At 69.5% G+C, this 87,526-nt stretch carries 77 protein-coding genes, 2 pseudogenes and 1 riboswitch (1 of these 80 cut by a window edge); of the genes and pseudogenes, 42 read left to right on the top strand and 37 right to left on the bottom strand.

The genetic code is table 11. From position 1 onward, the window contains the following. Nucleotides 1-51: 51 nt before the first annotated feature. Nucleotides 52-1,506, bottom strand: coding sequence for a cytosine permease (locus ACFWBF_RS00945; RefSeq protein WP_385593078.1), 1,455 nt, complete (start codon nucleotides 1,504-1,506; stop codon nucleotides 52-54). Between the two features lie 143 nt (nucleotides 1,507-1,649). Here ACFWBF_RS00945 and ftsY point away from each other — a divergent pair, with 143 nt between their 5' ends. Continuing rightward, nucleotides 1,650-2,873, top strand: coding sequence for a signal recognition particle-docking protein FtsY (gene ftsY / locus ACFWBF_RS00940; protein WP_385593075.1), 1,224 nt, complete (start codon nucleotides 1,650-1,652; stop codon nucleotides 2,871-2,873). A gap of 70 nt (nucleotides 2,874-2,943) precedes the next feature. On the opposite strand, the gene ACFWBF_RS00935 is transcribed toward ftsY, so the two are convergent. Continuing rightward, a complete protein-coding gene (locus tag ACFWBF_RS00935; RefSeq protein WP_385593072.1) occupies nucleotides 2,944-3,615 on the bottom strand; it encodes a bifunctional DNA primase/polymerase in 672 nt (223 codons plus the stop codon). Nucleotides 3,616-4,019: 404 nt separating this feature from the next. On the opposite strand from ACFWBF_RS00935, the gene ACFWBF_RS00930 reads away from it, so the two are divergent. The 6 genes from ACFWBF_RS00930 (at nucleotide 4,020) to ftsH (ending at nucleotide 13,715) form a co-directional block, all read left to right on the top strand. Beyond that, the gene (locus ACFWBF_RS00930) at nucleotides 4,020-5,537 is read left to right on the top strand and encodes a hypothetical protein (protein WP_385593069.1); all 1,518 of its coding nucleotides are present in this window, start codon (nucleotides 4,020-4,022) and stop codon (nucleotides 5,535-5,537) included. A gap of 307 nt (nucleotides 5,538-5,844) precedes the next feature. After that, nucleotides 5,845-7,191: an ammonium transporter gene (locus tag ACFWBF_RS00925; RefSeq protein ID WP_385593066.1), complete on the top strand. Its 1,347-nt coding sequence runs from the start codon at nucleotides 5,845-5,847 to the stop codon at nucleotides 7,189-7,191. Next, nucleotides 7,188-7,526, top strand: coding sequence for a P-II family nitrogen regulator (locus tag ACFWBF_RS00920; RefSeq protein ID WP_365917489.1), 339 nt, complete (start codon nucleotides 7,188-7,190; stop codon nucleotides 7,524-7,526). The genes ACFWBF_RS00925 and ACFWBF_RS00920 overlap by 4 nt, the downstream gene beginning before the upstream one ends. Before the next feature lie 17 nt (nucleotides 7,527-7,543). Then, nucleotides 7,544-9,970 carry a [protein-PII] uridylyltransferase gene (locus tag ACFWBF_RS00915; RefSeq protein ID WP_385593063.1) on the top strand — a complete coding sequence of 809 codons (2,427 nt, stop codon included), beginning with the start codon at nucleotides 7,544-7,546 and terminating at the stop codon, nucleotides 9,968-9,970. A gap of 112 nt (nucleotides 9,971-10,082) precedes the next feature. Beyond that, a complete protein-coding gene (gene ffh / locus ACFWBF_RS00910) occupies nucleotides 10,083-11,657 on the top strand; it encodes a signal recognition particle protein (RefSeq protein ID WP_385593060.1) in 1,575 nt (524 codons plus the stop codon). Between the two features lie 135 nt (nucleotides 11,658-11,792). Next, complete coding sequence (ftsH, locus tag ACFWBF_RS00905) at nucleotides 11,793-13,715, top strand: ATP-dependent zinc metalloprotease FtsH (RefSeq protein WP_385593057.1); 1,923 nt, start codon at nucleotides 11,793-11,795, stop codon at nucleotides 13,713-13,715. Nucleotides 13,716-13,730: 15 nt separating this feature from the next. Here the strand turns inward: ftsH and ACFWBF_RS00900 are convergent, their stop codons facing one another. Beyond that, on the bottom strand, nucleotides 13,731-14,417 hold the full coding sequence (locus tag ACFWBF_RS00900; protein WP_385593053.1) for a class I SAM-dependent methyltransferase: 687 nt from the start codon (nucleotides 14,415-14,417) through the stop codon (nucleotides 13,731-13,733). Nucleotides 14,418-14,548: 131 nt separating this feature from the next. Here ACFWBF_RS00900 and proS point away from each other — a divergent pair, with 131 nt between their 5' ends. The 16 genes and pseudogenes from proS (at nucleotide 14,549) to ACFWBF_RS00820 (ending at nucleotide 25,875) form a co-directional block, all read left to right on the top strand. Continuing rightward, nucleotides 14,549-15,961, top strand: a complete 1,413-nt coding sequence (gene proS, locus ACFWBF_RS00895) for a proline--tRNA ligase (protein ID WP_385593050.1) — start codon at nucleotides 14,549-14,551, stop codon at nucleotides 15,959-15,961. 191 nt (nucleotides 15,962-16,152) lie between these two features. Beyond that, entirely contained in the window at nucleotides 16,153-16,749 is a 597-nt protein-coding gene (locus ACFWBF_RS00890; RefSeq protein WP_385593047.1) for a hypothetical protein, read from the top strand. A 281-nt stretch (nucleotides 16,750-17,030) separates the two neighbouring features. Next, entirely contained in the window at nucleotides 17,031-17,468 is a 438-nt protein-coding gene (rpsP, locus tag ACFWBF_RS00885; protein ID WP_385223400.1) for a 30S ribosomal protein S16, read from the top strand. Nucleotides 17,469-17,470: 2 nt separating this feature from the next. Next, entirely contained in the window at nucleotides 17,471-17,710 is a 240-nt protein-coding gene (locus ACFWBF_RS00880; RefSeq protein ID WP_030011889.1) for an RNA-binding protein, read from the top strand. Nucleotides 17,711-17,791: 81 nt separating this feature from the next. Then, nucleotides 17,792-18,397 carry a ribosome maturation factor RimM gene (rimM, locus tag ACFWBF_RS00875; RefSeq protein WP_385593044.1) on the top strand — a complete coding sequence of 202 codons (606 nt, stop codon included), beginning with the start codon at nucleotides 17,792-17,794 and terminating at the stop codon, nucleotides 18,395-18,397. After that, complete coding sequence (gene trmD / locus ACFWBF_RS00870) at nucleotides 18,397-19,218, top strand: tRNA (guanosine(37)-N1)-methyltransferase TrmD (protein ID WP_385593041.1); 822 nt, start codon at nucleotides 18,397-18,399, stop codon at nucleotides 19,216-19,218. Before rimM ends, trmD begins: the two co-directional genes overlap by 1 nt. Before the next feature lie 133 nt (nucleotides 19,219-19,351). Beyond that, the gene (rplS, locus tag ACFWBF_RS00865; protein WP_385593037.1) at nucleotides 19,352-19,702 is read left to right on the top strand and encodes a 50S ribosomal protein L19; all 351 of its coding nucleotides are present in this window, start codon (nucleotides 19,352-19,354) and stop codon (nucleotides 19,700-19,702) included. Nucleotides 19,703-19,746: 44 nt separating this feature from the next. After that, the gene (gene lepB, locus ACFWBF_RS00860) at nucleotides 19,747-20,469 is read left to right on the top strand and encodes a signal peptidase I (RefSeq protein WP_385593034.1); all 723 of its coding nucleotides are present in this window, start codon (nucleotides 19,747-19,749) and stop codon (nucleotides 20,467-20,469) included. After that, nucleotides 20,462-21,319 (top strand): signal peptidase I, encoded by an 858-nt coding sequence (gene lepB, locus ACFWBF_RS00855; protein WP_385593031.1) that lies wholly within the window; start codon nucleotides 20,462-20,464, stop codon nucleotides 21,317-21,319. The genes lepB (ACFWBF_RS00860) and lepB (ACFWBF_RS00855) overlap by 8 nt, the downstream gene beginning before the upstream one ends. A gap of 113 nt (nucleotides 21,320-21,432) precedes the next feature. Then, complete coding sequence (gene lepB / locus ACFWBF_RS00850) at nucleotides 21,433-22,347, top strand: signal peptidase I (RefSeq protein ID WP_385593028.1); 915 nt, start codon at nucleotides 21,433-21,435, stop codon at nucleotides 22,345-22,347. 62 nt (nucleotides 22,348-22,409) lie between these two features. Next, nucleotides 22,410-23,189 carry a signal peptidase I gene (lepB, locus tag ACFWBF_RS00845; RefSeq protein ID WP_385593024.1) on the top strand — a complete coding sequence of 260 codons (780 nt, stop codon included), beginning with the start codon at nucleotides 22,410-22,412 and terminating at the stop codon, nucleotides 23,187-23,189. Further along, complete coding sequence (locus tag ACFWBF_RS00840; RefSeq protein ID WP_385593019.1) at nucleotides 23,179-23,724, top strand: NUDIX hydrolase; 546 nt, start codon at nucleotides 23,179-23,181, stop codon at nucleotides 23,722-23,724. Before lepB (ACFWBF_RS00845) ends, ACFWBF_RS00840 begins: the two co-directional genes overlap by 11 nt. Nucleotides 23,725-23,779: 55 nt before the next feature. Next, nucleotides 23,780-24,088: a DUF2469 domain-containing protein gene (locus ACFWBF_RS00835; RefSeq protein WP_005311352.1), complete on the top strand. Its 309-nt coding sequence runs from the start codon at nucleotides 23,780-23,782 to the stop codon at nucleotides 24,086-24,088. Nucleotides 24,089-24,247: 159 nt separating this feature from the next. After that, complete coding sequence (locus ACFWBF_RS00830) at nucleotides 24,248-24,619, top strand: YraN family protein (protein ID WP_385593016.1); 372 nt, start codon at nucleotides 24,248-24,250, stop codon at nucleotides 24,617-24,619. Then, nucleotides 24,619-24,780: pseudogene (locus ACFWBF_RS00825) on the top strand (magnesium chelatase); the annotation flags it as partial. The gene ACFWBF_RS00830 and the pseudogene ACFWBF_RS00825, both read left to right, overlap by 1 nt. 567 nt (nucleotides 24,781-25,347) lie before the next feature. Then, nucleotides 25,348-25,875, top strand: coding sequence for a hypothetical protein (locus tag ACFWBF_RS00820; protein ID WP_385593013.1), 528 nt, complete (start codon nucleotides 25,348-25,350; stop codon nucleotides 25,873-25,875). Between the two features lie 863 nt (nucleotides 25,876-26,738). Here ACFWBF_RS00820 and ACFWBF_RS00815 read toward each other — a convergent pair. Next, complete coding sequence (locus tag ACFWBF_RS00815; RefSeq protein ID WP_385593010.1) at nucleotides 26,739-27,482, bottom strand: ubiquitin-like protein Pup; 744 nt, start codon at nucleotides 27,480-27,482, stop codon at nucleotides 26,739-26,741. Nucleotides 27,483-27,640: 158 nt separating this feature from the next. Next, nucleotides 27,641-27,988, bottom strand: a complete 348-nt coding sequence (locus ACFWBF_RS00810; protein ID WP_385593007.1) for a hypothetical protein — start codon at nucleotides 27,986-27,988, stop codon at nucleotides 27,641-27,643. A 303-nt stretch (nucleotides 27,989-28,291) separates the two neighbouring features. Between ACFWBF_RS00810 and ACFWBF_RS00805 the strand changes: the two genes are divergently transcribed. Next, nucleotides 28,292-29,509, top strand: coding sequence for an IS256 family transposase (locus ACFWBF_RS00805; protein ID WP_385593004.1), 1,218 nt, complete (start codon nucleotides 28,292-28,294; stop codon nucleotides 29,507-29,509). Nucleotides 29,510-29,958: 449 nt separating this feature from the next. Here the strand turns inward: ACFWBF_RS00805 and ACFWBF_RS00800 are convergent, their stop codons facing one another. The 9 genes from ACFWBF_RS00800 to ACFWBF_RS00760 all read right to left on the bottom strand — a co-directional run bounded on the left by ACFWBF_RS00800 (nucleotide 29,959) and on the right by ACFWBF_RS00760 (nucleotide 40,940). Next, complete coding sequence (locus ACFWBF_RS00800) at nucleotides 29,959-31,020, bottom strand: aminotransferase class I/II-fold pyridoxal phosphate-dependent enzyme (RefSeq protein WP_385593001.1); 1,062 nt, start codon at nucleotides 31,018-31,020, stop codon at nucleotides 29,959-29,961. Beyond that, nucleotides 31,017-32,786 carry a DUF4910 domain-containing protein gene (locus ACFWBF_RS00795; protein ID WP_385592998.1) on the bottom strand — a complete coding sequence of 590 codons (1,770 nt, stop codon included), beginning with the start codon at nucleotides 32,784-32,786 and terminating at the stop codon, nucleotides 31,017-31,019. The genes ACFWBF_RS00800 and ACFWBF_RS00795 overlap by 4 nt, the downstream gene beginning before the upstream one ends. After that, nucleotides 32,783-33,781 carry an alkaline phosphatase family protein gene (locus ACFWBF_RS00790; protein ID WP_385592995.1) on the bottom strand — a complete coding sequence of 333 codons (999 nt, stop codon included), beginning with the start codon at nucleotides 33,779-33,781 and terminating at the stop codon, nucleotides 32,783-32,785. Before ACFWBF_RS00790 ends, ACFWBF_RS00795 begins: the two co-directional genes overlap by 4 nt. Nucleotides 33,782-33,821: 40 nt before the next feature. Beyond that, nucleotides 33,822-35,033, bottom strand: a complete 1,212-nt coding sequence (locus tag ACFWBF_RS00785) for a hypothetical protein (protein ID WP_385592990.1) — start codon at nucleotides 35,031-35,033, stop codon at nucleotides 33,822-33,824. Nucleotides 35,034-35,125: 92 nt separating this feature from the next. Beyond that, complete coding sequence (locus ACFWBF_RS00780; protein WP_385592987.1) at nucleotides 35,126-35,335, bottom strand: hypothetical protein; 210 nt, start codon at nucleotides 35,333-35,335, stop codon at nucleotides 35,126-35,128. A 46-nt stretch (nucleotides 35,336-35,381) separates the two neighbouring features. Continuing rightward, entirely contained in the window at nucleotides 35,382-37,256 is a 1,875-nt protein-coding gene (locus ACFWBF_RS00775) for a hypothetical protein (protein ID WP_385592984.1), read from the bottom strand. Nucleotides 37,257-37,260: 4 nt separating this feature from the next. Beyond that, a complete protein-coding gene (locus tag ACFWBF_RS00770) occupies nucleotides 37,261-38,391 on the bottom strand; it encodes a GNAT family N-acetyltransferase (protein ID WP_385592981.1) in 1,131 nt (376 codons plus the stop codon). A 228-nt stretch (nucleotides 38,392-38,619) separates the two neighbouring features. Further along, nucleotides 38,620-40,680, bottom strand: a complete 2,061-nt coding sequence (locus ACFWBF_RS00765) for a RiPP maturation radical SAM C-methyltransferase (RefSeq protein WP_385592978.1) — start codon at nucleotides 40,678-40,680, stop codon at nucleotides 38,620-38,622. Between the two features lie 68 nt (nucleotides 40,681-40,748). Then, on the bottom strand, nucleotides 40,749-40,940 hold the full coding sequence (locus ACFWBF_RS00760; protein ID WP_385592975.1) for a hypothetical protein: 192 nt from the start codon (nucleotides 40,938-40,940) through the stop codon (nucleotides 40,749-40,751). Between the two features lie 283 nt (nucleotides 40,941-41,223). On the opposite strand from ACFWBF_RS00760, the pseudogene ACFWBF_RS00755 reads away from it, so the two are divergent. Continuing rightward, a pseudogene (locus tag ACFWBF_RS00755) lies at nucleotides 41,224-41,895 on the top strand (IS256 family transposase); the annotation flags it as partial. Nucleotides 41,896-42,042: 147 nt separating this feature from the next. Here ACFWBF_RS00755 and ACFWBF_RS00750 read toward each other — a convergent pair. The 3 genes from ACFWBF_RS00750 to ACFWBF_RS00740 form a co-directional block, all read right to left on the bottom strand. Further along, a protein-coding gene (locus ACFWBF_RS00750) for an IS5 family transposase (protein WP_385592972.1) occupies nucleotides 42,043-42,932 on the bottom strand; the annotation gives its coding sequence in 2 pieces (ribosomal slippage) (nucleotides 42,043-42,593 and nucleotides 42,593-42,932; 891 coding nt in all). Nucleotides 42,933-43,007: 75 nt separating this feature from the next. After that, nucleotides 43,008-44,159, bottom strand: coding sequence for a hypothetical protein (locus ACFWBF_RS00745; protein WP_385592969.1), 1,152 nt, complete (start codon nucleotides 44,157-44,159; stop codon nucleotides 43,008-43,010). A 9-nt stretch (nucleotides 44,160-44,168) separates the two neighbouring features. Continuing rightward, nucleotides 44,169-45,278, bottom strand: a complete 1,110-nt coding sequence (locus tag ACFWBF_RS00740) for an ImmA/IrrE family metallo-endopeptidase (protein WP_385592966.1) — start codon at nucleotides 45,276-45,278, stop codon at nucleotides 44,169-44,171. A 120-nt stretch (nucleotides 45,279-45,398) separates the two neighbouring features. On the opposite strand from ACFWBF_RS00740, the gene ACFWBF_RS00735 reads away from it, so the two are divergent. Further along, nucleotides 45,399-48,245: a DEAD/DEAH box helicase gene (locus tag ACFWBF_RS00735; RefSeq protein ID WP_385592963.1), complete on the top strand. Its 2,847-nt coding sequence runs from the start codon at nucleotides 45,399-45,401 to the stop codon at nucleotides 48,243-48,245. A 282-nt stretch (nucleotides 48,246-48,527) separates the two neighbouring features. On the opposite strand, the gene ACFWBF_RS00730 is transcribed toward ACFWBF_RS00735, so the two are convergent. The 4 genes from ACFWBF_RS00730 to ACFWBF_RS00715 form a co-directional block, all read right to left on the bottom strand. Further along, on the bottom strand, nucleotides 48,528-49,046 hold the full coding sequence (locus tag ACFWBF_RS00730) for a DUF6221 family protein (protein WP_385592960.1): 519 nt from the start codon (nucleotides 49,044-49,046) through the stop codon (nucleotides 48,528-48,530). 335 nt (nucleotides 49,047-49,381) lie between these two features. After that, on the bottom strand, nucleotides 49,382-50,701 hold the full coding sequence (locus ACFWBF_RS00725; protein ID WP_385592957.1) for a UDP-glucose dehydrogenase family protein: 1,320 nt from the start codon (nucleotides 50,699-50,701) through the stop codon (nucleotides 49,382-49,384). Between the two features lie 73 nt (nucleotides 50,702-50,774). Beyond that, entirely contained in the window at nucleotides 50,775-51,212 is a 438-nt protein-coding gene (locus ACFWBF_RS00720) for an NUDIX domain-containing protein (RefSeq protein ID WP_385592954.1), read from the bottom strand. A gap of 28 nt (nucleotides 51,213-51,240) precedes the next feature. Beyond that, the gene (locus ACFWBF_RS00715; protein WP_385592951.1) at nucleotides 51,241-53,007 is read right to left on the bottom strand and encodes an asparagine synthetase B family protein; all 1,767 of its coding nucleotides are present in this window, start codon (nucleotides 53,005-53,007) and stop codon (nucleotides 51,241-51,243) included. A 330-nt stretch (nucleotides 53,008-53,337) separates the two neighbouring features. Here ACFWBF_RS00715 and ACFWBF_RS00710 point away from each other — a divergent pair, with 330 nt between their 5' ends. After that, complete coding sequence (locus ACFWBF_RS00710) at nucleotides 53,338-54,732, top strand: sporulation protein (RefSeq protein WP_385592947.1); 1,395 nt, start codon at nucleotides 53,338-53,340, stop codon at nucleotides 54,730-54,732. A gap of 180 nt (nucleotides 54,733-54,912) precedes the next feature. On the opposite strand, the gene ACFWBF_RS00705 is transcribed toward ACFWBF_RS00710, so the two are convergent. The 4 genes from ACFWBF_RS00705 to ACFWBF_RS00690 form a co-directional block, all read right to left on the bottom strand. Beyond that, nucleotides 54,913-55,332 carry a hypothetical protein gene (locus ACFWBF_RS00705; RefSeq protein WP_385592944.1) on the bottom strand — a complete coding sequence of 140 codons (420 nt, stop codon included), beginning with the start codon at nucleotides 55,330-55,332 and terminating at the stop codon, nucleotides 54,913-54,915. Next, nucleotides 55,329-57,476 (bottom strand): integrase, encoded by a 2,148-nt coding sequence (locus ACFWBF_RS00700; RefSeq protein ID WP_385593226.1) that lies wholly within the window; start codon nucleotides 57,474-57,476, stop codon nucleotides 55,329-55,331. The genes ACFWBF_RS00705 and ACFWBF_RS00700 overlap by 4 nt, the downstream gene beginning before the upstream one ends. Beyond that, complete coding sequence (locus ACFWBF_RS00695; RefSeq protein WP_385592941.1) at nucleotides 57,476-59,131, bottom strand: hypothetical protein; 1,656 nt, start codon at nucleotides 59,129-59,131, stop codon at nucleotides 57,476-57,478. Before ACFWBF_RS00695 ends, ACFWBF_RS00700 begins: the two co-directional genes overlap by 1 nt. Before the next feature lie 74 nt (nucleotides 59,132-59,205). Further along, nucleotides 59,206-60,735 carry an integrase gene (locus ACFWBF_RS00690; protein ID WP_385592938.1) on the bottom strand — a complete coding sequence of 510 codons (1,530 nt, stop codon included), beginning with the start codon at nucleotides 60,733-60,735 and terminating at the stop codon, nucleotides 59,206-59,208. Nucleotides 60,736-60,767: 32 nt separating this feature from the next. Here ACFWBF_RS00690 and ACFWBF_RS00685 point away from each other — a divergent pair, with 32 nt between their 5' ends. The 4 genes from ACFWBF_RS00685 (at nucleotide 60,768) to ACFWBF_RS00670 (ending at nucleotide 65,072) form a co-directional block, all read left to right on the top strand. Further along, entirely contained in the window at nucleotides 60,768-62,240 is a 1,473-nt protein-coding gene (locus ACFWBF_RS00685) for a YifB family Mg chelatase-like AAA ATPase (protein WP_385593223.1), read from the top strand. Next, nucleotides 62,237-63,406, top strand: a complete 1,170-nt coding sequence (dprA, locus tag ACFWBF_RS00680) for a DNA-processing protein DprA (RefSeq protein ID WP_385592934.1) — start codon at nucleotides 62,237-62,239, stop codon at nucleotides 63,404-63,406. Before ACFWBF_RS00685 ends, dprA begins: the two co-directional genes overlap by 4 nt. 209 nt (nucleotides 63,407-63,615) lie before the next feature. Continuing rightward, nucleotides 63,616-64,452 (top strand): RNA polymerase sigma factor WhiG, encoded by an 837-nt coding sequence (whiG, locus tag ACFWBF_RS00675; RefSeq protein WP_385592932.1) that lies wholly within the window; start codon nucleotides 63,616-63,618, stop codon nucleotides 64,450-64,452. Between the two features lie 62 nt (nucleotides 64,453-64,514). Then, the gene (locus ACFWBF_RS00670) at nucleotides 64,515-65,072 is read left to right on the top strand and encodes a TetR/AcrR family transcriptional regulator (protein WP_385593220.1); all 558 of its coding nucleotides are present in this window, start codon (nucleotides 64,515-64,517) and stop codon (nucleotides 65,070-65,072) included. Between the two features lie 110 nt (nucleotides 65,073-65,182). Here the strand turns inward: ACFWBF_RS00670 and ACFWBF_RS00665 are convergent, their stop codons facing one another. Next, nucleotides 65,183-65,644, bottom strand: coding sequence for a M23 family metallopeptidase (locus ACFWBF_RS00665; protein ID WP_385592930.1), 462 nt, complete (start codon nucleotides 65,642-65,644; stop codon nucleotides 65,183-65,185). Between the two features lie 249 nt (nucleotides 65,645-65,893). Here ACFWBF_RS00665 and rpsB point away from each other — a divergent pair, with 249 nt between their 5' ends. From rpsB to ACFWBF_RS00615, 10 genes are all read left to right on the top strand, one after another. Continuing rightward, the gene (gene rpsB / locus ACFWBF_RS00660; protein WP_385592927.1) at nucleotides 65,894-66,823 is read left to right on the top strand and encodes a 30S ribosomal protein S2; all 930 of its coding nucleotides are present in this window, start codon (nucleotides 65,894-65,896) and stop codon (nucleotides 66,821-66,823) included. Nucleotides 66,824-66,958: 135 nt separating this feature from the next. Beyond that, nucleotides 66,959-67,795 carry a translation elongation factor Ts gene (gene tsf / locus ACFWBF_RS00655; RefSeq protein ID WP_385592925.1) on the top strand — a complete coding sequence of 279 codons (837 nt, stop codon included), beginning with the start codon at nucleotides 66,959-66,961 and terminating at the stop codon, nucleotides 67,793-67,795. Nucleotides 67,796-67,957: 162 nt separating this feature from the next. Beyond that, nucleotides 67,958-68,737 (top strand): UMP kinase, encoded by a 780-nt coding sequence (pyrH, locus tag ACFWBF_RS00650; RefSeq protein WP_385592923.1) that lies wholly within the window; start codon nucleotides 67,958-67,960, stop codon nucleotides 68,735-68,737. Between the two features lie 85 nt (nucleotides 68,738-68,822). Continuing rightward, entirely contained in the window at nucleotides 68,823-69,380 is a 558-nt protein-coding gene (gene frr, locus ACFWBF_RS00645) for a ribosome recycling factor (protein WP_385592920.1), read from the top strand. Then, nucleotides 69,380-70,456 (top strand): phosphatidate cytidylyltransferase, encoded by a 1,077-nt coding sequence (locus tag ACFWBF_RS00640; protein WP_385592917.1) that lies wholly within the window; start codon nucleotides 69,380-69,382, stop codon nucleotides 70,454-70,456. Before frr ends, ACFWBF_RS00640 begins: the two co-directional genes overlap by 1 nt. 93 nt (nucleotides 70,457-70,549) lie before the next feature. Continuing rightward, the gene (gene rlmN, locus ACFWBF_RS00635; RefSeq protein ID WP_385592914.1) at nucleotides 70,550-71,662 is read left to right on the top strand and encodes a 23S rRNA (adenine(2503)-C(2))-methyltransferase RlmN; all 1,113 of its coding nucleotides are present in this window, start codon (nucleotides 70,550-70,552) and stop codon (nucleotides 71,660-71,662) included. 66 nt (nucleotides 71,663-71,728) lie between these two features. After that, nucleotides 71,729-71,838: riboswitch (TPP riboswitch) on the top strand. An 81-nt stretch (nucleotides 71,839-71,919) separates the two neighbouring features. Next, nucleotides 71,920-73,017 (top strand): thiamine ABC transporter substrate binding subunit, encoded by a 1,098-nt coding sequence (locus tag ACFWBF_RS00630; RefSeq protein WP_385592910.1) that lies wholly within the window; start codon nucleotides 71,920-71,922, stop codon nucleotides 73,015-73,017. Between the two features lie 59 nt (nucleotides 73,018-73,076). Beyond that, on the top strand, nucleotides 73,077-74,693 hold the full coding sequence (locus ACFWBF_RS00625) for an ABC transporter permease (protein WP_385593217.1): 1,617 nt from the start codon (nucleotides 73,077-73,079) through the stop codon (nucleotides 74,691-74,693). Further along, complete coding sequence (locus ACFWBF_RS00620; RefSeq protein WP_385592907.1) at nucleotides 74,693-75,718, top strand: ABC transporter ATP-binding protein; 1,026 nt, start codon at nucleotides 74,693-74,695, stop codon at nucleotides 75,716-75,718. Before ACFWBF_RS00625 ends, ACFWBF_RS00620 begins: the two co-directional genes overlap by 1 nt. Before the next feature lie 179 nt (nucleotides 75,719-75,897). Continuing rightward, nucleotides 75,898-77,145 carry an APC family permease gene (locus ACFWBF_RS00615; RefSeq protein WP_385592904.1) on the top strand — a complete coding sequence of 416 codons (1,248 nt, stop codon included), beginning with the start codon at nucleotides 75,898-75,900 and terminating at the stop codon, nucleotides 77,143-77,145. On the opposite strand, the gene ACFWBF_RS00610 is transcribed toward ACFWBF_RS00615, so the two are convergent. Continuing rightward, entirely contained in the window at nucleotides 77,129-77,251 is a 123-nt protein-coding gene (locus ACFWBF_RS00610) for a hypothetical protein (RefSeq protein ID WP_385592901.1), read from the bottom strand. The two genes, ACFWBF_RS00615 and ACFWBF_RS00610, sit on opposite strands and share 17 nt — an antisense overlap. Nucleotides 77,252-77,326: 75 nt before the next feature. On the opposite strand from ACFWBF_RS00610, the gene ACFWBF_RS00605 reads away from it, so the two are divergent. Continuing rightward, the gene (locus tag ACFWBF_RS00605) at nucleotides 77,327-77,881 is read left to right on the top strand and encodes a hypothetical protein (RefSeq protein ID WP_385592899.1); all 555 of its coding nucleotides are present in this window, start codon (nucleotides 77,327-77,329) and stop codon (nucleotides 77,879-77,881) included. A 120-nt stretch (nucleotides 77,882-78,001) separates the two neighbouring features. Here the strand turns inward: ACFWBF_RS00605 and ACFWBF_RS00600 are convergent, their stop codons facing one another. The 10 genes from ACFWBF_RS00600 to ACFWBF_RS00555 form a co-directional block, all read right to left on the bottom strand. Further along, nucleotides 78,002-78,394: a YccF domain-containing protein gene (locus tag ACFWBF_RS00600; protein WP_385592896.1), complete on the bottom strand. Its 393-nt coding sequence runs from the start codon at nucleotides 78,392-78,394 to the stop codon at nucleotides 78,002-78,004. Further along, complete coding sequence (gene htpX / locus ACFWBF_RS00595) at nucleotides 78,391-79,254, bottom strand: zinc metalloprotease HtpX (protein WP_385592893.1); 864 nt, start codon at nucleotides 79,252-79,254, stop codon at nucleotides 78,391-78,393. Before htpX ends, ACFWBF_RS00600 begins: the two co-directional genes overlap by 4 nt. Before the next feature lie 193 nt (nucleotides 79,255-79,447). After that, the gene (locus ACFWBF_RS00590; protein WP_385592890.1) at nucleotides 79,448-81,037 is read right to left on the bottom strand and encodes an NADH-quinone oxidoreductase subunit N; all 1,590 of its coding nucleotides are present in this window, start codon (nucleotides 81,035-81,037) and stop codon (nucleotides 79,448-79,450) included. Next, nucleotides 81,034-82,593, bottom strand: a complete 1,560-nt coding sequence (locus ACFWBF_RS00585) for a NuoM family protein (protein ID WP_385593214.1) — start codon at nucleotides 82,591-82,593, stop codon at nucleotides 81,034-81,036. Before ACFWBF_RS00585 ends, ACFWBF_RS00590 begins: the two co-directional genes overlap by 4 nt. A 38-nt stretch (nucleotides 82,594-82,631) precedes the next feature. Then, a complete protein-coding gene (locus tag ACFWBF_RS00580; RefSeq protein ID WP_385592888.1) occupies nucleotides 82,632-84,623 on the bottom strand; it encodes an NADH-quinone oxidoreductase subunit L in 1,992 nt (663 codons plus the stop codon). Beyond that, nucleotides 84,620-84,961, bottom strand: a complete 342-nt coding sequence (gene nuoK, locus ACFWBF_RS00575) for an NADH-quinone oxidoreductase subunit NuoK (RefSeq protein ID WP_385232951.1) — start codon at nucleotides 84,959-84,961, stop codon at nucleotides 84,620-84,622. Before nuoK ends, ACFWBF_RS00580 begins: the two co-directional genes overlap by 4 nt. Beyond that, the gene (locus tag ACFWBF_RS00570; protein ID WP_385592885.1) at nucleotides 84,961-85,614 is read right to left on the bottom strand and encodes an NADH-quinone oxidoreductase subunit J; all 654 of its coding nucleotides are present in this window, start codon (nucleotides 85,612-85,614) and stop codon (nucleotides 84,961-84,963) included. The genes nuoK and ACFWBF_RS00570 overlap by 1 nt, the downstream gene beginning before the upstream one ends. Continuing rightward, complete coding sequence (locus tag ACFWBF_RS00565; RefSeq protein ID WP_385593211.1) at nucleotides 85,614-86,246, bottom strand: NuoI/complex I 23 kDa subunit family protein; 633 nt, start codon at nucleotides 86,244-86,246, stop codon at nucleotides 85,614-85,616. Before ACFWBF_RS00565 ends, ACFWBF_RS00570 begins: the two co-directional genes overlap by 1 nt. Further along, nucleotides 86,243-87,211, bottom strand: a complete 969-nt coding sequence (locus ACFWBF_RS00560) for an NADH-quinone oxidoreductase subunit H (protein ID WP_385592882.1) — start codon at nucleotides 87,209-87,211, stop codon at nucleotides 86,243-86,245. Before ACFWBF_RS00560 ends, ACFWBF_RS00565 begins: the two co-directional genes overlap by 4 nt. Next, nucleotides 87,208-87,526, bottom strand: the 3' end of a protein-coding gene (locus ACFWBF_RS00555) for an NADH-quinone oxidoreductase subunit C (protein WP_385592880.1). The gene runs 695 nt beyond the window's last position; 319 of the gene's 1,014 nt are visible here — the last part of the coding sequence; its start codon lies beyond the right edge, outside the window; its stop codon occupies nucleotides 87,208-87,210. Before ACFWBF_RS00555 ends, ACFWBF_RS00560 begins: the two co-directional genes overlap by 4 nt.

Here is an 87,526-nt window from a genome sequence, read left to right as displayed (position 1 = left end):
CTTCGCCGGATGTGGGTGGGCGGGCGAAGGGGGACGTTAGCTGACGTGGCGTCAGTTGGACAGGGATCCGGCGAGCTCGCGCTCCTCGGCGGGCGCGGGCGCGGGCGCGGCCGTGCGCGGCAGGACGGCGTACAGCGCTGCCGAGGTGAGGATGCCGGCCGCCCAGCCCAGGCCGTTCTGCCCGATCCAGGTGGTGGCGAGGGGCCCGCTGAACCAGTCCACCTTCGTGAACATCGTGCCCACCACCAGGGCCAGGCCCCAGGCGGTCATGGCCTGCCAGGCGAAGCCGCCCTTGTACCAGTAGGCGCTGGTCCGCGTGGTGTCCAGCAGCGCGGGGCCGTCGTAGGAGGTGCGGCGCAGCATGTCCACGCCGAAGACGCCGATCCAGGCGGAGAAGGCCACGGCCAGCAGGGTCAGGAAGGAGATGAACGAGCCGAAGAAGCTGGTCGCGACCACCATCAGCAGGAAGCCGAAGACCAGGCTGATGACGGCGTTGACGCTGACCGCCGCGGCACGCGGGACCTTGATGCCCAGGGTCTGCGCGGTGAAGCCGGCCGAGTACATGGACATCGAGTTGATGAGCAGCATGCCGACGAGCGCGATGAGCAGGTACGGGACCGCGATCCAGGTCGGCAGCAGCTCGCCGATGAAGGAGACCGGGTCCTGTGCGCTGGCCAGGTCGGGCGTTCCGACGGCCATGACCGCGCCCATCAGCACCATCGGCAGGACCACGATGCCCGCCCCGCCGATGGTGGCGCCGACCATGCCCTTGGAGGAGGCGGTCCGCGGCAGGTAGCGGGTGAAGTCCGGGCCGGACGGCACCCAGCTGATGCCGCCGGCGGCGATCGTGCCGATGCCCGCGATCATCATCGCGGTGGAGCCGGCGGGCTTGCCGAAGACGGCGGACCAGTCGGTCTCGGCGATCAGGTAGCCCAGCACGAGCACGCTGAAGGCGCCGAAGAGGTACGTCGACCACTTGGAGCAGACGCGCAGCGCGTTGATGCCGAGCCCCGAGACCAGGAAGGTGCAGCCTACGAAGAAGAGGAGGGTGACGACGATCAGGGCCGTGTTCTTGCCGATGCCGAAGACCAGGTCGAGGACGGTCAGGACGGCGTAGGCGCCGCTGACCGCGTTGATGGTCTCCCAGCCCCACCGGGCGACCCAGATCAGGGTGCCGGGGAAGAGGTTGCCGCGCTGGCCGAAGACGGCCCGGGAGAGCGCCATGCCGGGGGCGCCGCCGCGCTTGCCCGCGATGGAGATCAGGCCGACGATCCCGTACGAGACGACGGGCGCGGCGATCGCGACGACGAGCACCTGCCAGAAGTTCAGCTTGTTGGAGATGACCAGGCCGGCGCCCATGGTCAGCAGCAGCACGCTGATGTTGGCGGCGACCCAGGTCGGCACGAGCTCGCGCACCCGGCCGTGGCGCTCGCTGTCCGGGACGGGTTCCAGGCCGCGGGTCTCGACGGCGGTCTCTATGGCGCCGTCGGCGGGCTCGGCAGGCATGCGGTACTCCGTGGGGGCGTGGAGACGGGGAAGTCGGCCATCATCCTAGATTTGCCGCTAAAACCACAAATGGCGGCTTAACGCCTGGTGCGATCGTCCAAGGTCCGGGCTCCGGGCTTGCCGTGGCCGATACTGGGGGAGTTATGGAAATCCTCATCCTTGCTGTAGTCATCGCCTTGGTCGCGGTCGGCGCGATCAGCGGGCTCGTGGTCAGCAGCCGCAAGAAGAAGCAGCTGCCGCCCTCGGCACCGTCGAGCACGCCGACCATCACTGCCCCGCCCGCCGAACCGCAGGTGGGGGAGGACGCCGCACCGACGGCGCAAGAGCCGCGCCGCACGATCGAGGAGGTCGCCCTCCCCGACGCGGAGACCGCCCTCGAATCCCCGGTCGCCGTCGAGGATCCCGTCGTCGAGGCCCCGCCCGCGCCCGAGATCGAGGTGCCCGAGCCCACGGCCGGCCGCCTGGTCCGGCTGCGCGCCCGCCTCGCCCGGTCTCAGAACTCGCTGGGCAAGGGGCTGCTCACGCTGCTCTCCCGCGAGCACCTCGACGAGGACACCTGGGAGGAGATCGAGGAGACCCTCCTCATCGCCGACGTCGGTGTCGCGCCGACCCACGAGCTGGTCGAGCGGCTCCGCGAGCGGGTCAAGGTGCTCGGCACCCGCACGCCCACCGAGCTGCGCACGCTGCTGAAGGAGGAGCTGCTGACCCTGCTCGGCACCGACTTCGACCGCGCCGTGAAGACCGAGAGCGGCGTCGACACCCCCGCCGTCGTGATGGTCGTCGGCGTCAACGGCACCGGCAAGACCACCACCACCGGCAAGCTCGCCCGCGTGCTCGTCGCCGACGGCCGCAGCGTGGTGCTCGGCGCGGCCGACACCTTCCGCGCCGCCGCCGCCGACCAGCTCCAGACCTGGGGCGACCGGGTCGGCGCGCGCACCGTGCGCGGCCCGGAGGGCGGCGACCCCGCCTCGATCGCCTACGACGCGGTCAAGGAGGGCATCGCCGAGGGCGCCGACGTGGTGCTCATCGACACCGCCGGCCGCCTGCACACCAAGACCGGCCTCATGGACGAGCTCGGCAAGGTCAAGCGCGTCGTGGAGAAGCACGGCCCGCTGGACGAGATCCTGCTGGTCCTGGACGCCACCACCGGGCAGAACGGCCTGACCCAGGCCCGCGTCTTCGCCGAGGTCGTGGACATCACCGGCATCGTGCTGACCAAGCTCGACGGCACCGCCAAGGGCGGCATCGTCATCGCCGTCCAGCGTGCGCTGGGCGTCCCGGTCAAGCTCGTCGGCCTGGGCGAGGGCGCCGACGACCTGGCCCCCTTCGAGCCGGAGGCGTTCGTCGACGCCCTGATCGGCGACTGACCCGCGACATCCGTACGTCGACCAGTGCCCCCGCGGTCCCAAGGACCCGGGGGCACCGGCGTGTGCGGAGCTACGCGCCGCGCAGGCGGTGGCAGAGGTAGGCGAGGGTGCCCAGCAGCAGCCGGGCCTGCGGCGGATCCCCGGCGCAGTCCAGCGCGGGCGGCCGCAGCCAGCTCACCGGCCCGAGCCCCGCGAAGTCGGACGGCGGCGCCGTCAGGTAAGACCCCTGGCCCAGCGCCCGCAGGTCGAGGTCCGCGTCGTCCCAGCCCATCCGGTACAGCAGCTGCGGCAGCCCGGCGGCCGCGCCCGGGGCCACGAAGAACTGGGCCCGGCCGTCCGGGGTGGCGGTGACGGGCCCGAGCGGCAGGCCCATCCGCTCCAGCCGGACCAGGGCCCGGCGCCCGGCCTCCGCGGAGACCTCGATGACGTCGAAGGTGCGGCCGACGGGGAGCAGCACCGCCGCGCCGGGGTACTCGCCCCAGGTCTCGGCGACCTCGTCGAGGGTGGCTCCGGCCGGGACCGTCGGCGCGAGGGCCAGCGGATGCGCTCCCGGCGCACTGCAGCTCGTATGACCGCAGGAGCAGTCGCGGGCGGGGGCCGCGGCGCGCGCTCCCGGGACCACGTCCCAGCCCCACAGTCCGGTGTACTCCGCCACCGCCGTACAGTCCGACGTCCGCCCGCGACGCCGAGCGCCGGTGCGGAACTCCTTGGTGCCGCGGCTGCCGCCGATCGTGAAGCCCATGCCCATGCCCCCTCCAACGGGTCGGACGCGCCGGTGGTTACGACCTCGGCGGGACGGGATCGGGACGTCATGCGGGGCCGGCCGCGGGCCTGCCGCCCGGCGCACTCCTCGCCGCGCGCGCCCCGGGCGCACTCCAGTCCAACCATTCCGTTTCGCCTTCGTGTCAAGTGAATCGCGCCTGGCCGGTGGCGAGTTCATACGAAGGGGTGGCGAATGGTGGCGTTTCTGGAATCAACCTCCCCGAGGGGGTGATCGTAGGATTACTTTCGGTGCACGAAGCCCGAAGGCAGACCCGTTCATGGGTATGCCGGAGGCAAGTTGTGGAGGACCTGTGAAGGTCCGGGACGGCGCTCGCCGCCCCCGCCAGGGTTTCGTTGAAGAAGCTGACGGATGGGGGCGTTCCAGTGAGCGGCAGCGGCGCAAGCGGAACGAGTGCTGAGTCCGGGATGTCGTCCCCGCCGCCCGAAGCCGGCCGCAACGAACAGCTCACGTCGTGGTTCGTCCGCAGCGGCTGGTCCAAGGGCGAGCTCGCCCGCCAGGTCAACCGCCGGGCCCGCCAGATGGGCGCCCACCACATCAGCACCGACACCTCCCGGGTGCGCCGCTGGCTGGACGGCGAACAGCCCCGCGAGCCCGTTCCGCGGATCCTGTCCGAGCTCTTCTCCGAGCGCTTCGGCTCCGTCGTCGCCATCGAGCAGCTCGGCCTGCGCACCGCGCACCAGACCCCCTCCGTCTCCGGCGTGGACCTGCCCTGGGCCGGCCCGCAGACCGTCGAGCTGCTCAGCGAGTTCTCCCGCAGCGACCTGATGCTGGCCCGCCGCGGCTTCCTCGGGACCTCGCTCGCCCTCTCCGCCGGCCCCGCCCTCATCGAGCCCATGCAGCGCTGGCTCGTCCCGGCCCCGGCCGCCGACCCGGGACCGCGCGAGGCGGGGCCGCCGACGGGCGCCCTCGCGGGCCACCGGCCGCCCAGACTCTCCGAACCGGAGCTCGGCCTCCTCGAGGCGACCACCGTGATGTTCCGCCAGTGGGACGCCCAGTGCGGCGGCGGGCTGCGCCGCAAGGCCGTCGTCGGGCAGCTCCACGAGGTCACCGACCTGCTCCAGGAGAACCACCCGGCCCCCGCCATGAAGCGGCTCTTCAAGGTCGCCGCCGAGCTCGCGGAACTGGCCGGCTGGATGAGCTACGACATCGGCCTGCACCCCACCGCGCAGAAGTACTTCGTACTCGCCCTGCACGCGGCCAAGGAGGGCGGCGACAAGCCGCTGGGCTCCTACATCCTCTCCGGCATGAGCCGCCAGATGATCCACCTCGGCCGCCCCGAGGACGCCCTGGAGCTCATCCACCTCGCCCAGTACGGCAGCCGCGACTGCGCCGGCCCGCGCACCCAGGCCATGCTGTATGCGATGGAGGCCCGCGCGTACGCCAACATGGGCCAGCCCAGCCGCTGCAAGAGGGCCGTGCGGATGGCCGAGGACACCTTCGGCGACGTGGGCCTCGGCGGCGAGCCCGAGCCCGACTGGATCCGCTTCTTCTCCGAGGCGGAGCTCAACGGCGAGAACTCCCACTCGTACCGGGACCTGGCCTACGTCGCCGGGCGCAGCCCCATGTACGCCTCGCTCGCCGAGCCGGTCATGGAGCGGGCCGTCGCGCTCTTCGAGAAGGACGAGGAGCACCAGCGCTCGTACGCCCTCAACCTCATCGGCATGGCCACCGTGCACCTCCTCCAGCGCGAACCCGAGCAGGCCACCGTCCTTGTCGGCCGCGCCCTCGACGTGGCGGGAAAGGTACGGTCCGAGCGCGTCAACACCCGACTGCGCAAGACCGTGGACGCCGCCGCGCGTGAGTACGGCGACGTGGCCGACGTGGTCCGGCTGACCGACCACCTCGCCTCCCGGCTCCCCGAAGCCGCGGAGGCCGTCTGACGGCCCCCAGGGCCGCCCCCCGAAACCCCGGCCGCGGCAGTCACCCTTCAGGTCCGATCAGGCTCCCCCAGTCAGGTCACCCGGGTACCCGCCGCGGCCGGTCTTCATGAACCACTCGTTCATGGACGCGTAACACGCCAGACCTCTTCGTCACGCATGCGAAACACCGAGCGGCGCCGCCGGAAACCGGCCTGCGCGAATCTCAGGGCCATTAACCGGCCAGCCCCCCACCGGGCCGGATCCCTTAACGCCGCTCAGGTTTTCACGATCGCCCGCACGCGAACGTACCGACGACGAGGAGACGCCGATGGCATCAGCCATCACGACCCTCGCGGCAGACGCCCCGACGCTGTCTGCCGCGAACACCGGGTTCATGCTCATCTGCTCCGCCCTGGTCATGCTGATGACCCCGGGCCTCGCCTTCTTCTACGGAGGCATGGTCCGCGTCAAGAGCAGCCTCAACATGCTCATGATGAGCTTCATCAGCCTCGGGATCGTCACGATCCTGTGGGTCCTCTACGGCTTCAGCCTCGCCTTCGGCACCGACTCCGGCTCCCTCATCGGCTGGAACTCCGACTACGTCGGCCTCAGCGGCATCGGCATCACCGAGCTCTGGGACGGCTACACCATCCCGGTCTACGTCTTCGCCGTCTTCCAGCTGATGTTCGCCGTCATCACCCCCGCCCTGATAAGCGGTGCGCTGGCCGACCGCGTGAAGTTCAGCGCCTGGGTCCTGTTCATCACCCTCTGGGTCACCGTCGTCTACTTCCCCGTCGCCCACTGGGTCTGGGGCGCCGGCGGCTGGCTCTTCGAGCTCGGCGTCATCGACTTCGCGGGCGGCACCGCCGTCCACATCAACGCGGGCGCCGCGGCCCTCGGCGTGATCCTCGTCATCGGCAAGCGCGTCGGCTTCAAGAAGGACCCGATGCGCCCGCACAGCCTCCCGCTCGTGATGCTCGGCGCCGGTCTGCTGTGGTTCGGCTGGTTCGGCTTCAACGCCGGCTCCTGGCTCGGCAACGACGACGGCGTCGGCGCGGTCATGTTCGTCAACACCCAGGTCGCCGCCGCCGCCGCCATGCTCGCCTGGCTGGCGTACGAGAAGCTGCGCCACGGCTCCTTCACCACCCTCGGCGCCGCCTCCGGCGCGGTCGCGGGCCTCGTCGCCATCACCCCCTCGGGCGGCTCCTGCTCCCCGCTCGGCGCGATCGCCATCGGAGCCATCGCCGGTGTCGTCTGCGCCATGGCCGTGGGCCTGAAGTACAAGTTCGGCTACGACGACTCCCTCGACGTCGTCGGCGTCCACCTCGTCGGCGGTGTCATCGGCTCCCTCCTCGTCGGCCTCTTCGCCACCGGCGGGGTCCAGTCCGAGGCCGCCGGCCTCTTCTACGGCGGCGGCCTGGAGCAGCTCGGCAAGCAGGCCGTGGGAGTCTTCGCCGTCCTCGCCTACTCTCTCGTGGCGTCCGCGGTACTCGCCCTCCTCATCGACAAGACGATGGGGATGCGCGTACCCGAGGACGACGAGGTGTCCGGCATCGACCAGGTCGAGCACGCCGAGACGGCCTACGACTTCAGCGGAGCCGGCGGCGGTTCCTCCTCGCGGAGCACCGCCGCACCGACCCCCGTTGCCGCCGCGAGCAAGAAGGTTGACGCATGAAGCTGATCACCGCGATCGTCAAGCCCTACCGGCTGGACGAGATCAAGGAAGCCCTCCACCGGTTCGGCGTCCACGGCCTCACGGTCTCCGAGGCCAACGGATACGGCCGCCAGCGCGGCCACACCGAGGTGTACCGGGGCGCCGAGTACACGGTGGACCTCGTACCGAAGATCCGCGTCGAGGTGGTCGTCGAGGACGACGACGCCGAGGACGTGATGCGGGTCATCGTCGAGGCCGCCCAGACCGGCAAGATCGGCGACGGCAAGGTGTGGAGCATCCCCGTGGACTCGATCATCCGGGTCCGCACCGGCGAGCGCGGCGCTGACGCGCTCTAGATGACGGGAGCTCCTGGGTGACGAGTGTCGAAGAGACCACGGACCACACGGCCGACTCGGGACCCAGCGGGTACGCCGCGGCCCGGCTGCGACTCCTCCAGGAGGAGTCGCGGTCCGGGCCTTCGCGGCGTTCCGCCCTGGCAGGCCTGACCGACGACTGGCTGAAGGCGCTGTTCGCGGCCGCCGTACGGGAGACGGGGGTCCGGGGCGCCGCCCTGGTCGCCGTCGGCGGCTACGGACGCGCCGAACTCTCCCCGCGCAGCGACCTCGACCTGCTGCTGCTCCACGACGGCAAGGCCGACGCGAGCGCGCTCGGCGCGCTCGCCGACCGGCTCTGGTACCCCGTGTGGGACCTGGGCGTCGCCCTGGACCACTCGGTGCGCACCCCGGCACAGGCCCGCAAGACCGCCGCCGAGGACCTCAAGGTGCACCTCGGACTGCTGGACGCCCGGCCCGTCGCGGGCGACGTCGGACTGCTCGCCGCGCTGCGCACCTCCGTCCTGGCCGACTGGCGCAACCAGGCGGTCAAACGCCTGCCCGAGCTGCACTCCCTGTGCCGCGAGCGGGCCGACCGGGCCGGGGAGCTCCGCTTCCTGCTGGAACCCGACCTCAAGGAGGCCCGCGGCGGGCTCCGGGACGTCACCGCACTGCGGGCCGTGGCGGCGTCCTGGCTCGCCGACGCCCCGCGCGAGGGCCTCGCCGAAGCCCGGCGGCGGCTGCTCGACGCGCGGGACGCGCTGCACCTGGTGACGGGCCGCGCCACCGACCGGCTCTCGCTCCAGGAGCAGCCGCAGGTCGCCGCCCGGCTCGGGCTGCTCGACGCGGACGCGCTGCTGCGCGAGGTGTACGAGGCCGCGCGGGTGGTCTCGTACGCCGGTGACGTGACCTGGCGGGAGGTCGGGCGCGTGCTGAGGGCGCGGGCGGCCCGGCCGAGGCTGCGCGGGCTGCTGGGCACCCGGGGGGCCCCGGCGGTGGAGCGGGCGCCGCTGGCCGAGGGGGTCGTGGAGTCCGACGGCGAGGCCGTACTGGCCCTGGCCGCGCGCCCGGACCGGGACCCGGTGCTCGCGCTGCGCTTCGCGGCCGCGGCCGCGCAGGCGGGTCTGCCCGTGTCCCTGCACGCCGTACGGAGGCTGGCGGCGCAGGCCAAGCCCCTGCCGGTGCCCTGGCCGGCCGAGGCGCGCGAGCAACTGCTGACCCTGCTGGGGGCGGGCGAGCCGACGGTGGCGGTGTGGGAGGCCCTGGAGGCGGAGGGCCTGATCACCCGGCTGCTCCCGGACTGGGAGCGGGTGCGGTGCCGGCCCCAGCACAACCCGGTGCACACCTGGACGGTGGACCGGCACCTGATCGAGACGGCGGTGCGGGCCTCGGCGCTCACCCGCCGGGTCGGCCGCCCCGACCTGCTGCTGATGGCGGCCCTGCTGCACGACATCGGCAAGGGCTGGCCCGGGGACCACTCGGTGGCGGGGGAGACGATCGCGCGCGACGTGGCCGCACGCGTCGGCTTCGACGCGCCGGACGTGGCCGTGCTCGGCACGCTCGTACGCCACCACCTGCTGCTGGTCGACACCGCGACGCGGCGGGACCTGGACGATCCGGCGACCGTGAAATCGGTGGCGGACGCCGTCGGGTCGCCCGGCACGCTGGAGGTACTGCACGCGCTGACGGAGGCCGACGCCCTGGCCACCGGGCCGGCCGCGTGGAGCGCGTGGCGCGGCTCGCTGGTGGCCGACCTCGTCGCGCGGGTCGCGGCCGTCCTGCGCGGTACGGCGCCCGCCGTCACGGAACTGGACATCCCGACGACGGAGCAGGAACGCCTCGCGGTGGAGGCGCTGCGTACCCGCGAGCCGGTGCTGGCGCTGCACGCCCGGCAGGAGGAGGACGCCGTCGGGGTGGAGCTGGTGGTGGCCGTCCCCGACCAGCCGGGGGTCCTTCCGGCGGTGGCGGGGGTGCTGGCGCTGCACCGGCTCACGGTCCGGGCGGCCGACCTGCGCTCCCTGGAGCTGCCGGACCAGCTCGGCGAGGTCCTGGTGCTGCGCTGGCGGGTGGCCGCGGAGTACGGCTCCCTGCCGCAGGCGGCCCGGCTGCGTACGGACCTGGTCCGGGCACTGGACGGCTCGCTGGACGTCCCGGCGAAGCTCGCGGACCGCGAGGCGGCGTACCCGCGCCGGCGTGGTGTGGTCCCGCCGCCGCCGCGGGTCGTGGTGGTCCCGGAGGTCTCCTCCCTGGCCACCGTCATGGAGGTCCGGGCCCCTGACGCGGTCGGGCTGCTGCACCGGATCGGGCGGGCGCTGGAGGGCGGCGGCGTCCGGGTGCGCAGTGCGCACGTCTCCACCCTCGGCGCGAACGCGGTGGACACGGTGTACGTGGTCGACGCGGACGGCAAACCCCTGCCCCCGCGGGAGGCCGCCGCCCTGGCGAGCACGGTGCAGGCGGCCCTGTCGTAGGGCGGTCCCGGGCGGTGCCCCGGGATTGCCGCCCGCGGGGCCGGGCCGGTGGCGCGGCCCGATACCCTGGGGGACGACCACACCGCCCCCGACCCGAGGAATCGCGACCACCGTGTTCGATACGCTTTCCGACCGCCTCAGCGCGACCTTCAAGTCCCTCCGGGGCAAAGGCCGCCTCTCCGAGCAGGACATCGACGCTGCGGCGCGGGAAATCCGTATCGCCCTCCTCGAGGCCGACGTCGCACTTCCCGTGGTCCGCTCCTTCATCGCGAACGTCAAGGAGCGCGCCCGCGGCGAAGAGGTCTCCAAGGCCCTGAACCCGGGCCAGCAGGTCCTCAAGATCGTCAACGACGAGCTGGTCTCCATCCTCGGCGGGGAGACCCGGCGGCTGCGGTTCGCCAAGACCGCCCCCACCGTGATCATGCTGGCCGGTCTCCAGGGTGCCGGTAAGACCACCCTCGCCGGAAAGCTCGGCCTGTGGCTCAAGGGGCAGGGGCACACCCCGCTCCTCGTCGCGTGCGACCTCCAGCGCCCCAACGCCGTCAACCAGCTCTCCGTGGTCGCGGAGCGCGCCGGCGTCGCGGTCTACGCCCCCGCGCCCGGCAACGGCGTCGGCGACCCGGTCCAGGTGGCCAAGGACTCCATCGAGTACGCGCGCACCAAGCAGTACGACGTGGTCGTCGTCGACACCGCCGGCCGTCTCGGCATCGACGCCGAGCTGATGCAGCAGGCCGCGGACATCCGCGACGCCGTCAGCCCGGACGAGATCCTCTTCGTCGTCGACGCCATGATCGGCCAGGACGCGGTCAACACCGCCGAGGCCTTCCGCGACGGCGTCGGCTTCGACGGCGTCGTGCTCTCGAAGCTCGACGGCGACGCCCGCGGTGGCGCGGCGCTCTCCATCGCGCACGTCACCGGCAAGCAGATCATGTTCGCCTCGAACGGCGAGAAGCTCGACGAGTTCGACGCGTTCCACCCCGACCGCATGGCGGGCCGGATCCTCGACATGGGTGACATGCTCACCCTCATCGAGCAGGCCGAGAAGACCTTCAGCCAGGCCGAGGCCGAGAAGATGGCGGCCAAGCTGGCGAAGGGGCCGAAGGAATTCACGCTCGACGACTTCCTGGCGCAGATGGAGCAGGTCCGCAAGATGGGCTCCATCTCCAAGCTGCTCGGCATGCTCCCGGGCATGGGTCAGATCAAGGACCAGATCGCCAACATCGACGAGCGCGACGTGGACCGCACCGCCGCGGTCATCAAGTCGATGACCCCGGCCGAGCGCCAGGACCCGCACATCATCAACGGCTCGCGCCGCGCCCGTATCGCCAAGGGCTCGGGCGTCGAGGTCAGCGCCGTGAAGTCGCTCGTCGAGCGCTTCTTCGAGGCCCGCAAGATGATGTCCCGCATGGCCCAGGGCGGCGGCATGCCCGGGATGCCGGGCATGCCGGGCATGGGCGGCGGCCCCGGCCGGCAGAAGAAGCAGATCAAGCAGGCCAAGGGCAAGCGCAAGAGCGGCAACCCGATGAAGCGCAAGGAAGAGGAGGCCGCGGCCGCCCTGCGCCGCGAGCAGGGCCCGCAGGCCGAGGAGCCCGCGGCCGGCGGCAACCCGTTCGGCCTTCCGGCCGGGGGCGCCCAGCCCGGTCAGGACTTCGACCTCCCGGACGAGTTCAAGAAGTTCATGAAGTAGGACGTACGCCGGTACGCGGGGAGGGCCCCTGCCGCGCCTGTGACCACAGGTCGCGCGGCCGGGGCCCCCCTTTTTTGCGTGGGCAATGATCAGGTTTGTCCTTTATCGTCGGGCGGGACGGCATAAGGAGGCCACGTGCCCAGCCCCACCCCCGTACCGCCGCGCGACCGGGCCGACACCCCCTGGCGCTCGGAGGGCGCACGGCCCACCCCACCGCCCAGGAAGAAGATGCCCGGCGGCTGGCGGGGGCTCATCCTCGCCGCGCTCATCGTCTACCTGATCACCAACCTCGTGCTGTCCTTCTTCAACGAGGGCGACGAGCCGACGGTTTCCTACACGGAGTTCAGCAAGCAGGTCGCCGACGGCAACGTCTCGAAGATCTACTCCAAGGGCGACGCCATCCAGGGCCAGCTGAAGAACAAGCAGCCCGTGCCCGACGGCGGCAAGGGCGACTACACCAAGTTCGTCACCCAGCGCCCGGCCTTCGCCGACGACCAGCTGTGGGCCAACCTCACCAAGCACAACGTCAACGTCACCGCCTCCCCCGTGGTCGTCCAGCGCAGCTTCCTGGCCAACCTGCTGATCTCGCTCGCCCCGATGCTGCTCCTGGTCGGCCTGTGGCTCCTCATCGCCCGCCGGATGGGATCGGCGATGGGCGGCATGGGCGGGCTCGGCCGCAAGGCCCCGCCGAAGCCGGTGGAGCTGGAGGAGGGCGCCACGCGCACCACCTTCGAGGACGTGGCCGGCATCGACGAGGTCGAGGGCGAGCTCAACGACGTCGTCGACTTCCTCAAGAACCCTGAGCAGTACCGCAAGATGGGCGCCCGGATGCCCGGCGGCGTCCTGCTGGCCGGCCCGCCGGGGACCGGCAAAACCCTGCTGGCCCGCGCGGTCGCGGGGGAGGCGGGGGTGCCCTTCTTCTCCGCCTCCGCCTCCGAGTTCATCGAGATGATCGTCGGTGTGGGCGCCTCCCGGGTGCGCGAACTCTTCTCCGAGGCGCGCAAAGTGGCCCCCGCGATCGTCTTCATCGACGAGATCGACACGATCGGACGGGCCCGCGGCGGCGGCGCCGCCATGGGCGGCCACGACGAGCGCGAACAGACCCTGAACCAGATCCTCACCGAGATGGACGGCTTCTCCGGCTCGGAGGGCGTGGTCGTCCTGGCCGCGACCAACCGCGCGGACGTCCTGGACCCCGCGCTGACCCGCCCCGGCCGCTTCGACCGCACGGTGGCCGTCTCCCCGCCGGACCGCGCCGGCCGCGAGGCGATCCTGCGCATCCACACCCGGGAGATCCCGCTGGCCCAGGGCGTCGACCTGGCCCAGGTGGCCCGCACGACCCCGGGCATGACCGGCGCCGAGCTCGCCAACCTGGCCAACGAGGCGGCCCTGCTGGCGGTCAAGCGCCAGCAGAGCGCGGTGACCCAGTCGGACCTCTCGGACGCGCTGGAGAAGGTGCAGCTGGGCGCCGCGCGGCCGCTGGTCATGCCGGAGGAGGAGCGCCGCCGCACGGCGTACCACGAGAGCGGCCACGCCCTGCTGGGCATGCTCCAGCCGGGCGCCGACCCGGTCCGCAAGATCACCATCGTGCCGCGCGGCCGCGCCCTGGGCGTGACCCTGTCCACCCCGGACGCGGACCGCTACGCGTACACGGAGGAGTACCTCCGCGGCCGCATCATCGGCGCGCTGGGCGGCATGGCGGCCGAGCAGACCGTCTACAACGTCGTCACGACGGGCGCGGAGAACGACCTCGAACAGGTCACCAACATCGTGCGCGGGATGGTCGGACGCTGGGGCATGAGCGAGCGCGTCGGCAAGCTCACCGCCATCCCGTCCGACGGGCAGGGCCCGTACGGCCTGTCCGCCGCCCCCGCCACCCTCGACGCGGTCGACCACGAGATGCGCCGCATCGTGGACGAGTGCTACGGGGAGGCCTGCCGGCTGCTCGTGGAGAACCGGCACAAGCTGGACGCCCTGGCGCAGGCGCTGCTGGCGAACGAGACGCTGGAGGAGACCGCCGCCTACGCCGCCGCGGGCATCACCCGGCTGACCAAATGACGCCCCCGCACGGCCTCAGGCCGTGCGGGCCACCACGTAGCGAAAGATGTTCGGCAGCCAGACGGCCCCGTCCGGCCGCTCGTACGGGTGAAGGGACTCCGCCAGCTCCTTCTCCGCCAGCGCGGGATCGCCCGCCGCGGCCCCGTCGTACAGGCCCGTGGACAGCAGCCCCCGCACCGCGCTGTCCACGTCCGCGTACCCGAAGGGGCAGAACACCCTCCCCGAACCGTCCGGCCGCAGGCCCGCCCGCTCGACCGCCGCGTCCAGATCCCGCGGATCGGGACCGCCGCCCAGCACCGCCGGCACCGTGCACCGCTCCGGCGGCCCCCAGTCGGCCAGCACTACGGCGCCGCCCCGCCGGACCGCGGGCAGAGCCGCGGCCAGGGAGCCCGGGCCGGGCGAGAAGGCCAGCAGGACGTCGTACGGCCGCGCCGTGGGCACCGGGGGAGCCGCCACCACCTCCAGCAGCCGCTCCCGCGCCAGCGCGCGCCGGGCCGGATCCGGTTCCACGCCGGTGGCCGAGGCGCCCCGCCCCGCGGCCAGGAGCAGGGGCAGTCCGGCCCCGCAGTCCAGGCCGAGCAGCCGGACGCCAGGGCCGACCTCCAGCCGGTCGTAGACCGCCTCGTACAGCGGTACCAGCATGCGTTCCTGGATCTCCGCCCAGTCCCGGGCGACAAGCGTCGCCGTCGGCGTCGGTGTCATCGAAAGAGCGCTCCTGATTCCATGTCGCCCCCTTGTCCCCGCTGCCAGAGAACTCCCGATTCGCCCCGGCGTCCAGAGGAGTGCGCCACCCGATTCACGCTCGGCGCGCCCGGCGCCGTACCATTCGCGCCATGGCAAAGGCACCCGTTCTCACCCCTCAGGCGGAGGATTTCCCCCGCTGGTACCAGGATCTGATCAACAAGGCCGAGCTGGCCGACAATGGTCCGGTCCGCGGCACCATGGTCATCCGGCCGTACGGCTATGGCCTGTGGGAGCGGATGCAGCAGGAGATGGACGCGCGCATCAAGGACGCGGGCGCCCAGAACGCGTACTTCCCGCTGTTCATCCCGCAGTCGTACCTGACGAAGGAAGCGGAGCACGTCGAGGGCTTCGCCCCCGAGCTCGCGGTCGTCACGCACGGCGGCGGCAAGGAGCTGGACGAGCCGGTCGTCGTCCGGCCCACCTCCGAGACGATCATCAACGACTACTTCTCCAAGTGGGTCCAGAGCTACCGTGACCTGCCGCTGCTGATCAACCAGTGGGCCAACGTGGTCCGCTGGGAGATGCGCCCGCGCGTGTTCCTCCGTACGAGCGAGTTCCTGTGGCAGGAGGGCCACACGGCCCACACCACGTACGAGGACGCCCGCGACTACGCCGCCCGGATCCACCGCGACGTCTACGGCGACTTCATGACGAACGTGCTCGGCATCGACGTCGTGCTCGGCCGCAAGACCGCCAAGGAGCGTTTCGCCGGCGCCATCAACACCCTCACCCTCGAGGGCATGATGGGCGACGGCAAGGCCCTGCAGCTGGGCACGAGCCACGAGCTGGGCACCAACTTCGCCAAGGCCTTCAACACCCGGTACCTGTCGAAGGAAGGCAAGCAGGAGCTCGTCTGGCAGACCTCGTGGGGCGTCTCGACCCGCATGGTCGGCGGCCTGATCATGTCGCACGGCGACGACAACGGCCTGCGGGTCCCGCCGCGCCTCGCGCACGTCCAGGTCGTCGTCATGGCGATCAAGGGCGACGAGGCCGTCACCAAGGTCCGCGAGCTGGGCGCCCAGCTGAAGGCCGCCGGCCTCCGCGTGCAGGTCGACGACCGCGTGGACACCCCCTTCGGCCGCCGCGCCGTGGACTGGGAGCTCAAGGGCGTACCGGTCCGCATCGAGATCGGCCCCCGCGACCTGGAGGCCGGCACCGCGATGCTGGCCCGCCGCATCCCGGGCGGGAAGACCCCGGTGCAGATCGACGCGCTCGCCGACCTGCTGCCCAAGGTGCTGGAGGAGGACCAGGCGCAGCTGCTGCGCGAGTCCCGCGAGCGCCGTGAGGCCCGTACCTCCGACGTCTCGACCATCGAGGAGGCCGCCGAGGCCGCCATCGCCGGCGGCTGGGCGCGGATCCCGTGGGCCGACCTCGGCCCCGAGGGCGAGGCCAAGCTGGCCGAGCAGGCCGTCTCCGTACGCTGCCTGATCGCGGCCGACGGGTCGGTTCCGGAGACGGACGACGCCCCCGGTACCCTCGCGATCGTTGCGCGCTCGTACTGAGTGACTCCTGCACCCCGGCGTGCGGCCTCGTGCCGCGCGCCGGGGTGTAGTCGTCATTACGTACCGACTCCTCCTGAGATCGGCGCACCCGTCCTCCTCGGGATGCATGAGACTGAACTGACTGGTACGTGCAAAAAATTTGGAATGGCCCGGAATCGGAACACCGGGGCACCCCGGCTCGTTGTCACGACGTGAGCACGACACCACCTGTTCTCGCCGCAGAGCTGGCGCAGGCGTGGGCCGATATTCAGCGGTACCACCCCGAGCTGCCTGACCTTGCCGCGCCCGAGTCCCTGATCGGAGAGTCCTCGTCCGCCTGTGGCGCCGAGCTCTCCTTCGAGCGACTGCTGCACGAGGCAGTCCACGGCATCGCCGCAACGCGCGGAGTGCGTGACACCTCGCGCGCAGGCCGCTACCACAACCGCAGATTCCTCGCGATCGCCGAGGAAATGGGGCTGGACCACTCCGACGAGCCGCACGCGAGCAGCGGCTTCTCACTGGTCTCGCTCAACCCCGAGGCGAAGCGGCGCTACCGCCCCACCATGGAGCGCCTCCAGCGGGCGCTGAAGGCGCACACCGTCGCCACCGCCGCCGACACCAAGCGCAGCTTCCGCGGGCCGGCCGCCCGCCACGGCTCCTCCGGCGGCGGGGTGCGCGTCAAGGCGGTGTGCGACTGCGGGCGCAATGTGCGGGTCGTCCCGTCCGTGCTGGCCCAGGCCCCGATCGTGTGCGGCGGCTGCATGAAGCCCTTCCGCATCCCCGAGGTCGCCATCGCGGCGGCCTCCTGAGCCGCCGGGCGCGGACGGGGCCCCGCGCCTTCGTCGGCGGGCCGACCGGCCGTTCGGCCTGTGAGCGGGCGCCTGGCCCGGGCCGGCGGTCTGGTCCCGGGCGTGGGATCTCCTCGCGGCTGAGCGCGCCGCAGGCGTATGGCACAATGGCTAGCTGTACTCGACAGTCGCATAGGACCCCTCTCTCCTCCGGCTGACGCGTCCATCGGGCACCCGAGTACCGCAACCCCACGTGGCATCTCATGTGCCCAACCACGTCAAGTTCAGGAGACACCACTCCAGTGGCAGTCAAGATCAAGCTCAAGCGCCTCGGCAAGATTCGCCAGCCGCACTACCGCATCGTCGTCGCCGACGCCCGCACCCGCCGTGACGGTCGCGCGATCGAAGAGATCGGTATCTACCACCCGACGTACAACCCGTCGCGCATCGAGGTCAACGCCGAGCGTGCGCAGTACTGGCTGTCCGTTGGTGCCCAGCCCACCGAGGCTGTGCTCGCCATCCTGAAGCTGACCGGTGACTGGCAGGCGCACAAGGGCCTCCCGGCCCCCGCGCCGCTGCTGCAGCCGGAGACCAAGGAGAGCAAGCGTCGCACCTTCGACGAGTTCGCCAAGGCCCTCGAGGGCATCGGCGAGGGCAAGGGCGAGGCCATCACGCAGAAGAAGAAGGCCGACAAGAAGGCGGACGAGGCTGAGGCCACCGCCGAGTCGACCGAGGCCTGATCATGCTCGAGGAGGCTCTTGAGCACCTCGTGAAGGGCATTGTGGACAACCCCGACGAAGTGCAGGTCGCCTCGCGCAACCTGCGCCGCGGGCAGGTGCTCGAGGTCCGGGTTCACCCCGACGACCTCGGCAAGGTGATCGGCCGCAACGGCCGCACCGCACGTGCTCTGCGTACCGTCGTGGGCGCCATCGGCGGTCGCGGGATCCGCGTCGACCTCGTCGACGTGGACCAGGTCCGCTGAGAAGTTGAATCACCGGCACGGGCCGGGGAGGGCATCAGTGCCCGCCCCGGCCCGTCGTCGTCTGAACAGGAGAGACAGAGAGTGCAGCTGGTAGTCGCGCGGATCGGCCGCGCCCACGGGATCAAGGGTGAGGTCACCGTCGAGGTGCGGACCGACGAGCCGGAGCTGCGGCTCGGGCCCGGTGCCGTGCTCCGGACCGAACCGGCGTCGGCGGGACCGCTGACCATCGAGACGGGCCGGGTGCACAGCGGCAGGCTGCTGCTGCGCTTCGCCGGGGTCAAGGACCGCACCGGCGCCGAGGCCCTGCGCAACATCCTGCTCATCGCCGAGGTGGACCCGGCGCAGATGCCGGAAGAGCCGGACGAGTACTACGACCACCAGCTGATGGACCTCGACGTGGTCCTGGCGGACGGCACCGAAATCGGCCGGATCACCGAGATCTCCCACCTGCCCTCGCAGGACCTCTTCATCGTGGAGCGGCCGGACGGCACCGAGGTGATGATCCCCTTCGTCGAGGAGATCGTCGCCGAGATCGACCTGGTCGAGCAGCGCTGCGTCATCACCCCGCCCCCCGGCCTGATCGACGAGCGCGACGCGGTCATCGACTCGACCCGTGACGAGGCCCCCGGGGAAGACGCCGCAGGGGCAAACACCGCAGGGGAAGACGCCGCAGGGGAAGACGCCTGATGCGTCTCGACGTCGTCACGATCTTCCCCGAGTACCTGGAGCCGCTCAACGTCTCCCTCGTCGGCAAGGCGCGGGCGCGCGGGCAGCTCGACGTACACATCCATGACCTGCGGGAATGGACGTACGACCGGCACAACACGGTGGACGACACCCCGTACGGCGGCGGTCCCGGCATGGTCATGAAGACCGAGCCGTGGGGCGAGGCCCTGGACGCGGCGCTCGCCGACGGCTACGAGGCCGGCGCGCACGGGCCCGTCATGGTCGTCCCCACCCCCAGCGGCCGGCCGTTCACCCAGGAACTCGCCGTCGAGCTCTCCGAACGCCCCTGGCTGATCTTCACACCGGCCCGGTACGAGGGCATCGACCGCCGGGTCATGGACGAGTACGCCACCCGCATGCCGGTCTACGAGGTGTCCATCGGCGACTACGTGCTGGCCGGCGGCGAGGCGGCCGTCCTGGTCGTCACCGAGGCCGTGGCGCGGCTGCTGCCCGGGGTGCTCGGCAACGCCGAATCCCACCGGGACGACTCCTTCGCGCCCGGCGAGATGGCCAACCTGCTGGAGGGGCCCGTCTACACCAAGCCCCCGCAGTGGCGCGGCCGCGGCATCCCGGACGTGCTGCTCAGCGGTCACCACGGGAAGATCGCCCGCTGGCGCCGGGACGAGGCCTTCCGCCGCACCGCGCAGAACCGGCCCGACCTGATCGAGCGCTGCGAGGCCTCCGCCTTCGACAAGAAGGACCGGGAAGCGCTCAGCATCCTGGGCTGGAAGCCGACCCCCGACGGCCGATTTTGGCGTAGGCCCGAGGCCGTGGAAGAATAGGCGGCTGCTGTGTGCTCGCGTGCGCCCCTGCCACAGGGGGAACGTCGCCCGCCGAGTGACACGGCTTCCGAACTCTCTACGGAAACCCGCACCGGCGACCTGTGGCGTCGTGCGAAGAAAGCAGACGAAGAACATGTCTCACCTGCTCGATGGCGTCAACGCCGCCGCGCTCCGCTCGGACGTCCCGGGCTTCCGCCCGGGTGACACGATCAACGTGCACGTCCGCGTGATCGAGGGCAACCGCTCCCGTATCCAGCAGTTCAAGGGTGTTGTCATCCGTCGCCAGGGCTCTGGCGTCTCCGAGACCTTCACCGTTCGCAAGGTCTCCTTCAGCGTCGGCGTGGAGCGTACCTTCCCGGTCCACTCCCCGATCTTCGAGAAGATCGAGCTCGTCACCCGCGGTGACGTGCGCCGCGCGAAGCTGTACTACCTCCGTGAGCTCCGCGGCAAGGCCGCGAAGATCAAGGAGAAGCGCGACAACTGAGGTCCCCTCCGGGGTCCGGGGCCGGCCGGATAGGCTCGCCCCCGATGGACACCGAAGCACCTCACACGCAGCGCGGCCACTCTTCCCCCGGCGAGGGGGAGGAGCGGCCGCGTTTTGCGTTTCCCGGGGCCCGCGCCTTCCTGACCTGGCGGCGGGCGGGGCTGCTCGGCGTGGTCTGCACCGTCTTCCTGCTGCTGCTCAGCAATTTCGTGGTCCAGCCGTTCCTGATCCCGAGCCGGTCGATGGAGCCGACGCTGGAGGTCGGGGACCGGGTGCTGGTCAACAAGCTGGCGTACCGTTTCGGCGACCAGCCGCGACGGGGTGACCTGGTGGTGTTCGACGGCACGGGATCTTTCGTACGGGAACGCCCGGCGGACAATCCGATCGGTACGGCCCTGCACGGCGCGGCCTCGGCGCTCGGCCTCGCGGAGCCTTCCGACACCGACTTCGTCAAGCGGGTCGTGGGTGTCGGGGGCGACGACGTGGTGTGCTGCGACGCCGGCGGCCGGATCAAGGTCAACGGGGTCGCGCTGGAGGAGCCGTACCTGTTCCCCGGCGACGAACCCTCGAAGGTGCCCTTCCGCATCGTCGTACCCCTTGGGACCCTGTGGGTCATGGGTGATCATCGTTCCCAGTCCCGGGACTCCCGGGACCACCTGGGGGAACCGGGCGGGGGGATGGTGCCGGTGGAGAAGGTGATCGGGCGGGCCGACTGGATCGGCTGGCCCGTCTCGCGCTGGGGTTCCGTGGGCGGCGGACATGGGTAGCCGGGGCCGGCCGCGGGCCGAATGGGAGCCCGAGCCGGAGCCCGAGCCGGAGCCGGAGCCGATCGCCGTGCCGGTAGGCGGCCGCGCCGAGCGCCGCCGGCTGGCGCGCCGCGTCCGGCGGCGCCGACGCACCCGCCGGGCGGGGGAGCTGCCCCTGCTGGTGGTCGTCGCGCTGTGCATCGCCCTGCTGCTCAAGACCTTCCTGGTGCAGGCCTTCTTCATCCCGTCGGGCTCCATGGAGCAGACGATCCGGATCGGCGACCGCGTGCTCGTGGACAAGCTGACGCCGTGGTTCGGCTCCGAGGTCGAGCGCGGCGACATCGTCGTGTTCAAGGACCCCGGGGGCTGGCTCAGCGGCGAGGCGGCCCGGCCCGCACCGGACCCGGTCGTGGTCAAGCAGATCAAGCAGACCCTGACCTTCATCGGTCTGCTGCCCTCGGCCGACGAGCAGGACCTGATCAAGCGCGTCATCGGGGTCGGCGGCGACACCGTCAAGTGCTGCGACGCCCGGGGCCGGGTCACGGTCAACGGCTCGGCGCTCGACGAGCCGTACGTGAACCCGGGCAACTCCCCCTCGGAGATCCGTTTCGAGGTGCAGGTGCCGCAGGGGCGGCTCTTCGTCATGGGTGACCACCGGGCGAACTCCGCCGACTCCCGCTACCACCTCGACGAGGGCTTCCAGGGCACCATCGACGAGGACGGGGTCGTGGGCGAGGCCGTCGTCATCGCCTGGCCCTTCGGCCACTGGCACCGGCTGGAACAGCCCGCCACCTTCCGCATGGTGCCCGATCGGGCGCGCCGCGGACGGCGCGTGCCCCGTCGGCGCCGCGGGGGCGCGTCGTTCGCATAGTGTGTCCTCGGTCTCCCGCGCCTTCGGGAACTCCCGCTCGTTAAGGGAGGGGAGGGCCCGTGCCTGATCCGGTACGGGCGGCGAATCCGAGTGAGGGAGTGGATGTGGGGGATGTGGCGGTAGGCGCACGATCCGGACGCGATGAAGGCGATGAGCGGCCGGACGATGCCGTCGAGTACAAGGCCGCCGAGGGTGAGGACGCGGACGGTGGCAAGGCCGCGCGCCCGCACCGCTCGTTCTGGAAGGAGCTGCCGCTCCTGGTCGGCATCGCCCTCCTCCTCGCCCTGCTGATCAAGACCTTCCTGGTGCAGGCGTTCTCGATCCCGTCCGACTCGATGCAGGACACCCTGCAGCGCGGCGACCGGGTGCTCGTGGACAAGCTGACCCCGTGGTTCGGCTCGGAGCCCGAGCGCGGCGAGGTCGTGGTCTTCCACGACCCGGCGAACTGGCTGTCCGGGGAGCCCACCCCGGATCCGAACTTCGCGCAGAAGGCCCTCAGCTGGATCGGCCTGATGCCGTCCGCGGAGGAGAAGGACCTGATCAAGCGGACGATCGCCATCGGCGGCGACACGGTCGAGTGCAAGAAGGGGGGACCGGTCGTCGTCAATGGCAAGGAGCTCGACGAGCCGTACATCTTCCCCGGCAACACCCCGTGTGACGACGCCCCGTTCGGTCCGATCACCGTGCCCAAGGGCAAGATCTGGGTGATGGGCGACCACCGCCAGAACTCCCAGGACTCCCGCTACCACATGCAGGACTCCACCCAGGGCTTCGTGCCGGTCGACAAGGTCGTCGGTCGGGCCGTGGTCGTCGCCTGGCCGGTCACCCGCTGGGCCACGCTCCCGGTCCCGGACACCTTCGACCAGCCGGGCATCGGCAACCAGGCCAAGGCCACCGCGCTCGGTCTCGGGGCCTCCGGGCTGGGGCCGGTCGGGCTCGCTCCGGCCGCGCTGGGACTCACCGGCGCGGTGCCGGTCGTACTGTGGCGCCGCCGGAGGCTGACAGCTGGGAGCACCTCCCAGCTGTAGCCGGGAGTACCGCCGGGTAGGGTGCCGCCCAGGTCGACGATCTCCGGGTTGGGGTTGCTGCAATGGGCGGAACACAGGCAGGACGAGCTATACGTGGCGATGGTGGCCGCGGCGGTCTCGGCAACGTGTTGTCGGGGCTCGCCGTGGCCATCGGCTTTGTGCTCTTCCTCGGTGGCTTCGTGTGGGGAGCGCTCGTGTACCAGCCGTACACGGTGCCGACCGATTCGATGTTGCCGACGGTCAAGCCCGGGGACCGGGTGCTGGCGCAGCGGATCGACGGCGGCGAGGTGCGCCGCGGTGACGTGGTGATCTTCACTGACACCGCGTGGAGCGATTCGCCCATGGTCAAGCGGGTCGTCGGCGTCGGCGGGGACACGGTCAAGTGCTGCGGCGCCGGTGGCCGGCTGACGGTGAACGGCAAGGAGCTGGACGAGCCGTACATCGAGCAGGAGAAGCTCGATGTGGTCGGCGCGCCGGACGCGGGCGCCTCGCGGACGGCGTTCGAGGTGACCGTGCCCGAGGGCAACCTCTTCCTGCTGGGCGACCGGCGAGGTGCCTCGCTGGACTCCCGGGCGCATCTGCAGGAGGCCGGACAGGGGACGGTGGCCCGGTCGGCGGTCAGTGCCCGGGTCGACGCCGTGGCCTGGCCCTCGGTGTCGATGCTGGAGCGGCCGCAGACGTACGCAGGCCTGCCCGGCGGGATCTCGCGGTCCGGACCGCTGCGGCTGCAGCTGACCGCGGTCCTGGCCGGAGCCGCCCTGGTGGTGCTGGGGGCCGCATACGGGCCGGTCGTACGGGTCCTCGGGCGCGGGCGGCGGCGGGAGCGGGCCGGTGCCCGCTGACGCGGGGCGGGGTGCGGATGCGCCGGCCTCGGGCTCGGCGGCGGGGCCCGACGAGGGCCCGCGGAAGGTGTCACGGGTGATCCTGCTGGACCCGGACGACCGGATCCTGCTGCTGCACGGCTTCGAACCGGCGGACCCGGCGGACAGCTGGTGGTTCACCCCGGGCGGCGGCCTGGAGGGCGAGGAGAGCCGGGAGCAGGCCGCGCTGCGGGAGCTGGCCGAGGAGACCGGCATCACCGAGGTGGAGCTGGGGCCGGTGCTCTGGCAGCGGTACTGCTCCTTCCCCTTCGACGGGCGGCGCTGGGAGCAGGACGAGTGGTACTTCCTGGCCCGTACGACGCAGACGGCGACCGAGATGGGCGGCCTCACCGAGCTGGAGCGGCGCAGCGTCACCGGAGCCAGGTGGTGGACCTCCGAGGAACTTCTCACGGCACATGAGACGGTGTACCCGACCAGACTCGCCGAGCTGCTCCGTACGCTGCTCGTCGACGGGCCTCCGGGTGCGCCGGTGATCCTGGCCCCGGAAATCGTTTAGGGGCGCGGGGGCCTGGCGCACAATAGGGGGACGCACGGCTGAAGGGGAACATGCCATGAGTGCCGAGGACCTCGAGAAGTACGAGACCGAGATGGAGCTGAAGCTCTATCGCGAGTACCGCGACGTCGTCGGGCTGTTCAAGTATGTGATCGAGACCGAACGTCGTTTCTACCTCACCAACGACTACGAGATGCAGGTGCACTCGGTCCAGGGCGAGGTGTTCTTCGAGGTCTCGATGGCCGATGCCTGGGTCTGGGACATGTACCGGCCGGCCCGTTTCGTGAAGCAGGTGCGGGTGCTGACCTTCAAGGACGTGAACATCGAGGAGCTCAACAAGAGCGACCTCGAACTTCCGGGCAGCTGAGCGGCCGGCTCCCCGCAGGTTCCCCCGTGGATTCCCTCGCGGATTCCCCCGCGGATTCCCTCGCAAGGGTGAGGGCGTTGTCCACAGCGCCCCGGTTGTCCACCAAGATCCACAAGGTGGGCGGGGACGCGGGATCTTCGGTGCCGGAGGTGGTGCCGGATGAACGCGAAGGGCGTGGCACAGCAGGCATTGGGGCGGTACGGCGAGGAGCTCGCGGTCCGGCGGCTGACCGAGGCGGGGATGACCGTCATCGCGCGGAACTGGCGGTGCCGTAGCGGGGAGATCGACATCGTCGCGCGGGACGGGGACGCCCTCGTCCTGTGCGAGGTCAAGACCCGGCGGGCGGGGGACTTCGAACACCCCATGGCCGCACTGCGGCCGGGCAAGGCGGAACGGCTGCGCCGACTCGCGGGGCGCTGGCTCGCCGACCACGGCGGACCACCCCCGGGCGGGGTGCGCATCGACCTCGTGGGGGTCCTGTTGCCGCGGCGCGGTGCGCCCGTGGTGGAGCACGTCAGGGGGGCGGCCTGATGGGGTTCGCGCGGGCCTGCTCGGTCGCCCTGGCGGGTGTCGACGGCGTGGTGGTGGAGGTGCAGGCCGATCTGGAACCGGGGGTCGCCGCCTTCACGCTGGTGGGGCTGCCCGACAAGACCCTGGTCGAGAGCCGCGACCGGGTGCGGGCGGCCGTGGTGTTCCCCGTCAAGTTCATCTGTTCAGTCAGGTCACGCCTCTGGGCGCTGCCGTGGCAGAGTGCCGCGGTGCCTATGGGGGTAGCTCGATTGGGAGACGACGGGATCCGCTCAAGGTAATCGAACGCATGAGTGAATCGCGATCGGATGCCTTACGATCGCACGTGTCGCAGTCAGGTCGGCAACCGGTCGAGCGCGAGCATTGCGGTGCGGCTGATGGCCACATTAGGGTCGTTGTGGCGATCTTGGTCTGGTGAGAGCCTCTCCGTTCTAGCCTGCTGGCGAGCGCTGGTGCCCGATTTCCGTGTCCTTGCGCCAGCTGCCTCGGTTAGGGCTATGTTGCCGAACGCCCCAGGCGGGCTTCTGGGGAGCTACTAGTAGGCCGGGGCTCGGATCCTGCCGGAGGGCGGTTCCACGCTTCTGGCGCGTGAGTCAGAGCCCCCTACGGGGGCAGGGTTTCGGGTGAGGGCGGGTTGAGTCATGACGGGTGCGTCGCGAGGACCAGTCGATGTGCTCTCGAGGTCAGTCCCGTCGGGAACGCTGATTCCGCACGAGTCAAAGTTGCAGGCCGTGAACGTGTTCGGCGCACAGGCCGTCGTCGCCTACCGGCGCGACGCTGTCGAGTGTGACAGGCGTGCTGCTGAAGGTACGCCGCCGCTGACCCGGCCAGACGTGCTGGACCTCCTCATGGGGCTGCCTGTGGGTGAGGCCGTGCCGGTCAATACCTTGAGTTCACCCGAGCGGCGTGCGCTCAAGGCGGCGCCGAAGGGTGTGGTCGTTCAAAGCGGCGGAACTGTGACCAGGCAGGTTGTTCAGCCTCTGCGTGTTGACCTTGCCATCGTGCCCGGCAGAGGCTGGGAATCGGCAATGGAGAAGGCGGAGCTCTTCACCCCGTTCTGCGCGCGTGCGGTTCTTGTTGAGCGCCCCTTGCGTCGTAAGGATGACGCGATACTGCAGGCGGACTTCTACGGCATCGGCCTCCTGGCTCTGATCGGCAATGAGCTGGACGTCCTGGTCCCTCCGCGGCCTTTCGTGAAGCGCCGCCACACCGTAGCTGGCTGGAAATTCCTCGAAGACCTGTACGCCCAGCTGGCCTAGTGGACCGAGGAACGCCCGAGCGAGGCTGACGGCGGCGCGCGCGGCGCACGCCCATCCAATGGCCGCGGCGTTGGGGTCGTCGGGAGCATCTTCGTGGGGAAGACCGACTGACCATGGGGGCACGGTCATGGTGAGGGAGTCCAGCCGGTCGCCGACGAAACCGAGTTCGAACCAGGCGCGGCGGGCCTGGTCCTCGGCCAGGGGCCACTCCCATGGGCCGGTGAAGTAGGCCCGGGCGTGGCCAGTACCAGCGACGGATTCCTCGTAGCCGGCACCCGCGGAGCGCCAGAGCAGGGCCCATAGAGCGCGGCGGTGCGCAGCTCGGCGTCGTGGCTGCTTTCGCCCAGGTCGTTGGGGACGTTGATACCCAGGGCCGCGAGCAGCTGCTTCTCGGTGGCGTACAGCGGGGTCAATGCCCCCCCTCTGAGGGCTCGGTGTCGCGGGGTCGGCATGAGGCGCGTCTGGCAAGGGGCTGCCGCCGAGCAGTGCTCGGCACAACGATCCGCATGCTCCGCAGTCACCTGCCGACCAGCAAAGCGGGTTCCGCGCTCGATTTGGTAGCCGGTAGTTTCGACAGCCCGGAGTGTGGCCGCGGCGCAGACCTGGGTGGAATCACCGCCGTGACATCCCGAGGAGGCTGCGGCTGCCGCCGCAAAATCGCTCCCACCACAGGCCCAGCCGGGTATGTCTGTCAACCGACGGGGAGTGCCCTAACTGCAAGCTCAATCCGCCTTCACGCACGCGTCCAGGCGCTAGGTACGGCGCAGCTCGTGGATTTCTCCTTCGGGCGCAGCAGCGGGCCAGACCTCAGTAGCCACCGGCACGGCCGTCGAGTCCGTGCGCCTCGACTGCCAGCGCAATAGTTATCGCGCGTCCGTGCTGGGATTATCGTTGATCCACTGGCTCAGGATGCGCTCCAATAGTTCATTCGGCTCCAAATATTCGGGACCCGCCGCTGCGACTCTCTTGATCTCCTGATACTGGTCGGCGCGAATTTGAATCAAGTGTTGCTCTTGAGTAAAAGCTTTATAGAACAACACCCAATGCAAAGCCGCGGCTTCATCAAGTGAATGCTTGGGGGGCTGCTCGTCGAGCAGGTATTCGGCGGATCTCCATTCGGCGTGAAGCATTTCCTCGAAATTTTCGTCGAGTGTGCCATCACCCCTCAGTAGGGCCTCCGCGTTAGATGGGCCCGGGATTTGATCAATGGCAAGCAGGAGTCTGCTCATCATTTTCTTGAAGGTTACCCAAGGCATTCCCGCGGTCACGCTGACGCTGACCACCCCGATGAAAAACGATGGCTCCAGGAGGCCGGACCAGCCTTGGCCACCCTTTTGCACAAAGCTTGTCACAAACTCCATCTCGTCAGAGGATACAACGTCATCGATTTCGTGCAGGATGTCGTCCACTGCCCGCGAGTCGCCTGCCCCGACTGTTACAGGGGTAGGAGAACTTGCAGAGAAAATCCGTCGGCAGGCATCGACAAAAAGGTCGACATGAGCAGCTCCGAGCGACGCAAGCCCTAGAAGGGCGAGGGTCGTAATAATCGAAAAGACGATGCCCGCGACAGTGGACCTTGAGTAGACGGAAATGGACGCGGCGATCAAGGTGACAGTCAGAGTGCAGGTGGCGAACATCGCGAGAAAGACGTAGAGTCGATACTCGTAAATTCGAACGATCTCTCGAAAAGGCCCCTGCGGGAGCCTAAAGCTCGCCCTAAGGTAGCGCCGAACGAATCCCCCCAGCGTGAGCGGTTTATCCATCATTACCCTCCAGCCTTCCAGACTTGAACTGCTTGGCCGGTGACATCTCGAATCACGTAAGCGACAAGCACTGCGAGAGTGGAAATGGTAAATAGCCATTTGAGGCCGTCCGCTACCGCACCCTCTAGGCCTGGCAGCTCGCCGATCCAGTGGAACAGTGATTCCGCCTGATGGTGCATCCAGACCCAGGCGAAGACGAAGAGGAAATCAACGGCAACGCAAAGGAGGGAGAATCCGAAAACCCTAAGTCTCGTGCCCAGATCTTTAACCGGTTTCCAGCCTTGCGGGGCCGCATGCCGCTCTGTTTGTTTGTCGTGAAATCCGTTTGATCGTTCGTTAGATTCAGTCACCGGGGTGGTCCTCAAGGGCGAACGCGGTGGTGGTGGATATCTAACTCTTTCCACGCTTTGGCGGCTTGCCCTAGCTGGCAGCACCAGACGGCGTAACGAATGAACCCCACTGGGGCTGCCTCAGCTCGCATGGCGGCCGCCTGCGATGGCGTCCCGTGGAGTGGTGTAACGGATCTTGGCTGGGAAGTGCGCCGCTTGTGTGCCCTCGTGTGCATCGACTGCGGGTGAATGCTCCCTGAAACGGGGCAGGCCACCGTGCAACTGTCCTTGGTGAACTGCCAGTTCGTTCCAAGGGGGTGCCCGGTGGCCTTGTCCCAGCATGACCTACTTCGCCTGCTTGAGTCACTACGTTCGGCGGATGGTCTTGAACTCGTCCGCGAAGTCGCCGAACGGCTGCTCCAGGAGTTGATCGAGGCCGAGGCCACCGCCCGGATCGGTGCGGAGTGGGGCGAGCGGACCGACACCCGCACCACCTGGCGCAACGGCCATCGGGAGAAGACCGTGACCACACAGGCCGGCGACCTGGAACTGGCGATCCCCAAGCTGCGGGCCGGGAGCTTCTTCCCCAGCCTGCTCGAACGCCGGCGCCGCATCGACCAGGCTCTTTACGCGGTCGTCATGGAGGCCTACGTTCACGGGGTGTCGACCCGCTCGGTCGACGACCTGGTCCAAGCCCTCGGCTCGGACACCGGCATATCGAAGAGCGAGGTGTCCCGGATCTGTGCCGGCCTCGACGAACAGCTCGACGCCTTCCGCACCCGGCCGCTGGACCACGTCCGGTTTCCGTACGTCTTTCTCGACGCCACCTACGTCAAGGCCCGCGTCGACCATCAGATCGTGTCCCAGGCCGTGGTCATCGCGACCGGTGTCACCGAGGACGGCGGCCGTGAGGTCCTCGGCGTCATGGTCGGGGACAGTGAGACGGAGGTCTTCTGGAGCGAGTTCCTTCGCTCGCTGCGCGAACGCGGCCTGAGCGGTGTCCGCCTGGTGATCTCCGACAGTCACAGCGGTCTGGTCAAAGCGATCCGCAAGGTCATGATCGGAGCCGGCTGGCAGCGGTGCCGCGTTCACTTCGTGCGCAACGTGTTCGCCGTGATCCCGAAGGGGTCCGCGGAGATGGTCGCTGCGACGATCCGCACGGTCTTCGCCCAGCCGACCGCCGACGCGGTCCGGGCCCAGCTCGACACCGTCGCGGACATGCTCGGCCGGCAGTTCCCCAAGGTCAAGGAGATGCTGCTGGGGGCGAAGGAGGACCTGACCGCGTTCGCGGACTTCCCCGATCAGCACTGGAAGAAGATCCAGTCGACCAATCCGCTCGAACGTCTGAACCGGGAGATCAAGCGGCGATCCGACGTCGTCCAGGTCTTCCCGAACACCGCAGCCGTCACCCGCCTGGCGACGGCCGTCCTCGTCGAGCTCCACGACGAGTGGATCGCCTTCCCCCGCCGCTACCTCTCCATCGAGAGCATGGACAGCCTCTATCCGGACAACACCACCTGCCTGCCCGGCACTGCCGAATGATCAGCCACACCACACCAAGGGACATGACCTGGCCCTGGAGACACGAACTGGCCACGGCTTTCCACCGCCTTGCCGCACTGCCACGTCCCGCCGGCTGACCAGTAAACCCCTGACCGCCCACGACCCGGAAGACCTTGGAGAAGCCGACCTCCGCGCCGGGACTCCGCCATGCTCAAGCAACGAAGTCACCTCGCCCACCTGGCAGCAGACGATCAGCGACGTCTCATCACCCCAACCGAAACGGCGAGGCTAGGGTCCCCAGACGCGTTGCGCGCCTGCGCCAGTCGGCGGATCACCCTTTTCTCGTTCTCGTCACGGCAAGCCGTGCCTACGGCACCACCGTCCAGAAACCGCCCCCGAGCACCCCAACTGGCAGGCCATACACCCACGGAGAGCGGAATCCAACACCAAATTGGCGAGACGAGTGACCACGTGTGAAGTTGCCTCCATCACCTGTCGAGCAGGGCACGAAAGCGGCTCATACGACGCTCTTCCAGGGGCACACTCAAGCGCAGCAGCGGTGGTGACGGGTGACCCGTCCAGAGTGGGTGCGTCTTGCCAACAACGCCTCGGCTTTCCAGACGCGCCGCCGCAAAGTCATCGTCCAGCAGCAGGTAGGGAAGGTGCTCGCTCGATGGGAACGGTTCACCTACATCCGCTGCACGGATTAGGAAGGCGCATTCTTGCTTGCGCAATCGAACCAGGCGGCGGAGGGGCTGAGCGATGTCGCCTAGATGCAGCACCGCTCCGGCCAGGCGAAGGGACAGTGTCGAAACGGCAAGCGGTGCGAGAACGGACCGGACGCGATCGACGAGGCTGGGGGCGCACAGGCAATACGCCAGGCGTAAGCCGCCCAGTCCGTACGCCTTGGACATCCCTCGCAGCACGAGGAGGTGCGCGTGACGAGCGACCAGGGTGGCGGCGCTGTAGGCTGGCGGGCAGTAGTTGGCGTTCGACTCATCCACGACGACCAAGGCATCGCATGCCGCTGCGCGGCGGCACAGCGCCTCAACGTCGTCGAGATCACGAAAGACATCGCCAATCAGCGCGGGGCGTTCCAAGTAGAAGAGCGCCGGTGCGCCTGCGGAGGCATCTGACACGCACCACCCGCCTCGCTGTCGCACCCAGTGTGGGAAGTCAGGGTAGACAGGTCCGATCACGGCTACCTCTGCCGTCTGAGCAAGGCCGGCGAGCCCGTGGAGCAGCGAGGCAACTCCTGCGCCGCAGGTCACTGACGCCGAGTCCGGAGCGAGACCGAAATACCCGAAGACGGCAGCCGATAAAGCGTGCTCGCCGTATGGGTCGTCTACGGCATAACGCTGCAACGCCGCGAGGTCGGCTTGCTCGGCCCGCAACTCATGCCGGATCGTTGCAAGGACATCCCGCGAGAGAACCGACCGTTCGTCCAACGTCCAGCGTAGGTTTATTAGGTCAGGCCCGTCGGTGAGGCTGGGCACGTTGCGGTACGACAGGACCGCCAATTCACTGTCGCCCTCGAAGTCCGGCCTCATGACCACGCCGACGCAGCGTCGACTGGCGCGACCCACCCTGATTCGAGCATGGCACCGACCAGCAGTTGGGTGGTTCGCCGCTCCAACGGACGCCGCATCCCGAAGGAGGCTTGACGTGCCAGCGTTTCGGCATCCTGCAGCCCGTCCACCAGGGTGGCCAATGTGTTGAGCACTGCGAGATTAGCCTTGTCTGATCGGATGAGGTCGACCACCCGCTGCCGCACGTCCGACGGCATGTCTGCAGTCATCGCCCTTACATTCAGCGGACCGGACCAACAACGACGCAATGGCGGTCCGGTCAGCTCGTGCACGGTAGCGTGCTGGGTGTACCGGGGCACGCTGCCTGCCATTGCGTGCGTCAGGCAGTTGACGTAGTTGAGCAACCCAGCCGACCACCGTCCGTCATCGACCTCCCGGCATCGGTCCGCCAGGCGTACAGCCGCGGCCTTCTCGCGATGACACCAACTGCCCACGAGGCTGGCGCTCTCTGACGCGGTCAGAAAGCCGCCTGCAGCGGTCCTAGCAAGCACCACGCCCGTGGCCGCCGCGCGGTGCAGCTCAACCGCGGAAACCGTGTCAATCACATCGCCAGAGGAGTGGTTGAGCCGATCGGGAGCGTGGCAGAGCTGCACGGCTGGTGCGCCGTACGAGGCAAACACCATGTGGTCGGAGAAGCCAGCGAAAGGCAAGGCAGCCCAACTGCCCGGATGACTCGACGTTTGTGCCAATACCTCGCCCAAAACGGCCTCACCTAGTGGAGCCAGTTGGCCCAGCAGCGCGTCGGGCGGCCGCTCCAACAAGAACGGTCTGCGATGCCTCGCCTGGTCGGTCCCGACCACGTCCATGTCCACAATCGCGGCGGGACGCTCACCTCCTTGAGCGAGGTGCCCGTGCAGCGCGGCGGCAGCGCCGACAAACTCCGGTGCCCAGACGAATCGGATAGTGCGTGGCGGGCGCCACAGCGAGTCGATTTCCTGAAGGTGGGTAAAGGCGGCGCCGACGCCCAGCAGGGTTGCGACGCCGGAAGCGTTGTCGTTAGCTCCGGGACGCGGATGGCATAAGTGGGCGGTCAGCCACACTTCTGCGCCCGGCTCACCGGGCAGCACGGCCTGTACCACTGGCATACTGGCAGGCTCTGCGAGTTCGACAACAGCCCGCGCACGTGCGCCTCGGGCTGCCGCCCAGCGAATCGTAGCTAGTTCCTCCGGAGTAACGCTGAAAGCGAAGAGCGGACATCCCAACGGCAACTCCAACCGAGCGCGATGCTCGACGTCACGTGCCGCACTCACGAAGCCGACCGCCCCAGCAGTGGCAATCCAGGGTAGCGGATCGGCGTCGCCCAGTTCGAGGACAGCTATGGCTCCCTTCAGGCCTACGGGATCACCAGAGCGAGCGCTAACGAGCGGGGCTTCGAGTCCAGCTGCTCCCGTCGCTGCCGAGTAGGCAGCAAGGCAAACCGGCTGACGACGATGATCCAGCGATAACACTTGGCGACCATCGCACAAGACGTCTAGCGTTCCTACAGCGGGCGTCCACGATAAAGGAGCCTGGAACGACCACCAGCGCGCGCGCCCGTCCGCCGGGTACTGGTTGATCGACACTGCCTGAAGACCCACGCGCTCCGCGTGGTCGGTAACCACCGCCGCGGCGTCCTGGATACCTTGGGATGCTTGGTAACGATCGTGCCGACTGACTTCATGCAATACAGTGAGGACGTCTTCTAGCGGCACGGCGGCCAGTGCTTCTCGTACCCGATTCGAGATCATATGCCGCCCCACTGCGCGAGAGGAATGTCAACTTCGGCCGACGTGGTAGACCCGTGTTCGTATGTGTCGCCGGGCCGGACTAGGAAGCCCTCACCCTCCGCGACCAGGACGAGAGACCCTACGCGCGAATGGGACTGCCCGCCCGGATCAAACACCTCGTCCGACGTGAGAATTCGTATCGAGGCTGGCAGTGATTGCGCTAGGAAATCGCGGACTTCGCCGTCGCGAAACTCGGGCGTATAGAGCCACCGAGTGCGACCTGCCCCACCGAGTCGGCAACCCAAATCCCGCTGGGCACGCTCCAGCAGTCCAGCCACCGCCGAATCATGGGTGGTCGGGACGAGCCCGTGGTCGGAATAGGCGATGACAACCGCACCGCGGTCAGCCAGGTCGCCGGCCAGGCGGTCCACGGCCTCGAGGAATGCTTGCACGGGCGCGTCATAACCGTGCCGGTGGATATGGGCGTCGATGTCCACGTGACACCAGACGAGCTTCGGGTGGTGGTCGCTTGCCTGTATCCAGTGGACGAGCGCCGTGCGCAGTACAGATGCGGCCGTCGCAGCGCCGTCCGCGCGGGTGAACAGGGCCGGCCCCGGTGTCTGCCGGGCACCCGCGAGCAGGACATTGCGCCAGCGTCCCGGGAGGTTCTGAAGGTCGCCCAGCAGCGCGAGCGGAGCATAGCCCAACCGCGTTGCGTCGCCGAACAGGTTGTCGTAGATCGGGCAGAGATCGACGACCACCTCCTGGAAGACGTCGATCAGTCGGCCGCATACGGTGAACACCACGCCCGGAACACCGTGCTCGTCGACGGTCAGCCCGGTTGTGCTGCTCAGCCAACCGGCCGACGAGGTGGTCGGGAACACCGCTCGCATCGCGGTGACGTGCGCTTGTGACCAGCTCACGCGGGCAAGCTCCAGCGGAACACCGTCGAGGGCGAGGACGACCACGTGCCGTGGGTGCGCCCTCTCCCGCTCGGCGGCGAGCAGGGCAGTCACGTAGGGCCTTACCTGACACAGGGAGGGAGCAGGCATGGCATCACCCAACAGCGCCGCTGCGCCCGAGCATTCGCTCGAATGCTCGACGCAATGGGAACGGAATCTGCCGCTCGATGTGGAACCCTAGCTGGGAGTCGTAGGTGTATGACACTGGGTGGGCCTGCGCGAGTTCGGCGATTCCGGCGGCCAACTGCTCCACAAAACCGGGGAACTGCGATTGCATCGCATAGACGACACTGTAGTACAGGTTGCGCCCCAGTGAGAAGCACGGGTATCGGGCTTGATAGTTCTGCAGGGAGTACGCCGGAAAGCAGCCGTCAAGTATACGCTTCGGACACCTCCATAGCGGCAGGATGAGTGACACGTCGCCAATAGCACGAACCGGAACCGGCGCAGGCTGCATTCCCGACGAGAACCGGAACAAGCCCTCGCACACAACGTCCTCGAGGTTCAGACCTGTACAGATGAAAGGCGTGCCAACTTCACGAGCTCGCCGCGCCAATGCGAGCCGGATAAGGAGAGTGCCGAGGAACTCGAAATCGTCACCTGGAAAGGCGCGCTCGAACCGCTCGATCAATGGAGTCGAGCCCGGTGGAATGGCTAACAACTCGGCGACGTCATCTTCCTCGAGCACTGTCAGCGGAAGTCCGTAAGAGGCGCAGATCGCCTCCGCCCGTGGCACTCCCTGGTCCCAGTCCGGGATGCCCTTCAGAATGACGGGATCGACCGTGATCGAGTGCCCGGCCAGGTGGCTCAGCGCGTACAGCAGCGCGTTGCTGTCCCCACCTCCGCTGACACCGACGACAAGAGTGCTACCTGTCGGCACGGCGGCCCGGATGCAGTCGGCAACCCGTTCGACCACGATCTCCTTGCACTCGGCCGAACTGAGCTTCCTAAGGTAGGACTCGGCTACGGACGCGGAGCCGTCGAGGTGCTGATAGACGTACTCAGTGACGGGAGCAGGATCGGCGCTCTCCTGCGTGAGTGCAGCGTCGAGAGAGAATAGGAACGGGTTGACATTGCGGTTGAGGAAGATCTGCAACTCGGCAATGTCGTCGAGCTCACCGGGCTGTTTGTCGAGACAGGCCGACAGACGTGCCGGCCCCCCGGAGCGCGGCACCGCATAGATGGAGACGCCCGACCACGGGACCTGGTATCTGGTGAGCACGTCGAGGACTCGTTCGCCTGGGCGCGCGGTGAGAACCTGGCGACCGTGTGACGTCACCACGCAGATTGGTATGTCGGCCCGCATCCCGGCCTCCCTGGTGTCGACGGATTGACGTTCACCCGCTGTACGGCGTACTAACCGGGCCGCTGGGGCGGCCCGGTTCGGGATACTTCGGCCTACTGTGCGCCGGTCTCGCAGCTCGCGCCACAGATGCTCTCCAAGCCATGCTTGGACGCCGAGACAGGGCCGCTGCCGACACGCAGCTGCTCGAGCTCCGACAGCGTGTAGGGCACCTGCCGCGGACGCGGCGCAGGAACGAGTTGCACCTCAGCCTCCTTCAGGGCGAAGGCGCTGCTGGGATTGCTGTTGTCGGGCTGTACTGTCATGCGAACTCCCCTTTTCGTCTGACGGCTGGATCAGTTCGGGTGGGTGTCAGCCGGCTCCTTTCTCGGTGGAGACGAGTGCGAGGGACGAAGCTCCGGCTCCGACCAGCGCTTGACCGGCCATTAGAAGCTGGGAGCCGGTCATGAACGTGGCGGACACGACGACGGGGACCGGGCGCAGCGGCTCGGAAAGGGCGAACTCTCGGACCGGCGCACCGTCCCGATCGACCGGCCACCGTTGGGTGCGGGTCGGAAAGGGCGCCCTGTACTGCACGGTGACAGCCCCCGCCCACTCGGATGCCAAGTGCGCGTCGAGAAGCCGTACAACGCCGTGAGGGCTGACGTGCAGTGCAACCGTCGCCCCGCGGGGGTGGTCGCGTGTAAAGCCACAGCGCGGGCAGATCTCGAGCACGCGGGGCGACACGCCCGGGACGGCGAGCGTCACCTCATAGACCACTGTGGAGTTCGAGCACGAACCGCAGCGCGGATTGAGGGCGAGCATTCGGCAGTCGCTCGCGAATCTCAACCATAGGTCGCAAAACCGCCCGCGCTGAGCAATGACGTCGACAACAGCGGCGCGCATGGCATCACCGGCGTCCGGTGCGTCGGGGCTGCAGGCATACGCATCCGTTGCGGCTCTGGCCTCGGCAACTCGGTCGGCAAAGTGGTTGAGGCTCGGCGTCGAGCCGACCCGTGGCGAGTCGGCCGCGCTCAGGCTGGCGGAGATCAGAGCGGTCTCGCCGACCGGCCGGGCGGAGGGCCGCGACGGGGCGGCCGTCGAACGGGTCCTGGGCAGTGGGCTGGGCGGTGCAGCGGAACCACCCGGCGGCACTGCGCGCAGGGCTGGGTCTCCGAGCAGGCAGAGGCGCAAGCCAGTGCCCAACTCCGCATGAAGCGTGTTGTGACGCGCAACGGCTTCCCCGAGTTCGACTCCTTCGAACAGTAGCCGGACGAGCAGGTCGGTCGCGCGGTAGCTACCGATCGTGGGTCGCCACGTGGTGACCAACGCTCCCAACCGCGGGCTCTGCATCAGGCGGATGCCGAGGCCGAAGGCCGCATCCACATTGCTGTCGACGGGAGTCACACCGACGCAGGTGTTGAAAACCATGACGCGCGACTCAATAGCGTCGGGGTGCACAGTTGCGCCCGCGTTCACCAGGCTGTCAAGCGAGCGCTCCGTGCGGTAGCAGTAGCGTGTCACCCGGCAGGTAGGCACGCGGGCGGCCGTTTCGGCGTGCCAGGTCTCATCGACCGGGCACAGGATGGCCTCTGAGCCGAAGTCGCCATCGAGGCCATCGGAATGGGTGAATACCGTCAAAATAGTGGCACCTGCGGTCAAGCTGGCCTCTAGCTCCACACGAGTTGCAGCGCTGCCAAGCGCGATGGCGTCAGCCGATTGTTGCGGCTCGAGGTCGACGATGGGAACCACGTCCACCCTGCGACACCCGGCGTCGCCGCCCATCACGGCGGCGGCCGCTCGCGCGAGGACCAGCCGCCGGAGTTGCTCCGCGGACGCGGCGTGCAGGATTCCCGGCGCCCTCGACAGGTGCGGGGCGTAGAGGGCGTCCAACAACCCGCTGCTCAAGCAGCTCTCCAATGTGACCAGGACATCGAAGCGGTCCGGCGGTGGCAACTCCTCGACGTCCTCGACGAGCACCCACGAACGGCCTGTAAGGTGTGCAAATAGCCTCGTATGGGATGCTGCGGCCGCGCCTAGCGCTACGACCAGGCCGTTCGGCGTGCTGGTTGCGCACGACGACGTCTGAGCGAGCGCCGTGTCAACTGGCCGGAACCCGAACGCTTCGCCGACTTCCTCCAACATCGCACGGTCGCCGGGGCCAAGCGGCCAGACGGGGCTGCCGCGTTCGTCCACGAGCTCGGCCGCACCGTCTGGCACCGCAGCGACCGGCAGTCGACGCTCCACGCCCTCAGTCGCTGACCGCATGTCGCTCCGCCTCCGAGTGCCCCGCGGGCGTGACTGACACTGCGCCTGGATTAGCAAATCGGGAAGCCAGCCGGTATGGCATAATCGGTGCGAGAAACTCTGCGGATTGGCCGAGATCACTTCTCGGCACCTCACGGGTCGCCTGGCCACAGAGAGCGGCGTACGCCCTGACATCGTGCACAGCGAATCCGATGGGCAGCGCGCGGGCAAAACCTGGACCGAACTTCAGCTTGAAGCGGAGAAGCGCATCATCAGTCGCGGATGACCGGCCGCCGCCCAGACAGACCCAGCGGCACCCCGTTTCTTGCGCGGTCCGCACGATTGCGTGAGTTAGCAGGTCGTGAGCTCCCTGCAGATGCTTCGGCGCGGCGTTGGCCACAAACAGGGTGTGCGCGACATCCCGCGCCGAAACAACGACCGCTGCGGAGAGTAGTTCGTCGGACACGTCCGAGCGAACGCCCCACAGGCTGACGGCGGGAGATCGCCGGAGGCGAGCGAAGAAGTCGTCGTCGAAGAACCAGCGTTGCGCGGCGCGATTGCGGGTGAGGCAGCGGTCCGCGAGCCGTCGGTAACTGCTCCATTCGAGCGGGGCGCTGTCAACATGCGTAACGCGACAACGGCGACGGGCGCCTCGGATCTGTCGACGACAGCCAGGCGTGTACACCGCGAGCTGCGCGTGATCGTCGCCCTCGATGACAGGCACGTACGAGATTAGGCGTCCCTGCCATACGGTCAGACCCTCCACGTCGACGAACGGCAGATGGTTTGCGCGGTCGGGCTGGAACCGGATTACCTCGGCGACGATGCCTCGCTCCCGGCAAGCCGCGCTATAGGCCTGCCACGCCGACGCAACGAATGCCGTCGGGCATTCCTCAGTCAGAACCGGACCGGCATAGCCGAAGAACGGTTCCACATCCCGCCAGCCGCTCGTTCCGACCGGTGTGGACACAATTACGTGCAGCATTGCGTGCCGGCCCTCGACGCAGAGGACGGATTCCCAAGCGTTCGCATGCAGGGCGGTCAGTACGTCCTCGCGCAGGAAGGCGTCAAGGTCAACCCCGAATAGGTCCGACACCCGTGACGCGTGAGCGCCCCGCTCCCACGTCACCTCCACGCCAACACCTCGGCTTCATGTGTCGAGATGTCGGTCACCAACAGCCAACGATGAGCAGTTGGCCCAATACCTCGTCCGGTGCGTCCTCGGCAAGTGTCCAGCGCCGGGCCGAGGCGGGCAGGGCCTCGATGTCCGGGGCAGCTTCCGGCTGGCAATCCTCTGTCGGGTCGTTCTCGTCCGGGCACATCCCTACACCTTTTCCGCGTCGACGCAACGTGGCCTAGCTCTTCACGACATCGCAGGATCGGAGCGACGGTTCATAAACTCCTCCAAAGCAGCAGGGAACCTCGGGGGGCGCGGGTAGACGAACCAACCACCTGGGTAGCCTTCCTCGTTCTTCCAGGGCAGGTTTGGCATCTCCCCGCGCACCGCGAGCGCGAGGTACCGCTGACCGAGGCGTACCAGGAGCCGTGCTTCGACGAGCGCATCCAACTGTCGCTGCACTTCCTCGACCCGTACGGGTGACCCTCCGTCGGTGATGAGCTCACCGTGCACCCGTTGGACCGTGGCGGCACGATCGCACGCACGGTGAACCCGGTGCGCGAGCCCGGCGAGGACGACCTCTCGTGAGGGAGCCACCGGCCGGGTGTCCAGAATCGTAGTGCGGTCCGCCTCCTCTGTCATCCGGAGCACCGCAGGATCTGGTGAGCGGAACAGTCGGACCCATCGGCGAACCTCGTCTTGGAGCGCGTCTCGTCCCGGGCCGCCGAGTGAGGGCAAGTTGTCCTTGACGTCGAGCCCGTGCCGGAAGGGATTGAGGTGTACCGGATCCTGTCCGGCGGTCTCGAAAAAGTAGACGAGGTCCTGCAGTGCTGACTGGTCGAACGGATAGAGATAGGAGTACGGCCAGGACGGACTCAGACTGAGGCCGAAGTCCTGCGGGCGTGCCTGGTAGGGGCTGAAGCGATCGAACCGGATCGCCCGCACGTCGTTCGGTGGCTCCAAGTGGCTGACTAGCGGCAGCAATTCCGCCATCTCACGGAACCACTCGTCGCGCTCGCCGGGGAGGCCACACAGCATGTTCCAAGAAATGTGGATACCTAAGCCGCGGCTCCACTTGAGGACCTGTAGGTTCAGCCACCCCCAAGTGCCCTTGTCCATTAGTCTGAGCACATCGTCATGGAGGCTCTCAATGCCTGCCACGAGCCATCGCGCACCGGCCGCGTGCAGAGCCTCAAGCTGGCTATAGTTCACATTAGCCTTGATCTCCAAGTAAAGCTCATACCTGTCCTCGTCGGGAAGATCCGCGAGCGCAGGGAGCAGGTCCCGGTAGTAGGCCTGATCGAGAATATTGTCGGCGACCAAGAACCGTTTCAGCCCGTACCTCGATGACAGAGTGCGTAGCTCGAACTGCACCCGCTCCGCAGTCTTGGCACGAAATGTCATTGCTCCGCCGTTGAGCCCGCAGAACGTACAGTGGTGGACCGCCCCCCACCAGCAGCCACGAGCCGTCTCTACGACTAGCCCCGGCGTGATGCAGTCACGGTCGCGATATGCCGCCAGCGAGTCAAAGTAGTCGTCGAAGTCCGGGATTGGACAGTCCTCAAGGCTCTGCTCCATCGACCTCGGCGGCGTCGCCGGTGCTGCTGAACCGACCATCGGCAATGCCGAACGCACCGCTCGAGAGGCCAACACGCCATAAGGCAGGTCTCGCGTGGGCGGCTCACCCGCCTCGGACAGCAGGCGCTCGCACAGCTGTGGAAAGACGGTTTCTCCCTCACCAGACACCACATAGTCCAGCCACGGAAAATGGCGTGCCATCGCGACACCCATGGTGCCCTCACAGTTGGCACCACCCACAACCGTGGTTACATGCGGAGCCAGAGCCTTGATCCGTCTGGTCAACGCAAGCATCGCGCAGTTCTGGTTGAACGTAGACGAGACGGCGACGATACGTGGTGAGCCCGAGAGAACGGCCGCGCTCTGCTGCTCAATGAAAGCTTCGGCCTCGTGCCGGGCGAAGAGGAGGTAGCTACGGCCGAATTCGCGCCCCTTCTCATCCTCCACGGCGTAGAACGAGTCAAGTACCCTGTCGAGATAGTCCTCGCGCTCGGGCTTGAAGTGCGGGAACGCGACATGCGCGAAGACCCACTCGCCGAGCATCTCCTCTCGCACCCACGCCAGCTTGCTGTACAACTCGAGGCCGACCCGCTCAGCGAAATCGAAGGTCGTATAACGAACCTCGCAGTCAATGCTCCGCTGCGTCAGGCCAGCCTTCAGGAGGCCTAGCGCCAACGACGGCCGCTCGAGGGCTCCGAAGGGCACGTACACCAAGGATACATCTGGCAAATTACCCACCTCAACGGAAACCTGCAAACCCGACCACGCTGCGTTCACATACGAGTCAGGTGTGGCCGCTACCAGTAATCCAGAATGTGAGTTACATCGATGTTGGTTCGAAGCATTTCTGCTCGCACCGCCTGGAAGTCCGCCTTGGCGCGATCCAACTCCGCAAGCAATTCGTACCCGCGGGACGCCACCTCGGCCTGCCTCGCCATTAGATCTCGATGCTCGGGCTTGATCTCACTGGATTGACCTGTGTCTGCCATGCCTGCCTCCGAATAGCACTCCCGCACTCCCGCGGGTGGATTGCCGACAAAGTAGCAGGGTAAATCCGGCATCCACATGCTACACGCCGTACAGTAGTCGACACAAGGGGTAGTCAAGGGCTCGCCTACTGGCGCACCGTCAGTCTGTTGATCTGCTCACCGAAGGTGACCTTCGGACAGCCGGGGTTCTCGCAGTACAGGCGTCACACCGACAGGTCAATCACGACCGGCCGGCCACCCACCGCCTCGTCAGCGACATGCCGCACATACCGGCTGCGCTCCCGTGGTCATCGCGACCGGTGTCACCGAGGACGGCGGCCGTGAGGTCCTCGGCGTCATGGTCGGGGACAGTGAGACGGAGGTCTTCTGGAGCGAGTTCCTTCGCTCGCTGCGCGAACGCGGCCTGAGCGGTGTCCGCCTGGTGATCTCCGACAGTCACAGCGGTCTGGTCAAAGCGATCCGCAAGGTCATGATCGGAGCCGGCTGGCAGCGGTGCCGCGTTCACTTCGTGCGCAACGTGTTCGCCGTGATCCCGAAGGGGTCCGCGGAGATGGTCGCTGCGACGATCCGCACGGTCTTCGCCCAGCCGACCGCCGACGCGGTCCGGGCCCAGCTCGACACCGTCGCGGACATGCTCGGCCGGCAGTTCCCCAAGGTCAAGGAGATGCTGCTGGGGGCGAAGGAGGACCTGACCGCGTTCGCGGACTTCCCCGATCAGCACTGGAAGAAGATCCAGTCGACCAATCCGCTCGAACGTCTGAACCGGGAGATCAAGCGGCGATCCGACGTCGTCCAGGTCTTCCCGAACACCGCAGCCGTCACCCGCCTGGCGACGGCCGTCCTCGTCGAGCTCCACGACGAGTGGATCGCCTTCCCCCGCCGCTACCTCTCCATCGAGAGCATGGACAGCCTCTATCCGGACAACACCACCTGCCTGCCCGGCACTGCCGAATGATCAGCCACACCACACCAAGGGACATGACCCCGCCTGCCTCTACACCCGGCACAGGATGGGCAAATGGGCCCGCGAAACAGACTGCTTAGCCATGCGTATTTGGCCCATCCGTGGCCACGACCGTCCTACGCAGTGTCTGTCAAATGATCACCTGGCTGGTTCGCGGAGCCAGAGGATCAGCGAGGCCAGGACGACTCCGGCGCGGTAGCGGTCGGCGAGCTTGTCGAACCTGGTCGCGATCGCGCGGAACTGCTTGAGGCGTGCGAAGCATCGTTCGACCACGTTGCGGTCGCTGTAGAGCTCCTTGTCGAAGGTGGGCGGGCGGCCGCCGAGGCGCCCTCGGCGTCGGCGGTTGGCTGTTTGGTCGCGGCGCTCGGGGATCGTGACGGCGATGCCCCGACGCCGCAGCAGGTGCCGGATCGCTCGGCTGGAGTAGGCCTTGTCGCCCAGGACTCGGGTCGGTTTCGTGCGTGGGCGGCCGGTGTCGGCTCGCGGAACGCGGATCCCGTCGAGGACCTGGGCGAATGCGGTGGCGTCGTTGACGTTGCCGGGCGTGAGCACGATGGACAGCGGCAGGCCCCGGCCGTCGACGGCGAGGTGGACCTTGGTGGTCAGCCCGCCTCGGGACCGGCCGAGGGCCTGGCGCGTCTGCGAGCCGACCGGATCTTCCAGTTCGTCCCCGTCCGCAGCCCCCTTTTACGTGCGCCGGCGGCGTGCTGGTGGGCACGGTTGATCGTGGAGTCGACGGCGACGGACCATTCCACCCGGCCCACCGTGTCGTCGCGGACCTGTACATGCTCCAACAGCCTTGCCCACGTGCCGTTCGCCTCCCAGCGGGCAAACCGCTCATAGACGGTCTGCCACGGCCCATACCGCTCGGGCAGGTCACGCCACGGAGCCCCGGTCCGCAGCCGCCACAGCACACCGTTGACCACCTGCCGGTGATCACGCCACGGCCGACCACGCCCGTCCGCCTGCGGCAATAAGGGCTCTATCCGCTCCCACGCTGCGTCCGTCAACTCACCTCGACCTGCCACAAGATCAATTATCAGACAAGCCTTAGTGAGGCGCGGCGCCCCGTGGCACTCTGGCGTGCGGCCGGAGAGACCGCGCTAGGAAGCAGGCAGCGTCGCCCAAGCCGCCAGGGGCGGCGGCGGCTGGAAGCCCTTCTTCGCCGAGAGCCCGATCCGCTGGTTCTCGAGCGGGTAGCGGTTGATGGCAGCGGCACACTTCTCCTGCCACCAGGACTTCCGCTTCGGCCCCGATTCGTAGCCGGCCAACTCGCCTACCCACGTGCTCCAGGTGAGGATGTTGTGGTCCTCGGCTTCGACGCGTGTCTCGCTGTCGGTCTTCCAGAAGCGGTCGAGTCCACGCCCGTTGCAGACCTCGCAGAGGCAGGTCGCCGGCTCGGCGTTTGCGTAGCGGTTCGCGAGCGATTCGGCGCCTTTGAAGCACATGAGCTCCGGCATCAAAACGCTCGGGTACACCGGGCCATTCGGTTTGCTGACCTTTGCTCGCTCGCCGGGCGCCACGCTGTGTCGCACGGAGCTTGAGACACCGATGCCAGCACAGAGGGCGCCGTGGGCCATCGCGTCGAGGGCCGCCAGGTCCGTCCGCAGCAGCATCATGTCCTCGGCCTCGGAAATGACACGGCGGAGGTTCGCAGGGATGACCTTGGCGTGCTGCAGCGGATCGAACTGGCCGACCAATACCAGGGCCTTGGGCTGGTTGATGCGCTGGCAAGCGGCGATGAGCTGGTCGACGCGCTCGTTGCCGAGCCAGGTGACATCGACGGGCAGGGTTACGACGGTGTCAACGCGCTCGATGCGTTGCGCGGCGCGGATCACCGCCTTCAGCGGCTTGGAGGCTGCGGGTGCGATGTAGCCCGTGGGCGTCAGGGCGGCGCTGGCCCCTGCGGCCTTCTGGAAGCCGAGCGTGTCATCGAGGGTTGCGAAGATCAGGTCGTGAGGCAGGAGGAACGGCTCATCCTCGGTCGCCGTATAGGTTGTGTACGGGGCGCTGTCGATCAGCATGGTGCCGGTGAAGCCCGCCTCGGTCCGGAGCTTGAACGCGCGCGTTTCGGCGTTGTCGCCGGTCATCACTACGCCACCGAGGTCGCTGTCGATCGCCTCGCGCTGGCGCGGGATGAAGCGCGAGTGCTCGTGCAGCAATACGCGCCCCGCCAGGATCGGAGTTGCAGGGACGCTGGCATCGAGTACCCGCAGAGCAGGCGGGCGCTGTCCGAAGGGTGCGGGGTTGCTCAAGAGGTCACCTCACAGGTGGGCCGGAGTCACAACGGCCCCGGACGGAGAGGAAGCGCACAAGTAGATCTCGTGGAACTCCTCGTGACCCAGGCCAGCCAGATGGGCCGCATGGGTCAGGTCGAGGTGGTGCTGTTGCTCAAGCCGGGTTACGACCCGAGCGATGTGGCGCGGGGTTTCGCGCTGAACGGTGACGGGTTCGACGGTTCGGTAGCCGAGCGCCGACATTTCGACCATGAGGTTGCGGTACTGCCATTCGCTGACGACCCCGAGGGAGAGCGCCCGCCTGATGAGCGCTGCCATCGAGACGCCCCACCTGGTCTTGAGCTCCATGAGTCGCTGCAAGTCAACGCCCGGCTTGAGCTCGGGGAAGATCGAGTCGTGCGGCATGAGGAACTCGGCCGCGAAGCGGTCGGCCTGCTGCTCCTGGACGCGCCCCTCCCCGGGTTCGGTGTGCATCACGACATGCCCTAGCTCGTGCGCCAGGCTGAAGCGGAAGCGGTCACCTGGCGCGGTTGAGTTGAGTAGGAAAAGCGGGGGGCTACCGGCCTGCCACTGGCTGACGGCGTCCAGATCCGCCGTTCCCAAGTCCCGGACGACCACCGACGCGCCGGCGCCCTCTATCACCGACACGAGGTCGTCGATGGGCCCGCGGCCGATGCCCCACTCTTCACGCAGTGCGGCAGCCGCATCCTCGGGGGTGTCCAGGTCGTCGATGTCGATATGCCGGAAGCGGTGGTTGCCGAGGTCGGTCAGCGGCGCCGTGAGCGACTCGACCTGCAGGCGGGTCAACATCAGTGTCGCGTGGATGCGGCGGAGGCTCGTGGCCCCCATCGAGGCGCGCTTCCGGTGGTGGACCAAGCCAACGCCTACGCCGTGAGTGTCAGTGGTGCGGCATAGCATTTCAGGTGTGTATCCGAGAGCTTCTGCGTACAGGGCGAGGCGATCGTCCTTCACCTGTAGGCGGCCGGCTTCGGCTCGGCTCACGTAGCCCTGGGAGACCCGGTTGGCGCCGTCAAGCCGCGACATCGCGACTGCGAGGTCTGCTTGCGTCATCCCTCGGGATTCGCGAGCCAGCGCAAGCATGGCGGGCACGGCTACCAGGTCCTCCTGAGCTTCCATCGGCCACCCTCCCATCCTCAGGCTGTTCGCCAAGTATACACACGATCATTCCTCGCTCTAGTGCTCCAAAATATTCCGAACTCAACCCGGTGCGATGGCGCCTGACGTGGCGGCATAGTGATGACGGCTCGCCACGACGGCGCAGGACGTCGTGTTTGCCGACCGGCCGACGGGTGCTGTGCACCCCACTGGGGCAGGGTCTGCTCCGGCTGCCCTCCTGCGGCCCGTGGCGCTCAGGCGGGTGGGAGATCTGCAAGCTCCTCATGCGCAAGCCGTGCGAACTGCTATGAATGGGCCGCGGTGAAGCGGGAGTCTGATCTCCCGACAAGAGTCATGGGGCGGAGGGGCGGCGTGGCATTCAAGCGAGGGCAGACGGACTCGGTTGGAGTTCCGAGCGATCCGGAGCAGTTGTACCGGCTGTTGGCGCGGGGGAACCGTGGGCCGGCGTCTGTTTGGGGGCACCAGTCGAAGGTCATGGAGCACTGGCACAAGGAGTTCCGCGACAAAAGTGACGTCGCGCTTGAGCTACCGACCGGTGCGGGCAAGACCCTAGTCGGCGGTCTGATCGCCGAGTATCTGCGACGGGCGGACGGGCGACGAGTCGCATACCTGTGCCCCACGCGGCAGCTGGCTGTGCAGACGGCCCGGAAGCTGGACGACTACGGTATCCCGCCGTCGCTTCTCATCGGCCAGTCGAAGGACTGGGACCAAGTCGACCTCACGCGCTTTCAGGCCGGGGGCTCGATCGCCGTTAGTACTTACAGCCACGTCTTCAACGCGCGGCCGAGGATCGATGCAGCCGATGTCCTGATCCTTGACGATGCCCATGCGGCCGAGGGCTACGTCGCCAAGCCCTGGAGCCTGCGGATCCGCCGACGCTCCCACGAGAGCGCGTACAAGGATGTGCTCGCCGCCCTGAGCTCCGCCCTGGACCCTCTCCTGCTACCGCATCTGCGGTCCGAGAACCCCGGGGACCAGTACCGCACGGGGATCTACCTGGCCTCTCCCGCGGCAGTTGCTGCCCAGGCCAACCACGTGGAATCAGTCATCCGGGATGCTGTTGCTCACCGCAAGGTCAGCGACGACGCCATGTACGCCTGGAAGTTTCTCGAGACCCACGTGGCCGACTGCCTGGCGTACGTGTCGTACCGCGAGATCCTCATCCGCCCACTCATCGCCCCCACATTCCAGCACGAGGCCTTCAACAGCCCGAAGCAGCGCATCTACATGAGCGCCACGCTGGGGGCCGGCGGAGAGCTCGAGCGCGCATTCGGGCGGCCTAGGATCCATCGCATTCCGGTGCCCGCAGGGTGGGACAAGGAAGGCACCGGGCGGAGGTTCTTCGTCTTCCCAGAGATCGCCCGAGACCTGGCCTCGGATCCGAAGGCAGTCGCACCGTTCGTTCGCCGAGTCATCGAGCAGGCAGGACGCGCAGTCGTACTGACCCCCGAAACCCGAGTAGCCGACAAGTTCCGCGAGCACTACCTTCCGGAGAACTACCGCACCTTCACCGCACAGCAGGTCGAGGAAGACCTCGCTGCCTTCACCTCAGAACCTGCAGCCGCGCTGGTTCTGACGAACCGCTACGACGGAGTCGACCTCCCGGACGACGACTGCCGACTGGTGGTGTTCACTGGCCTGCCGGCCAAGGGGGACCTTCAGGAGCGCTTCCTCCATGAATCCGTCGGCGCCGACGAAGTGCTCCGCGAACGCATTCGTGCACGCATCCAGCAGGGTGCTGGCCGAGCCACACGCAACCTCCGCGATCACGCTGCAGTTCTTGTTCTCGGCCGCAGCCTGACGTCCTATCTGGCCCGCCAAGACATCCAGGCATCGATGCACCCCGAAATCCACGCTGAGCTGGAAGTCGGAGTCGATGCATCACTCGGCCAGTCCTCGGACGACGTCTGGAGCAACCTGGCGATCTTCAACAACCAGGGCCCTGATTGGCAGGGGGTCGAAGAGGACATCGTCCGAAACCGAGAAACCTATGACCGGCAGGACGGGCCCGGTGCCGCAGCGCTCCAGAAAGCAGTCCGTAGCGAGGTCGCGGCTGCAAACGCCCTCTGGTCCAAAGACCACCAGTTCGCACTCGCCTCGATCAAGAGTGTGACTGACCAGCTGCGCAACGCTCAGACGCCGAAGCGATACAGCTCGCTGTGGAGCTACCTCGGCTTCTGCGTGGCCCACCGTCTGGCGGAGGCCACCGGGGAGGCGCAGTTCCAGCAGACTGCAGCAAGCTACTTCAGAGAAGCACGGCGGAACAGCCTCGGCGCAACGTGGTTTGATCGCGTCGCCCCAGTCGCCGCCCCTCTCGCGGCCGCGGTGGAAGAACTCGATCCGACGGACGAAGCAGCCATGAACACCATCCTGGCTGCGAAGGACCTGTGGCTTCCTGAAGCCTTCCAAGCGGCACTTTCGAGCAGAGCGGGACTCCAGCAGACGGATCCCGACCCATACGAGGACGGCCTGGTCCACCTCGGGCGCCTTGCCGGCGCCAGCAAGAGCTATGGAGATCCTCGCGACGGCAGCGCCGCCAAGCCGGATGCCGTGTGGATCTTTGACAGTGCCCGATGGGTCATCTGGGAAGCGAAGAACCAAGCAACGGAAACCGGTGAGATCGGTGCCGAACAGGCTCGGCAAGCTGGCGGCCACCGGCGAACCACGGAGAAGGCGGAAGGCGCTGTGGCGCCAGGAGACTCCATCTGTGTCCTGGCCTCCCCCAAGAAGAAGGTGAACGACGGCGCCTACAACGTTGCCGAAGAGAACCTCTACTGGGTACGGCCGCCCCAAGTTCTTGCGCTGTTCGACACGCTCACGCGTGCCTGGCAGGACGCGCGGGCCCGCGGCCTGGGCGCGACGAGCACCGCCGAACTAGCGGCGGTGTTCCGGGAGCACCGAGCGCTGCCCTCTCAGTGGCTCCCCACCCTCCGACAACATCCTCTGTGGCGTACGCCGGAAGAGTAGTCACAGCGCGTCCCTCGAGTCGGCCATAGCCAGTGCCGCATCAGGCATCGATCACGGCAGCGGTGCAGGCTCGGGCGGCACTGAGCGACAGCAGCAGTCTTCGGGCTCCCGGCCGTCAGGGCCATTTGCAGCGTGGCGACCGGGAGCCCTTGGAGACTGAAGGACCTTGACCGTGGCCGTGCTCGTCGCCTCTGGCGGATCAGCGCTTGCGGCGGCGGAGCTGGAACACCACGCTCCTCAGGGGCCGGATATCAATGGCGGGGTTGGGTCCGGCGGGGCCGTTCACCACTCCCGCAGCAGCCAGGCAGGATCGAAGTCGGAATGGTCCCGGTAGGCCATCGCGAGCGCTCTGACTGCGTCACGCAGGACTGCCCTTGCATTGCTGTCGGCGGCCTCATAGAGGTCCACCACCAGGCGGCGGGACTCGAGATTGCCCCAGACGTGCGGCGGGTTCCAAGTGGCCAGGTGCGTGGCAATGTCCCGTTGGGCGTGAACCACGGGCTGGTCATGATCGTCGATGACGGTACCGCTGCGAGGCGGGTGGTGCCGCCACGAGGTTCCGTCGCCGCTGGTGCCCTGCTCGTCCTCGTCGAGACGGGCATGCACGAATGTCACCAGCGACTCATGTCTACGCCGCTCCGGGTCGCGGGACTCAAGAATCGGGCCTGGCTGAAGCGGATCGGGGGCCTCAGCGGGGCAGTAGGTCAGCCATCCGGTGCGGCCCCGCCGTAATGTGCCTGTCCCAGGCAGCAAGACACGCCGGCAGTGGGCGCAGTAGTCCTCGTACTTGTTCGTCGCCATCGTTGACATTGTGCCGCTTGCGGTCGGCCGCGCGGAGGGGCTGGGGGCCGGCGTGACGGTCGCGATTGCGCTGGCGGGGTTCCTACCGCCTGGCCATGCGCTCATAGGCCGTCCGGCGGGCTGCAGTCGGCCGGACGGCTTGCGGGCCCTCTGGTAAGTCAGGGGCCCCTGATGCAGGAAGCGGCAGACTCAGTCCCGTCAGTCCCGTCAGTCCCGTTTTGGGGCTTTGCTCGGAATTCTGCCCCTTCCGCCCCTGTCGCCCTGCGGCGCATGGCGAACACAAGGCCGTGACCAGCGCGATTGCCTGGTCACGGCCCGTCGTGGTGGTGAGGGACTCAGGGGCGGCCAAGGGTTCGGGTGATCCAGCCGGCGTCGCGCCACTGGTCGGTGTTGAGGGTGCCGCGGGCGTCGATGACCTTGGGGCTGGTGGTGCGTGTGGCGAGCCGCTTGGGGTCGATGGTCGAGAACTGGTGCCACTCGGTGAGGTGCAGCAGCAGGTCCGCGTCATCGACGGCGGCGATCGGGTCTTCGACGTAGTCGAGCTCGGGGTGCAGCTTGCGGGCGTTGTCGAGGGCCTTGGGGTCGGTGACGGTGACGGTCGCGCCGAGGTCGTGGAGAGCCTGGGCGACGGCGAGGGCCGGGGAGTCGCGGATGTCGTCGGTCTCGGGCTTGAAGGCGGCGCCCCAGACGGTGATCCGCTTGCCCCGCAGGTCGGTGCCGAGTTCCTCGCGGGCGAGGTCGATGACGCGCTGGCGGCGGCGGGCGTTGACTGTGGCGGCTTCGCGGAGCATGCCGACGGCCTCGCCAGCGTCGAGTTCGTTGGCGCGGGTGATGAAGCCGGCGAGGTCCTTGGGCAGGCAGCCGCCGCCGAAGCCGAGGCCGGGCCGCATGCCGTGGCGGCCGATGCGGTGGTCGTGGCCGAGGATGTCGGCGAGTTCGGCGACGTTGGCGCCGGACTTCTCGCAGACCTCGGCCATCGCGTTGACGAAGGAGATCTTGGTGGCGAGGTAGGAGTTCGCGGCGCCCTTGGCGAGCTCGGCGGTGGCCCAGTCGGTGACGATCGTCGGCGTCCCCGACTCGATGATCTTGGCGAACGCCTGCCGCAGCAGGGCCTCGCCCCAGGAGTGGCCGGTGTTGAAGCCGAGGACGAGCCGGTCCGGCCGGAGGGTGTCATCGACCGCGAAGGACTCGCGGAGGAACTCCGGGTTCCAGGCCACCTCGATGAGGTCCCCGGCCGGTGCCATCCCCTGGAGGAGTTCGGCGACGCGGGGTGCGGTGCCGACCGGGACGGTCGACTTGACCGCGATCACGGCTGGCCGGGTCAGGCCGGGGGCCAGGCGGGTGACGGCGTCGAAGAGGTGGGTGAGGTCGTAGGCGTCGGTGCCGGGCTGCGGTGGGGTGCCGACGCCGATGAAGTGCAGGTCGGCGAAGTCGGCGGCCTCGCCGTAGGAGGCGGTGAAGCGGAGCCGGCCGGAGGCGGTGTGCTTGGCGAGGAGGTCGTCCAGGTCGCGTTCGAAGAACGGGGCCTTGCCGGAGTTGAGGGTGTGGACCTTGTCGATGTCGGAGTCCATGCCCAGGACCTCGTGGCCGAGTTCGGCCATGCAGGCCGCGTGGGTGGCGCCGAGGTAGCCGCATCCGATGACGGTCATCTTCATGCTCGGGGTCGTCCCTTCGGGTGGAGCCGCCATGGGCGGCCCCACCCTTGCCCCGCCCGGAAGGGCGGGGTGATCAGGAGGGCCTGGCGGCCAGATAGCGGTTGATCCCGTCCCGGATGAACGGCGGGATCGTGAGGATGTCGAGGTGCTCGGGCGCGAAGAACTGGAGCTTGACGCCCTCGGCGAGTGGGAGGCGGGTCTCGTCGCCGTCCCAGCGGGCGGCGAAGAAGGTGATGATCTGCCCGGAGCCGCGATGGTCGGTGATCTCGAACAGCCCGGTCAGAGTGTTGGCGGCCAGGCCGGCTTCTTCGTCGAGTTCGCGGACGATCGCGGTGGACGGGTCCTCGCCGGGGTCGCAGCCGCCTCCCAGGAGGCTCCAGTGGGCGGGCCAGGCGATGTGGGGGAGGTCGTCGCGAAGGTGGAGGAGGAGTTCGCCGCGGCGGTTGGCGATGATCGCGACGGCTCCGCGGGCGGCGGCCGACTCCTCGGTGGCGGTGGTCTCGGAGTGCATCCCCTCACCGTAGTAACGGAGTTGAGGATCATGCGGCAGCCCTCACGGTCTGGTCAGAAAACCAAGCCGCTGCCATGAGGGCCTGCATGCGGGTGCGGTCGAAGCGTCCGCCGGGTTTCAAACCCCCCTCGAGGAGGGGGCGGAACGCGGGCGGGGCATCGGTGAGAGCCATGCGGATCTGGGTGTCTGCCCAGTCCGCGAGGTTGTCGTTGAGCCAGGAGGGGACCGGGGAGGCGAAGCCGAGCTTGTCCCGGCTGGCCCAGACCTCCTTCGGCAGGCCGAGGGCCTTGGCGGCGTCCCGCAGGATCCGCTTGCCCTGGGCCGGGTCAGCGATCTTGTGCTCGACGGGGAGCCGGTAGGAGAACTCGACCAGGTCGCGGGCGAGGTAGGGGGAACGGCGTTCGAGCGCGTAGGCGGAGGCGAGCTTGTCGCTGGTCATCACCAGCGGCCTCCAGGCCGTCGCTAGATCCGCCAGGGTCAGGCCGCGGGCAAGGTCCCCGCCCGCGCGGGCCATCGCGTCGGCGACGAGATCACGGAGACGGCCGTCCGGGTCCGGGCCCCGAAGGATCAGCCGGGTGACCGCCTCCGCCGGGTCCAAGGGCTCGTCGGCGGCGTGCATGAGCTTGGCGGCCAGCGGCCGGTAAGCCTCCAGCCCGGCGTTCAGGACGGCATCGGGGCCGAAGAGGACCAGGGCCTGGCGGACGTATCCCATCAGGAACTCGTCCGGCCCGAGGCCGCCGACCACGACCTTGAGGCCGAGGTCGGAGATCTTCTGGTAGGCCATGTGCTCCGAAAAGGTGCTGGCATTGCCCATCGGGTAGTCCAGGGCCCGCATCATGTGCGGCAGAGCCTGGGTGAAGTCGACGTGGTCCGGCTCGACCACCACCAGCTCGGCCTTGATGTCCCGGGCGATCACGGCGGCCGTGGACGATTCGTCCAAGCGGTCCTGGCCCGGGTAGCGGACCGTGACGCAGACCGGGGGCTGCATCAGGTAGGCCAGCACCGCCGAGTCCAGCCCGCCGGAGAGAAGCAGGGCGAAGTCGCAGGCCGGGGACCTGAGCGGGATCTGGTCGGCCAGGATCGTGGAGAACTTCGCCAGGGCCTCGTCGTAGCTGCCGGTGAACGGGCACCGGTCCTCCAGATGCCACCAGGTCATCTGGTCGATCGAGCCGGTAGTGACGTCGAAGGACAGCAGCGTGGCAGGCGCCAGCAGCTGGATCCCCTGGAACGGGGTGTCGACCCCGGTCGGGGTCTCGATCGCGGTGACCTCCGGCCGTAAGACCAGCGGGGCCGATCCGTAGCCGGTCAAGGAGGTCACTTCGGAGGCGAACGCGAGCCGGCCGCCGTCCAGCCGCCAGTAGAGCGGCTTCTCCCCAAGCCGGTCGCGGGCCAGGAACAGCTTCGCAACCCTCGGGTCATAGACGGCGAGGGCGAACATGCCGTCCAGGCCGTCCAGGCAGGACGGGCCGATCTTGGCCCAGGCCCGCAGCAGGAAGTGGGCGTCCGACTCCCGGTCGTGGACCTCGATGCCCCAGGCGGCGGCCTGGGATCGCCAGTTGTAGATCTCGCCGTTGAAGGCCAGCAACAGCCCGGTGGCCCGGTCGAGGTAGGGGCCGGGCATGGCCTGCGGGTCGACGATCAGCAGCGTGTTCATGGCCAGCACCGCCCGGCGGTCGCTGCTGGCGGCGTGCATGGTGCCGTCCGGGCCGCGGTAGTGCTGCGAGGCACCCATCGCGGCGACGGTCTTCTCGTGCCGGACGGCGTCGCCTCCGGCCAGTCCTGCAATTCCGCACATCTGGTTCACCCCCGAGCGTGAAGTCGTGGTGCCTTGGCGGCGGCCACCACCGGGAGCCCTTCCTGCCGTCCCGGCGGTGGCCTGCGTCCTCATCACACCGGCTAGCCCGATCACCAGGGAGGGCTCGCAGGGGGGCTCACAACTCGCAAAGCAGGTTCACCCAGGGTCCGCATGGCAATACGCTCAGTGCCTCAAGACGCGGGAAGCGCGTGCGGCTTCCCGTGCCCAGCCGGAATGCGTACGACTGAAAATGCCATGTCGACGCAGGCCGGCCCCGTGGCGTTTCCTCGTCAGCACCATGTTGCTGACCTGGTGGAAAAGGGGATTCGGGTGGCGTCGACCAGCCGCCGGAAGCGTCCGCCCAACGCGGACCTGGACCGGCTCATCGAGACCTGCGGCGCGAGCCACAAGTCTCTGGCCCTGCGGGTCAACCAGCTCGCCCAGCAGGCCGGGCTGGAGACTGACTACTCGCATACCTCCATCGCGAACTGGTGCCAACGGGGCATGATCCCCAAGTGGCCGGTGCCCACCTTCCTCGCGCAGGCGATCGCCGAACGGCTCGGCCGTCCGGTGGCGCTTGGCGAAATCGGTATGGGCGAGGCCGAGACACCGGACGCGGATGTGGGGTTGGATTTCCCCCGGGACCGTGCTGACGCGGTCCGAGTGGCCACGTCGTTCTGGAGTTTCGTGAACCGCCGCGACTTCTTAACCGGATCCGGCTTCGCCGTGTCCGCGTTCACCACCCCCGTGACCCGCTGGCTGGTCACCCCCGCCGATGATGCCGCAGATGTGGCCGGCGGCAAGAAGCAGGTCGGCCGGGCCGACCTGGAAGAACTCCGGGACGCGGCCGACGAGGCCCGCCGCTGGGACTCCAAATACGGCGGCGGGAACTGGAAGGCCAACTCCGTCACCGTCTGCCTTCAGGAACGGGCCGCCCCGCTGCTGCGGGGCTCCTTCACCGACGCGGTCGGCCGCGACCTGTTCTCCGTCACCTCCGAGCTGTCCCGGCTGGCCGGGTGGACGGCCTTCGACGTGGGCCAGCACGATGTCGCCCAAAGGCACTTCATCCAGGCCCTCCGCCTGGCCCGCGCGGGCGGGGACGTCCAGCTCGGCTGCTATGTGCTGACCACGATGGCGATGCAGTCGCTGCTTCGGGGCTTCGGCTCCGAGGCCGTCGATATGGCCCAGGGCGCCTTCGAACGTGCGAAGGGCCAGGCCGCCCCGCGTGTCCTGGCATTCACCAAGCTGATCGAGGCCCGTGCCCATGCCCGCGAGAGGGACGCCAGGGCCGCCTCACGGGCCCTCGCCGCGTCCGAGGACCTCATCAGCCAGGCCGACGAGAGCACCGGTGACGAGCCGGCCTGGATCGACTTCTATCACCACGCCCGCCTGTCCGCGGATGCCGCCGAGGTCTTCCGCGACCTGAAGAACCCGAAGGCATCGCTGGCCTGGAATCAGCGGGCCGCTGCCATGCCGTCGGGGGTGTTCACCCGTTCGGTGGGGATGCGGCTGGCGATCGTGGGGACTGCCCATCTCCAGGCCCGCCAGCTCGACCAGGGCCTGGAGCTGGGCCACCGCTCCGTTGACATCCTCGCCCGCGTCCAGTCCTCCCGGGCCAAGGACTACGTCCGCGAGTTCAACACCGCCCTCGCCCCCTGGCGGCGGGAGCCGGCCGTCCGCGAGTTCATCCACCGCACCCGCACCGAACTCGGCGTCGCCGCCTGAGCACGTTCCCCGTACTTTCCCCCCTCGAGGGGGGAAAGTACGGGGAAACGTCCCCGGTTGCGTACGACTTCGTCGTGCACCGCCGCGTACGGATATCTGTGCTCAGCCGTTTGTTCGAGCAGTGCCAGCATCAGCGCGAGCGGGTTCCTGCGGATGGAACGGTCGTCCGCTCCGGGGTTCTCAGCGGGCGGGTGGGCGCAAGGGGACCACGTTGTCGGGGGCCGGGGCAGGGACGGCTTCCGGTGACGCTTCCTTCCCCTGGGTGGTGAGAACGGCATTGGCAAGAGTCAGGCGGGTCACCAACTGGCGGAGCTCTTCGAGCTCGGTGTTCTGGTTGGTGATGGTCTTCTTGAGCTTGGCCACGGTTTCCCGCAGCCGCTTCTCAGGTTCCGGGATCTGCTGGGTTTCGCTGCGGACGCGCTCGTAGAACTCGTTCTTCAGATCCGAGTGCCGCTTCATGAGGGCCATGCGGTGGACGCCGGCCTCAGCGGCGAGCGCAACGACGGTGAGACTGCCGTTGGAGGCGGTGGCCTGCCCGGCCAGAAGCCGGTCCATCGCCTCACGGATGAGGGTGCGTTCTTCCTGGTTCTGCTGGTTCATGTCAGGGCCTCGACGGTCTGCGCGGTGGCGTCGTGGGTGTCGGCCATCTTGCGGAAGTTGTCTGCATTGCGCCGCATCCGTTTGGCAAGCTTCTCCGGGAGGACGACGGCCTTGCGGTCGACTTCGTCAGCCTTATGCCGCAACTGCCGTGCATAGGTATCAGTGCGGACGGCGTTGCCGCAGCCCTGCTGGCAAGCGTATTGCCGTGGCGCCGTCGCATCCGGATCTGGATCGCAGAGGGCGTTGTCGCGCTTGAACACGCAGATCAGGAACGAGTCCGGATTGTCGTAGAGCACGACGCCATCACGGGCCAGGAAGGCCGCTGCCTTCTTCGCGAACGTGTGGGGGACGATGCGGCCCTCGAAGTGCGGAGTGGTTGCCGCGGCGGTGACGGCCCGTCGGGAGGCGGGGCCGGATATCTTCTCGCCGGCTGCGATGCGGTCACGCAGCCGGGCCGCGGTGTCGGCGGCAGCAAGCGCGGTTTCGACGTCGAGGACGCCGTGGATGCCGCGGCGGCTGCGCGTGCCATAGCCGCTTGAGGTGCGGGCGTCCAGGACCGTGCGCATGTGTCCGTAATGAATGGCGAGGGCGACCAGCCCACCGGGGCGGCGGGCGATGTGCCAGGCCAGGGTTCGTCTGAAGCGCGACATGCCGACCGCGCCGTGCGGGTCCCTGGGGATAGCCTGCTCGGGCAGTCCATGGGCGTGGGCTTCGCGGTTGGCCCACGCGATGAAGTCCTCGATGCGCCTGTTCAGGCCGCTGTGCTTCAAGGCGCCGTGGAAGCGGCGCTGGCCGGCGAAGTCGTGGTGGGCGGCGCTGAGGAGGAGTCCGCCGGCGGGAACCATGCGCTCCAGGACGCGGATGGCGTGAACGACGGGCGTGATGGCCACCCATGGGACTTCCCGCTCCTCCCCGGCGGAGATGTGGTTGCCGTCGTCGTCGGTGACGTTCTTGTAGTGGTGACCGCGAATGAGGTGCCGGCCGGGGGTGCCGTCGGCAGCGAGTTCAGGATCGGGGCAGCAACCGGACTGCAGACCCTGGACCTCCTGAGGACGCATGCCTGTCAGGTAAAGACAGATGATCACAGCGGCCGTGCCGAGCTGTCTCATCAGCGTGGCGGCCTCGTTGAAGTCCAGGTGGTCGCGCCAGGGCTTCTGGCCGATCCGCCCGGTGACCGGCACCTGCATCGGGCAGGGGCCTGGCCGCTGTGCGGCCAGCGCGGTGAGTTCGAAGTCATTGCTGAGCCGGTCGACCTGGCCGATGCTGGCGCCGGTGGTGGCAGCAAGGAACGTGCGGGCCAGCCGGTGGGTGCCTTGGAGCTCGGTGCTCGGCAGCGGGGCTCCGCTGTCGACGAGGGGAAGTAGGTATCCCTTCAGCGCGGTCCGGCCCTCGGGACTGGCCCCGTTGGCGCCGGCCAGAGCGGTAAGGCGGCGGTTCTCGGCCCAGGCGGCCAGGATGTCGCCGGCGAAGTCCTCGACCACCCGGATGGCCCACATCAGCAGCGGCCCAATGACCTGCGGATCGAGCGGCTCGGTCGTGTTCTCCACGCCGTCGGCGGCGGCGTGGGACGCAGGAAGGAAGTCGTCGACGCCTTCGGTGTCCCAAGGCGGACGGGTGACACCCAAGGGGCGGGCGGTGAGCTGGTCGAATGCCCAAAGGCCCGTCAACCGGCTGAGGATCTTCTCGGCATGGCGCCGGTCGGAGATGCGTGCCCAGCGCTGGGAGGCGTAAGCACGCCACTCGCGGTCGGTGCAGGCGGAGAGATCCGTGACGCCCTGCTTATGGAGCCATCGGGCGAGCCGTATCCATTCGCGGCATGTCTCCTGCAGGGAGCCGGCGGCATGCCGGGACCGGGCCCTGGCCCCGCGGGTTTGTAGGTAGGTGGCGCGCAACTCTCCGTTGATCATGGTCCAGGTGAGCTGCTTCACCTGATCACGCAGCTCCGTGGGACATGCCTTCCAGGAGATCGAGGCGATGGCCTTGCCGGGGTTGTCGATCAGCGGGCCCAGTGACCAGATGATGTCCTGGTATCGGGAGTTGGGGCGCCGATTGCCGGGCCGGATCCATCGCGGAAGCACGACAGGGCTCTCCGCGGTGGGCATGGGCAGCGAATACGGGTCGTCCTCGACGGCGAGGGCGGTCATCACGGGGCGACACTTCCTTCCAGCAGAAGATCGATCAGCACTCGGTCGGTCTCCTCGACCCGGGCCAGCGCGGCCCTCCAGGCGGCGGGGCCGACCTTGTCGCGCAGGTCCTCCAGCCGCAGCAGGTGATCGCGCCAGTGTTCGTTCCAGACATGATCGGGAAGAGCGGAACGCAGGCTCTGCAGCCGCTGGTGGAGGTGGGCCAGCCGCGGGTGGTGCCCGGGGTGAACGTGAGCGTTGCGGCAGGCCAGACAGAGCAGGTAGTCCGCCGCGCATCCCCCGTCCGAGGCCGGCCAGGGGCTGGACGTCTCGTCCTCGCAATCAGCTGTCGCCGTCTCCTGGTGTTCCGGTATCGGGACCTGGCTGAGGTGGCCGATGAAAACGGTGCTACGTGCTTGTTCCAGCGCATCCAAGGCCCCGTCCTCGAACACTCCGTGCGAAGCGCGCTGGACATGCTTGTCGGGCAGGACGTAGACGCTCTCGTGGGTGCCCCGCGTGTGCTGCAACGGGCGGCCCTCACGGGTCACCGTCGTCCTGCGGGTCCGCTGGAAAGGCGAACCGCCCAACTGGTGGCCTTTCGCCCAGTGCCTCGCGTCACCGGAAGACACGCCGAAGACGAGGGGGCCGACCGGGCGGGGCCGGTCGAGCTCATGGAGTTCGTTCCCGGGCTGAACCGTGCGCGCGGTCATCAGCAGGTCGACCCCCGGTGCCAGACGGGCGGCGAGCCGGCGGCCGTGCGCGGTCGCCTCCAGTGCCTGGGTGATCAGCCGCCCGGGAGAATCGGCTCCTGAGTCGGTGATGTTCTCCGTGGAGAACCAGCGCCCTCGGCCGGCCCGGCGTTTTTCGACCTGAACCTGGTAGGTCACCGTCCTGGACTCGCCGGCCGACGGCATCGTCGTGGGCGTCGGCATGCGGTCGTAGGCGGACAGGTTCCACCCGAACCGGTCGGTCAGCAGCACCGCCAGTGCCGTCAGATCCCCGCGCGTGAGGAACAGAAGACCCCATGTGCGCTCAGCACCCAGGCCGCCCAGCAGCCTGCGGTTCCTCACGTAGTACTGGCCGCTGGGCGCGAGAGCGCGGGGGACATCGCCGGTGTGTGCGATGTGCTCGAGGACCTGGCCGATGCGCCATTCGCGGCTGCCCGCGGACAGTTCCCCGGCCCGCCAGCGCTCCAGCAGCTCGGTGTTCTCCCGAATGCGCATCAACGCGGCCCGGAACTGCCGCTGGGCCGCCCGCAGCACCCGCTCTCGCTCCGCCTCGTCATAGGACTGCTTACTGGGCCTGGCCTGGGGGATGCGGCGGGCGAGCTCCTCGGCGACCGGGCCGGTGCCCATCCGCGGGTCCCTCCGCAGAAGAGAGCGGACCGACTGCAAGGTGGTCCTGCCGGTGTTGGAGACGATGTGCTGGGCTCGCCAGCGCTTGAGCATGGCGGCCGTCAGGTCCTCCAGGTCCTGCGGCACCTTCTCCAGCTCTGAAAGGAAGCGTGCGAACAGCACCACCTTGCCCCAGGAACTGTCCGCGCTGCCGTGGCTGGTCCAACTGCGGGACTGCTCGGCGAAGACGGCGGCCAGGGACCGCTGCATCGGCTCGGCGACGGGAAGACCGGCGAAGTCGAACCCCTTGCTATGGCCCGCTTTGTTGACCACGGTCACCACGAGCCCGTCCGAAGCAAGCGGCGGCTCGGTGCGGTGATCGGGCGGAGGCAGAACAGCCCGATGTCCCCGGCCGGTCACGAAGCCGCCTCGAGGAGCGTGTCGATATCCTGGATGCCCTCCGAGTCCCGGGCAAGCCGTGCGAAGATCCCGTCCAGGTCCTCGACGTCCTCGCTCTCATCGGTGGCCTCCACGGCGGCGAGGATCGACTCCAGCTGCAGGTGGGCGACGGGCGCGAGGTAGTGCCGCTTCGTCGTCTCCACGTCCGCATGCCCGAGCAGAGTCTTCACCAGCCACCACGGATCGCCGAACAGCAGCGCGAAGTCCCGCCGGTCCTTCCTCGTGAGCCCGTAGCGCTTCTCGAACAGCTCGTTCAGCAGGATCAGCATGTAGAGCGCCATCGAGTGCCGGCACGAGTGCGGTGTGACGTACGGACTCTTGCCCCGCACGTCCGCCAGCCGGAACTCCCGCTTGATCGAGCGTTCCTCGGGCCTGAGCAGGACTTCCTCGCAGCGCAGGTTCGCGTTCCTGAACACGCCGTTCCATCGGTCCGGGTCCATCGGCATGCCCTGCTCGGTCAGCCACAACCATGCTGGCTCCGGACCGTCCGGGCCTTCCAGGAACAGCCACTGCCGCTCACGCCAGTCCAGGCGGCTCAGCTCCTGTTCACCGACGACGCCGTCGGCATCCACCCACTCGACCTTCGGCTTGAGTCCGTGCGTCACCTTCGTGACCAGCCGCATCACGGGCAGACGCTCGTAGCGGCCCTCGGCCTGGGCGCGCTGGACAGCCCACGCCCTCTCCGACTCGACGTAGCTCTCGACCTGACCGACCGCATCTGCCGTTGCATAGAACGTCCGGGTCCGCTTCGCCCTGGTCAATGCACCCGCGACGCGGCCGTGCAAGTAACGGCCGTAGCGAAGGCGCTGGGTGGGCAGCTCGAAGGTAAGCATCGCCCCGCCCTCCTGCCGGCGAAGACCCGAGCTGAGCAGCAGCTGCACGAAGCTGGTGTTGCGCAGCTCAGTCCGTGATTCCCACCCGGGTGCCGCCACCCCGGCACGGGTGTGGCCACGCAGCCCGACGTCCGACCACAAGCCCCAGGTTCGCGGCGTCAGCCACGACACCCTTGAGCTGACCGAGTCCGCAGCTCGGTCCTCCCGCCGCGAGACGTCCACCGGCAGCGGGTGGATGTTCCCCCACTTGTACAGCTTGGTGAACGCAGCTGCCTCCCGGTCCCACTTCGTTCCGCTGATCCGGCGCGGATTCTCCGGAGCCTGGCATCGCCAGTGCCGGTAGTCCCTCAGATCCCGTCTCGCCGCTTCCCGCCACGGCACCCCACGAGAGGACAGGAAAGTCAGAAGCGACCGCGTGTCCGTCGCATAATTCCGCTTCGATTCCCTTTCCAGCATCTGGAATTCAGCGGACCGAACGTAATCCAACAAATCCCGGTCCACCCTGCAATCCGGGGCCAAGAACACCGGATCGCCCGGCCGCAGCCCAATCCGGGCAACAGCCTCCGGCAGGTTCTGTACCCCGAAGACGGCCTCCGTCGGCAGCGTCCCCCACTGCCCCGGATCCGGCACCCACACCACACGCCACTCGCTCAACCCATGCCTCCCCTGACGCTTGAACACGTCCAATCATCAGGGAACTGACCAACTCGGGCGCCGCCTGGCCGCAGAAGAAGCTCACCGTCGGGCTCAGCCCGGCCTCGGTGCCGAAATCAGGCGCCGGTTTCGACCTGGCCGTGGCCGCGGCGGTGCTGGGCGCAGCCGAGGTGGTCGACCCCGGGGCCATCACCGATCTCGTACTCATCGGGGAGCTGGGCCTGGACGGCCGGGTGCGACCGGTCCGGGGGATCCTCCCGGCGGTCCTCGCCGCCGCCGAGGCGGGCTACCGGCAGGTGGTGGTGCCCCAGCAGTGCGCCGCCGAGGCCGCCCTCGTCCCGGACGTCTCGGTGCTGGGCGTGCGCAGCCTGCGCCAGCTCATCGCGGTCCTGACCGACGGCGTGGTCCCGGACGAAGACCCCCCGGACCGCCCCGGCCGCCCCGACCCGATGCTGGCGGGCCTGACCCTCCCGGGCGCGGGCCTGGGCATCGCGCATTGCGCCGGGGGCGCGGAGGGGCTGGACCTCGCGGACGTGGCGGGGCAGCGCTCCGCCCGGCGGGCCCTGGAAGTGGCCGCGGCCGGGGGGCACCACCTCTTCCTGAGCGGTCCGCCCGGAGCGGGAAAGACACTCCTGGCCGAGCGGCTGCCGGGAATCATGCCCCCGCTCACCCGGCAGGAGTCGCTGGAGGTCACGGCCGTCCACTCGGTCGCCGGAATCCTGCCGCCGGGCGAGCCCCTCGTGACGACCGCGCCGTACTGCGCGCCCCACCATTCGGCGACGATGCAGGCCCTGGTCGGCGGCGGCAGCGGATTGCCGAGACCCGGCGCGGTCTCGCTGGCACACAAAGGAGTGCTGTTCCTCGACGAAGCACCGGAGTTCCGTCCTCAAGTGCTGGACGCGCTGCGCCAACCCCTCGAATCGGGGCAGATCGTGGTGGCCCGCGCGGCCGGGGTGGTGCGTCTGCCCGCCCGCTTCCTGATGGTGCTGGCGGCCAATCCGTGCCCCTGCGGGCGGCACACCCTGCACGGCGCGGGCTGCGACTGCGCCCCCTCTTCCATCAGGCGCTACCAGGCCCGGCTGTCCGGTCCGCTGCTGGACCGGGTGGACCTGCGCATCGAGGTGGAGCCGGTCAGCAGGTCCGATCTGCTGACCGAACAGGGGCGGGGCGAGGACAGCGCCACCGTCGCCGAACGGGTCAGGGAGGCGCGCTCGCGCGCGGCCCACCGTCTGGCCGACACCCCGTGGAGGATCAACAGCGAGGTTCCCGGACGCGAGCTGCGCACGCGCTGGCAGCCCGCCCCCGGAGCGCTCGCCCAGGCCGAGCGGGACCTGGAGCGAGGGCTGCTCACCGCCCGCGGCCTCGACCGGGTGCTGCGGGTCGCCTGGACCGTGGCGGACCTCGCGGGACGGGACCGCCCCGACCCGCTCGACGTCGCCGTGGCCCTCGAACTGCGTACGGGGATCGCACGGGGGGTCCCGCTCATGACGGGGGAGCGGTCATGACGCCGGAGGTGCTCGCGCGGGTGGCGTTGACGCGGGTGCTGGAGCCCGGCGAGGAGATCGGGGGGCGGTGGCTTCGTGAGCACGGGGCCGTCGGGCTGATACGGCTGCTCGACGGGAGCGAGGAGGAGGCGGGGGCGGGGGTGCTGGACGGGGTCGGGGCGGACCGGCTCGCCGGGTACCGCAGGCGGGCTGCCCTGGCCGACCCGCGGCGCGACCTCGAGACCGCCGCCGAGGTGGGCTGCCGGTTCGTGTGCCCGGGGTCGGCGCAGTGGCCGACCCAGTTGGACGACCTCGGCGACGCCCGGCCCGTCGGGCTGTGGCTGCGGGGCCGCCCGGACCTGCGGACCTGGGCGCTGCGCTCCGTCGCCCTGGTCGGGGCCCGCGCCTGCACCCCGTACGGGGCGCACATGGCCCAGACCCTGGCCGCCGGGCTCACCGAGCGGGGCTGGGTGGTCGTCTCCGGCGCGGCGTACGGGATCGATGCCGCCGCCCACCGCGGGGCCATCGCCTCCGGCGGAGCCACGGCCGCGGTGCTGGCCTGCGGGGTGGACGTGGCGTACCCCCGCGGACACTCCGGGCTGCTCGCCAGGATCGCCGCGCAGGGGCTGGTCATCGGGGAACTGCCGCCCGGCAGCCACCCCACGCCCAGCCGGTTCGTCCTGCGCAACCGCGTCATCGCCGCCCTCACCCGGGGCACGGTCGTGGTGGAGGCGGCCCACCGCAGCGGATCCCTGGTCACCGCCCGCCGGGCCCGGGAGCTCGGGCGGCTGACCATGGGCGTCCCGGGACCCGCCACCAGCGGGCTCTCCGCCGGGGTGCACGAGCTGTTGCGCGGCGAGGCGGCGCTCGTCACCGACGCCGCCGAGGTCATCGAGCTGGTCGGCACCATCGGCGAGCTGGCACCGGCGCGCCGCGGCCCGGTCCTCGCCCGCGACCTCCTGGACCGGGACACCGCCCGGGTGCTGGAAGCACTTCCGGCCGGCCGGCTGGCGAACCTGGAGGAGGTGGCCCTCGCCGCGGGCAGCGGCACCGATGAAGTCATCGGCAGACTGTACGAACTTCACTCTCTGGGGTTCGTCGAACGGCTGGGCGACGGCTGGCAGTTGACCCGACAATCACCTGGAGGAGGCATACAAACCGGTGGCGCCCGGCGAGGCGGTCATTGACCTGGGGCGTTCCGGTGAAAGAGTGACGCCGATGAGAGACACGGCCTTCCCGGTGACACCCGCCGGGACCGTGCGCCAGGCGCCGGTCCCGGGTCGCCCGCGCGAGTCGGGGCGCCCATGCAGCCCTGCGCGATCCCGTACTCTTCGCGCACCGCGACACTTCCGTCACGCTACGCTCCCAACGAATCCGGCTCCGGCAAAGGCGAAGCATGCCCCAGCACACCTCAGGGTCTGACCGCGCTGCGGTGCCCCCCGCTGCCCGCGGCAGCGTGCGGTCCACCGCGCCCTCGTCCCTGGAGGTGCTGTGGCGCTCGTACAAGGACTCGGGTGACGAGCGGCTGCGGGAGCAGCTGATCCTGCACTACTCGCCGCTGGTGAAGTACGTGGCGGGCCGGGTCAGCGTCGGTCTGCCGCCCAATGTCGAGCAGGCCGATTTCGTCTCCTCCGGGGTATTCGGGCTGATCGACGCGATCGAGAAGTTCGACATCGAGCGGTCCATCAAGTTCGAGACGTACGCGATCACCCGCATCCGGGGCGCGATGATCGACGAGCTGCGGGCGCTGGACTGGATCCCGCGCTCGGTCCGGCAGAAGGCACGGGCCGTGGAGCGGGCCTACGCCACGCTGGAGGCCCAGCTGCGCCGCACCCCGACCGAGAGCGAGGTCGCCGGCGAGATGGGGATCGGCGTGGAGGAACTCCACACGGTCTTCAGTCAGTTGTCGCTGGCCAACGTCGTCGCCCTGGAGGAGCTGCTGCACGCAGGCGGGGAGGGCGGCGACCGCCTCTCGCTGATGGACACCCTGGAGGACACCGCCGCGGACAACCCGGTGGCGGTGGCTGAGGACCGCGAGCTGCGCCGGCTGCTGGCCCGGGCGATCAACACCCTGCCCGAGCGGGAGAAGACGGTGGTGACCCTCTACTACTACGAGGGCCTCACCCTGGCCGAGATCGGCAACGTGCTGGGTGTCACCGAGAGCCGCGTCAGCCAGATCCACACCAAGTCCGTGCTGCAACTGCGGGCGAAGCTGGCAGATGTCGGGCGCTGACGCCCATTGACCTTGCGGCACCTCCGTAGAGTGGACGCGTGCCCAGGATTCGAGCGGCCTCCGTGGCCGAGCACCGGTCGATGCAGCGCGGCGCCCTGTTGGACGCCGCGCGTTCCCTGCTGTCCGAAGGCGGGACGGAAGCGCTGACCTTCCCCGCCCTCGCGGAGCGGACCGGGCTCGCCCGGTCCTCCGTGTACGAGTACTTCCGGTCCCGCGCCGCCGTCGTCGAAGAGCTGTGCGCGGTGGACTTTCCCGTGTGGGCGGCCGAGATCGAGGCGGCGATGTCCGGGGCGGGGTCGCCGGAGGCGAAGATCGAGGCGTACGTGCGCAGTCAGCTGGGGCTGGTGGGGGACCGGCGGCACCGGGCGGTGGTGGCGATCTCCGCCAGCGAGCTGGACGCCGGGGCGCGCGAGAAGATCCGTGCGGCCCACGGCGGGCTCGTCGCGATGATCGTCGAGGCCTTGAGTTCCCTGGGGCAGGCCGAGCCGAAGCTGGCCGCGATGCTGCTCCAGGGCGTGGTCGACGCCGCCGTTCGGCGGATCGAGCTCGGGGCGGCCGAGGATCCTGTCGTGGTCACGGAGGCCGCCGTCAGCATGGCGCTGCGGGGCGTCCGGGGCTGAGGCCCCCGGGGCTCCGGCTCCGCCCCGGACCCCGCGCCTCAAACGCCGGCGGGGCTGAAAGTGCTGGCGGAGCTGGATCGTCCGGCGGCTGGGCGGGTGGTCGGGCGGTCTCAGAGTGGGCCGGGGACCGGCAGCAGGCGTGGGGTCGGGCGGGGGGCGAGGGCCAGCGGGTTGAGGTAGGTCTCGCCCGCGAGGAGGCCCCAGTGGAGGCAGGGGGCCGGGCAGTGGGAGCCCGCCGTCAGGACCGCCACCACCTGGCCCGCCGCGACCTGCTCGCCCTCCGCGACCAGCGGGCGGACCGGCTCGTACGTCGTGCGCAGGCCGTTCGGGAGAGTGAGCGAGAGCACCCCGCGGCCCGCGACCCGGCCCGCGTAGTGGACGCGGCCCGCGGCGACCGCGCGCAGCTCCGCGCCCACCGGCGCGGACAGGTCCACCCCGCGGTGCCCGGCCGCGTACGGACCCGGCGGCGGATCCCACCAGCGGGCCACCGACAGGGGCGGGGGCAGCGGGCGGACCCCGGGCGCGACGGCCTGGAGCAGGGTCAGGAACAGGCTGAGCAGCAGTGTCGTCATACCGCCCAGGGTCCCGCCCGGGCCCGGCCGGCGCCGGGGCCTGTGGACAGTCCGGCGGGTGTGGACAACGGCGTCACCCGGCATGCCACCGGGTCCCGTACACTTCTTGTGGCGATCCGGGTCACCGGGTCGACTTCGCACGCCCCAGCACCAGCCCGAAAAGGCCTGGTGACAGCGTCTCTCGGTCCCTCAGCGGGGCAGGGCGCGGCGGGGCGTCAGGAACCAAACCGAGAAACCAAGGAGATGGCCATGGCCGTCGTAACGATGCGGGAGCTGCTGGAAAGCGGCGTCCACTTCGGTCACCAGACCCGCCGTTGGAACCCGAAGATGAAGCGCTTCATCTTTACGGAGCGCAACGGCATCTACATCATCGACCTGCTCCAGTCGCTGTCGTACATCGACCGCGCCTACGAGTTCGTGAAGGAGACCGTCGCCCACGGCGGTTCCATCATGTTCGTCGGTACCAAGAAGCAGGCCCAGGAGGCCATCGCCGAGCAGGCGACGCGCGTTGGTATGCCGTACGTCAACCAGCGCTGGCTGGGTGGCATGCTCACCAACTTCTCCACCGTCTACAAGCGCCTTCAGCGTCTGAAGGAGCTTGAGGCGATCGACTTCGAGGACGTCGCCGCCTCGGGTCTCACCAAGAAGGAGCTCCTGGTCCTCTCCCGCGAGAAGATCAAGCTGGAGAAGACCCTCGGTGGTATCCGCGAGATGTCGAAGGTCCCCAGCGCCGTCTGGATCGTCGACACCAAGAAGGAGCACATCGCCGTCGGTGAGGCGCGCAAGCTCCACATCCCGGTCGTCGCGATCCTCGACACCAACTGCGACCCCGACGAGGTCGACTACAAGATCCCGGGCAACGACGACGCGATCCGCTCCGTCACCCTGCTCACCCGCGTGATCGCCGACGCCGTCGCCGAGGGCCTCATCGCCCGCTCCGGCGCTGCGACCGGCGACTCGAAGCCGGGCGAGAAGGCCGCCGCCGAGCCGCTCGCCGAGTGGGAGCGCGACCTGCTCGAGGGCGACAAGAAGGCTGACGACGCCGAGGCCGCCCCGGCCGAGGCCGCTGCCGAGGTCGAGGCTGAGGCTCCGGCCGCCGCCGAGGCCGAGGTCGAGGCCGAGGCTCCGGCCGCTGCCGAGGTTGTCGAGGCCCCGGCCGCCGACGCCGAGCAGGCCTGACCCACTGAGAGAGCCCGGCGTTCACGCGCCGGGCACTCGCAGCACGGACGATGACGGCGGGGGAGCCGCGCCTTGGGCGCGGCGCCTCCGCCGTTCACCCGTAGATCTACGACTTCGAGAGAGAATCCCAGACTCATGGCGAACTACACCGCCGCTGACGTCAAGAAGCTCCGCGAGCTCACCGGCGCCGGCATGATGGACTGCAAGAACGCGCTCGTGGACTCCGACGGTGACGTCGACAAGGCCATGGAAGCGCTCCGTATCAAGGGTCAGAAGGGCGTCGCCAAGCGCGAGGGCCGTTCTGCCGAGAACGGTGCCGTCGTCTCCCTCATCTCCGACGACAACACCTCCGGTGTCCTCGTCGAGCTGAAGTGCGAGACGGACTTCGTCGCCAAGGGCGAGAAGTTCCTGGCCGTCGCCAACCAGCTCGCCGCCCACGTCGCCGCGACCTCCCCCGCCGACATCGAGACGCTCCTCGCGTCCGAGATCGAGGCCGGCAAGACCGTCCAGGCGTTCGTGGACGAGGCCAACGCCAACCTCGGCGAGAAGATCGTCCTGGACCGCTTCACGCAGTTCACCGGCGGTTACGTCTCGTCGTACATGCACCGCACGATGCCCGACCTGCCGTTCCAGATCGGCGTCCTGGTCGAGCTCGACAAGGAGAACGCCGAGGTCGCCCGCGGCGTCGCGCAGCACATCGCCGCGTTCGCCCCGCAGTGGCTCTCCAAGGAAGACGTTCCGGCCGAGAAGGTCGAGTCCGAGCGTCGCATCGCCGAAGAGGTCACCCGCGCGGAGGGCAAGCCCGAGGCTGCCCTGCCGAAGATCGTCGAGGGTCGCATCAACGGCTTCTTCAAGGACGCCACCCTGCTTGGCCAGCCGTACGCGCTGGACAACAAGAAGTCCGTCCAGAAGGTTCTGGACGAGGCCGGTGTCACCCTGAAGCGCTTCAGCCGCATCAAGGTCGGCATCTGAGTCCGTCCGTACGCGACGGACACCGGACCCCGGTAGGGTCTGAGGCAGTCGTCCGCGCTCGCGCAGGGCGACCGCAGATCTGACGAGGAGGCCATTGCCGTAGAGGGAACCGCAAGGACCCACCGGCAATGGCCTTCTTCGTATGTGCACGAGGAGATCTCCATGAATCAGGGCGTGGACCCCCACACCGCATCCGACGACAAGAGCGACCAGGACAAGAAGGGCCGCCGCTTCATGCTGAAGCTGTCGGGCGAGGCCTTCTCCGGCGGCGGAGGACTCGGTGTCGATCCCGACGTCGTCCACGCCATCGCGCGTGAGATCGCCGCGGTGGTCCGCGACGGCGCGGAGATCGCCATCGTGATCGGCGGCGGCAACTTCTTCCGCGGCGCCGAACTCCAGCAGCGCGGCATGGACCGGGCCCGGTCCGACTACATGGGCATGCTCGGCACCGTCATGAACTGCCTCGCTCTCCAGGACTTCCTGGAGAAGGAGGGCATCGACTCGCGCGTCCAGACGGCCATCACCATGGGCCAGGTCGCGGAGCCGTACATCCCGCTGCGTGCCGTGCGCCACCTGGAGAAGGGCCGCGTCGTGATCTTCGGCGCGGGCATGGGCATGCCCTACTTCTCCACCGACACCACGGCCGCCCAGCGCGCCCTGGAGATCGACGCCGAGGCCCTGCTCATGGGCAAGAACGGCGTCGACGGGGTCTACGACTCCGACCCGAAGAAGAACCCGGAAGCGGTGAAGTTCGACGCGCTGGAGTACGGCGAGGTGCTCTCCCGTGACCTCAAGGTCGCCGACGCCACCGCCATCACCCTGTGCCGCGACAACAGGCTGCCGATCCTGGTCTTCGAACTGCTCGCCGAGGGCAACATCGCCCGCGCCGTCAAGGGTGAGAAGATCGGCACGCTCGTGAGCGACCAGGGCACCCGGGCCTGAGCCCACCGCTGCCGGGCCGCGCCCTGCCGGGCCGAGCCCGTCCCGCCCGCCCGAACCATCCGTATCTGACATGCAGGAGCACGTGGTGACCGAAGAGATCCTCCTCGAGGCCGAGGAGAAGATGGAAAAGGCCGTCGTCGTCGCCAAGGAAGACTTCGCCGCGATTCGCACCGGCCGTGCGCACCCGGCGATGTTCAACAAGATCGTGGCGGAGTACTACGGCGCCATCACGCCCATCAACCAGCTCGCATCGTTCTCGGTGCCCGAGCCGCGCATGGCCATCGTGACCCCGTTCGACAAGAGCGCGCTGCGCAACATCGAGCAGGCCATCCGCGACTCCGACCTGGGCGTCAACCCCAGCAACGACGGCAGCATCATCCGGGTGACCTTCCCCGAGCTGACGCAGGAGCGCCGCAAGGAGTACGTCAAGGTCGCGCGCACCAAGGCCGAGGACTCCAAGGTCTCGATCCGCGCCGTCCGCCGCAAGGCCAAGGACACCCTCGACAAGCTCGTCAAGGACAAGGAGGCCGGCGAGGACGAGGTGCGCCGCGCCGAGAAGGAGCTCGACGACACCACCGCGAGGTACGTCGCGCAGGTGGACGAGCTGCTCAAGCACAAGGAAGCCGAGCTCCTCGAGGTCTGATGAACGACTCTCCCTGGGCCGCGGAGCCGGTCGCGGCGGGTCCCGCATACGATGCGCTGGTGGGCCCGCAGACTCGGCCCATGCCCATCGTGCCCGATGCCGCCGGCCGTGACTTCGACGACCGGGAAGCACGCGATCGGGGGGCCGCCGCTGACGGCGGCCCCCCGTTCCGCGCCGAGATGCCGCCGCAGGAGCCCATGCCCAGCCCCCCGCCTCCGCCTTCGCAGGCACCGCAGGACGCCTCGCCCCCGCCGCCGAAGAAGCGTGCCGGGCGGGATCTGCGTGCCGCCATAGGGGTCGGCGTCGGCCTCGGCGCGGTGATCTTCGCCTCGCTGTTCGTCGTCAAGGCGGTCTTCGTCGGCGTCATCGTCGTCGCGGTCGTCGTGGGCCTGTGGGAGCTGACCTCACGGCTCCAGGAGAAAAAGGGCATCAAGGCGCCGCTGGTCCCGCTCGCGGTCGGCGGCGCGGCGATGGTCATCGCCGGATACGTCCGGGGGCCCGAGGGCGCCTGGGTGGCCATGGCCCTGACCGCGCTGGCGGTGCTGGTCTGGCGGATGACCGAGCCGCCCGAGGACTACCTCAAGGACGTCACGGCGGGCGTCTTCGCGGCGTTCTACGTGCCCTTCCTGGCCACGTTCGTCGCGATGCTGCTCACCGCCGACGACGGTCCGCAGCGGGTGGTCACCTTCCTGGTCCTGACCGTGGTCAGCGATACCGGGGCGTACGCGGTGGGCTGGCGCTTCGGCAAGACCAAGCTCGCCCCGCGCATCAGCCCCGGCAAGACCCGCGAGGGCCTGTTCGGAGCGGTGGCCTTCGCCATGGTCGCGGGCGCGCTGTGCATGGAGTTCATGATCGACGGAGGTGCCTGGTGGCAGGGCCTGCTGCTGGGCCTCGCCGTCGCGGTCAGCGCCACGCTGGGTGACCTCGGCGAGTCGATGATCAAGCGGGACCTGGGCATCAAGGACATGGGCACGCTGCTGCCGGGCCACGGCGGCATCATGGACCGCCTCGACTCGCTCCTGCCGACCGCACCGGTGGTGTGGCTGCTGCTGGCGGCGTTCGTCGGCACCGGCTGACCTGCGGGAAGGCGCCCGTACAGGCCGGGCGGTTACTCTTGAAAGGCGCGCTGCTTCTGCGGCGCGCCTTTCGTCTTACAAGGAGTACCTGCCATGGCCCGCCCCGTTCCGGGAGAGCTCACCTTCGTCGCACCGCGCGGAGCCAAGAAGCCGCCCCGGCACCTCGCCGACCTCACTCCCGAGGAGCGCCGCGAGGCGGTCGCCGCGATCGGTGAGAAGCCGTTCCGGGCCAAGCAGCTCTCTCAGCACTACTTCTCCCGGTACGCGCACGACCCGGCGCAGTGGACCGACATCCCGGCGGGCTCCCGCGAGAAGCTCCAGCAGGAGCTGCTGCCGGACCTGATGTCCGTCCTGCGGCACATCTCGTGCGACGAGGACACCACCCGCAAGACCCTGTGGAAGCTGCACGACGGCACGCTCGTCGAGTCCGTGCTGATGCGCTACCCCGACCGGGTCACCATGTGCATCTCCTCGCAGGCCGGCTGCGGCATGAACTGCCCGTTCTGCGCCACCGGCCAGGCCGGCCTCGACCGCAACCTCTCCACGGCCGAGATCGTGCACCAGATCGTCGACGGCATGCGCGCCCTGCGCGACGGCGAGGTCCCCGGCGGACCGGCCCGGCTGTCGAACATCGTCTTCATGGGCATGGGCGAGCCGCTCGCCAACTACAACCGCGTCGTCGGCGCCATCCGCCGCCTCACCGACCCCGAGCCCGACGGCCTGGGCCTGTCCCAGCGCGGGATCACCGTCTCCACCGTCGGTCTGGTCCCGGCCATGCTGCGGTTCGCCGACGAGGGCTTCAAGTGCCGCCTCGCCGTCTCGCTGCACGCGCCGGACGACGAGCTGCGCGACACGCTGGTCCCCGTGAACACCCGCTGGAACGTCCGCGAGGTGCTCGGCGCGGCCTGGGAGTACGCGGAGAAGTCCGGCCGCCGGATCTCCATCGAGTACGCCCTGATCCGCGACATCAACGACCAGGCCTGGCGGGGCGACCTGCTCGGCAAGCTCCTCAAGGGCAAGCGCGTACACGTCAACCTCATCCCGCTGAACCCGACCCCGGGCTCGAAGTGGACCGCCTCGCGCCCCGAGGACGAGAAGGCCTTCGTGGAGGCCATCGCCCGCCACGGCGTGCCGGTGACCGTACGGGACACCCGTGGCCAGGAGATCGACGGCGCGTGCGGACAGCTCGCCGCCTCCGAGCGATAGATTCCGGGATTCCGGTCAAGAATGCTCGTATTCGGCCACGAGGTACCCTGTGGCCGAACCAATTTCATATTCCGACAGGGGAGCGCCACAGCGCTGAGAGTGCGGTAACCGTCATCCGCAGACCCTCTGAACCTCGCCCCGGTCATTCGGGGTAGGAAGTTCGGTCATCACTCAAGCTGTTGCGCCCTGCCCGGCGGCCGCTCCCAGAGCGCCGGGCAGGGCCGCGTCTTCTCCTGGTCATCCAGGAGGAATCACCAGTGAGCACCACCAAGAAGATCGCGGGCGCCCTGCTCGCGACCGCGCTGGGCGTCACCACGCTCAGCGCCTGCGGCGATGCCGGGGACAAGTCCGCCGGCGGCGCCGGCGAGGCCCCGAAGTCCAAGACCGTCACCCTCGTCTCCCACGACTCCTTCAACGTGACCGAGTCGCTCCTCAAGGAGTTCGAGCAGCAGAGCGGCTACACCGTCAAGGTGCTGAAGTCCGGGGACGCGGGCGCCGCGCTGAACCAGGAGATCCTCACCAAGGGCTCCCCGCGCGGCGACGTCTTCTTCGGGGTCGACAACACCCTCCTCTCGCGCGCCCTCGACAACGGCATCTTCACGCCGTACGAGGCCAAGGGCCTGGGCGAGGTCAAGCCGGAGTACGTGCTCGACAAGGAGCACCGGGTCACCCCGGTCGACTCCGGCGACATCTGCGTCAACTACGACAAGGCGTACTTCGCCGACAAGAAGATCGCCCCGCCGCAGACGCTGGACGACCTGATCAAGCCGGAGTACAAGAACCTGCTGGTCACCGAGAACGCCGCGACCTCCTCGCCCGGCCTCGGCTTCCTCCTCGCCTCCGTCGGCAAGTACGGCGACGAAGGCTGGAAGGACTACTGGAGCAAGCTCAAGGCCAATGGCGTGGAGGTCGTCGACGGCTGGGAGCAGGCCTACAACGAGCGCTTCTCCGGTTCCGCGGGCGGCAAGAAGGCCAAGGGCGACCGCCCGCTGGTCGTCTCGTACGCCTCCAGCCCGCCGGTCGAGGTGCTCTACGGCGAGCCGCAGCCGGCCGAGGCCCCCACGGGCGTGGCCACCGGCACCTGCTTCCGCCAGGTCGAGTTCGCCGGCCTGCTCAAGGGCGCGAAGAACGAGGAGGGCGGCAAGGCCCTGCTGGACTTCCTGATCGGCAAGAAGTTCCAGGAGGACATGCCCCTCCAGATGTTCGTGAACCCGGTCGTCAAGGACGCCAAGCTGCCCGAGCTGTTCACCAAGCACGGTGTCGTGATCGAGCAGCCGCAGACGGTCGCCCCGGACACCATCGCGAAGAACCGTGAGCAGTGGGTCAAGACATGGTCCGCGCTCGTCGTGAAGTAGTACCGGTGAGCAGTGCTCCGAAGGAGAGCGCGCGGTCCACGGCCGTCAGGCTGAGCCTGATGGCCGTGCCGCTCGTCTTCTTCGGACTGTTCTTCGCCTACCCCGTGGCCGCGATCGTCGGCCGCGGGCTGAAGACGGACACGGGCTGGCAGTTCGGCCGGGTCGGCGAGGTGCTGGCCCGGCCGGACATCGCCGACGTGCTCTGGTTCACCACCTGGCAGGCGCTCGCGTCGACCGCGCTCACGCTCCTGATCGCACTCCCCGGCGCGTACGTCTTCGCGCGCTTCGAGTTCCCCGGCAAGCAGCTGCTGCGGGCCGTGGTGACCGTGCCGTTCGTGCTGCCGACCGTGGTGGTCGGCACCGCCTTCCTGGCCCTCGTGGGGCGGGGCGGACTGCTGGACGAGCTGTGGGGGATCCGGCTCGACACCACGGTCTGGGCGATCCTGCTCGCGCACGTCTTCTTCAACTACGCCGTGGTCGTACGGACGGTCGGCGGGCTCTGGGCGCAGCTCGACCCGCGCCAGGAGGAGGCCGCCAGGGTCCTGGGCGCCGGGCGGTTCGCGGCCTGGCGACGGGTGACGCTGCCCGCGCTGGCCCCGGCGGTGGCGGCCGCCTCGCTGATGGTCTTCCTGTTCACCTTCACCTCCTTCGGCGTCGTGCAGATCCTGGGCGGCCCCTCGTACTCCACCCTGGAGGTGGAGGTCTACCGGCAGACGGCGCAGCTCCTGGACCTGCCGACGGCCGCGGTCCTGACGATGGTGCAGTTCGCGGCCATCGGGGCCGTCCTCGCCGTGCACGCCCGGACCGTGCGCAAGCGGGAGACCGCCCTGCGGCTCGTGGACCCGGGGCGCACCGCGCACCGGCCCCGCGGGCTCGCGCAGCGCGGCCTGCTCGGCGCGGTGCTGCTCACGGTGGCGCTGCTGATCGTGCTGCCGCTGGGCGTACTGGTGGAACGATCCTTCGACGCGCCCGGCGGGTACGGGTTCGGCTTCTACCGGGCGCTCCAGGACGTGGGCGCGGGCGGCGGAACCTTCCTGGTGCCGCCGATGGAGGCGATCTGGAACTCCCTGCAATACGCGCTGGCCGCCACCGCCATCGCCCTGGTGATCGGCGGACTCGCGGCCGCGGCGCTGACCCGGCGGGGCGGCCGGTTCGTGCGCGGTTTCGACGCGCTGCTGATGCTCCCGCTCGGGGTCTCGGCGGTGACCGTGGGCTTCGGGTTCCTGATCACCCTGGACGAGCCGCCGCTGGACCTGCGGACCTCGTGGATCCTGGTGCCGCTGGCGCAGGCCCTGGTGGGCGTCCCGTTCGTCGTACGGACCATGCTGCCGGTGCTGCGCGCGGTGGACGGGCGGCTGCGGGAGGCGGCTGCCGTGCTCGGCGCGTCCCCGCTGCGGGCGTGGCGGGAGGTGGACCTGCCGCTGGTGCGGCGGGCGCTGCTGATCGCCGCCGGGTTCGCCTTCGCGGTGTCGCTGGGCGAGTTCGGGGCGACCGTCTTCATCGCCCGGCCGGACCACCCGACGCTGCCGGTGGCCGTCGCGCGGCTGCTGGGGCGGGCGGGGGAGATGAACTACGGGCAGGCGATGGCCCTGAGCACGATTCTGATGCTGGTGTGCGCGGTGTCCCTGCTGGTGCTGGAGCGACTGCGACCCGACAAGACCTCGGGAGAGTTCTGATGACGCTGCTTCGACTGGAAGGGGTGTCGGTCCGCTTCGGCGAGCGCGCGGTCGTCGACTCCGTGGACCTGGAGGTCGACGAGCACGAGACGGTCTGCGTGCTGGGGCCGAGCGGCAGCGGAAAGTCGACGCTGCTGCGGGTCGTCGCCGGGCTCCAGCCGGTCGCCGAAGGCCGGGTCCTGCTGGGCGGCGCGGACCAGGCGGGCGTGCCCGTGCACCGGCGCGGGGTCGGCCTGATGTTCCAGGACGGCCAGCTCTTCCCGCACCGGGACGTGGCCGGGAACGTCGCGTTCGGCCTGCGGATGCGCGGTTCCTCGAAGGGCGCGTACGAGTCCCAGGTCGCGGAGCTGCTGGAGTTGGTCGGGCTCCCCGGAGCCCAGGGCCGGGCGGTGGCCTCGCTGTCCGGGGGCGAGCAGCAGCGGGTGGCGCTGGCGCGGGCGCTGGCCCCCTCACCGCGGCTGCTGATGCTCGACGAGCCGCTGGGACAGCTGGACCGGGGGCTGCGCGAGCGGCTGGTCGTGGAGCTCCAAGGGCTGTTCTCCCGGCTGGGGACCACCGTGCTGGCCGTCACGCACGACCAGGGGGAGGCGTTCGCGCTGGCCGACCGGGTGGTGGTGATGCGGGACGGGCGGATCGCCCAGGCGGGGACCCCGCTGGAGGTGTGGCAGCGGCCGGCGTCCGAGTTCGTGGCGCGGTTCCTGGGCTTCGAGAACGTGGTCCCGGCGACGGTGTCGGGCGGGGCCGCCGCGACGGCCTGGGGCAAGGTCCCGGTGCCGGCCGGGTCGCCGCAGGGGGAGCGGCTGATCCTGATCCGGCCGACGGGCGTGGTGCTCGCCGCGGCCGGCCTGGGCTGCGAGGTGGTCTCGCGCACCTTCCGCGGCACGCACGTCGCACTGCTGCTGCGCCCGGAGGCGGGCCCGGCGCTGGAGGCCGAGTGCGAGCTGGCCGGTGCGCCGGCCGTGGGGGAGCGGGTCGCGGTCGCGTTCACCCCGTCCGAAGTGGTCGTACTCCCCGGAACCGTCTAGTGCTGTGACCGGAAAGGTTCACCGGGGCGCGCCGCCCGGCACGGCACCTCGCCGCGTTGTCGGACCGCGCAAGTACGTCCAGTACGAGACGCGGTCCTCCGCCTTGCGATGCACCGCACCGGACACCGCGACCCGGCAAACCTTCCCGGCCACAGCACTAGTGCAGTTACCCTCCGCCCGTGGACAACGAGCTGAGGCGCACGCTGGGGGTGTTCGATGCGGTCGTCGTCGGGCTCGGCGCGATGGTCGGGGCCGGGATCTTCGCCGCGCTCGCCCCGGCGGCCCATGCGGCGGGCAGCGCGGGCGGTGTGCTCCTCACGGCCCTGGCCGTGGCGGCCGTGGTGGCCTGCTGCAACGCGCTCTCCTCGGCGCGGCTCGCCGCCCGGTACCCCTCCTCCGGCGGCACCTACGTGTACGGGCGGGAGCGGTTGGGCCCCTTCTGGGGCTACTTGGCCGGCTGGGGCTTCGTCATCGGCAAGACCGCCTCTTGCGCGGCCATGGCACTCACCGTCGGGGCGTACGCATGGCCCGGGCAGCAGCGTGCCGTGGCCGTCGCGGCGGTGGTGGCGCTGACCGCCGCAAGTTACGGCGGTGTCCAGAGGACCGCCCGGATCGCCCGGGTGATCGTGGCGGCGGTACTGGCCGTACTGGCCGGGGTCGTGGTGGCGTGCCTGTCCTGCGGCGCGGCGGACGCCGGGCGCCTGGGCGGCGCGGACGGGATCGGCGGCAGCGGGCTGCTGCAGGCGGCCGGGCTGCTGTTCTTCGCCTTCGCGGGCTACGCCCGGATCACCACCCTGGGCGAGGAGGTGCGCGATCCGCAGCGCACGATCCCGCGGGCGGTGCCCCTCGCCCTCGGGATCGCCCTGCTCGTGTACGCCGCGGTCGCGGTGGCGGCGCTCTCGGTGCTCGGCGCCGACGGCCTGGCGCAGTCGTCGGCCCCGCTGGCCGACGCGGTACGGGCGGCCGGCCGGCCCGCAATGGCCCCCGTGGTGCGGGTCGGGGCGGCCCTGGCAGCGCTGGGCTCGCTGCTCGCCCTGGTGCTCGGGGTGTCGCGCACGGTCCTGGCGATGGCCCGCGACGGCCATCTCCCCCGCACGCTGGCGGCCGTACACCCGCGGCGCCAGGTTCCGCACCACGCGGAGCCGGCGGTGGGCGCGGTGGTGGCGGTGCTCGCGGCCACCACCGATCTGCGGGGCGCGATCGGTTTCTCTTCCTTCGGGGTGCTGGTCTACTACGCGATCGCCAATGCCTCCGCGTGGACTCTCGATTCAGGTGTCAAGGACCGGGCCGTGGCAGCGGTCGGGCTGTCCGGCTGTGCGGTGCTGGCCTGCGCGCTACCCGCCACCTCGGTGGTCCCGGGCGCGGCGGTACTGGCCGCGGGCGCGCTCGCCTACGCCGTGCGCGGGCGGTTCACGCCCGGGGTCTGAAGCCGGCCCAGCGCGTCAGCGGCGCCGGCAGGGGCGCTTCGTGGTCCGGCGTGCGATGACGGTCATGGGGTGCGACCTGCTTCGGCAACTGCTCGTTCTCCTTCATGCACACATAGTGACCGACCCCACTGACAATCGCCCTGACCTGGGCTTTCCACCCGTCCGGCACTACGCTGCGGCGATGCACTCACTGCCCCGTCGCGCCCGCACCGCCATAGGTGTGCTGGCCCTCGCGCTCGTCGCCGTCGTCGCCTGGCAGCTTTGGAAGCAGTCGGGGCAGGGCGACTTCGCCTCGGATCCCGACCCGTGCGCGCTCGTGTCGACGCAGACGGTCAGGCGGCTGGTCCCGGTGGAACCGGAGCCGGAGGAGAAGCGGGCCATGGCGTACTGCACGTGGGCCCCGGCGAAGGCCTCCGGCGGCGGCCCGCCGGCCGTGCAGGTGCAGGTGACGCGCCTGCGGCTGGACGAGGCGCACACCAGCTTCCTGCGCACGAGGGCGGAGCCCGGGGGGAAGGCGGGTCCGATGACGACGGATCTGACGGACTTCGGGGACGAGGCCTTCCTCCGCTATCACTACATGGCCGGGAGCAACGGGGGCGTCGAGGTCGTCTTCCGCCGGAGCAACGTGGTGGTCTCGGTCCGGTACTCCCGCGCCGACGGCGACTCCGAGAAGGCCGACGCGGGCGCCATGGCCGCGGCCGCCGAGGCCGCGGACAGGCTCGGCCGGGAGAAGTAGGAGCGGCCGCCCGGACGGGAAGCGGCCGCACGCACACGCCGAAGGCCGGCCCACCGGAAGGGCGGACCGGCCTCGACGGGACGGTGTGCAGGGGCCTGCGGCCGTCGGCCGTACGGGCGCTCAGCGCGAAGCGAACGGCGCGTCCGTCGGGACGATCTCGCGGCCGAGCGGGAGCAGCGACAGCGGGACCATCTTGAAGTTGGCGATGCCGAACGGGATGCCGATGATCGTCACGCACAGTGCGAGGCCGGTGATGATGTGGCCCAGGGCCAGCCACCAGCCCGCGAGGATCAGCCACAGCACGTTGCCGACGCAGGACGGCGCGCCCGCGTCGCGCCGCTCGACCGTGGTGTAGCCGAAGGGCCACAGGGCGTACACCGCGATGCGGAAGGCGGCGATCCCGAAGGGGATGCCGATGATGGTGATGCAGAGCAGCACGCCCGCCAGGCAGTAGGCCAGGAACAGCCAGATGCCGCTCAGGACGAGCCAGATGATGTTCAGGATTGTTTTCACTGCCTGCGGCCTGCCATCTGTTCGAGCCGGGCGATGCGCTCGGCCATCGGAGGGTGGGTGGAGAACATCTTCGAGAGGCCCTCACCCGGCCTGAACGGGTTGGCGATCATCATGTGGCTCGCTGTCTCCAGTCGGGGCTCGGGCGGCAGCGGTAGCTGCTTGGTGCCCGCGTCCAGCTTGCGCAGGGCGCTGGCCAGGGCCAGCGGGTCCCCGGTGAGCTGGGCTCCGGAGGCGTCCGCCTCGTACTCGCGCGAGCGGCTGATCGCGAGCTGGATCACGGACGCGGCCAGCGGCCCCAGGATCATGACCAGCAGCATGCCGAGGAAGCCGGGGCGCTCGTCGTCGTTCGACCGGCCGATCGGGATCAGCCAGGCGAAGTTCACCAGAAACATGATCACGGAGGCAAGGGCCCCCGCCACCGATGAGATCAGGATGTCGCGGTTGTAGACGTGGCTCAACTCGTGGCCGATGACTCCGCGCAGCTCGCGCTCGTCGAGGATGCGCAGGATGCCCTCGGTGCAGCACACCGCGGCGTTGCGCGGATTGCGGCCGGTGGCGAACGCATTGGGCGCCTCGGTCGGGGAGATGTAGAGCCGGGGCATGGGCTGGCGCGCGGAGGTGGAGAGCTCGCGCACCATGCGGTACAGCTCGGGGGCCTCGAACTCGCTGACGGGGCGGGCGCGCATCGCGCGTAGAGCCAGCTTGTCGCTGTTCCAGTACGCGTACGCATTCGTCCCGAGGGCGACGAGCACGGCGACGATCAGGCCGCCACGCCCGAAGAAGCTTCCGATGACGATGATGAGTGCCGACAGCCCGCCGAGGAGTACGGCGGTCTTCAGCCCGTTGTGCCGGCGGTGCACGGTACGCCCTCCAAATGGTGCGGCAGGGGAGCCCCGTCATGAAACTGAGGGTCTTCGGTCCAGTGGACCCTCCCTCACTGGTCAACGCCAGGTGGGGGCGCCGGGTTCCCGGGGCACGACTGCCCCGCCGCCCCCGGGGCGGGGGCGGCGGGGCAGCGGGGGGCGTCGCTCCGTACGGATTGCTCCGTACGGGTTACTGCGGGAACAGGCTGCCCGACGCGAAGCGCAGGACGAGCTGGGGGGCGCCCGAGAGCACCACCGCGACCGTGGCGGTGAGCACGATGGCGGTCGTCACCGGCCACGGGACCGTGGTACGGGCGACGGGCGTCTCCTGCGGCGCCGGTTCCTCCGGGGTGCGGAAGAGCAGCGCCGTCCAGCGCAGGTAGTAGTAGAGGGCCATGACGACGTTCACGGCCATGACCACGGCCAGCCATCCCAGGCCCGCGTCGACCGCCGCCCGGAAGACGGTGATCTTCGCGAAGAGCCCGATGATGCCCGGCGGCAGACCGGCCAGGCAGAGCAGGAAGAAGGCCAGCGCGAGCGCGGCGAAGGGGCGCTCGGCGTACAGGCCCCGGTAGTCGCTGAGCCGGTGCAGCGGCTTCGTACGGGCCACCAGGGCGGCCACGGAGAAGGCTCCGAGGTTCACGGCGGCGTACATGAGGGCGTACGCGACGGTGGAGCCGATCTGGTCGCGGTCGGAGTACGCGGCGGCGGCGATCGGGACCAGCAGGTAGCCGGCCTGGCCGACGGAGGACCAGGCGAGCAGCCGCACGGCGCTGTTCGGGCGGTCCGCGGACTGGCGCAGGGCGGCGGCGTTGCCGAGCGTCATGGTGAGCGCGGCGAGGACGGCCAGGGCCGGGCCCCAGACGTCGGAGTACGCCGGGAACGCGATCACGGTGACGAGGACGAGGCCGGTGAAGCCGACGGCCTTGCCGATCACCGAGAGGTAGCCGGCGATGGGCAGCGGGGCGCCCACGTAGGTGTCGGGGACCCAGAAGTGGAAGGGGACGGCCGCGGTCTTGAAGGCGAAGCCGACGAGGGTGAGCGCGACGCCGGCCATGGCGAGGGTGTCGAGCTGCCCGGGGACGTTCTCCAGCCGGTCGGCGACCTGGCTGAGGTGCAGGGAGCCGGTGGCGGCGTAGACGAAGCTGACGCCGAGCAGGGAGACCGCGGTGGCGGTGACCGAGGAGAGGAAGAACTTGAGGGCGGCCTCGGAGGAGAGCCGGTCGCCGCGGCGCATGCCGACGAGGGCGAAGGCGGGCAGCGAGGCCACTTCGAGGGCGACGATCAGGGTGGCGAGGTCGCGGGAAGCGGGCAGCAGGGCCGCGCCCGCGGCGGAGGAGAGCAGCAGGAACCAGTACTCGCCGACCGGCATGCGCGCGTCGCGGACGGCGGTGACCGACAGCAGGGCGGTGATCAGGGCGCCGGCCAGCACCAGGAACTGGACGACGAGCGCGAAGTGGTCGGCGGTGTAGCTACACGCGGCCGGGTCGGCGGTGCCGGGCCCGGTGAGGCAGAAGGTGGCGCGGTCACCGGCGCGCAGGGGCAGCAGGGTGGCGGTCGCGGCGGCCAGGCCGGCGACGGAGAGCCAGCCGAGGAGCGGCTTGTGCTTCTGCGGTACGAAGAGGTCGGCGACCAGGACGACCAGGCCGACGGCGGCGGTGATGACCACGGGCGCCACGGCGAGCCAGTCGACGGACTGGACCAGGCTCGGGGCCGGGCCGGGGCTCGGGGTCTCGGCGGAGAGGACCGCCAGGGCCGTCACGGCCGTCACGGCAGTCATGAGTTGCCTCCTGCGAGGAGCTTCTGGACGGCCGGGTCGGTGAGGCCGAGGAGGACCGCGGGCCACAGGCCGGCGAGGACGGTGAGGGCGGCGAGCGGGGTCCAGGCGGCGAACTCGTAGCGCTGGATGTCCGCGAGGGCGGCGGGGGCGGCGCTCGCGGCCTTGGGGTCTCCCATGCACACGCGCCGTACGACGATCAGAAGATATGCGGCGGTGAGCAGGGTGCCGAACGCGCCGAAGGCCATGTACGTGAGGAAGGCCGGGCGGGACAGGCCCTCGGCGGGGTCGAACGCGCCGAACAGGGCCAGCATCTCGCCCCAGAAACCGGCCAGGCCGGGCAGGCCGAGCGAGGCGACGGCGGCGAAGGCCAGGAGCGCGCCGAAGCGCGGGGCGCGGCCGTAGAGGGCTGCGCCGGTGGCCCCGGCGAGGGTGTCGAGGTCGGCGGTGCCGTAGCGGTCCTTGAGGGCGCCGACCAGGAAGAAGAGGAGGCCGGTGATGAGGCCGTGGGCGATGTTGGCGAAGAGCGCGCCGTTGACGCCGGTGGGGGTCATGGTCGCGATGCCGAGGAGCACGAAGCCCATGTGGCCGACGGAGGAGTACGCGATGAGCCGCTTGAGGTCGCCCTTGCCGCCCTTGCGCGCCAGCGCGAGGCAGGCGAGGGACCCGTAGACGATGCCTACGGCGGCGAAGGCGCCCAGGTAGGGGGCGAAGGTGGCCATGCCGTCGGGGGTGGCGGGGAGCAGGATGCGGACGAACCCGTACGTGCCCATCTTGAGCAGCACGCCCGCCAGCAGGACGGAGCCGACGGTGGGAGCGGCGGTGTGGGCGTCCGGCAGCCAGCTGTGCAGCGGCCACATCGGGGTCTTCACCGCGAGGCCGATCCCGATGGCCAGAACGGCCAGGATCTGGGTGCTGTGGGACAGTTCGCGCCCATTGTCAGAGGCGAGTGCCACCATGTCGAAGGTGCCGCTGTTCAACCCGATCAGCAGCAGGCCGAGCAGCATGACGACGGACCCGAGGAGCGTGTAGAGGATGAACCGCCAGGCGGCTGCCTGCCGCTGAGCACCGCCCCAGCGGGCGATGAGGAAGTACATCGGGATGAGGACCATCTCGAAGGCGAGGAAGAACAGCAGCAGGTCGAGTACGGCGAAGGTCGCGAGGGTGCCGGACTCGAGGACCAGGAGCAGCGCGACGAAGGCCTTCGGGGAGGGGCCCGCGGGGAGCTTGAAGTAGCTGTAGAGCGCGCAGAGGAAGAACAGCAGCGCGGTCATCAGGAGGAGGGGGAGCGAAATGCCGTCGATGCCGAGGTGGATCCGGACGTTCAGCGCCTGGATCCAGCTGATGTCCGTCGTCGCCTGGAAGCGGGACGGGGTGTCGTGGTCGAAGCCCAGGGTGAGGGCGATGGCCGCGGCGAGGATGACTCCGGTCACGGTCACGCCGTGGCGCAGCACGGCCTGTTCGGGGCTCTTGCCCTTGAGGCCGGGCGGGGCCGGCAGGAGGGCCGCGGCGGCGCCGACGAGCGGTCCGGCCACGATGAACGCCAGAAGGAACTGCATCACGGACGGGCTGATATCAATCACGGCTGACTCACGGCTCACGATCCGGCGTTGACGTTGGCGAGGACGGCGGTGGCGATCGCCAGGACCACGGCGCCGGCGAGCAGGGCGCTCAGGTAGCTCTGCACGTTGCCGGTCTGGGCGCGGCGTACGAGGCTGCCGAGCAGCCGGGGGCCGATGCCCGCGCCGCGGACGTACGTCTCCACCACCTCGCGGTCGAGGAAGCGTACGAGGCTTGCGGCGCCCCGGACGGGGCGGACGAACAGCCGGTCGTAGACGGCGTCGAGGTGGAAGCCGTCGGCCGCGTGGCGGTGCAGCGGGCCGAGCAGCGCCTTGCCGGGGTCGGGGGCGGTGCCGGCGGGGACGGCGGGGTGGTCGTGGGTGACCTCGGCGACCTCGGGGGTCTCGGCGGCCGACTCCGCGGCGGCGACCGACACGGGCACCCCGGCCGCGGCTCCGTCCTTGGCCACGGCACGCTGCCAGAGGGCGTAGGTGAGCAGGGCGCCGATGACTGCGGCTCCCGTGCCGAGGACCGAGGTGGTCACCGTCGGGGTGAGCTCCTTGCCGTCGAACCAGTCGGCGAGGGGGCCCACGGTGAGACCGAAGCCGACCGACGGGATCGCCAGCAGCCACAGCACGCCGGTCATGGCGACGGGCTCCTTGCCGTGGTCGGGGGCGGCGGCGCCCCGGCCGCGGAAGGCCATCAGCCACAGCCGGGTGGCGTAGGCGGCGGTGAGCAGGGCGGTCAGCACGCCGGCGACGAGCACCACCCAGCCGGCGGTGCTCGGGGCGAACTCCGAGTGGCCGGTGGCGGTGTGCTCGGCGGCGACGAGGACGGCTTCCTTGGAGAAGAAGCCGGCGAAGGGCGGGATGGCGGCGAGCGCGAGCAGCGCGATCGTCATCGTCCAGAAGGCGTCGGGGATGCGCCTCGCCAGGCCGTCCATGCGTGACATGGCGGCGAGGGAGTTGGTGCCGGCGGCGTGGATGATCACGCCCGCGCCGAGGAACAGCAGCGCCTTGAAGGCGCCGTGGGACAGGAGGTGGAAGACGGCGGCCGAGCGGTCGCCGACGGCCAGGGCGCCGGTCATGTAGCCGAGCTGGCCGATCGTGGAGTAGGCGAGCACGCGCTTGATGTCGTCCTGGGCGAGGGCGGCGAGCGCGGAGCCGACCATCGTGACGGCCGCCATGACGGCCATGACCACCAGCGCGGCCCGCGAGGCCGCGAAGACCGGCAGGAGGCGGGCGACGAAGTAGACACCGGCGGCGACCATCGTCGCGGCGTGGATGAGCGCGGAGACCGGAGTGGGGCCCGCCATGGCGTCCGGAAGCCAGGTGTGCAGCGGGAACTGTGCGGACTTGCCCGCGACTCCGGCGAGCAGCAGCAGTGCGATCAGCGTCGGGTGGTCGAGCCCGCCCGCGGCGACGGTGCCCAGGATCTTCGTGATCTGGAAGGAGTCGGCGTCGGCGGCGAGCGCGAACAGGCCGATCAGGAAGGGGACGTCACCGAGCTTGGTGACGAGGAAGGCCTTCAGGGAGGCGGAGCGGGCCGCCTCGGTCTCCCAGTAGTGCCCGACCAGGAAGTACGAGCAGATGCCCATGACTTCCCAGCCGACCAGCAGCACCATGAGGTCGCCGGAGTAGACGACGAGCAGCATGGCGGAGGTGAACAGTGAGACGAGAGCGGCGTACGACGGATAGCGCGGGTCCTCGCGCAGGTACGCGGTCGAGTAGAGCTGTACGCAGGTGGCGACGACCCCGACCAGGACGGCCACCAGCACGGCGAAGCCGTCCAGGTACAGCGAGAGCTCGATCGGCACCGAGCCGGTCGGGGTCAGCTCGGTCGCGGTCTCGATCGCCTTGCCGCCGCCTTGGCGGAAGGCGACGAGCACCGCCAGGACGGCGGCGGCCAGCGTCGGCAGCACGGCGAGCGGCCGGACGAAGCCGGGCGCGCTGCGGCCGAAGAGGAGTCCCGCCACCGCGCCCAGGAAGGGGAGGAGGGGGACGAGGACGGCGAGGGTCGGGGTGCTCACGCGGCGGCTCCAGTCGCGCTGTCCGGCTCGTGGCCCTCGGCGGTGTCGCGCAGGTGGTCGACGTCCGCGGTGCCTCGGTTGCGGTACACCATCAGCACGATCGCGAGACCGATGCCGATCTCGGCGGCGGCGATGGCGATGGTGAAGAGGGTGAGGGCCTGGCCGGCGTGCAGGGCGTCGCGCAGCCAGACGTCGAAGGCCACCAGGTTGAGGTTGACGGCGTTGAGCATCAGCTCGACGGACATCAGGACCAGGATGGCGTTGCGGCGGGCGAGTACTCCGTACAGGCCCGTGCAGAAGAGGAGCGCCGCCAGCACGGCGGGGTAGGCGAGGTGCATCAGCGCTGCCCCTTCTTGTCGCCGGTGCCTGCGGTGGTGCCGGCGGTGGTGGAGCCGGTGGCGTCGGCCGGGTCCGCGGGGTCGTTCCTGCGGGACAGCACGATGGCGCCGATCAGGGCAGCGAGGAGGAGGACGGAGAGCGCCTCGAAGGGCAGTACCCAGTGCCGGAAGAGGATCTCGCCGGACACCTGGGTGGAGCCCTGGGCGGGGCCGTCGAGGTCGATCCAGGTGGTGCGGAAGGCGTCCACGACCACCCAGACGAGCGCGGCGGCCGCGACGGCGGCGATACCGAGCGCGACCCAGCGGTTGTTGGAGTCGGCGTCCGGGGAGCGGCCGATGGGGGCCTTGGTGAGCATCAGACCGAAGAGGAGGAGGACGACCACGGAACCGAGGTAGATCAGTACCTGGACCCAGGCGATGAACTCGGCGGTCAGCAGCAGGTACTCGACGGCGATGCCGCCGAGCGCGACGACCAGCCACAGGGCGGCGTGCACCAGCTGCTTGGTGGTGACGGTGACGGCTGCCGCGCCGAGGGTGGCGAGGCCGACGAGGACGAAGGCGATCTCGACGCCCGTCGGGGAGAGGAAGCCGGGGACGGGGCCGGAGCCGGCGCCGGTGGCCGCGGTGGCCGCGGCGAGGTGGGCGGCGTACATCAGGCGGTGCCTCCCGCCGGGGTGTCGGGGGTGTCGTCGGCTGACGGGCCGGGTGAGTCCGGCGTGTCCGCGGCCCCCTCGGCCTCGGCGGCGGCGGCCGCGGCCGCGGCGGCTGCCTCGGCCTTCTCCACCGCCTTGCGGGCGGCGACGAGTTCCTTGGGCTCCTCGGCGGCGGGGTCCAGGGCGGGCGGGGCCGGGACGGTCCACATCCACTCGCGGAGCTTGTCGCGCTCGTGGGTGAGCTCGTGGATGTCGGTCTCCGCGTACTCGAACTCCGGCGACCAGAAGAGGGCGTCGAAGGGGCACACCTCGATGCAGATGCCGCAGTACATACAGAGGGCGAAGTCGATGGCGAAGCGGTCGAGGACGTTGCGGCTGCGCTCGCGGCCACCGGGGGTCGAGGCCGGCAGCGTCTCCTTGTGGGAGTCGATGTAGATGCACCAGTCGGGGCACTCGCGGGCGCACAGCATGCAGACCGTGCAGTTCTCCTCGAACAGGCCGATGACCCCGCGCGAGCGCGGCGGGAGTTCGGGCTGCACCTCGGGGTACTGGGCGGTGTGCGAGCGCTTCGTCATCGTGCGCAGGGTGACGGCGAGGCCCTTGGCCAGGCCGGATCCGGGGATGGGCATCAGTTGATCGCCACCTTCACGATGCCGGTGAGCGCGATCTGGGCGAGCGCGAGCGGGATGAGTACGGTCCAGGCGAGCTTCTGCAGCTGGTCCTCGCGCAGTCGCGGGTAGCTCACGCGGAGCCAGATCACCACGAAGGCGAGGACGGCGACCTTGAGCAGGGTCCAGACCCAGCCGAGGCCGTCACCGCCGAAGGGACCGTGCCAGCCGCCGAGGAAGAGGACGGTGGTGAGACCGCACAGGACGACGATGCCGGCGTACTCGGCGAGCAGGAACAGCGCGAAGCGCAGGCCGGTGTACTCGGTGTACGCGCCGAAGATGATCTCGGAGTCGGCGACGGGCATGTCGAAGGGGGGCCGCTGGAGTTCGGCGAGGCCGGCGGTGAAGAAGACGAGGGCGCCGATGATCTGCCAGGGCAGCCACCACCACTCGAAGGCCTCGACGATCCCGGGGAGGGAGACGGTCCCGGCGGCCATGGCGACCGAGGCGGCCGCGAGGAGCATGGGGAGTTCGTAGGCGAGCAGCTGCGCGGCGGTGCGCAGGCCTCCGAGCAGGGAGAACTTGTTGGCCGAGGCCCAGCCGGCCATGAGCGAGCCGAGGACTCCGACGCCCATGACCGCGAGCGCGAAGAAGAGGCCCGCGTCGATGACCTGGCCGACCGCGCCGGTGCTCGGGCCGAGCGGGATCACGAGGAGGACGAGGAGGTAGGGGAGCAGCGCGACGGCGGGGGCGAGCTGGAAGATCCGCCGGTCGGCGTTGGCCGGGACGATGTCTTCCTTCTGCGCGAACTTGACCCCGTCGGCGACGAGCTGGGCCCAGCCGTGGAAGCCTCCGGCGTACATGGGGCCGAGGCGGCCCTGCATGTGGGCCATCACCTTGTGCTCGGTCTGCCCGATGACGAGCGGGAGCACGAGGAAGACGGCGAAGACGACGATCAGCCGCAGGGCGACGTCGAGGACGTCGTTCACGCGTCGCCTCCGTTGTCGGTGTTCGGGTTCGGGTTCGGGTCGGTGGTCTCGGGTTCGGCCGGGGGCTCCGGGTCCTCGAAGGCGGGCTTCGGGTCGTGCCAGGGCGCGTCCGCGCTGCGGGGGGCCGGGCGGCGGGGAGCCTGCGGCTCGGGCTTGACCGCGTCGGCCTCGCCCTCCGGGCCGGGGGCGGCCGGGGTCGGCTCCGCCGGCGCGGCCGGGGTCGCCTGGCTCGCGGAGCCGTCGGCTACCGAGCGGGTGCGCCGGGGCGGGCGGGGCGGGGTCTCGCCCTGCGGGCCCGGGGCGGCCTGGGTCGGC

The organism is Streptomyces sp. NPDC060028, from assembly GCF_042736725.1.
GTDB lineage: Bacteria > Actinomycetota > Actinomycetes > Streptomycetales > Streptomycetaceae > Streptomyces.
The sequence above is the reverse complement of the archived record's forward strand: the minus strand, read 5'-3'. Positions and strand labels throughout refer to the sequence as shown.

Excerpts from the sequence above, each read along its gene's own strand:
- ACFWBF_RS00945 (WP_385593078.1), bottom strand. The coding sequence starts at position 1,506 with ATGCCTGCCGAGCCCGCCGACGGCGCCATAGAGACCGCCGTCGAGACC.
- rpsB (WP_385592927.1), top strand. The coding sequence starts at position 65,894 with ATGGCCGTCGTAACGATGCGGGAGCTGCTGGAAAGCGGCGTCCACTTC.
- rplS (WP_385593037.1), top strand. The coding sequence starts at position 19,352 with ATGTCTCACCTGCTCGATGGCGTCAACGCCGCCGCGCTCCGCTCGGAC.
- rlmN (WP_385592914.1), top strand. The coding sequence starts at position 70,550 with ATGGCCCGCCCCGTTCCGGGAGAGCTCACCTTCGTCGCACCGCGCGGA.
- whiG (WP_385592932.1), top strand. The coding sequence starts at position 63,616 with ATGCCCCAGCACACCTCAGGGTCTGACCGCGCTGCGGTGCCCCCCGCT.
- ACFWBF_RS00830 (WP_385593016.1), top strand. The coding sequence starts at position 24,248 with ATGAACGCGAAGGGCGTGGCACAGCAGGCATTGGGGCGGTACGGCGAG.
- ACFWBF_RS00605 (WP_385592899.1), top strand. The coding sequence starts at position 77,327 with ATGCACTCACTGCCCCGTCGCGCCCGCACCGCCATAGGTGTGCTGGCC.
- ACFWBF_RS00920 (WP_365917489.1), top strand. The coding sequence starts at position 7,188 with ATGAAGCTGATCACCGCGATCGTCAAGCCCTACCGGCTGGACGAGATC.
- ACFWBF_RS00640 (WP_385592917.1), top strand. The coding sequence starts at position 69,380 with ATGAACGACTCTCCCTGGGCCGCGGAGCCGGTCGCGGCGGGTCCCGCA.
- ACFWBF_RS00935 (WP_385593072.1), bottom strand. The coding sequence starts at position 3,615 with ATGGGCTTCACGATCGGCGGCAGCCGCGGCACCAAGGAGTTCCGCACC.
- ftsY (WP_385593075.1), top strand. The coding sequence starts at position 1,650 with ATGGAAATCCTCATCCTTGCTGTAGTCATCGCCTTGGTCGCGGTCGGC.
- nuoK (WP_385232951.1), bottom strand. The coding sequence starts at position 84,961 with ATGCACCTCGCCTACCCCGCCGTGCTGGCGGCGCTCCTCTTCTGCACG.
- ACFWBF_RS00785 (WP_385592990.1), bottom strand. The coding sequence starts at position 35,033 with ATGCGGGCCGACATACCAATCTGCGTGGTGACGTCACACGGTCGCCAG.
- ACFWBF_RS00760 (WP_385592975.1), bottom strand. The coding sequence starts at position 40,940 with ATGGCAGACACAGGTCAATCCAGTGAGATCAAGCCCGAGCATCGAGAT.
- trmD (WP_385593041.1), top strand. The coding sequence starts at position 18,397 with ATGCGTCTCGACGTCGTCACGATCTTCCCCGAGTACCTGGAGCCGCTC.
- ACFWBF_RS00900 (WP_385593053.1), bottom strand. The coding sequence starts at position 14,417 with ATGACACCGACGCCGACGGCGACGCTTGTCGCCCGGGACTGGGCGGAG.
- ACFWBF_RS00735 (WP_385592963.1), top strand. The coding sequence starts at position 45,399 with ATGACGGCTCGCCACGACGGCGCAGGACGTCGTGTTTGCCGACCGGCC.
- ACFWBF_RS00795 (WP_385592998.1), bottom strand. The coding sequence starts at position 32,786 with ATGATCTCGAATCGGGTACGAGAAGCACTGGCCGCCGTGCCGCTAGAA.
- ACFWBF_RS00740 (WP_385592966.1), bottom strand. The coding sequence starts at position 45,278 with ATGGAAGCTCAGGAGGACCTGGTAGCCGTGCCCGCCATGCTTGCGCTG.
- ACFWBF_RS00700 (WP_385593226.1), bottom strand. The coding sequence starts at position 57,476 with ATGACCGCCCTCGCCGTCGAGGACGACCCGTATTCGCTGCCCATGCCC.
- ACFWBF_RS00780 (WP_385592987.1), bottom strand. The coding sequence starts at position 35,335 with ATGACAGTACAGCCCGACAACAGCAATCCCAGCAGCGCCTTCGCCCTG.
- ACFWBF_RS00835 (WP_005311352.1), top strand. The coding sequence starts at position 23,780 with ATGAGTGCCGAGGACCTCGAGAAGTACGAGACCGAGATGGAGCTGAAG.
- dprA (WP_385592934.1), top strand. The coding sequence starts at position 62,237 with ATGACGCCGGAGGTGCTCGCGCGGGTGGCGTTGACGCGGGTGCTGGAG.
- tsf (WP_385592925.1), top strand. The coding sequence starts at position 66,959 with ATGGCGAACTACACCGCCGCTGACGTCAAGAAGCTCCGCGAGCTCACC.
- ACFWBF_RS00590 (WP_385592890.1), bottom strand. The coding sequence starts at position 81,037 with ATGACTGCCGTGACGGCCGTGACGGCCCTGGCGGTCCTCTCCGCCGAG.
- ACFWBF_RS00705 (WP_385592944.1), bottom strand. The coding sequence starts at position 55,332 with ATGAACCAGCAGAACCAGGAAGAACGCACCCTCATCCGTGAGGCGATG.
- ACFWBF_RS00570 (WP_385592885.1), bottom strand. The coding sequence starts at position 85,614 with ATGTACGCCGCCCACCTCGCCGCGGCCACCGCGGCCACCGGCGCCGGC.
- ACFWBF_RS00610 (WP_385592901.1), bottom strand. The coding sequence starts at position 77,251 with ATGAAGGAGAACGAGCAGTTGCCGAAGCAGGTCGCACCCCATGACCGT.
- lepB (WP_385593031.1), top strand. The coding sequence starts at position 20,462 with ATGGGTAGCCGGGGCCGGCCGCGGGCCGAATGGGAGCCCGAGCCGGAG.
- ACFWBF_RS00585 (WP_385593214.1), bottom strand. The coding sequence starts at position 82,593 with ATGCAGTTCCTTCTGGCGTTCATCGTGGCCGGACCGCTCGTCGGCGCC.
- ACFWBF_RS00800 (WP_385593001.1), bottom strand. The coding sequence starts at position 31,020 with ATGAGGCCGGACTTCGAGGGCGACAGTGAATTGGCGGTCCTGTCGTAC.
- ACFWBF_RS00715 (WP_385592951.1), bottom strand. The coding sequence starts at position 53,007 with ATGTGCGGAATTGCAGGACTGGCCGGAGGCGACGCCGTCCGGCACGAG.
- ACFWBF_RS00730 (WP_385592960.1), bottom strand. The coding sequence starts at position 49,046 with ATGGCGACGAACAAGTACGAGGACTACTGCGCCCACTGCCGGCGTGTC.
- ACFWBF_RS00725 (WP_385592957.1), bottom strand. The coding sequence starts at position 50,701 with ATGAAGATGACCGTCATCGGATGCGGCTACCTCGGCGCCACCCACGCG.
- lepB (WP_385593034.1), top strand. The coding sequence starts at position 19,747 with ATGGACACCGAAGCACCTCACACGCAGCGCGGCCACTCTTCCCCCGGC.
- proS (WP_385593050.1), top strand. The coding sequence starts at position 14,549 with ATGGCAAAGGCACCCGTTCTCACCCCTCAGGCGGAGGATTTCCCCCGC.
- ACFWBF_RS00720 (WP_385592954.1), bottom strand. The coding sequence starts at position 51,212 with ATGCACTCCGAGACCACCGCCACCGAGGAGTCGGCCGCCGCCCGCGGA.
- ACFWBF_RS00665 (WP_385592930.1), bottom strand. The coding sequence starts at position 65,644 with ATGACGACACTGCTGCTCAGCCTGTTCCTGACCCTGCTCCAGGCCGTC.
- ACFWBF_RS00880 (WP_030011889.1), top strand. The coding sequence starts at position 17,471 with ATGCTCGAGGAGGCTCTTGAGCACCTCGTGAAGGGCATTGTGGACAAC.
- ACFWBF_RS00925 (WP_385593066.1), top strand. The coding sequence starts at position 5,845 with ATGGCATCAGCCATCACGACCCTCGCGGCAGACGCCCCGACGCTGTCT.
- ACFWBF_RS00620 (WP_385592907.1), top strand. The coding sequence starts at position 74,693 with ATGACGCTGCTTCGACTGGAAGGGGTGTCGGTCCGCTTCGGCGAGCGC.
- ACFWBF_RS00625 (WP_385593217.1), top strand. The coding sequence starts at position 73,077 with ATGGCCGTGCCGCTCGTCTTCTTCGGACTGTTCTTCGCCTACCCCGTG.
- lepB (WP_385593024.1), top strand. The coding sequence starts at position 22,410 with ATGGGCGGAACACAGGCAGGACGAGCTATACGTGGCGATGGTGGCCGC.
- pyrH (WP_385592923.1), top strand. The coding sequence starts at position 67,958 with ATGAATCAGGGCGTGGACCCCCACACCGCATCCGACGACAAGAGCGAC.